Origin of the sequence: Exiguobacterium sp. s142 (assembly GCF_018618455.1) — a bacterium.
Lineage (GTDB): Bacteria > Bacillota > Bacilli > Exiguobacteriales > Exiguobacteriaceae > Exiguobacterium > Exiguobacterium aurantiacum_A.
The window spans coordinates 1-84,235 of the sequence record NZ_JACSMB010000014.1; the positions used below are offsets into that span (position 1 = coordinate 1).

General features: G+C 52.8%; 95 protein-coding genes and 1 pseudogene. 81 read left to right on the forward strand and 15 right to left on the reverse strand.

Annotation, left to right across the window (positions count from 1 at the left end):
- Positions 1-181 precede the first annotated feature (181 nt).
- The 19 genes from KNP77_RS11835 (at position 182) to KNP77_RS11925 (ending at position 20,593) form a co-directional block, all read left to right on the forward strand.
- Entirely contained in the window at positions 182-1,651 is a 1,470-nt protein-coding gene (locus KNP77_RS11835; protein WP_214890975.1) for an alpha-amylase, read from the forward strand.
- Between the two features lie 84 nt (positions 1,652-1,735).
- Positions 1,736-2,344, forward strand: a complete 609-nt coding sequence (locus KNP77_RS11840) for a superoxide dismutase (protein ID WP_071397750.1) — start codon at positions 1,736-1,738, stop codon at positions 2,342-2,344.
- A gap of 153 nt (positions 2,345-2,497) precedes the next feature.
- Positions 2,498-4,555 (forward strand): peptidoglycan D,D-transpeptidase FtsI family protein, encoded by a 2,058-nt coding sequence (locus tag KNP77_RS11845; protein WP_214890977.1) that lies wholly within the window; start codon positions 2,498-2,500, stop codon positions 4,553-4,555.
- Positions 4,556-4,707: 152 nt separating this feature from the next.
- The gene (locus tag KNP77_RS11850) at positions 4,708-5,646 is read left to right on the forward strand and encodes a PstS family phosphate ABC transporter substrate-binding protein (protein ID WP_214890979.1); all 939 of its coding nucleotides are present in this window, start codon (positions 4,708-4,710) and stop codon (positions 5,644-5,646) included.
- Positions 5,647-5,730: 84 nt separating this feature from the next.
- Positions 5,731-6,675, forward strand: coding sequence for a phosphate ABC transporter permease subunit PstC (gene pstC, locus KNP77_RS11855; protein WP_071397748.1), 945 nt, complete (start codon positions 5,731-5,733; stop codon positions 6,673-6,675).
- Between the two features lies 1 nt (position 6,676).
- Positions 6,677-7,588 carry a phosphate ABC transporter permease PstA gene (pstA, locus tag KNP77_RS11860; RefSeq protein ID WP_214890981.1) on the forward strand — a complete coding sequence of 304 codons (912 nt, stop codon included), beginning with the start codon at positions 6,677-6,679 and terminating at the stop codon, positions 7,586-7,588.
- A 103-nt stretch (positions 7,589-7,691) separates the two neighbouring features.
- Positions 7,692-8,453 carry a phosphate ABC transporter ATP-binding protein PstB gene (gene pstB / locus KNP77_RS11865; protein ID WP_233589588.1) on the forward strand — a complete coding sequence of 254 codons (762 nt, stop codon included), beginning with the start codon at positions 7,692-7,694 and terminating at the stop codon, positions 8,451-8,453.
- A 15-nt stretch (positions 8,454-8,468) separates the two neighbouring features.
- Positions 8,469-9,131, forward strand: a complete 663-nt coding sequence (phoU, locus tag KNP77_RS11870; RefSeq protein ID WP_131463758.1) for a phosphate signaling complex protein PhoU — start codon at positions 8,469-8,471, stop codon at positions 9,129-9,131.
- A gap of 119 nt (positions 9,132-9,250) precedes the next feature.
- Positions 9,251-10,015, forward strand: coding sequence for a DUF4912 domain-containing protein (locus KNP77_RS11875; protein WP_214890983.1), 765 nt, complete (start codon positions 9,251-9,253; stop codon positions 10,013-10,015).
- A gap of 12 nt (positions 10,016-10,027) precedes the next feature.
- The gene (locus tag KNP77_RS11880) at positions 10,028-12,229 is read left to right on the forward strand and encodes a 1,4-alpha-glucan branching protein domain-containing protein (RefSeq protein WP_131463756.1); all 2,202 of its coding nucleotides are present in this window, start codon (positions 10,028-10,030) and stop codon (positions 12,227-12,229) included.
- 84 nt (positions 12,230-12,313) lie between these two features.
- Positions 12,314-12,478 carry a 50S ribosomal protein L33 gene (gene rpmG / locus KNP77_RS11885; RefSeq protein ID WP_016510885.1) on the forward strand — a complete coding sequence of 55 codons (165 nt, stop codon included), beginning with the start codon at positions 12,314-12,316 and terminating at the stop codon, positions 12,476-12,478.
- A 56-nt stretch (positions 12,479-12,534) separates the two neighbouring features.
- On the forward strand, positions 12,535-13,089 hold the full coding sequence (locus KNP77_RS11890; RefSeq protein ID WP_214890985.1) for a 5-formyltetrahydrofolate cyclo-ligase: 555 nt from the start codon (positions 12,535-12,537) through the stop codon (positions 13,087-13,089).
- Positions 13,068-13,838: a DUF92 domain-containing protein gene (locus tag KNP77_RS11895; RefSeq protein WP_070327028.1), complete on the forward strand. Its 771-nt coding sequence runs from the start codon at positions 13,068-13,070 to the stop codon at positions 13,836-13,838. The genes KNP77_RS11890 and KNP77_RS11895 overlap by 22 nt, the downstream gene beginning before the upstream one ends.
- A 169-nt stretch (positions 13,839-14,007) precedes the next feature.
- Positions 14,008-14,964, forward strand: a complete 957-nt coding sequence (locus tag KNP77_RS11900) for an L-lactate dehydrogenase (protein ID WP_070327029.1) — start codon at positions 14,008-14,010, stop codon at positions 14,962-14,964.
- A gap of 148 nt (positions 14,965-15,112) precedes the next feature.
- Positions 15,113-16,171, forward strand: coding sequence for a rhomboid family intramembrane serine protease (locus KNP77_RS11905; protein WP_214890987.1), 1,059 nt, complete (start codon positions 15,113-15,115; stop codon positions 16,169-16,171).
- Between the two features lie 15 nt (positions 16,172-16,186).
- Positions 16,187-17,203, forward strand: coding sequence for a M42 family metallopeptidase (locus KNP77_RS11910; protein ID WP_214890989.1), 1,017 nt, complete (start codon positions 16,187-16,189; stop codon positions 17,201-17,203).
- Positions 17,204-17,205: 2 nt separating this feature from the next.
- The gene (locus KNP77_RS11915; RefSeq protein WP_070327032.1) at positions 17,206-17,400 is read left to right on the forward strand and encodes a YqgQ family protein; all 195 of its coding nucleotides are present in this window, start codon (positions 17,206-17,208) and stop codon (positions 17,398-17,400) included.
- Between the two features lie 93 nt (positions 17,401-17,493).
- Positions 17,494-18,456 (forward strand): ROK family glucokinase, encoded by a 963-nt coding sequence (locus KNP77_RS11920; protein ID WP_251139060.1) that lies wholly within the window; start codon positions 17,494-17,496, stop codon positions 18,454-18,456.
- Between the two features lie 223 nt (positions 18,457-18,679).
- On the forward strand, positions 18,680-20,593 hold the full coding sequence (locus KNP77_RS11925; protein ID WP_214890991.1) for an LTA synthase family protein: 1,914 nt from the start codon (positions 18,680-18,682) through the stop codon (positions 20,591-20,593).
- A 92-nt stretch (positions 20,594-20,685) separates the two neighbouring features.
- Here the strand turns inward: KNP77_RS11925 and KNP77_RS11930 are convergent, their stop codons facing one another.
- Positions 20,686-20,865: a DUF2759 domain-containing protein gene (locus KNP77_RS11930; protein WP_070327033.1), complete on the reverse strand. Its 180-nt coding sequence runs from the start codon at positions 20,863-20,865 to the stop codon at positions 20,686-20,688.
- Positions 20,866-21,022: 157 nt separating this feature from the next.
- On the opposite strand from KNP77_RS11930, the gene KNP77_RS11935 reads away from it, so the two are divergent.
- Positions 21,023-21,643 carry an MBL fold metallo-hydrolase gene (locus KNP77_RS11935; protein ID WP_070327034.1) on the forward strand — a complete coding sequence of 207 codons (621 nt, stop codon included), beginning with the start codon at positions 21,023-21,025 and terminating at the stop codon, positions 21,641-21,643.
- 39 nt (positions 21,644-21,682) lie between these two features.
- Here the strand turns inward: KNP77_RS11935 and KNP77_RS11940 are convergent, their stop codons facing one another.
- Entirely contained in the window at positions 21,683-21,946 is a 264-nt protein-coding gene (locus tag KNP77_RS11940) for a DUF2626 domain-containing protein (protein ID WP_070327035.1), read from the reverse strand.
- 265 nt (positions 21,947-22,211) lie between these two features.
- Here KNP77_RS11940 and KNP77_RS11945 point away from each other — a divergent pair, with 265 nt between their 5' ends.
- The 16 genes from KNP77_RS11945 to KNP77_RS12020 all read left to right on the forward strand — a co-directional run bounded on the left by KNP77_RS11945 (position 22,212) and on the right by KNP77_RS12020 (position 32,628).
- Positions 22,212-22,583, forward strand: a complete 372-nt coding sequence (locus KNP77_RS11945) for a Spx/MgsR family RNA polymerase-binding regulatory protein (protein WP_016510368.1) — start codon at positions 22,212-22,214, stop codon at positions 22,581-22,583.
- A 59-nt stretch (positions 22,584-22,642) separates the two neighbouring features.
- Positions 22,643-23,461 (forward strand): ATPase, T2SS/T4P/T4SS family, encoded by an 819-nt coding sequence (locus KNP77_RS11950; protein ID WP_236633685.1) that lies wholly within the window; start codon positions 22,643-22,645, stop codon positions 23,459-23,461.
- Positions 23,431-24,408, forward strand: coding sequence for a type II secretion system F family protein (locus tag KNP77_RS11955; protein WP_214890993.1), 978 nt, complete (start codon positions 23,431-23,433; stop codon positions 24,406-24,408). The genes KNP77_RS11950 and KNP77_RS11955 overlap by 31 nt, the downstream gene beginning before the upstream one ends.
- Before the next feature lie 14 nt (positions 24,409-24,422).
- The gene (locus KNP77_RS11960; RefSeq protein ID WP_083273936.1) at positions 24,423-24,746 is read left to right on the forward strand and encodes a prepilin-type N-terminal cleavage/methylation domain-containing protein; all 324 of its coding nucleotides are present in this window, start codon (positions 24,423-24,425) and stop codon (positions 24,744-24,746) included.
- Entirely contained in the window at positions 24,743-25,180 is a 438-nt protein-coding gene (locus KNP77_RS11965; protein WP_131463744.1) for a prepilin-type N-terminal cleavage/methylation domain-containing protein, read from the forward strand. The genes KNP77_RS11960 and KNP77_RS11965 overlap by 4 nt, the downstream gene beginning before the upstream one ends.
- Positions 25,167-25,403, forward strand: coding sequence for a hypothetical protein (locus KNP77_RS11970; RefSeq protein ID WP_070327040.1), 237 nt, complete (start codon positions 25,167-25,169; stop codon positions 25,401-25,403). Before KNP77_RS11965 ends, KNP77_RS11970 begins: the two co-directional genes overlap by 14 nt.
- The gene (locus KNP77_RS11975; RefSeq protein WP_131504703.1) at positions 25,339-25,833 is read left to right on the forward strand and encodes a hypothetical protein; all 495 of its coding nucleotides are present in this window, start codon (positions 25,339-25,341) and stop codon (positions 25,831-25,833) included. The genes KNP77_RS11970 and KNP77_RS11975 overlap by 65 nt, the downstream gene beginning before the upstream one ends.
- Positions 25,834-25,862: 29 nt before the next feature.
- The gene (locus KNP77_RS11980) at positions 25,863-26,099 is read left to right on the forward strand and encodes a hypothetical protein (RefSeq protein WP_214890995.1); all 237 of its coding nucleotides are present in this window, start codon (positions 25,863-25,865) and stop codon (positions 26,097-26,099) included.
- On the forward strand, positions 26,092-26,577 hold the full coding sequence (locus KNP77_RS11985) for a shikimate kinase (RefSeq protein ID WP_251139061.1): 486 nt from the start codon (positions 26,092-26,094) through the stop codon (positions 26,575-26,577). The genes KNP77_RS11980 and KNP77_RS11985 overlap by 8 nt, the downstream gene beginning before the upstream one ends.
- On the forward strand, positions 26,574-26,912 hold the full coding sequence (locus KNP77_RS11990; protein WP_070327043.1) for a hypothetical protein: 339 nt from the start codon (positions 26,574-26,576) through the stop codon (positions 26,910-26,912). The genes KNP77_RS11985 and KNP77_RS11990 overlap by 4 nt, the downstream gene beginning before the upstream one ends.
- Before the next feature lie 147 nt (positions 26,913-27,059).
- Entirely contained in the window at positions 27,060-28,133 is a 1,074-nt protein-coding gene (gcvT, locus tag KNP77_RS11995) for a glycine cleavage system aminomethyltransferase GcvT (RefSeq protein ID WP_070327044.1), read from the forward strand.
- A gap of 25 nt (positions 28,134-28,158) precedes the next feature.
- On the forward strand, positions 28,159-29,496 hold the full coding sequence (gene gcvPA, locus KNP77_RS12000) for an aminomethyl-transferring glycine dehydrogenase subunit GcvPA (protein WP_131464900.1): 1,338 nt from the start codon (positions 28,159-28,161) through the stop codon (positions 29,494-29,496).
- Positions 29,496-30,971 (forward strand): aminomethyl-transferring glycine dehydrogenase subunit GcvPB, encoded by a 1,476-nt coding sequence (gene gcvPB / locus KNP77_RS12005; RefSeq protein WP_070327045.1) that lies wholly within the window; start codon positions 29,496-29,498, stop codon positions 30,969-30,971. The genes gcvPA and gcvPB overlap by 1 nt, the downstream gene beginning before the upstream one ends.
- Before the next feature lie 167 nt (positions 30,972-31,138).
- Positions 31,139-31,450 (forward strand): ArsR/SmtB family transcription factor, encoded by a 312-nt coding sequence (locus KNP77_RS12010; RefSeq protein ID WP_251139062.1) that lies wholly within the window; start codon positions 31,139-31,141, stop codon positions 31,448-31,450.
- On the forward strand, positions 31,443-32,387 hold the full coding sequence (locus tag KNP77_RS12015; protein WP_131507196.1) for a permease: 945 nt from the start codon (positions 31,443-31,445) through the stop codon (positions 32,385-32,387). Before KNP77_RS12010 ends, KNP77_RS12015 begins: the two co-directional genes overlap by 8 nt.
- Positions 32,388-32,400: 13 nt before the next feature.
- Complete coding sequence (locus KNP77_RS12020) at positions 32,401-32,628, forward strand: thioredoxin family protein (protein ID WP_035386597.1); 228 nt, start codon at positions 32,401-32,403, stop codon at positions 32,626-32,628.
- A gap of 59 nt (positions 32,629-32,687) precedes the next feature.
- Here the strand turns inward: KNP77_RS12020 and KNP77_RS12025 are convergent, their stop codons facing one another.
- Positions 32,688-33,068, reverse strand: a complete 381-nt coding sequence (locus KNP77_RS12025; RefSeq protein ID WP_016510373.1) for a rhodanese-like domain-containing protein — start codon at positions 33,066-33,068, stop codon at positions 32,688-32,690.
- Positions 33,069-33,232: 164 nt separating this feature from the next.
- On the opposite strand from KNP77_RS12025, the gene mntR reads away from it, so the two are divergent.
- Together mntR and hpt are read left to right on the forward strand one after the other, a co-directional pair.
- Positions 33,233-33,661, forward strand: coding sequence for a transcriptional regulator MntR (gene mntR / locus KNP77_RS12030; protein WP_070327049.1), 429 nt, complete (start codon positions 33,233-33,235; stop codon positions 33,659-33,661).
- 174 nt (positions 33,662-33,835) lie between these two features.
- Positions 33,836-34,363: a hypoxanthine phosphoribosyltransferase gene (gene hpt, locus KNP77_RS12035; RefSeq protein WP_070327050.1), complete on the forward strand. Its 528-nt coding sequence runs from the start codon at positions 33,836-33,838 to the stop codon at positions 34,361-34,363.
- A gap of 26 nt (positions 34,364-34,389) precedes the next feature.
- Here hpt and KNP77_RS12040 read toward each other — a convergent pair whose 3' ends face one another.
- Both KNP77_RS12040 and KNP77_RS12045 read right to left on the reverse strand, forming a co-directional pair.
- Positions 34,390-34,803 (reverse strand): SA1362 family protein, encoded by a 414-nt coding sequence (locus tag KNP77_RS12040; RefSeq protein ID WP_016510385.1) that lies wholly within the window; start codon positions 34,801-34,803, stop codon positions 34,390-34,392.
- Positions 34,804-34,819: 16 nt separating this feature from the next.
- The gene (locus KNP77_RS12045; protein WP_071397716.1) at positions 34,820-35,761 is read right to left on the reverse strand and encodes a DUF1385 domain-containing protein; all 942 of its coding nucleotides are present in this window, start codon (positions 35,759-35,761) and stop codon (positions 34,820-34,822) included.
- Positions 35,762-35,902: 141 nt separating this feature from the next.
- On the opposite strand from KNP77_RS12045, the gene aroQ reads away from it, so the two are divergent.
- The 5 genes from aroQ (at position 35,903) to accC (ending at position 39,912) form a co-directional block, all read left to right on the forward strand.
- Positions 35,903-36,340 (forward strand): type II 3-dehydroquinate dehydratase, encoded by a 438-nt coding sequence (gene aroQ, locus KNP77_RS12050; RefSeq protein WP_070327052.1) that lies wholly within the window; start codon positions 35,903-35,905, stop codon positions 36,338-36,340.
- On the forward strand, positions 36,336-37,403 hold the full coding sequence (locus KNP77_RS12055) for a M24 family metallopeptidase (protein WP_070327905.1): 1,068 nt from the start codon (positions 36,336-36,338) through the stop codon (positions 37,401-37,403). The genes aroQ and KNP77_RS12055 overlap by 5 nt, the downstream gene beginning before the upstream one ends.
- 30 nt (positions 37,404-37,433) lie before the next feature.
- Positions 37,434-38,000: an elongation factor P gene (gene efp / locus KNP77_RS12060; protein WP_070327053.1), complete on the forward strand. Its 567-nt coding sequence runs from the start codon at positions 37,434-37,436 to the stop codon at positions 37,998-38,000.
- A gap of 114 nt (positions 38,001-38,114) precedes the next feature.
- Positions 38,115-38,561: an acetyl-CoA carboxylase biotin carboxyl carrier protein gene (gene accB / locus KNP77_RS12065; RefSeq protein ID WP_214890999.1), complete on the forward strand. Its 447-nt coding sequence runs from the start codon at positions 38,115-38,117 to the stop codon at positions 38,559-38,561.
- Positions 38,562-38,568: 7 nt separating this feature from the next.
- Positions 38,569-39,912, forward strand: coding sequence for an acetyl-CoA carboxylase biotin carboxylase subunit (gene accC, locus KNP77_RS12070; protein WP_131463732.1), 1,344 nt, complete (start codon positions 38,569-38,571; stop codon positions 39,910-39,912).
- Between the two features lie 281 nt (positions 39,913-40,193).
- On the opposite strand, the gene KNP77_RS12075 is transcribed toward accC, so the two are convergent.
- Complete coding sequence (locus tag KNP77_RS12075) at positions 40,194-41,309, reverse strand: RNA-guided endonuclease InsQ/TnpB family protein (protein ID WP_214891001.1); 1,116 nt, start codon at positions 41,307-41,309, stop codon at positions 40,194-40,196.
- Between the two features lie 252 nt (positions 41,310-41,561).
- On the opposite strand from KNP77_RS12075, the gene nusB reads away from it, so the two are divergent.
- The 10 genes from nusB to spo0A all read left to right on the forward strand — a co-directional run bounded on the left by nusB (position 41,562) and on the right by spo0A (position 51,168).
- Positions 41,562-41,945: a transcription antitermination factor NusB gene (gene nusB, locus KNP77_RS12080; protein ID WP_131458862.1), complete on the forward strand. Its 384-nt coding sequence runs from the start codon at positions 41,562-41,564 to the stop codon at positions 41,943-41,945.
- A gap of 87 nt (positions 41,946-42,032) precedes the next feature.
- Complete coding sequence (gene folD / locus KNP77_RS12085) at positions 42,033-42,869, forward strand: bifunctional methylenetetrahydrofolate dehydrogenase/methenyltetrahydrofolate cyclohydrolase FolD (RefSeq protein WP_214891003.1); 837 nt, start codon at positions 42,033-42,035, stop codon at positions 42,867-42,869.
- The gene (gene xseA, locus KNP77_RS12090; protein WP_214891005.1) at positions 42,862-44,211 is read left to right on the forward strand and encodes an exodeoxyribonuclease VII large subunit; all 1,350 of its coding nucleotides are present in this window, start codon (positions 42,862-42,864) and stop codon (positions 44,209-44,211) included. Before folD ends, xseA begins: the two co-directional genes overlap by 8 nt.
- Positions 44,180-44,410, forward strand: a complete 231-nt coding sequence (xseB, locus tag KNP77_RS12095; protein ID WP_016510387.1) for an exodeoxyribonuclease VII small subunit — start codon at positions 44,180-44,182, stop codon at positions 44,408-44,410. The genes xseA and xseB overlap by 32 nt, the downstream gene beginning before the upstream one ends.
- On the forward strand, positions 44,407-45,282 hold the full coding sequence (locus KNP77_RS12100; protein WP_070327060.1) for a polyprenyl synthetase family protein: 876 nt from the start codon (positions 44,407-44,409) through the stop codon (positions 45,280-45,282). The genes xseB and KNP77_RS12100 overlap by 4 nt, the downstream gene beginning before the upstream one ends.
- Positions 45,283-45,406: 124 nt before the next feature.
- On the forward strand, positions 45,407-47,299 hold the full coding sequence (gene dxs / locus KNP77_RS12105) for a 1-deoxy-D-xylulose-5-phosphate synthase (RefSeq protein ID WP_070327906.1): 1,893 nt from the start codon (positions 45,407-45,409) through the stop codon (positions 47,297-47,299).
- A gap of 6 nt (positions 47,300-47,305) precedes the next feature.
- A complete protein-coding gene (locus KNP77_RS12110) occupies positions 47,306-48,127 on the forward strand; it encodes a TlyA family RNA methyltransferase (protein ID WP_214891007.1) in 822 nt (273 codons plus the stop codon).
- A 148-nt stretch (positions 48,128-48,275) separates the two neighbouring features.
- Positions 48,276-48,725 carry a transcriptional regulator AhrC/ArgR gene (gene ahrC / locus KNP77_RS12115; RefSeq protein WP_016510386.1) on the forward strand — a complete coding sequence of 150 codons (450 nt, stop codon included), beginning with the start codon at positions 48,276-48,278 and terminating at the stop codon, positions 48,723-48,725.
- A 13-nt stretch (positions 48,726-48,738) separates the two neighbouring features.
- Positions 48,739-50,436, forward strand: coding sequence for a DNA repair protein RecN (recN, locus tag KNP77_RS12120; protein WP_070327062.1), 1,698 nt, complete (start codon positions 48,739-48,741; stop codon positions 50,434-50,436).
- Entirely contained in the window at positions 50,437-51,168 is a 732-nt protein-coding gene (spo0A, locus tag KNP77_RS12125) for a sporulation transcription factor Spo0A (protein ID WP_016510942.1), read from the forward strand.
- Between the two features lie 84 nt (positions 51,169-51,252).
- On the opposite strand, the gene KNP77_RS12130 is transcribed toward spo0A, so the two are convergent.
- The 4 genes and pseudogenes from KNP77_RS12130 to KNP77_RS12145 form a co-directional block, all read right to left on the reverse strand.
- Positions 51,253-52,173, reverse strand: coding sequence for an IS30 family transposase (locus KNP77_RS12130; protein WP_214891009.1), 921 nt, complete (start codon positions 52,171-52,173; stop codon positions 51,253-51,255).
- 176 nt (positions 52,174-52,349) lie between these two features.
- On the reverse strand, positions 52,350-52,592 hold the full coding sequence (locus KNP77_RS12135) for a hypothetical protein (RefSeq protein WP_214891011.1): 243 nt from the start codon (positions 52,590-52,592) through the stop codon (positions 52,350-52,352).
- Between the two features lie 30 nt (positions 52,593-52,622).
- Positions 52,623-52,973: pseudogene (locus tag KNP77_RS12140) on the reverse strand (IS1595 family transposase); the annotation flags it as partial.
- Between the two features lie 568 nt (positions 52,974-53,541).
- Positions 53,542-53,790, reverse strand: a complete 249-nt coding sequence (locus tag KNP77_RS12145; RefSeq protein WP_016510497.1) for a DUF2627 domain-containing protein — start codon at positions 53,788-53,790, stop codon at positions 53,542-53,544.
- A gap of 132 nt (positions 53,791-53,922) precedes the next feature.
- Between KNP77_RS12145 and KNP77_RS12150 the strand changes: the two genes are divergently transcribed.
- The 8 genes from KNP77_RS12150 (at position 53,923) to KNP77_RS12185 (ending at position 63,535) form a co-directional block, all read left to right on the forward strand.
- Complete coding sequence (locus tag KNP77_RS12150) at positions 53,923-55,560, forward strand: sigma 54-interacting transcriptional regulator (RefSeq protein WP_214891014.1); 1,638 nt, start codon at positions 53,923-53,925, stop codon at positions 55,558-55,560.
- Between the two features lie 122 nt (positions 55,561-55,682).
- On the forward strand, positions 55,683-56,579 hold the full coding sequence (yqiS, locus tag KNP77_RS12155) for a phosphate butyryltransferase (RefSeq protein ID WP_131463722.1): 897 nt from the start codon (positions 55,683-55,685) through the stop codon (positions 56,577-56,579).
- 24 nt (positions 56,580-56,603) lie between these two features.
- Positions 56,604-57,725 (forward strand): Glu/Leu/Phe/Val family dehydrogenase, encoded by a 1,122-nt coding sequence (locus tag KNP77_RS12160; protein WP_131463720.1) that lies wholly within the window; start codon positions 56,604-56,606, stop codon positions 57,723-57,725.
- Position 57,726: 1 nt separating this feature from the next.
- Positions 57,727-58,818 (forward strand): butyrate kinase, encoded by a 1,092-nt coding sequence (buk, locus tag KNP77_RS12165; protein WP_131490370.1) that lies wholly within the window; start codon positions 57,727-57,729, stop codon positions 58,816-58,818.
- A complete protein-coding gene (gene lpdA, locus KNP77_RS12170) occupies positions 58,802-60,211 on the forward strand; it encodes a dihydrolipoyl dehydrogenase (protein WP_131463716.1) in 1,410 nt (469 codons plus the stop codon). The genes buk and lpdA overlap by 17 nt, the downstream gene beginning before the upstream one ends.
- Positions 60,212-60,234: 23 nt before the next feature.
- A complete protein-coding gene (locus tag KNP77_RS12175; protein WP_131464898.1) occupies positions 60,235-61,233 on the forward strand; it encodes a thiamine pyrophosphate-dependent dehydrogenase E1 component subunit alpha in 999 nt (332 codons plus the stop codon).
- Positions 61,233-62,210, forward strand: a complete 978-nt coding sequence (locus tag KNP77_RS12180) for an alpha-ketoacid dehydrogenase subunit beta (protein WP_070327068.1) — start codon at positions 61,233-61,235, stop codon at positions 62,208-62,210. Before KNP77_RS12175 ends, KNP77_RS12180 begins: the two co-directional genes overlap by 1 nt.
- A gap of 11 nt (positions 62,211-62,221) precedes the next feature.
- Positions 62,222-63,535: a dihydrolipoamide acetyltransferase family protein gene (locus KNP77_RS12185; RefSeq protein WP_214891016.1), complete on the forward strand. Its 1,314-nt coding sequence runs from the start codon at positions 62,222-62,224 to the stop codon at positions 63,533-63,535.
- 41 nt (positions 63,536-63,576) lie between these two features.
- Here KNP77_RS12185 and KNP77_RS12190 read toward each other — a convergent pair whose 3' ends face one another.
- Positions 63,577-64,353 carry a sporulation protein gene (locus KNP77_RS12190; protein ID WP_070327070.1) on the reverse strand — a complete coding sequence of 259 codons (777 nt, stop codon included), beginning with the start codon at positions 64,351-64,353 and terminating at the stop codon, positions 63,577-63,579.
- A gap of 99 nt (positions 64,354-64,452) precedes the next feature.
- On the opposite strand from KNP77_RS12190, the gene KNP77_RS12195 reads away from it, so the two are divergent.
- The 8 genes from KNP77_RS12195 to KNP77_RS12230 all read left to right on the forward strand — a co-directional run bounded on the left by KNP77_RS12195 (position 64,453) and on the right by KNP77_RS12230 (position 70,209).
- Entirely contained in the window at positions 64,453-65,637 is a 1,185-nt protein-coding gene (locus KNP77_RS12195; protein ID WP_070327071.1) for a class I SAM-dependent methyltransferase, read from the forward strand.
- Between the two features lie 34 nt (positions 65,638-65,671).
- Positions 65,672-66,100 (forward strand): BrxA/BrxB family bacilliredoxin, encoded by a 429-nt coding sequence (locus tag KNP77_RS12200; RefSeq protein WP_070327072.1) that lies wholly within the window; start codon positions 65,672-65,674, stop codon positions 66,098-66,100.
- A gap of 59 nt (positions 66,101-66,159) precedes the next feature.
- Positions 66,160-66,501, forward strand: a complete 342-nt coding sequence (locus tag KNP77_RS12205) for a DUF952 domain-containing protein (RefSeq protein ID WP_214891018.1) — start codon at positions 66,160-66,162, stop codon at positions 66,499-66,501.
- A gap of 181 nt (positions 66,502-66,682) precedes the next feature.
- Positions 66,683-67,474, forward strand: a complete 792-nt coding sequence (locus KNP77_RS12210; protein WP_131463712.1) for a transporter substrate-binding domain-containing protein — start codon at positions 66,683-66,685, stop codon at positions 67,472-67,474.
- 56 nt (positions 67,475-67,530) lie between these two features.
- Entirely contained in the window at positions 67,531-68,190 is a 660-nt protein-coding gene (locus KNP77_RS12215; protein WP_201738347.1) for an amino acid ABC transporter permease, read from the forward strand.
- Positions 68,187-68,909 (forward strand): amino acid ABC transporter ATP-binding protein, encoded by a 723-nt coding sequence (locus KNP77_RS12220; protein WP_070327076.1) that lies wholly within the window; start codon positions 68,187-68,189, stop codon positions 68,907-68,909. Before KNP77_RS12215 ends, KNP77_RS12220 begins: the two co-directional genes overlap by 4 nt.
- A gap of 38 nt (positions 68,910-68,947) precedes the next feature.
- A complete protein-coding gene (locus KNP77_RS12225) occupies positions 68,948-69,622 on the forward strand; it encodes a metal-dependent hydrolase (protein WP_131463710.1) in 675 nt (224 codons plus the stop codon).
- Positions 69,622-70,209 (forward strand): HD domain-containing protein, encoded by a 588-nt coding sequence (locus KNP77_RS12230; RefSeq protein ID WP_131463708.1) that lies wholly within the window; start codon positions 69,622-69,624, stop codon positions 70,207-70,209. Before KNP77_RS12225 ends, KNP77_RS12230 begins: the two co-directional genes overlap by 1 nt.
- 33 nt (positions 70,210-70,242) lie before the next feature.
- On the opposite strand, the gene fadH is transcribed toward KNP77_RS12230, so the two are convergent.
- Entirely contained in the window at positions 70,243-71,013 is a 771-nt protein-coding gene (gene fadH, locus KNP77_RS12235; RefSeq protein ID WP_201738976.1) for a 2,4-dienoyl-CoA reductase, read from the reverse strand.
- 90 nt (positions 71,014-71,103) lie between these two features.
- Positions 71,104-72,186 (reverse strand): N-acetylglucosaminidase, encoded by a 1,083-nt coding sequence (locus KNP77_RS12240; protein WP_353048827.1) that lies wholly within the window; start codon positions 72,184-72,186, stop codon positions 71,104-71,106.
- A gap of 67 nt (positions 72,187-72,253) precedes the next feature.
- Here KNP77_RS12240 and KNP77_RS12245 point away from each other — a divergent pair, with 67 nt between their 5' ends.
- Positions 72,254-73,252, forward strand: coding sequence for an aromatic acid exporter family protein (locus KNP77_RS12245; RefSeq protein ID WP_131490366.1), 999 nt, complete (start codon positions 72,254-72,256; stop codon positions 73,250-73,252).
- A gap of 171 nt (positions 73,253-73,423) precedes the next feature.
- Positions 73,424-74,554 carry a M20/M25/M40 family metallo-hydrolase gene (locus KNP77_RS12250; protein ID WP_131463704.1) on the forward strand — a complete coding sequence of 377 codons (1,131 nt, stop codon included), beginning with the start codon at positions 73,424-73,426 and terminating at the stop codon, positions 74,552-74,554.
- Positions 74,555-74,599: 45 nt separating this feature from the next.
- On the opposite strand, the gene KNP77_RS12255 is transcribed toward KNP77_RS12250, so the two are convergent.
- On the reverse strand, positions 74,600-74,773 hold the full coding sequence (locus KNP77_RS12255; protein ID WP_167615642.1) for a hypothetical protein: 174 nt from the start codon (positions 74,771-74,773) through the stop codon (positions 74,600-74,602).
- 74 nt (positions 74,774-74,847) lie between these two features.
- On the opposite strand from KNP77_RS12255, the gene rnz reads away from it, so the two are divergent.
- The 7 genes from rnz to KNP77_RS12290 are packed head-to-tail and all read left to right on the forward strand — an operon-like array spanning position 74,848 to position 79,509.
- A complete protein-coding gene (rnz, locus tag KNP77_RS12260; protein ID WP_131458475.1) occupies positions 74,848-75,753 on the forward strand; it encodes a ribonuclease Z in 906 nt (301 codons plus the stop codon).
- Position 75,754: 1 nt separating this feature from the next.
- Positions 75,755-76,645 (forward strand): hypothetical protein, encoded by an 891-nt coding sequence (locus tag KNP77_RS12265; protein ID WP_131490365.1) that lies wholly within the window; start codon positions 75,755-75,757, stop codon positions 76,643-76,645.
- Complete coding sequence (locus KNP77_RS12270) at positions 76,642-77,055, forward strand: DUF4430 domain-containing protein (protein WP_131439819.1); 414 nt, start codon at positions 76,642-76,644, stop codon at positions 77,053-77,055. The genes KNP77_RS12265 and KNP77_RS12270 overlap by 4 nt, the downstream gene beginning before the upstream one ends.
- Positions 77,033-77,710, forward strand: coding sequence for a hypothetical protein (locus KNP77_RS12275; protein ID WP_214891032.1), 678 nt, complete (start codon positions 77,033-77,035; stop codon positions 77,708-77,710). Before KNP77_RS12270 ends, KNP77_RS12275 begins: the two co-directional genes overlap by 23 nt.
- Positions 77,670-78,632, forward strand: a complete 963-nt coding sequence (locus KNP77_RS12280) for an ATP-binding cassette domain-containing protein (RefSeq protein WP_214891022.1) — start codon at positions 77,670-77,672, stop codon at positions 78,630-78,632. The genes KNP77_RS12275 and KNP77_RS12280 overlap by 41 nt, the downstream gene beginning before the upstream one ends.
- On the forward strand, positions 78,605-79,150 hold the full coding sequence (locus tag KNP77_RS12285) for a hypothetical protein (RefSeq protein WP_131490362.1): 546 nt from the start codon (positions 78,605-78,607) through the stop codon (positions 79,148-79,150). Before KNP77_RS12280 ends, KNP77_RS12285 begins: the two co-directional genes overlap by 28 nt.
- A 32-nt stretch (positions 79,151-79,182) precedes the next feature.
- On the forward strand, positions 79,183-79,509 hold the full coding sequence (locus tag KNP77_RS12290; RefSeq protein WP_214891024.1) for a hypothetical protein: 327 nt from the start codon (positions 79,183-79,185) through the stop codon (positions 79,507-79,509).
- Between the two features lie 60 nt (positions 79,510-79,569).
- Here KNP77_RS12290 and KNP77_RS12295 read toward each other — a convergent pair whose 3' ends face one another.
- Positions 79,570-80,367, reverse strand: a complete 798-nt coding sequence (locus tag KNP77_RS12295) for an SDR family NAD(P)-dependent oxidoreductase (protein ID WP_370252119.1) — start codon at positions 80,365-80,367, stop codon at positions 79,570-79,572.
- A 145-nt stretch (positions 80,368-80,512) separates the two neighbouring features.
- Here KNP77_RS12295 and KNP77_RS12300 point away from each other — a divergent pair, with 145 nt between their 5' ends.
- From KNP77_RS12300 to KNP77_RS12310, 3 genes are all read left to right on the forward strand, one after another.
- Positions 80,513-81,415 carry a peptidase U32 family protein gene (locus KNP77_RS12300; RefSeq protein ID WP_131507183.1) on the forward strand — a complete coding sequence of 301 codons (903 nt, stop codon included), beginning with the start codon at positions 80,513-80,515 and terminating at the stop codon, positions 81,413-81,415.
- 10 nt (positions 81,416-81,425) lie between these two features.
- Entirely contained in the window at positions 81,426-82,679 is a 1,254-nt protein-coding gene (locus KNP77_RS12305; protein WP_214891026.1) for a peptidase U32 family protein, read from the forward strand.
- An 81-nt stretch (positions 82,680-82,760) separates the two neighbouring features.
- Complete coding sequence (locus KNP77_RS12310; protein WP_214891028.1) at positions 82,761-84,143, forward strand: MATE family efflux transporter; 1,383 nt, start codon at positions 82,761-82,763, stop codon at positions 84,141-84,143.
- Positions 84,144-84,235 lie beyond the last annotated feature (92 nt).

An 84,235-nucleotide genomic window follows, 5' to 3' on the forward strand; every position in this document is an offset into this window, starting at 1 on the left:
AAGAAGGGGTCCGGCCACCGAAAATCGGTGACCGGACCCCTCTTTTTATTGAAAAGCTTTAAAACAGGCTAGTTATGTCCCAGCCTCTTTTTTGTTTACATTTTTGTTTCCAAAAGTGAAGACGCGGGTAAATATCCGTTAGCATTTTGTTTTTGAAAAATATGAAACGAGGCGAAGTAAGATGGAACGAAATCATACGATGATGCAATTTTTTGAATGGCACGTCCCGGCTGACCAAAAGCATTGGAAGCGATTGAAAGAACGGGCTTCTAAATTAAAAAAAGCAGGAATCACCGCGCTTTGGTTGCCGCCGGTCACAAAAGGTCAAAATGATGAGGATACGGGATATGGTGTCTATGACTTGTATGATTTAGGCGAGTTTGATCAAAAAGGGACCATCGCCACAAAATATGGGACGAAGCAAGAGTTGCTTGAGGCGACGAAACACGCCCAAGAGCTCGGGATGCAAATATATATGGACGTCGTGTTGAACCATAAAGCCGGAGCCGACGCGACCGAGAAGTTTGACGTGTTAGAAGTCGACCCGGAAGACCGGACGAAAGTGTTGTCGGAAGAACCGTTTGAGATCGAAGGGTGGACGAAGTTTGATTATAAAGAACGCAACGGTAAGTACTCATCGTTCAAATGGAACTTCCATCATTTCAACGGCACGGACTATGACGCGGCGAGCGAGCACGAGGGTATCTTCTTCATTTTAGGCGATAATAAAAAATGGAATGACAACGTCGATAGTGAATTCGGTGTATACGATTATCTGATGTTCGCGAACATTGATTATCACCATCCGGAAGTCCGGGAAGAAGTGTTAAGTTGGGGCAAGTGGTTCATCGAAGAGACAAAATGTGATGGCTTCCGTCTCGATGCGATCAAACATATCAACTATGATTTCGTCAAAGAGTTCAGCCAAACGATGAAAGATGAAAAAGGCGAGAACTTTTACTTGGTCGGTGAGTTTTGGAAGTCAGAGCTCGAAGATTGCCGCGCCTTTTTAGACAACATCGACTACCACGTCGATCTGTTCGACGTGCCGCTCCATTACAATTTGCAGCGTGCCTCGATCGAAGGCGCATCGTTTGATTTGCGGACGATTTTTGACGACACACTCGTCCAGTCCCACCCGCTTCACTCGGTCACGTTCGTCGACAACCATGACTCACAGCCGGCCGAGGCGCTCGAGTCATGGGTCGAAGATTGGTTCAAACAAAGTGCTTACGGTTTGATTTTACTCCGCCAAGACGGTTATCCGTGCGTCTTCTACGGGGATTACTACGGCATCAACGGGCCCCACCCGGTCGAAGGGAAGAAGCTGGCCATCGATCCACTTCTGTACGCCCGTCGTGAAAAAGCGTATGGGCAACAAGACGACTACTTCGATAACGAGCACGTGATCGGCTGGGTCCGACACGGCAGCGAGGACTTCGAACGTTCAGGTTGTGCCGTCATCATCTCGAATAACGAAGAGGCGGAGAAACAGATGTACGTCGGGGAGCATCGTGCCGGTGAGAAATGGGTCGACTTGACGCAGACGATCGATGAAATCATCGAGATTGACGAAGATGGAAAAGGGGTATTTAAAGTAGCGGCAGGATCGATCTCGGTCTGGGCGTTGCCGGACGAAGATGTGGAATAAGCCTTTACAATTGAGTAAGCCGTCACAAATCTGTTACATTTAAAACGAACGTTGTTCAAACCAATTTTAAGGGGGATTTTAGTTATGGCTAAATTTGAATTACCACAACTTGATTACGCATACGATGCACTCGAACCACACATTGACGCACGCACGATGGAAATCCACCATTCGAAACACCACAACGCTTACGTCACGAACGTGAACAATGCACTCGAAGGAAAAGACGTAGAGTACTCTTCACTTGAAGACTTGCTCCAAAAACTCGATTCGCTTCCTGCTGACATTCAGACAGCTGTTCGTAACAACGGCGGCGGTCATTGGAACCACTCGTTCTTCTGGAAGTTGTTGAAGAAAAACGAGAACGGGACGCCAACGGGCGAACTCGCAACGGCGATCGACGAAGCGTTCGGCAGCTTTGACGCGTTCAAAGATGAGTTCACGAAAGCCGCTACAACTCGTTTCGGTTCAGGTTGGGCTTGGCTCGTCGTCAAAGGCGGCAAGCTCGAAGTCACATCGACACCAAACCAAGATTCACCGATCATGGAAGGCATCACACCGATCCTCGGACTCGATGTTTGGGAGCATGCGTACTACTTGAACTATCAAAACCGTCGCCCGGACTACATCCAAGCGTTCTTCCACGTCATCGACTGGGATTACGTCGCGAAGCTTTACGCTGACGCCAAATAATGACACGATCCCGAGATTCGGTTGAATCTCGGGATTTTTTCTACATTTCATTAATTTGTAAACAAATTATGATATAGTGAAAATCGAGTCTGAAAATAGAAATACAGAAAAATATAATATAGAAGCAACTGAAAGTGGAAGGAGATAACTGAATTGGCTAGACACCGTGTGAAAGTGCCGAAAAAACGGCGTAACCACCTTCCGTTACGGTTAAATTTATTGTTTTTTATCGTCTTCATCTTGTTTGCGACGTTGATCTTTCGGTTAGGCGTCGTCCAAATCGTCAACGGAGAGTTGATCGCCCGAGAGGTTCAAAAGACCGAGTCGAGCAAAATCAAGTACGAGGTGCCTCGCGGCAAAATCTACGATCGGAACGGGCAAGTGTTGGCCGACACGATCTCTAACTATTCGGTCATGTACCGTCGCTCCCAAGTGACGAAAACGGAGGAGCGTCTCGATGTCGCGGTCAAACTTGCTAAGATCGTCGACATTCCGGAGAAAGATCGCAAAGTGACCGAACGGGACCGCAAGGACTATTGGATCGCCATCGATCCCGAGCGCTCGCAAGAACGAGTCCAATCGCTTCTCGCCGAGCTGCCGGAAGAAGAGCGGGCCGCCTTGTCGAACCAAGCAGTCGATCAGTTGCTGCTTGATTCAATCACGCAAGCAGAGATCACGTTCGATGATGCGACCGAAGAAATCATCGCTATCAAACATAATATGGAGAGCGGGTACGCGTTAGACCCGCAAGTCATCAAAATCGGCGCGTCGCCGAAAGAGATGGCTTTGATCGAAGAAAACTTAGAGCTGTTGCCAGGCGTCAGCGTCGAACCGTATTACCAGCGGGCCTATCCGTTCGGTGAAACGTTCCAAAGCTTCCTCGGAAGCTATCGTCAAATCCCGGCCGAGCAACGGGCCTCGTATCAGGCGAAAGGCTACGGGTTGAACGATCGGGTCGGGACGTCTTATCTCGAGCAACAGTATGAAGATATTTTACGCGGGACCCCGGCTTATGACGTGTTCACGACGTATAAAGGCCAACCGGTCGGTGAGCCTACGCGCGTGAGCGGTAATCCCGGAAAAGATATCATCTTGTCGACGGACATCGAATTCCAAAAAGAAGTCGATGAGATCTTGAAGAAGGCGATCCGTGCCGGGCGTTCGGGGAGTCCGCACTTCGACCGGGCTTTCGTCGTCGTCATGAATCCGAAGACGGGCGAGCTGCTCGCTTTGTCTGGGCAAGAGTTAGATCTTGAGACGAACGAGTTTAAAGACGTCTCGACAGGAACCGTGCTCCGGGCGAGCCAAATCGGCTCGACGATCAAAGGGGCGACCGTCGCGTTCGGACTTGAAGAAGAAGTCATCAAGCCGGGCGAATACATTTACGACGCGCCGATCCGCATCGGGTCTTCGCTCAAATCGTCTTACCGGAACATGGGGAACATCAACGACCTCGATGCGCTCGCCATGTCGTCGAACATTTACATGTTCCAGATTGCGCTCAGACTCGCCGATTATTATTCGACCGGCCAAATCGTCGGTGACAACGTCACCGAAGCGTTCAATACGATGGAGCACTACTATAAACAGTTCGGACTCGGGATCGAGACGGGCATCGATCTTCCTTACGAATCGATCGGTTTCCGGAGCGTGCCGGACCGTGTCACACTGTTGATGGATATGTCGATCGGTCAGTTCATCTCGTATACGCCGATCCAACTCGCGCAATATACGTCGACGCTTGCCAACGGCGGATATCGGGTGCAGCCGCATCTGTTAAAAGAGATCATTGAACCGGGCTCGCTCGATGAGATGAACAAACAAGTCGTCAGCACGTTCCAGCCGAAAGCGCTGAACAAAGTCGACATCCGCGACGAGTTCATCCAGCGTTCGCGTCAAGGCTTCCGTCAAGGGGTCGAGACCGGGACATCACGGATTCTCCAACAGACGGGGATGACGGCGGCCGGTAAGACCGGGACCGCGCAAGCGATCGCGGAAGGGCCGGACGGCCAAGCGAAACGAAACGCGAACGGTGAGCCGATCAAGACTTTCAACTCGAACCACGTCGGCTGGGCTCCGTACGACGACCCAGAGATCGCGTGGGCGATCATCATGCCAGGTCTTGAGGCGGAAGGCGTCAACACGCGCGTCGCCCATGACATCATGAAAGTATATTTTGATTTAGAAGACGTCCAAGCACAGCTCCAGTAAAGAAGTCACTTCGGTGGCTTCTTTTTTTATCTTTACAATTCTTTTACGTTCCGTTTATTTATCGTTAATAGTAGTTTATTAGGATGTTAATTGTAGGACGAAACAACAGACCCACAACACAAATCAAAGCAAACTCAAGGAGGACGTCAGAAATGTCTTGGATGAAAAAATCAGCTTTACTCGCTTCAATCACTTCGGTGGCCATCGTCGGTGCCGCGTGTGGAAACAATGAAGAAGAAAACGGTGGAGCCGAAGGAGACGCACTTTCAGGTAAAGTCGTCATGGACGGTTCGTCTACCGTATTCCCAATCATGGAAGCGGTCGCTGAAGAGTATTCAGCTGAACAGCCAGACGTTGAAGTAACGGTCGGTGTATCTGGAACGGGCGGCGGCTTCAAACGTTTCGTGACCGGGGAGACAGACTTCTCGAACGCATCACGTGAAATCAAAGAAGAAGAAGCAGCCGAAGCTGAAGCGAACGGTGTCGAGTACACAGAAATCGCGGTCGCGCTTGACGGATTGGCAATTGTCGTCAACCCTGAGAACGATTGGGCCGATGACATCACGATGGATGAGCTTAACAAGATGTGGACAGATATGAACGTGAAGACATGGAAAGACGTCCGCTCGGATTGGCCAGATGAAGAGATCTCATTCTTCTCACCTGGTAAAGACTCAGGTACGTTCGATTACTTCAACGAAGCAGTTCTCGATGATACAGACGTTCGCCAAGATGCACAGTTGTCAGAAGACGACAACGTCCTCGTAACAGGAGTTGCCGGAACGAAAAATGCGATCGGTTTCTTCGGATACGCGTACTACATTGAAAACGAAGGCACGTTGAAATCGTTGAAAGTAGACGGCATCGAGCCGACAGCTGAGAACGTGACATCGTTCGAATACCCACTGTCACGTCCAATCTACACGTACGTGAACAACGCCTCGATGCAAGAAAAGCCGCAAGTTGTAAACTTCGCACGCTTTATGAACGAAAATGCCGGAGCACTTGCTGAAGAAGTCGGCTATGTCGCGATGGAGCAAGCAAGTTACGATGAGAACGCTAAACTGATTGATGAACTCGCTGGTGAATAAATAGAGCAAATGGCAGAAGGTGAGAGATTCTCTCGCCTTCTCGCCATGCTTTCTAGTATGAAGAGGTAGGGAGCGATAAACGAGATGAACGAATCAAAAAATGAGTTCTCGATTCGAGAGATGATTAACGCGAATAAGCAAAAAAAATATAGTACGACGAACGTGTTTGACAAAATCATGCCGTTCTTATTATTCTTGAGCGCATTTGTCTCGGTCGTCACGACGATCGGGATTGCTTTGACGCTCGGCTTCGAACTGTTCAAGTTCTTTGAAAAAGTCCCGGTACGCGACTTCCTAGGCTCGACCGAATGGTACCCGCTCAGTGCGGACCCGAGTTTCGGCGTTTGGGCGCTCGTCATGGGCACACTCCAAATCACGCTCATCGCGATGATCGTGGCAGTGCCGCTCGGACTCGCATCGGCCATTTATTTGAGCGAGTACGCGTCTGAACGGGCCCGGACGATTCTCAAGCCGATCCTTGAAGTCCTCGCCGGTGTTCCGACGATCGTTTTCGGGTTCTTCGCCTTGTCATTCGTCACACCGATCTTGCAGTCGCTCATTCCAGGGTTGAAGATCTATAACGCCCTCAGTCCAGGGATTGTCGTCGGCATCATGATCATCCCGATGATCGCGTCGATTTCGGAAGACGCGATGAGTGCCGTTCCGAAAAAGATTCGTGACGGGGCACTTGGCCTCGGTGCGACACGTCTAGAAGTCGCCCTCAAAGTCGTCATGCCAGCCGCGCTCTCAGGGATCATCGCTTCGATCGTCCTCGGGATGAGTCGAGCGATCGGTGAGACGATGATCGTCACGATCGCGGGTGGGTCGCAACCGAACTTCGAGTTCAACCCGCTCAACGCGATCCAAACGATGACGGCGTATATCGTCCAAATCGCCAAAGGTGATGCTGGTTACGGGACAATCGAATACTACAGTATCTATGCGGTCGGTGCGCTTCTATTCATCTTTACGCTCGTGATGAACTTGTTCGCGAACTGGGTGACGCGCCGCTTCAGAGAGGAGTACTAATATGGCTTTGCCGAACAGTGAGTTCAAGAATACGAAGAACTATATTGACCATGAGACCGTATCGCGACGGATTAAAAGTCGCCTACGATTGAACGAAATCTTTAAGTACATCTTTTTAGCGGGGCTCGTCTTCGCCTTGCTCGTCTTATCGACGCTTATTTATGACGTGATCTCAAAAGGTGGCGGCTGGGTCAATCTCGACTTCCTCCGCAACTTCCCGTCACGCCGTGCCGAACAGGCCGGTCTTTATCCGGCTTTGATCGGGACGCTTTGGCTCATGATGCTAATCGTGCCGATGGTGTTTATCGTCGGTGTCGGTGCCGCGATTTATTTGGAAGAGTACGCACCGAAAAACCGGCTCACGTCGTTTATCGAAGTGAACATCTCGAACTTGGCGGGTGTCCCGTCGATCGTGTTTGGTTTGCTCGGATTGACGTTCTTCGTCCGGACGGCCGGACTTGGCAGCTCGGTCATGACGGGTGCGCTGACGCTCGGTCTGATGAGTTTGCCGATCGTCATCGTCGCGTCACAAGAAGCGTTACGGTCTGTTAAGATGGAGCTACGTCACGCGTCGCTCGCAATGGGTGCCTCGAAATGGCAGACGACGTTCAACGTCGTGTTACCGTCAGCCATTCCAGGGATCATCACAGGGATCATCTTGGCCGTATCCCGGGCCATCGGCGAGACGGCACCGCTCATCATGATCGGAGCGGCGACGTTCATCTCGACGACACCGAACAATGTATTTTCAGACTTTACGGCGCTCCCAATCCAAATTTACAACTGGACGAGCCGTCCGCAAGCTGAATTCCAAAATCTTGCCGCTGCCGGCATCATCGTCTTGATGACACTGCTCATCACGATGAACTCGGTCGCGATCTATATCCGCAACAAGTATACAAATCGACATTAAGTCGTAGCAGTAAACGAGGAGGACTCTCGAGATGATGAAACAAACAGAGCTTAAAGGAGATCACAACGTGAATACAACGACGACCCAACCGAACGAGACCGTGATGCAAAAAGACAGCGCCTATGTCGTGAACAACTTGAACTTATGGTACGGCGACGATCAAGCGTTGATCGACGTCAATCTCGACATTAAGAAAAACGAAGTGACGGCCATCATCGGTCCGTCTGGTTGTGGGAAGTCGACGTTCATCAAGACGTTGAACCGGATGGTCGAACTCGTCCCGACGGTGCGGACGAACGGGGAGATTCTTTACCACGGCCGTAACATCTTTGATCGTGACTATAGAGTCGAAGATCTCCGCACGTCGGTCGGGATGGTGTTCCAGCAGCCAAACCCGTTCCCAAAATCCGTGTACGACAACGTCGCCTACGGACCGCGCACGCACGGGATCAAAAATAAAAAAGTGCTCGACGAGATCGTCGAACGCTCACTGCGCGGCGCCGCGATCTGGGAGGAAGTGAAAGATCGCTTGAACGAGAACGCCTACGGTCTCTCGGGTGGTCAGCAACAGCGCCTTTGCATCGCCCGGACACTTGCGATTGAACCAGACGTCATTCTTATGGACGAGCCGACGTCAGCGCTTGACCCGATCTCGACACTTAAAGTTGAAGAGCTCGTCCAAGAGTTGAAAGAACAATATTCGATCATCATCGTCACGCACAACATGCAACAGGCAGCACGTGTGTCTGACAAGACGGCGTTCTTCTTGAACGGGGAAGTCGTCGAGTTCGACGCAACCGATAAAATCTTCTCGAATCCAACTGACAAGCGGACTGAAGATTACATTTCTGGCCGGTTCGGTTAAGAGGGGGAGATTACTATGGCACAAAATCGCGCATTTTTTGATGTTAAATTAAACGAACTAGAAGAGAAAGTCGTTCGCTTGGCGAACTTGACGATGCGCCAAACGGCGACAGCGATCGAGGTACTTGAGAAACGAGACCTCACGCTCGCCCAGACGGTGATCGACAATGATAACGAACTAGATGACCTCGAACTTGAAATCAACGACCAGGCGATTCTCTTGATTGCCAAACAACAACCGGTCGCGACCGATCTTCGTCGCTTGATCGTGACGATGAAGTCCGCGACCGACCTTGAACGGATCGCGGATTACGCGACGAACATCGCCAAAGCCGTGACGCGAATCGAGCACGTCCCGTACTTGCTTGACATTAAGCCGCTCAAGCAGATGGCCGAACAGTTGATCGATATGCTTGAACTCGCAACCCGTGCCTATCGTAAAGGTGAAGCCAGTCGGGTCCGTGAGTTGAATGAGATGGACAAAGTCATCGATGATCTCAACTTACAGGTGATCAAGCAATATATCGGAAGTCTACCGACGATGACGGTCGGAACGAACGATGTTTATGAGTTTGCAAACATCGCCCGCTATCTCGAACGGATGGGCGACCATGTGACCAATTTCGGGGAACATTTGATTTTTCTCGAAAAAGGGAAGCATTATGATTTAAATCAGTGATAAAAGTGGTAAAGAACAACAGGTCTGTTGTTCTTTACTTTTTTTTGTGCAGGAATTCACTGAAAAAGAACGAATACGTAAAGCATATGGATTTTTTTTTGGAAGGGAGCCAGACATAAATGGAAGAGAAAATCGTATCCTTGAAACAACAAGGGCTTACGTTAAAACAGATTGCAGAACAATTAGACATGCCAGTCGGAAAAGTCCAGTACGCATGGCGTAAATGGCGTTCCCAGAACGGTGAGGTCACCAAGCCGACAACCGCTCCTAAAAAATCTTCTAATGAAGGGAAGGATAGAATGAAACGAAACGAGAAAAAAGCTCCAACAGTGGGGCAGGTCGCCTCGACACTCCATCACGAAGAGCCGAAGCAGTCACCGCTCCTTGAAACAGGTCCAGACGGTTTTTGGAAGCTTCCAGACCGCTACGATGTCGACCTCATGCACGCGGTCGTCCAATCCCCGAACGCGGTCTATGTTTTTTGGGAAGTGTCAGACGCTGTGAAAGAGACGCTGACGATGCAGTTCATGCGGCCGTGGGAAGATTTGCCGAAGGCGTTCCGCATCTTAGACATCACACTGCTCGATTACACATCTGGTCATGCGAACCGGTCTTATACGTTCGAGTTGCCGGAAATGACGAACAGCTGGTTCGTCCGTCCGCTCGACCCGAACACGACGTACGTCTTCGAATTCGGGATTCGGACGATGGAAGGCGAATTTCTTCCGCTCGTCGCCTCGATGCCGATTGATACGCCGCGGAACGAACCGGCAGGAGTCGGACGTTTTGCCGAGCCGGTCAGACGTTGGCAATTCGGTGAAGTCGAGTCACCAGAACTACTCGATACGTTACCAAAATATTCTGCATACCGCTGCGTACGCTGAGGAGGACACACTATGAAACCAGGTTATTTTTCACTCGTCCTACATGCCCATCTTCCGTACGTGAGGCATGAAGAGAAACACCGGCTAGAAGAACGCTGGGTATATGAAGCCATCTCGGAGACATACATCCCGATTCTGTGGCAAGTCGATCGACTTCAACGGCCGCTGCATTGGACGGTCAGTATCTCTCCGCCCGTCATCGAAATGCTCGCCGACCCACTCGTCCAAGATCGCTATCTCGGGCATTTAGATGAGATGCTTGAACTGATCTCAATCGAACTGGCTGAGGGTCGGAGCGAACAAGAAGTCGAGACGCTTCATTTTTACGAACGCCGTTATCAAGACTTGAAGAACACGTTCCTCCATTGGGAGAAAAATTTGAACCATGCGTTCCGTACATATCGTGAGCAAGGCTTCATCGATATGGTCACATGTACGGCGACACACGGTTTCAACCCGCATCTGTTCACCGATCAGGCGGCACGGGCCGAGATTCGGACTGGATTGAACTGCTTCGAGCGGCATTACGGCTTCCGTCCGACCGGCATTTGGTTACCGGAATGTGCGTATACGCCAGGAGTCGACCGCATCCTCTATGAGGAAGGGATTCGCTACACGTTCGTCGATGAGCACGCGTTGCTCGAAGCCGACCCGACGCCGGACAAAGGCATCGGTGCGCCTGTCTATTCGCCGCACGGAGTCGCTTTATTCCCACGTGATCAAATCATCTCCGGGAAGATTTGGAGTTCGATGATCGGTTATCCGGGGCATCCGGACTATCGCGAGTTTTATCGCGATCTCGCCTACGACCGGGACTGGGAATACATTCAAGCGTTCATGCATCCAGAGGGCATCCGCTTCGACACAGGTCTGAAGATGCATCGCATCACGGGCGACAGCGACGAAAAAGACTTTTACGTCCGCGGATGGGCCGAACATCAAATCGATAATCACGCGACCGATTTCGCCGAGACGCTCGCGGCGCATTTAGAAGCGCACGGTGGACAAACGTTCCCGCCGTTCCTCGTCACGGCACCGTTTGACGCCGAACTGTTCGGCCATTGGTGGTTTGAGGGCCCTGAATTTTTAGGGCAAGTCGCAGAGCGACTAGAGGCATACGGGATTGAGACGATCACGCCGGCACTCTTCCTCGAGCGTCATTTCCAAGACCTGCAAACAGTACAAGTTTCGATGAACACGTGGGGCCGGAAAGGTTACGGCGATGTGTGGATCAACGAACGCAACGAATGGATGCTCAGACATTTGCACACGATGGAGACGCAACTCGTCAAAGACGTGGCCGACTATCGGAACACCTCGCCACTCGCCGACCGGGCTTTAAGACAGCTCATTCGTCATTATGTGCTCTCAGTCTCGAGCGATTGGGCGTTTATCTTGGACGGCCAGACGACGGCGCAATACGCCGCCGAACGTTTCCGGGAACATACCCGTCTGTTTGCCGAACTCGAAACGGCGCTCTACGAAGGCAAGCTATCGGATCGCTTGCTAGACGAGCACTACACGGTCTATCCGTTCTTGGACGACGTTGACATTGATATTGATACGTTCCTATCTCCACACGACTATTATGTGACGCAGGAGCGTGGCGAAGAAGGTGAGGTCATTCTCGTCCTCACGCCAGAATATACAGGCAATATCGTGGGCGACCTCGGTCACCGCGTCGTCGCTGAAGTCGAGGCACGAGCGGCTGACGGGGAGACCGTTTACGTCCTCACGCCGCACAGTGAAGGACTGCCTGAATACGAGCGCCACAATCGCGTGCACGTGTACCGGGTCCCACTCACGAGTCCGTTTCTAGAGCATGTCATGAACCAAATCGCTGCTCAGAACGTCGCCTACGTGAAACTCGTCCAACAGTTACAGACGATGGTCAACTTCAAAGCGGTCCATCATTTTGATTGGATGACGATTCCAGCGGCACGTTCACTTGCGAAGTCACTAGATGTTCCGTTATACTCAACTATGTTGTCATTTGAAACGACCCGCAACCCGCACGGGCACGGTGGCCTGTTCGATGCGATCCATCGCATTGAGAACGGCGTCCTCTCGGAAGCTGATACGGTTTATGTCGGTGAACAGCTCTCGATCGAGGAGCTCGCGACGCGGTATGTGATCGGCGATAACGTAAAAACGTGCCTACCGCTCGACGCGTCACCGTACGGGCAGAAACGTTTGAAAAAGAACGTGAAATAACCTTGCTTTTTCAAAAAAAACTTGGTAGGATAATTGAGTATGCTTAGACTGTAAAGCAAAAGCACTTGATACAACATTAGTAAGATGGGAGTGAAAGATATGCGCGTTAAAATCACACTAGCTTGCACAGAAACAGGCGATCGCACGTACATCACGAAGAAAAACAAACGTAACAACCCAGAGCGCCTCGAATTGCGCAAATACAACCCACGTCTCCGTCGTCACACGCTTTACCGCGAAGTGAAATAATTGAGACCGGCCGTCACTCATGTGGCGGCCTTTTTTTTCGATAGGAGGAATAACAAATGACAGCTAAACATGAGCTCCGAAAAGCGGTTCATGTGAATATTCGCGTGCTCACCGATCGTGACGAGCGTGATGAAGCGATCCTACATACCGTGGCGTCACTTCCTGAGTGGCAACAAGCGCATACGGTCGCACTCACATTGTCACTCGACCTTGAAGTGAATACGCGTCCGCTCATCGATACAGCTTTAAAAGCAGGAAAATCGGTGTTAGTGCCGAAAGTAACGAAACAGGGGCTCACGTTCCACGAAATCAGGACGTTCAGCGACCTCGAGCCGGGGGTAATGGGTATTCTCGAGCCGACGACCGCGGAAACCGACCTCGACATCGATGTCTGTATCGTCCCAGGCCGTGTCTTTGACCGTTCTGGATATCGGATCGGTTGGGGCGGGGGTTATTACGACCGTTTCTTAGCGACATATCGCGGTGCGACGATCGCGCTCGCCTACGACGTACAAGTGCTCGACGAAATACCGATCGAACCACACGACATACCTGTCGAACTGATCGTGACAGAAAGGGAAATGATTCGATGCTCTCAATCGTCCTCGTAACTTGTCTAGTTGCACTGGCCGGATATCGTCTCCGGTCGTTGACGTTCTCTGGGGCGATCTTGACGATCGTGACAGGGACGGTCATCGGGTTTGGTTTTGGCTGGTTCGGGCTGTACTTGCTCGGTGTGTTCTTTTCGACGTCCTCGCTCGCTTCAAAATATCGCGCCCGCGACAAGGCGTCGGTCGATGACATCGTCGAAAAATCCGGACCGCGTGACTTCGTGCAAGTGCTTGCGAACGGAGGAATCGCTATGCTCACCGCCGTCGGAATGGCGATGACTTCGAACGAGGCGTGGCTATTCGCTTACGTCGTTTCAATCGCGGCGGCGACGAGTGACACGTGGGGGTCGGAGTTCGGCGTCCTCGCATCGCGCCGACCGCGCTCTATTTTGACATTGCGTGAAGTTGAACCGGGGACGAGCGGTGGGGTGTCACCGTTCGGTACGCTCATGTCCGTCGCCGGCGCGACGATCATCGTCTTGGCATCGCTCCCGTTCTTAAACATAACGATGGGCACGCTATTTCTATTGATTGCGCTCGGTCTGAGCGGCAGCGTCGTCGATACGTTGCTCGGTGCGACCGTGCAACGTAAGTATCGCTGTCGGACGTGCCGAAAACTGACGGAGAAAAAGCTGCATCACGGTGAAGCGACCGACTATGTATCTGGATGGCGCTTTCTCGGCAACGACGCCGTTAATTTCTTGGCGATTGCCTCCGCGGCAGCGATTGGTTTTCTTGTTTTCGCCTAAGGGTAGTACAGAGAATGAGGATGTTTCAAACGAATGTGAATTTTGTCACAATATTGCCAAACTGAAAACGGTTTCTCTTGTATTGACTGTTTGTGAATGATGTTACAATCTAGGTGTAACAGACAAAACAAAAACATGAAACAGATTGTTTGAAGGGTGGAAAAACAACATGGAAACATTAAATCATGCAAAAGTAACACGGGTCGCTCTCGTCGGGGCCGGAGCGGTCGGTGCAAGCTTCGCGTATCAATTGACGACAGCGAGCCTATGTGAAGAACTCGTCATCATCGACATCAACAAGGCGAAGGCAGAAGGCGAAGCGATGGACTTGAACCACGGCGTCTCGTTCGCTTCGTCACCGATGCGCGTCTGGGCTGGAGATTACACGGACTGCGGTGCTGCAGATATCGTCGTCATCACGGCCGGCGCTCCTCAAAAACCAGGTGAGACACGTCTCGACCTCGTTGAGAAAAATGCGAAAATCATGAAATCGATGATCACTGAAATCATGGCTTCTGGCTTCGACGGTATCATCATCCTCGCATCAAACCCGGTCGATATCATGACACACTTGGCTTGGAAATACTCGGGTCTTCCGAAACATCGCGTCTTCGGTTCAGGGACTGTACTCGATACGTCACGCCTCCGCTACATGCTAGGTGATTACTTCAACGTCGATCCGCGCAACTGCCACGCTTACATCATGGGTGAGCATGGCGATACCGAGTTCGCGGCGTGGAGCAACGCCCGGATTTACGGCAAATCGGTCGAACAGTTGCTCGAAGAGAACGACGAGTATACGTGGGAAGACCTTGAAGACATCTACGTCAACGTTCGTGACGCTGCGTACCACATCATCGAACGTAAAGGCGCGACGTACTATGCGATCGGTCTCGGCTTGCTTCGTCTCGTCAAAGCGGTGCTCCGTAACGAGAACACGCTGCTCACGGTCGGTGCCTACTTGGACGGAGAGTACGGCTTGAACGATATTCATATCGGTGTGCCGGCAATCATCAACCGCCAAGGCGTGCGTCAAGTCGTCGAAATCGAATTATCAGAAGAAGAGAAGCAGAAAATGCTCCATTCGGCAGACGTGTTGTTGAAAACGATGCAACCTGTTTTATAATATATTCGCGATATAGACGTAGTCGGCGTATGCCGGCTACGTTTTTTATGTGTTGGTACGGACGCCGGACAGATTCAGAAAGCGCCAACTTTTGTCGTCATGATCGAATTGGATTACAATTAAGACAGAAGGAAAGGAGGGGATTCAGTTGACGCAACCGGGATGTTTTTGGGAAGACATTTACCATGCGGTCGAGGCGGGCGGTCGGGTCGAAGGTATACTCGAGCCTTCGCGCGCGCTGCTATTGTTCGACACGAAAGCTGGAGACCTCTATCACCTGTACATAAAGACGGATAAGGCGTGGGCAAACCATGTCGCGATCGAGATCGAGGCGGTCATGAGCTCGTTCCGACTCGCACGACTCGGGCGTGCGAAGCTTCACGTTCATATATACGGCGACCCTCTCGTCGATGAGGAGCGACTTGAGACGTTGTCGTTCCAAGTCGCGGCCAAGGTGAGACTCGACAGGCACGCGTGTGGCGATGACCAAGATGAGACCCGGTTTCGGTCGCTCGCGCTCGCGCTCGATAAACAGCGAAAAGCCGAACTGAAGAAGCGATTCTCATTCGGTGAACCGCAACTCGTCTATGCGCTCATGATGTTGACGTTTGTCGTCATGTGGTTCGCCGAATCGCTCGGCTCGACGCTCGATCCGAACACGCTCATCCGATTCGGCGCCAAAGTCAATCCGCTCATCGACGATGGCGAATGGTGGCGCCTCGTCACACCGATGTTCCTTCATATCGGCTGGTTTCATTTTGCGATCAACATGTTCGCGCTCTGGTCGCTCGGCCCGCTCGTCGAACGCATGTATGGGTCACCGAGGTTCTTGACGATCTATCTGTTGGCGGGCGTCATCGCGTCGACCGCCTCCTACGCGTTCAGTGAGGCGATTTCGGCCGGAGCGTCCGGCGCATTGTTCGGTCTCGTCGGCGCACTGCTCTATTTCGGACTGCGTGACCGCTCGCTGTTCATGAAGACGCTCGGCCCATCGTTGTTTATTATGTTAGGATTAAACGTAGGGCTCGCCTTCGTCCTCGGTGCCAGTTTGGACCACTCGGCCCATGCCGGGGGCCTCATCGGTGGATTTTTGATGGCGGGCGTGGTCGGATTACCTGACGAGACAACAAAAAAATGGCGCCTGTTGTTCACGGCGCTGGCAGTTTTATTGACCGGGACACTATATTGGCTCGGATATCATCGATGACAAAGGAGTAACAACATGATTGATACGTTAAAACGATTAGTAGAGATCCCGAGTCCTTCTGGAATGACGCACGAAGCAGTCAGTTACGTCGAACGTGAGCTCACGGACCTCGGGGTTGAGACGAGCCGGTTGAGAAAAGGTGCATTGTTGGCCAAGTTTCCTGGACAAAGCGGCCCGGCCCGTCTTTTGACCGCCCACGTCGATACGCTCGGTGCGATGGTGAAGGAAGTGTTGCCGAGCGGACGCTTGCGGCTGACGCAAGTCGGCGGTTACGCTTGGACCGCGATCGAGGGTGAGAACTGTCTCGTCCATCGCGAAGCGGGCGAGGCAGTGGACGGGACGATCCTCGTTCATCAATCGAGTGTGCACGTCTATAAAGACGCGAACAGTGCCGAGCGGACGGCGGCGAACATTGAAGTACGTCTAGATGCCGACGTTCATACGGCGGACGACGTCCGAGCGTTAGGCATCGAAGTCGGGGACTTCGTCTCGTTCGATCCCCGTTTCAAACAGACGGAGACGGGTTATATTAAATCGCGTCATCTTGACGACAAGGCGTCGGTCGCCATCCTGCTCGATTTGGCGCGTGACTTGGTCAAAGCGGACTTGCCGCATACGGTCTACTATTTAATTTCGAACTATGAAGAGGTCGGTTTTGGCGGGAACGCCGGGATCCCGGACGAAGTTGACGAGTACATCGCAGTTGATATGGGGGCGCTCGGGGACGGGCAACACTCGGACGAGTACACGGTATCGATCTGTGCCAAAGATTCTTCAGGGCCGTACGACCTCGAGTTGCGTCGTCAGTTCACGAAGCTTTGCCGCGACCACGACATTCCGTTCAAAGTCGACATTTATCCGTTCTACGGTTCGGACGCATCAGCTGCGATCCGGGCCGGCTATGACGTAAGACATGCGCTCATTGGTCCTGGGATCGAGTCGAGCCACAGCTATGAGCGGACGCACCAAACATCGCTCGAGGCGACACGAGCGTTGCTGTATCGCTACGTATTGACCGCGATGGGGGAATAATAATGAGAAACTTTTATGACGTGCAACAGTTTTTAAAATCGTTTGGCACGATTATTTATATCGGAGAGCGTGACGCCGAGATCGGTCTCATGATGATGGAGTTAGACGAATTGAACGCTGGTGGGATGATCGAACAGCGCGAGTATGACACGGCAAAGATTATTTTGACGCATGAACTAAAAAATTCAATAGATTGACAGAAAAACCTCTTGTGCAAATGTTTGCACAAGAGGTTTTATAGTGTAGACTATTGAATGAAAGCGATTTATTTGAGACGAGGAGTGGAATGCATGAAGTGGTTATTAGGAATCGACATCGGTGGGACGACGGTGAAAATGGCCGTCCTAGACATGAACGGGATCATTTCAGACAAGTGGGAGATCAAGACGGACATTCGTGATAATGGGGTACATATCCCGACAGATATCGCCGCCTCGTTTGAAGCGTATCTTCAGCAATCCGGAAAAGCGAAGCATGATTTTGCGGGTGCGGGAATCGGAGCTCCGGGATTTATCAATTTCTCAGAAGGTGTCGTCGAGTACTCGCCGAACATCGGATGGAAGAACTTTGAGCTCGTCGGGGAATTCGAGAAAGCAGTCGGATTGCCGGCCGTGCTCGAGAATGATGCGAACGCGGCCGCGCTAGGGGAGATGTGGAAAGGCGCCGGTGAAGGAGCGTCTGAACTGCTCGCGATCACACTCGGTACGGGTGTCGGCGGCGGTGTCATCACGAACGGGAACATCGTCCATGGGGCGGCCGGCATGGCTGGTGAGATCGGACATATCACGGTCGAGCGCGACGAGGCGAAAGCGGTCATGTGTGGATGTGGGCGCAAAGGCTGCATCGAGACGATCGCCTCAGCAACCGGCATCGCCCGTCTCGCCTTACAAAAGCGTAAAGGGAGAACGACGTCATTGAACGAGTTAGGTGAAGTGACGGCTCGTGATGTGTTTGAAGCCTATAAAGCGAAAGACGAGGTCGCGACAGAAGTCGTTGAAGAGATGACGGAATATCTCGGGCTGACGATTTCAAACATCGCCAACACGTTGAACCCTAAAATGATCGTAATCGGCGGCGGCGTCTCAAAAGCGAGACAAGCTTTGCTCGAGCCGCTCGATGAACAATTTAAGCGGTTTGCCCTTGAACGGGTATATACGTCGACGACGTTCAAAATTGCCGAACTCGAGAATGACGCCGGGGTCATCGGCTGCGCTTGGCTGGCACGAAAACATTTTTTGCCGACTAGAGTCTAACCTGTAAAGCACACATGCGATCTCGCATGTGTGCTTTTGACGTACAAAGGGAATTGTAAAGGTGTGGTTGATTTTTTGTTAAAAAAGGGGTAAGATTTGGACTTGATACTGGACTGTTACCGTTAGTGAAATAGATAACAAGCCAACTACATGTTATTGAACTTATTCATGGCGCATCCTGCTTGAGGACGTCTTAAAACTGAAAAGAGGAGGAGGCCGTCAGATGAAGTCATCTCAAAGCTTATCGAAGCTGACTATGCGACTGAATGAAACGGTCCGCGCTTCGTTTCAAGAATATCGGTTATTTTGGATATTTAGTTTATTACTTTGGACGAAGACGTACGTAGTTTACCAATTTTTCTTTAACATCCCGATTGAAAACACAGCTCAAGCATTCATCTTGTTGATCAGTCCGATCAGCTCGACCTTGTTCTTGTTCGCTTTTAGTTTCTTCTTTAAAGGAAATAAGCAAAAGTGGGTGCTGTACACCCTTTATGCGGTCGCCTCGTTCCTGTTGTTCGCGGACGCTGTCTACTACCGCGAGTTTACGGACTACTTGACGATGCCTGTCATTTTGCAACCGTCAAACATGGAGACGCTGTCGACTTCATTCATATCACTGCTTGAATGGAAAGACTTGATCATTCTTGGGGACGTGCTCGTCTTGCCGTTCGTACTATGGAAGATCAATACGTTGCAAACCGCCGCGTCTCACCGCCGGGCGCTCATCACGTTCGTGGCAGCTGTCGCCGTGTTCTTGTTCAACTTGTCGCTTGCTGAGACGGAACGCCCTGAACTGTTGACGCGTTCGTTCGACCGTGAGCTGCTCGTCAAAAACATCGGGACGTTCAACTTCCACGTCTATGACGCGATGCTTCAAACGAAGACGTCCGCGCAGAAAGCGATGGCCGATGGGTCGGAGTTAGCCAAGATTGAAAAGTATACCCGCCAAAACTATGCGGCGCCGAATCCGGATTTGTTCGGAAAATATAAAGGCAAAAACGTGGTCGTCGTCTCGCTCGAGTCGACACAAAACTTCACGCACAATATGAAAGCCGCGAACGGCGAGTATATCACGCCGAACTTGAACAAGCTGATCGAAGAGTCCCATTACTGGCCAAACTATTACCATACGGTCGGGCAAGGGAAAACGTCAGACGCCGAGTTCGCCCTCGATAATTCGCTGTATGGCCTGCCACGTGGAGCCGTTTACTTCACGAACGCCGATAATGAGTACCAAGCTCTTCCTGAACTGATCAAAGAAGAGAACTATTATTCAGCCGTGTTCCATGCGAACAACAAATCGTTTTGGAACCGCGATTTGATGTACAAGAACACCGGCGTCGACATGTTCTATGATGAGAAGAGTTACGACCTTGGGAATCCTGAGGACATGACGGAGTGGGGCTTGTTGGACGATAGTTTCTTTGAACAATCGATTCCGATGCTCGAGGAACTCCCGCAACCGTTCTATGCGAAGTTCATCACGCTCACGAACCATTTCCCGTATACGATGCCGAGCGAGGATTACGAACTCGTGCCGAAATTCGAGACGAACTCGACGACGCTTAACAACTTCCCGCAGGCACTCGCTTACCAAGACTATGCGCTTGGCCTGTTCATCGACCAACTGAAACAGAACGGGATGTGGGAAGATACGATTTTCGTTGTGTACGGTGACCACTACGGCATTTCGACAAACCATAACGACGCGGTGGCCGGCTTGCTCGGTAAAGAAGAGTTGACGCCGTATGATGTGGCGAAACTTCAACAAGTACCGTTCGCCATCCATTTGCCGGGCCAAGAAACAGGCGAAGTCCATGAGACGATCGGAAGTCATATCGACATGAAGCCGACGCTCCTGCACTTGCTCGGCATCGATACGTCGGACTTGGTCGGGTTCGGGAACGACTTGTTCGCTGAAGACCGCAACAGTCGCGCCATCTTCCGAGACGGCACAGTCGTCACGGACGATTACGTGTGGACGCAATCGATGTGTTACGATGCGACGACTGGAGAAGCGGTTGAAGATACGACACTTTGCGGACCGGTCACGGAAGAAGCCGAAAAAATCCTGCAAATGAACGATGACTTGATCTATTCGGATTTGCTTCGCTTTAAAGAACAAACCGATTAATAATCAAGAGCCTAGCGCTGACCGTTAAACGTCAGCGCTTTTTTTACGGAATAAAAAAAGACGACCGCAGTCGTCTTCGTGGTAAGTCAACATTAACCTGGGATTCCACCGAAAATCAATGTTGCGACGCCAAAGAATCCAAAGACGAGCGCGGTGATTCCGGCAAACGCAAGTGGAAAGAATTGGCGTTTTTTGAATGAACGGGCCATCCCCCAAAGTGCAACGAGTGCTACGATGAGTGAAATCCATCCAAATGGCTCATACAAATGCATGACGAGTTCCCCCTTTATTATACGTCATGAAATTCATAAAAATTTCACTGAAATATCACTATTATTTTATCCGAAATAACACACGCTGTCGAGCAAAGGTTGCCACCGCTACAATTTTGCCACAATATCGTTTAGAATGGTTGTGGAGGTGTTCTAGATGAATATTGTAAAAATCACATCGGGCCTTGCCCAAGAGAACGGATACGTGCTCGAACAAGACGGAACGGTCGTTATCGTCGACCCGGGCACGGACGACCCGAAATTCTTTGAGGCGGTGGAACGTTTCGGCGGATTGAACGCCATTTTGTTGACGCATGCCCACTTTGACCATATCGGCGGCATCGATGCGCTGCGCGATCGCTATCCGGTGCCGGTCTATGTTCATGAAGCCGAGCGGTCATGGCTCGCCGACGGTGAAAAGAACGGGGCGGCAAAGTTCCATCTGCCCCACTCATCGATGCGACCGGCCGAACGAACTTATCAAGGTAAGAAGCTAGAGATTGGTGCGTTTACAATCGAGTTGCATCACACGCCGGGTCATTCACCGGGGAGTGTCACCTTGCACATCCCGAGCGAACGTGTTGCCTTTTGCGGGGACTTGATCTTCAAACAATCGGTCGGCCGGACCGATCTATTCGGCGGCGACCAATCGACGCTCCTCGGATCGATCGATCGGATGCGTCAATTATTGCCGGCCGAGACGGTGCTCTATTCAGGTCACGGACCGAAGACGACACTCGAAGCTGAAATTCGTTCAAATCCATTTTTTGAACGGTGAACATAAAAAAAGATTGTCTCAACGAGAGACAATCTTTTTTTACATTTGGAAGTTACTCCAATACGTGAAGACGACGAAGAAAACAGTCAAGTAAGCGCCGAACACGTATACATACGTTTTTTCAGTCAGTTTCAAGTAGCCTAGTGCGACAAAGAAAATTGTTTGAGCTAAAAAGACAAGACCCATTACGACGAAGTCACCAGTATGTTCGCTACTGCTTTGATCTCCACCGAGTGCGCCCACGAAAGCCAGCGCCGCGATCAACCCAGTCCAAAAGCCTAGGACACGGAACATTCTCGCCATGTTAATCCCCCCATACGTACATTATTCCATTCTCATTCACTATTTTACCAACACATTCAGAAAAATGCTATGAAAACGTGTGAATTGAGCAAAATAATCGTGAAAAATATGTGAAATCGATATGTTATATAAAGTTGTACAAAAATTCAAAAAAGGTTGTACAAACTATGTACAAAAAGCGGAATAGGTTGTATAATCAACTTACAAACATTGAACGGAACAGGTTGTCAAATAAAAGGAGGCGCTGAAAGTGGCAAGTGAACTTATGTTTTATACGTATCCAAGCTGTACGTCGTGTCGAAAAACGAAAGCGTTTTTACAAGAGCAACAACTTGATGTGAACGAACGCCATATTTTCCGAGACGCTCCGACGGTAGACGAACTCTTGACGCTACTTGCACTTAGCGAAGACGGAGTCGATTCACTCTTAGCAACGAGAAGTCAAGCGTTCAAACAGCTCAACGTTGACGTCGATGAATTGAAACTGAGCGAATTGCTGAAGTTGATGAGCGAAAATCCGAAGCTGTTGAAACGCCCGATTTTGACAGACGGTAAAGAAGTCATTGTCGGCTACGACAAGGCATCAATCGAGACGTATGCCCGCCGCCATGATTTGACTTCGGTAAACGTTTCATAAGACAAGTCCACTTTCCTAAGAGTGGGCTTTTTTTTATGCTCATTTATGAGGTGGGGACAATGAAACTGGTGATTGATCGATTGATTAAAGCGGCGCGACGGCTCGAGGCGAGCGATGTCCATTTCATGCCAGGCAAAGACGCCGTTATCGCACAGGCGCGTCACGGGACGTCGATCACAAAGCTTGAGACGATACCACGTCCAGACTACGAACGGCTCACATTACATATGAAATATTGGTGTTCGCTCGCTGAAACGGATCATCGGGTTCCGCAATCCGGGATATATGATCGAAACGAAGAAATGATCAGGGTCACGTTTTTGCCGTCATTTACTGATGTGCTCATGTCATGGCGTCTGCCGAACGTCTCGTTCCAACTTCAAGAGTTGTTATCTGAAGTAGATGTGTTGCGTTTTCAAGGCATGGCTGAGCTGCGGCACGGCTTGTTTTTAATCGGTGGCGCGACGGGGGCCGGAAAAACGACAGTCCTCTATGCTTTTCTTGAAAGTTTGAAGAACCACCGGATCGTGACGATCGAAAACCCTCCCGAACAGCAATTGACGGGTGTGATCCAGCTCGAGGTGAATGTATTGGCAGGACTGGATCATAGACGTTTGTTGAAAGAAACGTTGCGAGCCGACCCGGATATCATCGTTGTCGGGGAGGTGCGGACGAGTGAAGAACTGCTTGTCGCGCATGATGCGGCACTGAGCGGACATTTGACGATCGCGACGTTTCATACGGCGAGTATCGAAGACGGTGAACGCCGTCTCGAACAGTTGATCGGCAAAGTAGAGGTGCCGCGCCATTGGTGTGTGTTGCAGCGGAGAGAGGAGGTGACTTGCTCATGGTCGATGTCCGTTCCAGTAGGGAGCTGAACACGATCCGGCGCTTCCTGCGACTGCAAGCACGAGGGGTCGGGTTGAAAAAGACGTTCGAGACGCTCGAGTTGCATGAGCGGGGGAAGCAAAAACAACTGATTCGTGCGATGCGGCAAAAGCTCGAGAGTGGTCTGGCACTCGCCGACGTATTCTCAGAACTCGTCACGGATGCCCGCATGCGAGACATGCTCGTCACGGCGGAACGGGGACATCATTTCATTGAAGGTCTAGAACAAGTGCTTGCCTTATCGATGATGCGTCGAGGCCTGCAGCAAGAGTTAAAACAACTGGCGAGGTATCCGCTCGTCATCTTGACGATGCTTTTAGGGCTTGGTGCCATTTATGCGCTGTACATCTTTCCGAAATTGCTCTCGATGGTGCAGGTCGACGATTTAGACGGAATCAGCGCCATCCTCTTGTCACGAAGTTTTTTCCCGGGCTTGTTCGTCGCGCTCGTTTTGACAGGTGGCTGGGGCTATTGGGTCGTGAAGCGAGGCCGGTCCGTCCCGATCCGATTCGTCGAGCGGGGAAGACGACTGTATATCACGTATTTGTTTGTCAGCGAACTGTCCTTACTGAGTGAAGGGCAAATTTCGGTTCGTCACGTCATCGAGCGTCTCTCTCACGGGGACGGGGAAGTGGCGCAAATCGCCCGGCGCATCCATGACCGGATGTCTGGTGGGATCGAGTTGGAGGCGGCGGCCCGAGAGGAACGTCTGCTCGATCATGAAGTCGTCAGCTTGTTCGGGGTCGGGACGGTGAGTGGAGACCTCGGATTGATTATGGCGTTACATCGAGACTTGATCTTTGAAGAGATGGAACTGTATTGGAAGCAACTGATCGCCAAGACGGAGCCGCTTTTGTACGGTTTCTTGACCATCATGGTGACGATGATGTTCTATACGATTTATTTGCCGGTCAAACTAATTATGGCCCAACTATGAGGAGGAGAATTATCGTGGCAAAACTCAAATCAGACTGTCAGGCAGAGCAAGGATTCACACTCGTTGAAATGGCGGCAGTGTTACTGATCATCTCGGTCTTGTTGCTGCTACTCGTCCCGTCTATGTCGGACGGGAAGTCACGGGCGGATAGCGTCAGCTGTGAAGGGAGCGTACGGATTGTCGAATCTGAAATCAATTTATACTATGCGGAACATAAGGCGTATCCAGAATCACTCGCCGTCATCAAACGTGCTTCGACCGAGAACCCGCTCGAATATAGCTGTCAGTCGATGACGTACACGTACACGCCGAGCACAGGTGCGTTGGCGCTGAAATGAGACAAGACGGCTATACGCTCGTCGAGATGGCTTGGGTACTCGTCGTCCTGTCGCTACTCCTTTTAGTGGCGACGCCTACCGTCCGTTCGATGGACCGGCTCGCGCTCATCGACTTCACGGAGGCGCTCGTCCAAGACATCGCCGAGGTCGGCCAGTATCCGTATGTGGCCGCCGACGAAAAATGTGTCCCGCGCTTGAGATGGTACATGAAAGAACGGCGGTATCACATCACGTGCGGGACGACGTCGATCACTTCAGGCGTCGTTCCCGACGGTGTCGAGATGAGCCTGCCGACAACAAACGAAATCGTCTTTTCAAAGTCGGCGGCGACGTATGCCGGGCAGTGGAAATTTTACACGGGCCAAGTCGCGGTCACGTTGAAGTTCAGGATGGGCACGTATGAGCCGGAGGTGATCCGTAGTGGGGGAGGATGAGCAAGGCGTCACGTTTTGGGAAGTTTGTTTAAGTCTAGCCCTCCTGCTCGGATGGGTCGGTGTGATTGCGCCGTTCGTTACGGCGGGTACGGAGCGGGTGGAGCGTCTCGAGGCGACGGTTCGGACTTATGAACGGCTTCAAGGGGAGGTGTTGCTCGATGCGGCCGATCCAAGCGGTGAAGTCGAAATTTGTGAACAAGACATATGTCTGCCGACACTCTGAGGGTGGCTTCACGTTGCTCGAGATGACGTTCACATTATTGTTGCTCCCCTTGTTCATCGGGCTGCTCGTCCACTTTTTAGCGCTCGGGGAGGCGTTTTACGAACAACCGCGCGGTCAAGTGAACACGACACCACAACTCATCGTCCGCAAACTGTTCGACAGTCGTGACTGTCAGGTGCAAGAAGGTAGACTCGTCGGTACGTACGTTCGACCCGATGAGACGACGTGGACGTGGACGCTCAAGCAGATCAATCGGAACTTAGTCATGGTAGGCGAAGAGGGAGGGAACTTGTTATTTATAAGAGGAATCGATGGTTATCGCGTCGAACCGTTAGGAAACGGCTACCGGATTCAGTGGACCGACTCGATCGGCCCGCGGGAGAAGTCCGTGATGTGCATGCGCTCGGGTTCTTCGTCATCTCTACGTTAGTCCTCTTGACGTGGCTATTAGCTGCAGCTTTGTTTTGGTATACTGATATCGAACGAAGCACGGAACGTCTGACGCTCGAAATTTTGGCGATTCGCTTCGAATCCCATCTCATGGTCGCCAAACATTCGTGCCAGACAGAAGCAGAGATCATCGTCAAACCGACCGGTACGATTTTCTGCCGACCGCTCGGGCCAGGTACGACGGAGGTCGAGATCCGGTTGAAGACGGGAGAAAAGCATAAAGAGGTGATTTATTTCGATGACTAGACCGTTTTACATCATCGGGTTTATGGGTACAGGTAAATCAAGCTTAAAACGATATCTTGAAAAATCGAATCATGTCATCGATTTGGATGAAGCGCTCGAACGGCATCTTGGGATGGGTTTACCTGCTTATTTCGCCCGACACGGTGAGAGTGCGTTTCGGGCCGAAGAGACGGCGATGCTTCGAAACGTTCATGCGGACTATATCGTGACAGGTGGCGGAATCGTCGAGCGCTCAGAAAATATCGAATGGATGCGGCGGCATGGGCGCATCGTTGCCCTTGAGTTGCCGTTCGAACTGTGTTGGGGGCGCATTAAAGACTCGGACCGCCCGCTCGTGCAACTTGGTAAAAGGAGCGTCGAGGCGCTATACGAGCGCAGGTGTCCGCTTTACGCTTACGCCGATGTGACAATCGACGCCTCATTGAGCTCGGAAGCGATTGCTTGTGAACTAGATCGGTTGAAGGAGGAAGACAGATGATTTGGATTAATCTTGGTATTATCGTGCTCGCACTCGTCGGGCTAGGTGGATACGGGTTTTTATTGTATCGGAACAAAATGAAGACCGATCTGCGCCGTGTGAAACGGTTGACGGAACGGTTTACGATTCGAATGAATGTGATTCAAGGCTTGGTCGGTGAGATCAAACAGCACATCGACACGGTCAACGCATCGGTGAAGCAAATGAAGGCTTATTCGGTTAAAGTGAAAGACGAATCGCTCGAACTGAAACAGGCAACGGTCGGCCTTACGAAGGAAATTAAGCGGACCGCCGGAATCGATCGTTCAGGCGTTTCCACTGAGACTGAAATATGAAATAATGAGGATGAAAACGTTTTCGTTTTCAATCCTCTTTATTTTTGCCCATTTTTGCTAGGCAGCGCGTCAAAAAATTGATAGAGTGGAATAGAAAACGAAATATTTCATCAAATGGATTACTTACGTTCGGGATTGGGGGATATTATGGAGAAGTTAACGTTGAAACGTACGCCTTTGTACGACCTGATTTCTACGAAGGCGAAGATGGTGGATTTTGCGGGGTTTGAGATGCCCATCATGTTCTCGTCAATCAAAGAAGAGCATCAAGCGGTTCGGGAGCGGGTTGGCATGTTCGATGTATCGCACATGGGGGAAATTCGGATTGAAGGTCCGGACGCGTTCGAAAACGTCCAACGTCTTGTGACGAATGACGTCTCGAAGCTGAATATCGGGCAAGCGCAATACAACTTGTTTTGTTTACCTGACGGCGGGGTCGTCGACGACCTGCTCGTCTATCGGCTCGATGAAGACGCGTATTGGCTCGTCGTCAACGCCTCGAATATTGAAAAAGACGTGGCCCACGTCCGTCGATACGTATCAGGGGACGTCACTGTGACCGATGAATCGGATGCGTATGGTCAAATCGCGATCCAAGGTCCGATTGCAGAAACAGTACTCGGACGAATCACGGACTTACCGCTACATGAGATCAAGTTCTTCCGGTTTTTGAGCGGCGACGTTGCCGGTGTGCCAGCAATCGTCTCGCGGAGTGGCTATACAGGTGAGGATGGGTTCGAAGTATACGCCCGGGCCGAAGATGTCGCGAAGATTTGGACTGCGCTCGAAGCAGAACAAGTGACGCCGTGCGGGCTCGGTTCACGTGACACGCTCCGTTTTGAAGCTTGTCTGCCGCTGTACGGGCATGAGTTAGACGAGACGGTGACGCCGTTCGAGGCCAACTTGAACTTTGCGGTCAAGCTCGATACCGACTTCGTCGGGAAAGATGCCCTCGTCAAACAAAAAGAAGATATTCCGCGCCGTTTGATCGGCTTGAAGCTACTCGGCCGCGGGATTGCCCGACAAGGTGCGCCCGTCTTGTTTGACGGCGAGACGATCGGCGTCGTCACGACGGGAACGATGCCGCCGACCGTTAACGAATCGATCGCTTGGGCCCGGATCGATCGCCGGTTTGTCGAACAATCAAACTTCATCGTCGAAGTTCGGGGCAAACAAATAGAAGCCGAACGTGTGCCGACACCGTTCTATAAACGTAAATGATACAGGGGGATTCAGAATGAACAGAATGGAATTTCGTTATTTACCGATGACCGAGCAAGACGAACGCGATATGCTCCAGACGATCGGTGTCGAATCGATCGAAGATTTGCTTGAAGATATCCCGGCCACGCTCCGGGAGACGGCATCGTTATCTGCCATCGGCGCTCCGCTCCCAGAAGTCGATCTTGTCCGCCACATGACGAAGCTTGCCGAGAAGAACCTTCACACGAAATCACATCCGAGTTTTCTAGGAGCCGGCATGTACGACCACTTGTCGCCAAGCGTCATGAACCATATGTTGCTCCGTTCTGAGTTTTACACGGCGTATACGCCGTATCAACCTGAAATTTCACAAGGTGAACTGCAAGCGATGTTCGAGTTCCAGACGATGATTTGTGAACTGACGGGGATGGACGTCGCCAACTCGTCGATGTATGACGGCATTACCGCACTCGCGGAAGCGACTTACCTCGCGAGCGCTCATACGAAGAAGAAACGTGTCATCGTCTCCGGTGCTGTTCACCCGGAAGCGAAAGACGTCATCCGCACATACGCGGATGGACCGGGACTTTCAGTTGAATATACGCATGTTGCGGCCGGCGTGACGGATTTGACGGACGTCGATTTGACGGACGCCTCGTGTCTCGTCGTTCAGTACCCGAACTTCTACGGTCGCGTCGAGGACTTGGCGACGCTCGCGAAAGCGGCCCATGATGCCGGTGCGCTCTTTGTCGTATCGAGCAACCCGCTCGCACTCGGTATTTTAGAGTCTCCTGGTGCGCTCGGGGCCGATATCACGGTCGGCGATGCCCAACCGTTCGGGATCCCACAAAGTTTCGGTGGTCCATCGTGTGGCTACTTCGCCGTCAAAAAGGCGCTCATGCGTAAACTGCCGGGTCGTCTCGTCGGTCAGACGGTCGACGAGGACGGGAAACGCGGCTTCGTCTTGACGCTACAGGCACGGGAACAGCATATCCGCCGCGATAAAGCGACATCGAACATCTGCTCGAACCAGGCGCTCAATGCGCTCGCCGCCTCGATCACGATGTCCGCGCTCGGGAAATATGGGATTCGTGACATGGCCGTCCGCAACATTCAAACGGCCCACTATATGAAAGAAGCACTGAAGTCGGCCGGTTACCCGATCATCGACGAAGGACCGATGTTCAACGAGTTCGTCGTCGATTTCGGTACCGATGCCGAAACCGTGTCACGCCGCTTGCTTGACAATGGCATCATCGGTGGATTGCCGCTCGGAACGTATGATGCTGATCGTCAAACACAGATGTTGCTATGTGCGACCGAACTGCGCACGAAAGAAGAGATTGACGGATTTATTGAAGTGGTTGGGGGGACGAACTGATGCAACACGAACAAACGCTCATTTTTGAAGTGTCACGTGCCGGACGGACCGGTTATAACTTGCCGACACCGACCGTGCCAGAAGTTGATATCGAGGCGCTGTTACCGGCGTCGATGATTCGTCAAGAGGCGGCCGAACTGCCGGAAGTGTCGGAACTAGATGTCGTTCGTCACTATACGTCGCTATCGACGCGGAACCACGGTGTCGATTCCGGCTTCTATCCGCTTGGATCATGTACGATGAAATACAACCCGAAAGTGAACGAAGATATGGCACGTCTGCCTGGGTTCGCCCACATCCACCCGCTCCAACCGATCGAATCGGTGCAAGGGGCGCTCGAGATGATGGTCGACCTTCAAGACCAGCTCGCTGAAATCACAGGGATGGACGAAGTGACGCTCCAACCGGCAGCCGGTGCCCACGGGGAATGGACCGGACTCATGTTGATCAAAGCGTTCCACCAGCATAACGGCGATATGAATCGGACGAAAGTACTCGTCCCGGACTCGGCGCACGGGACAAACCCGGCCTCGGCCGTCGTCGCCGGATTCGAGACGGTCACGGTCAAATCGGATGAGCGGGGACTTGTCGACCTCGCTGACTTAAAGGCGAAAGTTGGGGACGACACGGCAGCGCTCATGCTCACGAACCCGAACACGCTCGGTTTGTTCGAGGCGGACATCCTTGAAATTGCCAAAGTCGTCCATGAGGCAGGCGGTAAACTGTACTACGACGGGGCCAACTCGAACGCGATTCTAGGGATCGCCCGTCCTGGTGATATGGGCTTTGACGTCGTCCACTTGAACTTGCACAAGACGTTCACAGGGCCGCACGGCGGCGGCGGCCCGGGCTCGGGACCAGTCGGCGTCAAGCGTGACTTGATCCCGTACTTGCCGACACCGATCGTAAAAAGAGCGGACTCAGGCTTTACGCTCGATTACGATCGCCCACAGTCGATCGGACGCATCAAACCGTTCTATGGAAACTTCGGCATCAACGTACGCGCCTACAGCTACATTAAGACGATGGGCGCCGAAGGGCTGACGCGTGTCTCGCGCGAAGCAGTGTTGAACGCCAACTACATGTTCGCCCGTTTGAAGGACGCGTTCGATGTGCCGTACGACACGTACTGCAAGCACGAATTCGTCTTGTCGGGTAAACGTCAAAAAGCACTCGGTGTGCGTACGCTCGACATCGCCAAACGATTGCTCGACTTCGGATACCATCCGCCGACGATCTACTTCCCGCTCAACGTCGAGGAGTGCATCATGATCGAGCCGACCGAGACGGAATCGAAAGAGACGCTCGACGCGTTCTGTGACGCGATGCTCCAAATCGTCAAAGAGGCAGAAGAGAATCCGGAGATCGTTCAGACGGCGCCGCACACGACGGTCGTCAAACGACTCGACGAGACGCTCGCTGCCCGTAAGCCGGTATTGAAGTATGAGCGACGCCAACCATCGTCAATCAACTAAGCCAAAACCCGCTCGCAATTCGCGAGCGGGTTTTTGATTTGTGCCAAGATGAGGGGTTGTGACGATTGTATGAACTAAAAAATGTCTTAAATGTGAATAATTGAACAAGTGTGTGGACTTGAAACTATATAACTAGCAAACTAGTTATATAAGAGGAGGTGATGAAGATGGAATGGACTTTGAAAACAGACGAAGAACTTCGCGAATCCTTACGTATCTGTCAATTTGATGAGAGAGAGCTCGAGCGACAAGCCGCCTTCCATAAAGGACTGGCTGATCCAACTCGGTTAAAGATCGTCCGCCTGTTAGGCATAGCCCCGATGTGCTTATGTGAACTGTCGAGCGCGCTCGAGATGCCGAACTCTACGTTGACACATCACCTCCGTTTGCTAGAGCGTGGTGAAGTCATTCGCTCGACACGCTTGGGACGGAACACTGTTTTCCAATTGATAGAGAAAGAAGTGGGTGAACATGTTTGATCGGATTGGAGACTTTATCGCATACGACGTCCTTGATCTAAGTGGCCGTTTCGGTGAAGCTGTACAATTTTTCGTGATGGACGTCGTGAAGATAACCGTGCTGATGAGCATTATGATTTTTGTGATCGGATATATTCGCAGTTATTTCCCTGTAGAAAAAGTTCGCGACTATTTGAGTGGCAAGCGGAAAGTTGGCGGATATATTGGTGCCGCTGGTCTAGGCGTCTTGTCACCATACTGTTCCTGCTCGACGATCCCCTTTTTCATCGGGTTCGTGGAAGCGGGTATTCCGCTCGGGATGACGTTCACGTTTCTCATCACGTCACCGATTGTGAATGAAATTTCTATCGTCCTTCTCATCTCAATGTTCGGTTGGAAGATCGCGTTCTTATATGTATTTGCAGGAGTGATGGTCGCGTTGTTCGCTGGCCTGCTAATTGAAAAGTTACATCTTGAAAAGTATGTGCAAGACTACGTATATCAAATCAAAAGTCAACAAGTCGCGGTCACGATTGAATTATCACAAGCAGATCGTTTAGTGACAGCGCTCAATAGCGTCTATGAGACCGTGAAAAAAGTGGGACCTTATTTACTGATTGGGATTGCGATCGCGGCAGGGTTTCACGGGTTCATCCCGGCCGAGTTCATTATGCGTGTCGCAGGGGGAGATAACTGGTATGGCCCAATCGTTGGAACGTTGATCGGGGTTCCGCTCTATTCCAATGCAATCGGGACGTTGCCAGTCATCGAGGTGCTCGTAGGGAAAGGAATGGCGATCGGAACGGCTCTTGCGTTCATGATGTCGACCGTCGCTTTGTCTGTACCTGAAGGTCTATTGTTGAGCCGAGTGTTGAAGAAAGAGCTCGTCATCATTTTCTTCGTCATTGTGACGTTAGGGATCACGGTAATTGGTTACTTATTCAACTTTATACTATGAGGAGGAGTCGAACATGAACATAAAAATTTTAGGGACCGGGTGTCGCAATTGCAAAACGCTGGAGCAAAATGTCGTAGAAGCGCTACGATTAACTGGGAAGACGGCGACGGTTGAAAAAGTGACGGACATCGAGCAAATTATGTCATATGGAATTATGAGCACGCCTGGCCTTGTCGTCAATGAGGAAATCAAATCGGTAGGGAAAGTTTTAACACCGAAATCGATCGCTAAATTCTTTTGAACGTTCAATCAAATAAGCGTTGCCCCAACGAATGTTGGAGCAACGCTTATTTGTGAGGGTCAGTCTTTTTTGACTTTCCCTTTCCAGTTTTTAAATCCGCCTTCAAGCATATAGATGTCGGTGTAGCCATTTTTCATGAGCAGTTTGGCCGCCTGGTTCGTACGTGACTTGCCTTGGCAGTACATGAGGATCGGTTGATCTTTCCGTAGCTCTTTCATCCGAAGTTTCATCTGGCCGACCGGGATATTACGGGCCCCGATGATGTGGCCTCCCTTGTACTCGTTCGGTTCACGGACGTCGATCAATTGTCCTTTGCGGAGCGAAGCGCGAAATTCTTCTTGTTTCATTTTTTTCAAACCACGAGCCGGCATGAAGCGCCAGACGATATATGCGATGAGCGCAGCCCAGAGGATGATGACGAGGATTGTTTCGATTCCCATTGATGTTCTCCCTTTCTCTATTAAGTTTCACCAACATTCATTATAAAGAATTTAAGGTCATGAGACAATGATTGACTAGACGATTTGCCCGTTCTGCTTTCGGTTTTACACGGGTTACGCTAAAATGGAGACTGGAGAACGGAACATAAGGGGAGGCTACGCCCATGCCGACACCGAGTATGGAAGACTACTTAGAACGAATCTACTTACTGATGGTCGAGAAAGGATACGCTCGTGTATCTGATATCGCCGAACATTTAGGGGTGCATCCCTCCTCAGTCACGAAAATGGTGCAAAAGTTAGACCGGGAAGGTTATTTGGTATATGAAAAATACAGAGGCCTGATGTTGACGAATAAAGGGCAGAAAATCGGCAAGCGGCTCGTCGAGCGGCATACGATGCTCGAGTCGTTCCTACGGCTGATCGGGGTCGATGAAGCGCACGTCTATGAGGATGTTGAAGGCATCGAACATCATTTGAGCTCGAACACGCTCGACTGCATGACCCAATTCGTCGAATTCTTCGAAGACAAACCTGAGCTGATGGAGCAGTTTCGACAGTTTCAAGAACTGAATATGACACGGGATGAGTGAAATCGACCGCGATCCGATTGTTGAATCGGATGGTGGTCTTTTTTTAGGCATTCGAAGCGAAAGCCGAACATTAACATCGTTTTATTGAATTAAAGTCTATTTTTAGGGTGATTGTATGATAGAATGGTTGCTGGATAGATAAACGAGGGGGTGACGGCGAACAATCGCCGACAAATGAACATTCAAATCAAAGGGAAGTTATTTGATGAAGCACAGATTAAACAGCGCGTCGCTGAACTCGCGGAACAGATCGAACGTGATGCGGCCGGGACGCCGATCGTCCTCGTCCCCGTGTTAAAAGGGTCACTCGTGTTCGCCGCTGATTTGATGCGACAGATGAAAGGGAGCGTCCAACTGGACACGGTCGCGACTTCGTCTTACGGGAAAAAGTCGGTCTCGAGCGGTAACGTCCAACTTCGGAAAGACCTCGACCTCGACGTCGAAGGGAAATATGTCGTCATTATCGAGGACATCATCGATACCGGCCAAACGCTCAAGTTTTTGTGTCAGCATATGAAGTTGCATCAACCGGGAGAATTGAAAATTTGCACGTTGCTCGATAAACCGGCTCGTCGCCTCGTCCAACTTGACGCGGATTATGTCGGATTCGAGATTCCAGATGAGTTCGTCATCGGGTACGGCATCGACTACGCGGAACAATACCGCAACTTACCGTATATCGGATTTGTCGAGACAGACTAAAAGGAGCGCCTCTCGAGGCGCTCCTTTTACATGTTCGCTTTCTTTTTCTTCTTGCCCTTTTTCCCTTCGATGACGGTCAGGTGAGGGGCGTCGCTGCGATGGACGCTCGTGCGCTTCGATAGTTTGGTCACGTTCGAGCCTGGTTTGGTGTTCTTTTTCTTAGCGGCCGCTGCGGAAGGTTTGACTTTGGGGCTATTGCCCGGTCGCGCCATCCGTTTTTTCGACGCTTGCGCGGTCTTCCGGTAACGCACGTCCTCGGCCGAAATTTTAGGAGCCATGAAGACCCGGTAAATCACGTAAAAGATTAACCCGAAAATACCGATGAAGAGTAGCTGTCTGAACAATCGACCAGGGTCGGTCGCTAACATATGTCCGACTCCGATGAATCCTAAAATGAACACGATGGTCGCCGCGGTCGAGCCGATTCTTTGTCTGATCATGGTGTTTTCCTCCTCTTTATCCCTCTCTTTGGACGTCCGGTTGACCGAGTTCGGAACGTTCCCACGTCTCGAACGCTTCGATGGCGACGCGGATCTGTTCGTCGTTCGGTTCGCGCGTCGTTAATAGTTGCAATGAAAGTCCTGGTTTACCGAGCACGGATAAAAACCGATGCTCCCGGAAGCGATTGGTGAATTGCAGCACCTCGAACGAGATGCCGATGACGACCGGCAACAGCGCGATCCGGCTGACGAGCCGGACCCAAAGTGGGTCGATCGGGACGACCATATAGACGCCGATGCCGACAAAAACGGTGAACAGGATGAAGCTTGAACCACACCGATAGTGGAGGCGTGAGCTTGAACGGACGTTATCAACGGTGATCGGTCGTCCGGATTCGTAGCAGTTGATAACTTTATGCTCGGCGCCATGATATTGGAAGACGCGTCTGATGAGCGGGGTCAATGAAATCAAGTATAGGTAGCTGAGCAGTAATACTAGTTTAATTCCCCCTTCGAGCAGGTTTTGAATCACGTGACCGGACAGTGCGGGCACGTTTTGGAACATAGCGGCAAGGAGCGCCGGGGTGACGTTGAAGATCAATTTGCCGAAGATGTAAGAAATGACACCGACGATGGCGATCATGATGACCATGAGGATGTTTTGCTTCTGCTCTGGCTTCTCCGTGACGTCTTCGCTCGGGTCGACGTCATAGCGATCGCTCGCGAAGTTCATGTGGGCCGATCCGTTCTTTAACGACTCGTATAAAGCGACGATGCCGCGAAGGAACGGGACTTTTTTCAACGATTGGACCCACGGGACGAGGAGTCGAGGCTGTTTGAACGTCTCGATCGATCCGTCTTTACGCCGGATGGCCGAGGCGCTCTCGGTGCGTCCTTGGAACATGACGCCTTCGACGAGTGCTTGACCGCCGACGGGGATCAACTTTTTATTTTTCATAGGTTCTCCTCGATTCTGACAAGTATATAGTTGAATTATAACGTGATTCGATCGAAAAACGAAACCTCAGGTGACGCGATTATCGCTCTTCGCATAAATTTGTTACAATAAGAAAGACTTGACGAATGAGGGGGAAGGCTTGTGCATATACTTGTCTTGAACGGACCGAATTTGAACTTGCTAGGTAGACGGGAACCGGATGTGTACGGGGATGTCTCGCTGAAAGGCTTGACGGCAGAACTGTTGCTCGAAGCACCGGGAGATGTTCGTCTCACGTTCATCCAGTCCAATCATGAAGGTGAGCTGATCGATGCGCTGCATGAGGCGTATGATTACGCGGGCGTCATCTTGAACGCCGGGGCGTATACGCATACGTCGATTGCATTGCGGGACGCGATTGCCGCTATTTCAGCCCCGGTCGTCGAAGTACATATCTCGAACGTGCATGCCCGTGAGTCGTTTCGTCACGAATCGAAACTTGCCGGTGTCTGCCTCGGCGTCATCAGTGGCTTCGGATTGACGAGCTATACGCTCGCGTTGCATGCACTCATCGAACATTGGAGGAATCGACATGATTGAACGCGTCAACAAGCTACAAGCTCAGTTAGAAATGAACGGGATCGATGGATTGCTCGTGACGAAACGAGAGAACATTCGTTACTTGTCTGGGTTTACCGGGTCGAGTGGGGTCATTTTGATCACAGCGAAGGCGGCGAGTTTCATCACGGACTTCCGCTATACCGAGCAGGCAGCTAGCCAAGTAACCGGTTATGACATCATCGAGCTCGAAACATCGCTCATCAAGTCGGTGTCTGACATCGCGAGCCGAGAAGGGGTGAAGCGTCTCGGAATCGAACAAGATGACATGACGGTCGGGACGTATCGGACGTATGAAAAAGAGGTAGCGGCTGAACTGGTCGAGACGTCAGGGATCGTGGAAAAGCTGCGCTTGATTAAGGACGAGGCAGAGATTAAGATAATGAAGGAAGCTGCGGCGATTGCTGATGCGGCGTTTGCCCACATCCAGACGTTCATTCGCCCGGGACGCACTGAGAAAGAAGTCGCCAATGAGTTGGAGATGTTCATGCGCGGCCAAGGTGCGGATTCGTCTTCATTCGATATGATCGTCGCTTCTGGTCATCGTTCGGCATTGCCGCACGGTGTGGCCAGTGACAAAGTCATCGAAGCCGGTGAACTCGTGACGCTCGACTTCGGAGCGTACTACAAAGGGTACTGTTCGGATATTACGCGTACGCTCGCAGTCGGCGAGATCTCAGACAAATTGCGCGAGATTTATGACACGGTGTTGCGTGCCCAACTGGCAGGCGTGGAAGGGACTCGGGCCGGTATCACTGGCATCGAGGCTGACGCGTTGACGCGTGACGTCATCAAAGAAGCCGGGTACGGCGAGTACTTCGGCCACTCAACCGGTCACGGACTCGGAATGGAAGTACATGAGGCGCCAGGGTTGTCGTTCCGGTCTGACACGGTGCTCGAACCTGGGATGGTCGTCACAATCGAGCCTGGGATCTACATCGCCGGCATCGGTGGCTGCCGTATCGAGGATGATGTCGTCATCACGAAGGATGGAAATGTCCGTCTCACGCAGTCGCCAAAAGAGTTAATCACGATCGAGGCTTGAGTCTCAGCTCATTTTTAGGAGGAAATCACTATGGTATCAGTAAACGATTTAAAGACAGGGTTAACAGTCAAAACATCAGATGGTTCGATTTGGCAAGTCATCGAGTTCCAACACGTCAAACCAGGTAAAGGCGCAGCGTTCGTTCGTACGAAAATGCGCAACTTACGTTCTGGCGCGATTCAAGAGACGACGTTCCGGGGCGGCGAGCGGGTCGAACGCGCTCACATCGAACGTAAAAAAATGCAGTATTTGTATCCGATGGGCGACACGTACGTCTTCATGGATACGGAGTCGTATGAGCAGCTCGAATTGACGGGCGAGCAAGTGAAAGCGGCGCTTCCGTTCATGCTCGAGAACATGGAAGTGAGCATCGCTGATTATAACGGTGAGATCCTCGGGATCGAACTTCCGACGACGGTCGTCTTGACGATCACAGAAGCTGACCCAGGTGTTAAAGGGGATACGGCGTCGAACGTCAAAAAGAACGCTACGGTCGAAACTGGCCATATCATTCAAGTCCCGCTCTTCATCGAGCCAGGTGAAAAAGTGACGGTCGACACACGTACCGGCGACTTCATGGGACGTTATAACGGGTAATACGAGCAGTGTCCATTCAAACGAATGGGCACTTTTTTTGTCGTTGCATTCACTGGTCTGACCAGTTATAGTAGAGTAGAGATTAGTACCAGGTATAAATAGGGGGTTTATTTCATGCAAATCGATCATATTAAAGAGCTGATTGAACTGCTCGACCAGACGTCTATCCATGAGATGGAGCTTGAGACGTCCGAGTTCAAACTGTCATTAAAAAAAGAAACGGCGCAGCAAATCGTCACGAGCACACCGCTTGCTCAACCGAGTACTGCTCCGTTATCTGCACCAGCCGTAGAAGAGAGCGAAGCGCCTCAAGCGGAAGTGAGCAACTTACGTACCATCACATCACCGATGGTCGGAACGTTTTATTCACGCCCGGCCCCGGATAAAGACTCGTACGTCAAAGTAGGCGACCGTGTCGAGACGGGTCAGGTCGTCTGTATATTAGAAGCGATGAAACTGTTCAACGATGTCGAGGCCGAAATCAGCGGGGAAGTCGTTGAAATCCTCGTCGCCGACGGCGATCTAGTCGAATATGGCCAAGCGCTCTTTAGCGTGAAGTGAGGGTGCTATGAAATTACTCATTGCAAACCGCGGCGAGATCGCGGTACGAATTATTCGGGCAGCCAAAGAAATGAATATCCCGACAGTCGCCGTCTTTTCGGAGGCAGATCGTGAGTCGTTGCACGTTCGTCTCGCGGACGAGGCGTATTGTATCGGGCCGAACCCGTCGAAAGACTCTTATTTGAATATCCCGAACATCTTGTCGGTCGCTTGTGCGGTCGATGCGACGATGATCCATCCTGGCTATGGATTTTTGGCAGAAAATGCCGAGTTCGCCGAGATGAGTGAAGCGTGCGGGATCCAGTTCGTCGGTCCGAGCAGCTATGCGATTCGGAAGATGGGCATTAAAGACGAAGCGAAACGGACGATGATCGAGTCAGGTGTTCCCGTCGTCCCGGGATCGAGCGGTGTCGTGACGGATGATGAGGCGATTGAACTCGCTCGAGAAATCGGTTATCCGGTCATCATCAAGGCGACGGCCGGAGGCGGCGGACGCGGGATTCGTGTCGCTTTCGACGAAGAAGAGCTCATCAAAGGACTCGTCGCGACCCGTAAAGAAGCGAAACAAGCTTTTGGGAACGGCGACGTCTATTTAGAGAAATATATCGAATCGTTCCGTCACGTCGAGGTGCAAGTGCTCGCTGACCAGTATGGGAACGTCATTCATTTAGGAGAACGGGACTGCACGATCCAACGCCGGATGCAGAAACTGATCGAGGAGGCCCCGTCGCCTGCGATCGACGAGGCGACGCGTCAAGCGATGGGAGAAGCGGCCGTCAAAGCGGCGAAAGCGATCCAATACTCGAGCGCTGGGACGATCGAATTTATTTACGTCCCTGAATCGAACGAGTTTTACTTTATGGAAATGAACACGCGAATCCAAGTCGAGCATCCGGTCACGGAGATGATCACCGGCTTTGATCTCGTCCAAGCGCAACTTGAAGTCGCGCTCGGGCATCCGCTCGCCATCTCACAGGCCGATATCGTCTTTAGCGGTCATTCGATCGAATGCCGCATTAACGCCGAAGACCCGTTCACCGACTTCCGTCCGATGGCCGGCAAGATCGATCAATATATCGTTCCAGGAGGAATGGGGGTACGGGTCGACAGCGGCCTGTTCGCAGGCGCCGTCATCCCGCCGTTTTATGACTCGATGGTGGCGAAGTTGATCGTCCACGCCCCGACGCGTGAAGAAGCGATCGCGAAGATGCTTCGTGCCCTTGACGAGTTCACAGTATCGGGCATTCATACGACGATCCCGTTCCATCAACAAGTTATGGCGCACGAACATTTTCGCAACGGTGCGTTCGACACGAAATTTGTCGAAAAAGAAATGATACTGACGAAATGAGTCGAACGAGGAAGCCCGAACATTATTTCGGTCTTCCTCGTTTTTTGTACTGAATTTGTGAGTGCTTTATGCTAAACTATCACAGTCAACAACCCGCCACTTAACGCCTTGACGGTCCGTTTGAGGTGGGGGCTTGCGTCCATCGAGGACTCGACGGCGCCTCTACCCTCGTAGAGTACGGTTACGCTCGTTCCTGCCCGGTAGTGCGGACGGCGCTCATGCGCCTCCTACCTTCGCGTGGCGGAACATCGGGACGGTTGACCTCGCCCCTTCCATGGGGGTCATGCTCCCGTGGCACCTGTACCGATGTGTTCGATGCCTTTCCGATGCAGGTTCATCGCGCCGACGCGGTCATCATTCGATCGGTACCGGCAGTTCTTGCATTGGAACGTGTGCAGCTTCTTGTCCCGGTTCGCCTTCTCGGTGTGCCCGCATGTCGGACAGGTCTGGGAGGTGTGTCTCGGGTCGACGACGATCACCTTCTGACCGTTCAGTGCGGCCTTGTACTCGAGCATGCGACGGAACTGGTAGAACGCCCACGACACGGAGACGTAGCGGTTTCTCGCCCGCACCTTTTCTGTGGCGGCATGGATGCCGGTCAGGTCCTCCAACACGAACAGCGTGCCCCTCGGGTATCGGTCGACGAGTGCCTTCGTGACCTGATGGTTCACATCGGTCACATAACGGTTTTCTCTCGAGCCGAGCTGTCTCAGCCGCTTGCGGGCCGATGGGGTCTGCCGTCGTTGGAGCTGTTCGCGGGTGGCTTTAAACGTGCCTCGCTTGTGCTTCACCATTCTTCCGTCGTAGAAGGTGGTCTCGCCCTGGCTGTCGTACGTGACCGCCAGGAAGTTGATGCCGAGGTCCACACCGACGATGTTTGTGACGCAAGCGTCGTCGAGTTCGGGGAACGCCTTCGTCACGGGGATGTGTAGGAACCATTTCTCGTGTTTGTGCACCAGTTTGGCTGTGCCGAACCGCCACGTCCCGTTGAAGTACTGCCTCATGCCCTTACGCGCATAGTCCAGCTTGATCCGACCGTCCAGCGTGTTCACGCTGAACCGGTCCCGGGTGAGCGAGTAGTCGCGGTTCCAGACGAGGTCGTATTCGGGGCGCTTGAACTCGATAAGGGACCACGCGTGCCCGTTCGACTTCGCCGACTTGTACCTAGCGATCACCGTCTTCATGACCGACTGGGCCATCTGGCTCTTCAAGCCGAACCGTTTCCGGAGCTCTGCGTAGTGCGAATCGTTGAGGATGGCAAGGTTCAGGTCCCTCGTCTCGAAGACGTGTCCCGACAGCCAGTCACAAGCCGACCGGTATGCGTCCATCGTTGCCCTCAGGATAGCCGCTTGAGGGGGTGGGACGAAGAGTTGGACCTTCGCAGTGATGGTGGACATTGGGTTCACCGCCTTTCACTAGAGATAATATTTTTTTCCCGTAGAGAACAGTTTACAAACGAACAACCGGAGAGGATGGGCAAGAGATGAGGCCGGTATCGATAGCGACGTTGTCTGCCAAAACGGACATGCGTGATTCAGTCCCGGCGGCAATTTCTCCCCCACTTATCGTCGGGCTGTGCCCGGAGCACGATTGAAGTAGGGGTATCCTTGCCGATTAAAGATGAAAGCAAGCAAAAGGAGAGTATCTGAATGAAACGTCATGAAGCACGGGAAAAAGCGATTCAAACGCTTTTTCAAATCGAAGTATCAAAACTTGAGGTAGACGAGGCTATCGAATTTGCCCTTGATGGCATGGACTCTGATCCATTCTACGAACAACTCGTCGTTGGAACGTTGGAGAAAAAAGATGAGATTGACGAATTGCTCATCGAAAACTTGAAAAACTGGAGACTCGACCGTCTCGGAAATGTCGAGCGGACGATTCTCCGCATGGCGACGTACGAGTTGCTCTACGTCGAGACGATTCCGGACAAAGTCACGATCAACGAGGCGGTCGAACTCGCCAAATCGTTCGCCGATGAAGAAGCGGCCAAGCTCGTCAACGGCGTGCTCGGTAACATCATTAAAGCGTAAGCGAAGACAAGCACACGGTCTGTTAAACAAATAGAGAAGACACCACACCAACTACAGAGAAACCTAAGACAATGGGGGATGAGAGAGATGGCAGTAGTGATCGACGGGAAACAAATCGCAGCATCGTATCGGGAAACGTTGAAAGAACAGGTGACGGCTCTTCGGTCACGCGGGATCATACCGAAATTAAAAGTCGTTTTAATCGGGAATGACCCGGCGAGCCACAGTTATGTTCGCGGGAAAGAGCGGGCGGCCGAAGAGATTGGCATCGACTCGCAAATACTTCGATTTGATGAAGACATGACCGAGGCAGAGTTACTAAAGCTGATTGATTTATTGAATGACGATCATGAGGTGCACGGGATTCTCGTCCAACTTCCGTTACCGAACCATATCGATGAATCCCGCGTCATCATGCGGATTTCTCCAGAAAAAGACGTCGATGGCTTCCATCCGGAGAACGTCGGGAAAATGATGCTCGGTCTTGACACACTGTTGCCGTGCACGCCGCACGGGATCTTGCATCTTGTCAAAACGCAGACCGATCTCGTCGGGAAGCATGTCGTCGTCGTCGGGAGAAGCCAAATCGTCGGCAAACCGGTCGGCATGCTGTTTTTGAACGAGTCAGCGACCGTCACGTATTGTCATTCGAAGACGGCTGACCTCGGAGCGATGACGAGACAGGCTGATATTTTGATCGTCGCGGTCGGTCGGGCCGGACTCGTCACGGCCGACATGGTCAAACCAGGTGCGATCGTCATCGACGTCGGTGTCAACCGTGTCGACAATCGTCTCGTCGGGGATGTCGACTATGAAGGTGTCAAAGACGTGGCGAGCGCCATCACGCCTGTACCTGGCGGCGTCGGACCGATGACGATCACGATGCTCATGCATAACACGGTCGAGGTCGCTTCGCGTGGCTAATCCGATTCAAGTGTCCGAAGTCGTCCGTTACGTCAAACGACAGCTTGACGACGATCCGATTTTACAACAAATCGCGGTCGTCGGTGAGATCTCGAACTTTAAACGTTACGCTTCGGGTCATTGTTATTTCACGTTGAAAGATGAGACGTCTCGTATGAAAGCCGTCATGTTTTCACGTGACGCCAGAACACTCACGTTCGAACCGACAGACGGGATGAACGTCGTCGTCGTCGCGCGCGTGACGATGTACGAGGCGACGGGTGACGTTCAACTGTACGTTGAACTGATGCGTCAAGACGGTGTCGGTCTATTGTTTGAGCGTTACGAGGCGAGAAAACGCGAACTCGAAGCGAAGGGGTGGTTCGACGCGGAACGGAAGCGTTCGCTCCCGGCCTTCCCTGAACGAATCGGGATCATTACGTCTCCCAAAGGTGCTGCCTTGCACGACATCGCGACGACACTTCGGCGCCGGGCGCCACACGTGGCCATCACGTTCGCCCCGGTTGCCGTCCAAGGTGACTTGGCGGCCCCGCAAGTGGCGAGTGCGATTCGCTGGATGAACGAACGGACGGACTGTGACGTCTTGATCGTCGGCCGGGGCGGCGGCTCGATCGAGGAACTGTGGGCGTTCAACGAAGATATCGTCGTTGAAGCGATTTACAACTCGACGATTCCGGTCATCTCGGCCGTCGGTCACGAAACCGACTTCACGCTTGCCGATTTCGTCGCCGACTTACGTGCGGCCACACCGACGGCTGCGGCGGAACTCGCGACGGCGACGATCGATGCGCAGCGAAAAGACGTCGAGCGTTTGACGATGCAGTTGCAGCGTTCCGTCACGAATCAAATGACTGCTGTGCGCGACCGGCTCGAACGGGCGGCGAACAGCTACGGGTTGAAGTCGCCGCGGTTCACGCTCTCACAAAAACGGGACCGGTTCGCTCAGGCTGAGATCCGTCTCGAGCAAGGTGTCACCAAACAACTGACGTTCGCCCGCCATCGCCTCGCTCAATCGCAGCAGCGGCTCGATGTCCGGGATTTAACCCGGGCGTTGCGGACGAACGATGAACGGTACCGTCAATTTGAAGGACGACTGAACCGGATTCGGCCGCTCGAACGGCCGACCGAACGCTTTGCCGCGCAGATCGGCAGGTTGCATGCGGTCAGCCCGCTCGCGGTCCTATCCCGAGGCTATACGCTTACCGAGCAAGACGGGACGTACGTGAAAGATGTCAAACAACTACATGACGGAGTCGTGACGATCCGTTTCCGTGACGGTCATGCCGTCGCGGAAGTGAAGGAGAGACATTATGGCGAAGAAACAAGAAGAACAGACGTTTGAGACGGCGCTAGCCCGACTCGAAGACATCGTGGCGAAACTTGAGACTGGAGAAGTCGCGCTTGAAGAAGCGATGACGCTCTATGAGGAAGGTGTTCGTCTGTCGGCGCTTTGTCAGTCAAAATTGACGGCTGCCGAAAAGAAAATGGACGAAATTTTAGAACTGGACGGTACGCTCCGTGACAAAGGAGGCGCCGTATGAGTCAGTTGATGCTCGATGAGTGGAAACGTGCGGTCGAACAGGCGATGAGTCGTCTCGTTGACGACGCGGCCATGCCGAAGCGACTGTTCGAAGCGATGACCTATTCATTAGAGGCAGGTGGGAAACGGATTCGTCCGGCCCTCCTGTACGCCGTCCTCGATACATACGGCCGACCGATTGAACTCGGTCACGAAGCCGCCGTCGCACTCGAGATGGTACATACGTATTCACTCATTCATGACGATTTGCCGGCGATGGACGACGACGATGTCCGCAGAGGCCGTCCGACGAACCATCGTCAGTTTGATGAAGCGACCGCGATCCTTGCGGGCGATGCGCTCTTGACGGACGCATTTCAAGTGATCACCCGCACGCACGCCGCGCCTGAAAAACTAGTGAGTTTGATTTCACGGTTCAGCGAGGCGGCCGGTAGTGCCGGGATGGTAGGTGGACAGCTAGACGATATGCTAGCCGAGAAACGACAACACGTATCGTTAGAGACGCTTCAGTCGATTCATGCCCGCAAGACCGGGGCGCTGCTCGTCTATGCGCTCGAAGCAGGAGCAATTTTGGCCGATGCGTCCGCAAGCGACCAAGCGGCATTGAAGCGTTTCGGAGCGCATCTCGGTGTTGCGTTCCAAATCCAAGATGACATTTTAGACGTCGAAGGCGACGAGGCGTTGATCGGGAAGCGTGTCGGTTCGGATGAAGGGAACGATAAATCGACGTATCCGAAGCTGCTCGGTCTTGACGGTGCGAAACAAGCGCTCGCTCAAGAAGTCGCACAAGCTGAAGCTGCGCTCGCCGAACTGTCGGTCGCTTCACCTCGTTTGCATGAGCTACTTTACTTTGTCGTCAAACGCAATCATTGACTTTAGGTGACACGATGAGCACATCGTGTCACCTTTGTTTTTCTGTATGTATAGCATATATGGACACATTCTTGTAAAATGTAAGGTACGAATCAGTAATACGACAGGAGAAAGGATGGTCATCATGGACCTGACATCCATTCAAGACCCGTCATTTTTAAAGAAAATGTCGGTGACCGAGATCGAAGCGCTTGGCGCAGACATCAGACGGTTCTTGATTGAAAAATTGGCAGAAACGGGAGGGCATCTCGGGCCGAACCTCGGCGTTGTCGAGTTGACGCTTGCCTTGCACCGTGTATTTGACAGCCCGAAAGATCAACTCGTATGGGACGTGGGGCATCAAGCCTATGTCCACAAAATTTTAACGGGACGGACGAACCAGTTCGACACGCTTCGCCAGTATAATGGCTTATGTGGGTTTCCGAAGCGCTGTGAGAGCGAGCACGATGTATGGGAGACGGGGCACAGTTCGACCTCGTTGTCGGCGGCAATGGGGATTGCCATCGCCAACGAGCTAAAAGGGCGAGCGAATGATCGCGCCATCGCTATCATCGGAGACGGTGCTCTCACGGGCGGAATGGCGCTCGAAGCACTCAATCACATCGGGGCCGAGAAACAAAACGTCATCGTCATTTTAAATGACAATGAAATGTCAATCGCACCAAACGTCGGGGCGATGCATAATATGCTCGGCCGGATGCGGGCGTCACGTAAACTGAAGCATGCCCGCGAGGAAGTCGAAGCGCTCATCAAGCACATCCCGATTGTCGGAAGTTCGCTCGAACGCAGTGGCGAACGAGTCAAGTATATGTTGAAGTCGGCACTCATACCGGGTACGTTCTTCGAAGAACTTGGCTTCACTTACTTCGGACCGACGGACGGTCACGATTTGAAAGATTTGCTTGAGACACTCGAGTATGCGAAAAAAATTGATGGACCGGTACTCGTCCATGTCATCACGAAAAAAGGCAAAGGCTATCGCCCGGCCGAACTAGACGGCATCGGGACGTGGCACGGTCTCGGACCGTACAAGATTGAATCTGGTGAAGTCATTAAAGGGAAAGTCAAAGGACCGAGTTATTCAAAAGTCGTTGCCGAAACGATCACGAAAGTCGCGGAGACGGATGAGCGTGTGACGTTGATCACGCCAGCGATGAGCGTCGGTTCGAAACTGGACTGTTTCAACAAGCAATTCCCGGAACGCATGTTTGACGTCGGCATCGCCGAGCAACATGCGGTCACGCTCGCCGGAGGTCAAGCGACACAAGGTCTCAAACCGGTCGTTTCAATCTATTCGACGTTCTTCCAGCGCGCCTATGATCAGCTCGTGCACGATATTTGCCGCCAAAACTTGAACGTCGTCTTCACGATTGACCGGTCGGGCCTTGTCGGCGCCGACGGAGAGACGCACCAAGGCGTGTTCGATATCGCCTTCATGCGCCATGTGCCAAACATTCGGATTTTGATGGCGAAAGATGAGGAAGAATTGCAACATCTCGTCTACACGGCGTTAAAATACGATGATGGACCGATCGCTGTGCGGTTCCCGCGTGGAGAAGGCATCGGTACCCCGATGAGTGAGACGTTGCGTGAACTTCCGCTCGATGAGTGGGAAGTCGTGGCTGACGGGACGGACGTGGCCATCTTGACGTTCGGGCCGCAAGTGCAAGATGCGCTAGAAGTGAGAACGCTCCTCGAAGGACAACGGAGCGTACGGGTCATCAACTGCCGTACGATCAAACCGCTCGACGATGCGATGCTTACCGCGCTCTATGAGGAAGGAATCCCGCTCGTCACGCTCGAAGAGGCCGTTCTTGCCGGAGGGTTCGGAAGCAGTGTGCTCGAGCATGCGAGTGATGCGAGACAGTTCCCGCGCGTCCTTCGTCTAGGGATTCCGGACCGTTATATTGAACATGGCGCGGTCAATCAACTGCTAGAAGAGATCGGGCTCAGACCGTCTCAAATTGCGGAATCGGTAGAGCAGTTCATTCAAATGACAAATCGACAGAATGTGTGAGGAATTATGGAAAAACGAAATAAAACAAGATTAGATGTATTGCTCGTCGATCGCGGATTAGCGGAGACGAGAGAGAAAGCGAAACGGGCCGTCATGGCCGGAATCGTATACAGCGGGACGGAGCGGCTCGATAAAGCCGGCGATAAAGTGTTTGACGACATCCCGCTCGAAGTCAAAGGGCAGACGATGCCTTACGTCGGCCGTGGCGGGCTAAAGCTTGAAAAAGCACTCCAAGTGTTCCCGCTCGACGTCTCCGGGTGTATCGGGATCGATATCGGCTCGTCGACGGGTGGTTTTACCGACTGTGCCCTTCAAAACGGGGCGACGCAAATGTATGCGGTCGACGTCGGTTACAATCAGTTGGCTTGGAAGCTTCGGAGCGACGAACGTGTCGTCGTCATGGAACGGATGAACTTTCGGCACGCAACGAACGAGCAGTTCCCGATTCAACCCGACTTTGCGACGATTGACGTCTCGTTCATCTCGCTTCGGCTGATGATTCCGCCGTTAAAACAAATTTTAAAACCGGACGGTGTCGTCATGGCGCTCATCAAGCCTCAATTTGAGGCCGGTAAAGCGGATGTCGGAAAAAAAGGCGTCGTTCGGGACCGGTCGATTCATGAACGCGTCGTCAATGAGATGGTCCGCTACTTCGCATCTGAAGGGTTCTGGGTCGAAGGGCTCGACTTCTCGCCGATCACTGGCGGTGACGGCAATATCGAATTCTTGCTGTTCGCCCGTTACACGGGGATCGGTGGGGTCGAACCAGCTCTCGACGTGTCAGCGGTCATCGACAAGGCACATACTCAACTGAAGAAAACCGTATGAACAGCTGCAGACGATTTGTCTGCAGCTGTTTTTAAAGGTGGTTGCTCACCATATCTTTCCTTTTCAACCTTGGAATGGTAGACCTTTTTTCGTCAATACTTTAGAATGATACTGTATATGTGAAACGAAAAATGAGGTGTCAGGGCGTATGAACAAAGGACAACGATTGATTAAAATTCGAGAAATCGTTACGAATCGTGAAATTGAGACCCAAGATGAACTCGTGGACGAACTCCATCGGTCTGGTTACCCAGTGACGCAGGCGACAGTGTCGCGTGACATTAAAGAACTTCATCTCGTCAAGGTGCCGCTCAACGACGGCCGCTATAAGTATAGTCTGCCGGCCGACCAGCGCTTCAACCCGTATGGCAAGATGAAACGGATACTCGGAGACAGCTTCGTCTCAGTCGACTCGGCCCAAAACTTGGTCGTCATGAAAGTGTTGCCCGGTAATGCGGACGCGATCGGCGTCTTGATTGACCACTTGTCATGGGATGAATTGATCGGGACAGTGTGCGGGGATGATACGATCTTGATGATTGCACGGGATGAGGACCAGGCGAAGCAGATCATCGAACGACTACTCGGAATGTTATGAGGTGAATTATCAGATGTTAGCAGAACTATCGATCAAACAATTTGCGATCATCGATGAATTGAACGTCACGTTCAAGCGCGGGATGACCGTATTGACCGGAGAGACCGGGGCGGGAAAATCAATTCTCTTGGATGCGATCGGACTGCTCGTCGGAGGACGAGGTTCGAGTGAATTCGTGCGTTACGGTCAAGATAAAGCGGAAATCGAAGGGCTGTTCGTAGTCGAACCCGATCACTTGATCATCGAGGCGGCGACGCAGTACGGAATCGAGATCGAGGAAGGGACCGTCATTTTGCGCCGTGATTTACATAGTAGCGGTAAGAGTGTGTGTCGTGTCAACGGCAAAATGATGCCGCTGTCGACGTTGCGTGAGTTGGGACGTCTCTTGGTCGATATTCATGGACAACACGAGCACCAACATTTGATGGATGCCGAGCATCATCTCGGCATATTGGACAGTTTCGGCGAAACGGATCTGGCCCCGTTGTTAGCGCGTTATCACGAGACGTACACCGATTGGAAACGTGTCGCTGATGAACTGAAACGACTCAGTCAGAGCGAGCAGGAATTGGCCCAACGAATGGACTTATTATCGTTTCAAACGAATGAAATCGACGCGGCCGAGCTCAAAGTCGGGGAAGAGCAGGCGTTGACTGAAGAACGGAACGAACTTGCAAACTTTGAACGGATTCATCAGCACGTCCGCTTGTCCTACGACGCCGTTGCGGACGAGGGGAAAGGGATTGATCAAATCGGCATCGCGATGCGGGAGATGGAAGAAGGTTCGGCGCTCACGGCATCACTTGCGCCGATGGCCGAGATGATCTCGAACGCATACTTCCTGCTTGAAGACGCCAAGTTCCAATTGCGCGACCAACTCGATTCGCTTGAATTTGATCCGATCCGGCTCGATGAGATTGAAACGCGCCTCGCGTTGTTCCAACAATTGAAACGGAAATACGGGGCGACGATTGACGACGTCATCACGTACGGAGAAAAAATCACAGAAGAGTTAAAAACGATGACAAATCGGGAAGAACATCTTCAAGAAATAACAGATCGTCTCGACAGGCTCGAACATTTGATGCGTTCGGCCGGCCTCGAGTTGTCGGCAGCAAGGAAACGAGCAGCCGGCGAGCTTGAGAAGGCAATTCAGCGTGAGTTGAAAGAGCTCTATATGGAGAAGACGAAGTTTGAGGTCCGATTCAAAGAAGTGTCGTGCAAGGCGGACGGGCTCGATCAAGTCGAATTCTATATGATGACGAACGTCGGAGAGCCGTTCAAGCCGCTAGCGAAAGTCGCCTCAGGCGGAGAGCTGTCACGGGTCATGCTCGCGTTAAAATCGATTTTCTCAAGGACGGTCGGTGTCGCGTCAATTATCTTTGACGAAGTCGATACGGGTGTCTCGGGACGGGTTGCCCAAGCGATGGGGGAGAAGATTTTCCGCTTGTCGGTCGGTTCACAAGTGCTTTGTATCACGCATTTGGCCCAAGTGGCCGCCATGGCGGATCATCACTTGTATATTACAAAGACCGAGACGGACGAACGGACGAAGACAAACGTCGCCGCGCTTAGCCATGAGGACCGCATCGATGAACTCGGAAGAATGATTGCCGGTGCGCAAATGACCGATTTGACGAAACAGCATGTGGAGGAGCTGCTTGATATGTCCCTCCAATTAAAACGGAAGTTTATCGAAGGAGTGTCTTAATTGATTACATTATGCATTGCGGACGACAATCGTGAAATCGTCGACTTGTTGACTCGACAACTTGAGTCCGAGTCCGACTTGAAAGTCGTAGGGACCGCTTTCGACGGCGAAGCATGCTTAGACGTCGTCAAGACACACCAGCCGGATGTGCTACTGCTAGATATCATCATGCCGCATCTTGACGGGATCGGTGTGCTAGAACGGCTTCAAGTAGACTTTCCAAACACGAAGCCGGAAGTGATCATGCTCAGCGCTTTCGGGAAAGATGAAGTCACGAAACAAGCCGTTCAACTGGGTGCTTCTTATTTCTTGGTCAAACCGTTCAACATTCAACAACTGATCTCTAAAATCCGCGAGCTGGCTGCGGGTTCAAGCCGCGAGTTCGAGCCGATGTCGCCAGAAGAACTCGATATCTCGCTCTTGTTGCAACAGCTCGGCATCTCGCCGCGGATTAAAGGATTTAAGTATATCCGCCAAGCGGTCGTCTATGTGAGGGAGCGGCAAGAACTTTTAGGGTTGATCACAAAGGAATTGTATCCGATGATCGCCAAAGAACATGAGACGACGTCGTCTCGGGTCGAGCGGGCGATGCGTCACGCGATTAAGACGGCTTGGGAAAACGGGATGCGGGATCACGAGATGTTTGACGGTCGTCCAGAGCGAGAGCGCAGCCCGAAAAACTCAGAATTTATTTCGTATTTCGTAACGTACCAATCGTTCAAACAACAGTGAAGGAGTCAGGGGAATCCCCTGATTTCTTTTCTTTTTTATGGGCTCTGTTAAAGGTTAATGTTGTTTTTACTATATGACGGTTTGTCAAATTAAGCGGAAGGCCTCGTGTGCGGTCTTCCAGCCCAGGCACTTCCGTGGGCGGCCGTTGATCTTGGCGAGCGCGTCTACGATCTCTCCCTGGCCGACCGTCGCGAAGTCCGATCCTTTCGGGAAGAACTCGCGCAGGAGGCCGTTGGAGTTCTCGTTGCTGCCGCGCTGCCACGACGAGTACGGGTCGGCGAAATACAGCGGCACGCCTAGCGACGCCCGGACGCGCTCGTGACAGCTGAACTCCTTGCCCCGGTCCGTCGTCGCCGTCTTGAACGAGCCCCCAGGGAAGGCACCGTGGACCGTGTGGATCGCCTCCTCCATCGAGGCCGCGCTGCGGTCCGCGATCGGCAGGGCGAGATAGAAGCGGGTCTTGCGCTCGACGAACGTCGCGACGCAGGCCTTCGACTTCCCACGTCCGGAGACGACCGTGTCGAGCTCCCAGTGCCCGAACGTCTCGCGTGTGCGCACCTCGCGCGGCCGGTCCGAGATGGTCAGCCCGACGTTGATGCGCCCGCGTGTCTCCACGGGTTTTCGGCGCTTGCTCTTCTGGCGGAGCGCGGTTGCCGGCACGTCGATCCGTCCTGAATAGATCCAGCGATAGATGGTCGAGAAGGCGATCTTCCCGTCAAAAAGGCGTCCCGTGATCTGTTCTGGGGACCAGGTCGCACGCAGTTTCTCGATGATCGTCAGACGCATCATGTCGTCGAGTTTCGTCTTGGCGCCGCAGTTGGCTTTCGCCTTCACGTAGCGTCTCTGTGCACGTTCGGCCTCGTAGCCAGGATTGCGTCTGATCTCCCGCGAGACGGTCGAGGGCTGTCGCCCGAGCCGTCTCGCGATGGACCGGATGGACATCCCGAGCTCCAGATAGGTCTCTATTTTCACGCGTTCGGGTGTGGTAAGATGGGTGTAGCTCATAGCGATTCCTCCGTCTGAATGTGTGTTGTGGTGACTTCATTCTACACGAGGCCGTCGCTATGGGCTTTTTTGTGTTCACTTTGGGGTGTTGCACTTAATTTTATAATTCATCATATAAAAAAGGACTTCCGATCAATATAGAAGTCCCTTTGGTTGTTTCTATTGTCCTTATCAATTCACTCTTTTGTTGAGATTCTATATACCATCCTTTTTTTCTTATTGGGAAATAAAAAGGAAACCAAAATCAAAATAATACCTATCGCAAAACCTGTCAAGGGTATAGCATTAAGTGTGCTTAAAGATAAGTTCTGAGCTAAACCTGATATCTCCAACACTAGTCTTATAACTTGACCTAGTATTACTATCGCAAATGCAATCCATTGAATAATAGTTCGTTTACTGTTATCTTTACGTTTCATATGTCACAACCTTCCAATAAAGAAATATAATTATTTCGTGAATTTAGATAACCCAAGTGTATCATAGGCTTCCTTATTTGGAATAAAATTCCCTTTTATTATGAAGTCATTCATCGTGACTTCCTTTCGTTGGTGATGAATACTTTCTAGTAATTGAAACCAAGCAAGGTAATTGTTCAAATACTTGGTCGCAACGCCATTAAACCGTTGTATCCACCCTTTTAGCCTACGGTGGTAATTATTGACGTTTTGTATGTGATAAAGCCCCTTCGTACGAACCTTTCCATCAGATTTGAATTGGTAAATAGCCATCCCTTTTTTAGCAGCATATGTTTTAAAAGCACGCCAAGAATCCGTGCATAATACGTTCTTAAAAGAAAGCGCTTGCATTTTTGATGATTCTTGTTATAATAAAGGTGTACCAAGTTACTTGGACGAGCGTCAGATGAACGCTTTCTAACATGTTCCGGAACAGGTTAGAGCAAGAAATCATCTCGGCTCGCTATCCGTTAATAGCTCAGAGGTGCGAACGACATCTCAAATCGTTATTGTTCCGACGAGAGGTCGCGACATTCGCTCATTTGCGAGACGATTCCGACATCGGTTCGAAGCTAGGGACCCATGTCAGGGTAAAACGAATCGTTCAGTTGACCAAAAGGAGTGTTGTCAATCGTTGAACATCTCATGGCAAGCGTTCGACTTCACAATGGATGGTTGGACATGACCCGATGAATATTTGTTAGTAACTCGAATGAGTACGTTTCCGTTCACGCAAGACGGCAGTTACTAATTTCTTTCAAACTTCTTCATTAAGAAGACCATTGGATCTCATGTCAAAGCAGTATAGCAAGTCTGAAAGGAGATCATCCGTAGTGATCACAATTCAATATGAATAAAAAGGTTCCGCACTTGAAATGAAGTCAAGTTAGGGAACCTTTTTTTTGTGTGTTCAAGAATCTATTCGTGGGACTTTTCCTGTCTTCTTGTCGCGATTAAAGATATACCCTGCAACGAAACCGATACCGCCCATTGCCAGTAACAGACCGAACGTTCCTTGCAACATCGATGCTGCAGCAACCGACTCGATCCATGTGAATGGGGCACTCGTTTTTAAAAAGAAGCTGTCACGTAAAAGCTTGATGCCGTAAACGCCGAATAGGCCTGGGATGATTAGGATCAGAAGCGCGATCACACGCATAGTATCTCCTCCTTTTCCACTCATTATTTTAACAGAAAACGAGAGCGGAGACACTGCCTTTTTCGAAGAGTTGCGAAAAGGAAGGCGGTTGAGTAGCATGAATATAGATTAGGAAAATGGGGGATTTTAAAAATGAATAAACGATTGTTGATTGTCGGAGCGGGGAAAGGCGGGACCGAGGTGCTCAAGATGCTCCTTGATTCCCCACTCGTCACCGTCGCTGCCGTCATCGACTCGGACATAGCGGCAGAGGGATTGAAGCTTGCACGGAGTTGGGGCATCCAGACTTCGAACGATTGGCGCGCGTGTGCCGACAAAAAAGTCGACTTTGTGATCGAGACGACCGGACAGAGCGAGACGTTCGTTGAACTGAAGGACCATTTTTCGGAGGCGGTCGTGCTGCCAGGCGAGTTTATCCGGATCGTCGTCGAGCGGCTGAAGCAGAACCAACAGATGCTCGAAGCGATCATCGACTGTACGAGCGAGGCGATCTCGGTCGCCGACCATAACGGGAATACGATTTTAATCAATCCGTCCTATACCCGCTTGACCGGATTTAAAAAAGAAGATGTCGTTGATAAACCGGCGACGGCCGACATTGGAATGCAGGAGAGCGTGCACTTGAAAGTTTTATCGACCGGTCAAGGCGTACGTGATATTCGGATGCAGATCGGGGCGACGCGCCGAGACATCCTCGTCAACGCCGAACCGATTGTGGTCGAAGGGAAGCTGCGCGGTTCCGTCGGTGTCATTCGCGACGTGTCCCAAATTCGGGCGTTGCGTGATGAGTTGAAGGAAGCGAAGACGCGGATTCGCAACTTGGAGGCGAAATATCAATTTACAGATATCATTGCGACGAGCGAAGCGATGCGCTTCGTCATCGAACAAGCCCGCCTAGCGGCACTCACGCCGGTCACCGTGCTCATACGCGGCGAGTCCGGCACCGGCAAAGAACTGTTCGCCCACGCCATCCACGGCGAATCGCCGCGGAAGTTTAAAAAGTTTGTCCGGGTCAATTGTGCAGCCATCTCGCCGACGCTGTTAGAGAGCGAACTGTTCGGGTATGAGGATGGTGCGTTCAGCGGGGCAAGGCGCGGCGGGAAAGTTGGCTATTTCGAGGAGGCGGACGGCGGATCTTTGTTTTTAGACGAGATTGGCGAACTCCCGGTCGACGTTCAAGTCAAGCTGCTCCGTGTCCTCCAAGAACATGAAGTCGTTCGAGTCGGGGGCACGAACGCGATCCCGGTCGATGTCCGGATCATCGCGGCGACGAACGCGAACTTAGAACAGAAAGTGGCGGACGGGACGTTTCGTGAGGATTTATATTATCGGATCAACCGGATGCCAATCCACATCCCGCCGCTCCGTGACCGGCTTGAAGAGATCGAGCCGCTTTGCGAGCGGATCATCCGTAAACTGAATCAAGAGTACGGTCGACTCGTCCACGGGGTCGATCAAGCTGCGATTGAACTATTAAAGAGTCAATACTGGAAAGGGAACGTCCGTGAGCTTGAGAATGTGATTGGCCGGGCGATGATTTATATGGCAAGTTCTGAGCAATGGATCGCTCCCCATCACCTTCAACTATCGACACGGACCGTCACGGCGCGATCAGTCGAAGCCGTATCGCTTCAAGACGCCGTCGCTCGCTATGAACGAGATTTGATCGACCGGGCGATCGCTGAAGCGGACGGGAACAAATCAGAAGCAGCGCGGCGGTTACACATCTCGATCCGGACGCTGTATAATAAACTTGAACGTCTGCAGTAATATGCATGCATAATTTTGCTTACTATGTAATATATTGCAGGGTGGCCCTTTGTTTAAAGCGCTTTCAAAAATGGAAACAAACTTGCATAATATAAAGTGTAGACAGGTTAGGGGGGACAACGATGAACTTTGACAGGATGCTCGAACGGGCAAAACGGTTAGATGGATGCACCGTGTCGATTGCCGGGGCGGCCGACGTGGAAGTGATCCGCGCCGTCAAGCTTGCGACCGACCATGGATTGTCACGATTTATCCTATTCGGTGACGCCCGGGAGATTAAACGCTTGTGTGATGAACATGACATTGCCGAGTCGACGATCGATATTTTGCACGTCAAGGGAGAAGTCGATATCGCCAAACGAGCGACACTTGCGGTTCGCAACGGCGAGGCTGATGTTCTCATGAAAGGAATGGTGTCGACCTCGGTCTTCATGAAGGCGGTGCTCAGCCGGGAGTCGGGACTCAGGACGAGCCGGACGCTAAGCCACGTCGCCTTGTTCCAAATTCCAAATCGGGAGCGGTTGATCGGTGTGACCGACGCGGCGATCCATATCGCTCCGACGCTCGAAGAAAAAGTCGATATCATTCATAACGCGGTCGGCGCGATGCGAGACATCGGTTACGAGTTGCCGCGTGTCGCTGCAATCGCGGCAGTTGAAGTGGTCAATCCGCAAATGACCGCGACGATGGACGCCGCACTCCTTGCCCAGATGAACCGGCGTGGTCAAATCAAGGGTTGCGTCGTCGACGGACCGCTCGCACTCGACAACGCCGTCGACATGATTGCCGCCAAACAAAAAGGAATCGCTAGTGAAGTGGCCGGACAAGCCGACTTATTGCTCGTTCCATACATAGAGGTCGGCAACGTCCTTTATAAATCGATCATGTACTTCGCCGGGGCCAGCGTCGCGGCGATCGTCGTCGGGGCCAGTGCCCCCGTCGTCTTGACAAGCCGGGCCGATACGGCCGAGGCGAAACTTTATTCGCTCGCGTTCGCCCTATTGCACGCTAAAAAATAACTGATGACTCAGGAGGAATAAAAAATGATGGAAACAAACATGGAACCACGCTTTCGAATTTTTGACGTATTGCAGGCTGAAGACTATGAGCAGATCGTATTTTGCCAAGATCAAGCATCAGGCTTGAAAGCGATCATCGCGATTCATGATACGACGCTCGGACCAGCCCTCGGCGGACTGCGGATGTGGAATTATACATCAGAAGAAGAGGCGCTTACAGACGTGCTACGTCTCGCCAAAGGGATGACGTACAAGAATGCGGCGGCGGGACTCAACCTCGGCGGCGGGAAAGCCGTCATCATCGGGAACGCGAAGACGGACAAATCGGAAGCATTGTTCCGTGCCTTTGGCCGCTACGTCCAGTCGCTCAGCGGCCGCTACATCACGGCTGAAGACGTCAACACGACCGTCGCCGATATGGACTTCATCCATATGGAGACCGACTACGTGACGGGCGTCAGCCCAGCGTTCGGCTCGAGCGGCAACCCGTCTCCTGTTACTGCGTACGGTGTCTATCGCGGCATGAAGGCGGCCGCGAAGTGGAAGTTCGGTTCCGACTCGCTCGCCGGCAAGACGGTCGCCGTCCAAGGTGTCGGGAACGTCGCCTATAATTTGTGCCGCCACTTGCATGAGGAAGGCGCGCATCTGATCGTCACGGACATTAACGAAGACGCACTCAAACGTGCCGAGACGGACTTTGGGGCGACAGTCGTCAAACCGGATGAGATTTATGCGGTCGAGTGTGACATCTTCGCGCCATGTGCGCTCGGTGCGGTCATCAACGATGCGACGATCCCGCAACTGAAAGCTCAAATCGTGGCCGGTGCGGCCAACAACCAACTCGCTGAAGACCGTCACGGCGACGTGTTAGAGGAGCGAGGCATCTTGTACGCACCAGACTTCGTCATCAATGCCGGCGGTGTCATCAACGTGGCCGATGAGCTCGAAGGGTACAACCGCGAGCGGGCCATGAAGAAAGTCGACTTGATTTATGACAACATGCAGCGTGTGTTCGAAATCGCTGAACGGGACGGGGTGCCGACTCACGTCGCGGCAGAGAAGATGGCCGAAGAGCGCATCGAGATGATGTCGCGTTCGCGCAGCCAGTTCTTGAAAGTCGAAAAGAGCCTGTTAGGTGGGCGCTAACATGACGAGACAACTCGTTCTAGCGATCAACCCGGGATCGACGTCAACGAAAGTCGGTTTATTTGAGGGCTCAGACGAAATTTTGTCGAAAACGGTCCGCCACGGAGAAGATGTCACAGGATTGTCACTCCCGGAACAATTGCCTCACCGGGAGCGAGAAGTACGGGACTTGTTAATTGAATCAGGCATCGCCGGCGAATCGTTGTCGGCGATCGTCGGTCGCGGCGGACTGCTCGCCCCAATGACTTCGGGGACATATGTTGTCAATGAACTCATGCGCGAAGATCTCACGAGCGGGCGCTACGGCGTGCACGCATCCAACTTGGGCGGCTTGATCGCCCATAAGCTCGGTGAATTATTTCAAGTACCGAATTTTATCGTCGACCCGGTAGTCGTCGACGAGATGCATGACCTCGCTCGAGCGACGGGCATGCCAGAAATCAATCGACGGAGCATCTTCCACGCCTTGAATCAAAAAGCCGTGGGCAAGCGCTTTGCCGCAGAAAATGGAAGCGATTACAATGAGCTCAACTTGATTATCGCGCATCTCGGGGGCGGCATCACGGTCGGGGCGCACGCGTCCGGGAACGTCATCGATGTGAACAATGGACTCGACGGGGACGGTCCGCTCGCACCGGAACGAGCCGGCTCGATTCCTGTTGGACAGGTAGTAGAACTATGTTATAGTACCAGGTATAATAAAAACGATATGAAACAGAAAATCGTCGGTCGTGGTGGACTGTATGCGCACCTCGGAACGGTCGACGCCATCGAAATCGAAGACCGGATGACGGCAGGTGACGATAAGGCCGCACTTCTCTATGAGACGATGGCGTACCGAGTCGCCCAAGAGATCTCCAAGCACGGGGCCACGCTGTCCGGGAACGTCGATGCCATCATCTTGACGGGCGGGATCGCCTACTCGGATTGGCTGACCGGGAAGATCAAAGACCGGGTCGGCTACTTGGCACCCGTCCACGTCTATCCGGGTGAGGATGAATTGAAGGCGCTCACGGAAGGGGCCCTTCGGATCATCCGGCAGGAAGAAGCTGTAAAAGCATATGAGGGGGATACACATGGCACGAGAATTTGATGTCATCGTCATCGGCGGCGGACCTGGTGGTTACGTCGCCGCGATCAAAGCGGCGCAGGCCGGTAAGCACGTCGCGATCGTCGAGGCGGAAAAACTAGGCGGGACATGTCTACATAAAGGTTGCATCCCGACAAAAGCGCTCTTGAAGGCAGCGCACGTCTATCAAACGGCGAAACATGGCGAAACGTATGGCGTAGAAGTCGGGACGGTCACGTTCAACATGGGACGGGCACAAACGTTCAAACGAGAGCTCGTCTCCGGCCTTGAGAAAGGCATCGAGCACTTGATGAAGCAAGGGAAAATCGAAGTGTTCCGCGGCAAAGCCTCGATCTTGGGACCGAGCATCTTCTCGCCCCAACCGGGAACGGTCGCGGTCGAGGATGAAACCGGCGAGTCGGAGCTGTTGTTGCCGAACCAGTTGATCATCGCGACGGGATCGATCCCCCGGGAGCTCCCAGGGTTGCCGTTCGATCATGAGCGCATCCTCAATTCAGACGACTTGCTTCGGTTCGAGCAGTTGCCGACGTCCATCGCCATCATCGGAGGCGGCGTCATCGGCGTCGAATGGGCGTCGATGCTGATCGACCTCGATGTCGACGTGACGCTGATCGAGGTCGGCGAACGTCTGTTACCGCTCGAAGACAAGGCCGTCTCGCGAGAAGTCGAGCGACTGCTCAAGAAGCGCGGCGTGCGTGTGAAGAAAAATGTGACGGTCGACCCGGAACGGACGACCGTGTCAGCGGACGATGTCGCGCTCGCGGTCGGTGACGAACAACTTACGGTCGACTGTGTGCTCGTCTCGATCGGTCGGATCGCGAATACGGAAGACCTCGGGCTGCAGAACACGTCGATCATCGTCGAGAACGGCGTCATTCAAGTCGACTCGCAATATCGGACGAAAGAACGTCACATCTTTGCGATCGGTGACTGCATCGGTAAACTCCAGCTCGCCCACGTCGCGTCAGCTGAAGGTGTCAAAGCGGTCGAAGCGATTCTCGGTCAAGAACCGACACCGCTCGACTACAACGTCATCCCGCGCTGTGTGTACGGTGTACCCGAAGTCGCATCGGTCGGATTGACCGAAGAGGCGGCAAAAGCAGCGGGACACGTTGTCAAGACGGGGACGTACCGTTTCAACGGTCTCGGAAAAGCCCGGATCGAAGGACAAGCCGACGGATTCGTCAAGCTGATCTCAGACTCGGACACTGACGACCTGCTCGGAGTCCACATCGTCGGACCGAAAGCGACAGAACTGATCACGGAAGGCGGGCTCGCCCTCGTCTTGAACGCGACGGCTTGGGAGATGGGTCAGCTCGTCCACCCGCACCCGGCACTGAGCGAAGCATTCCAAGAAGCGGCGCTCGCCGTGGACGGGTTACCGATTCACGCCTAAGGAGGAAACAGGAAATGGAACAAATGACTGTGAATTCATATGAAGAGCTCGGCTTGTCGAAACAAGACCTCACCGCGATGTTTGAGACGATGGTCCGGGCCCGTAAAATCGATGAACGGATGTGGAAATTGAACCGAGCCGGGAAAATCCCGTTCGTCGTCTCGTGTCAAGGACAAGAAGCGGCCCAAGTCGGGGCGGCGTTCGCCCTCGAGAAAGGGACCGACTACATCCTCCCATACTACCGGGACGTCGCCGTCGTCTTGCATTTCGGTCAGACGGCGCGTGACTTGATGTTGTCGGCGTTCGCCAAAGCGGAAGACCCGAACTCGGGCGGCCGGCAAATGCCAGGTCACTTCGGCTCGAAACAACTTCGCATCGTGACGGGGTCGTCTCCGGTGACGACGCAAGTGCCGCACGCGGTCGGGGTCGCACTCGCGGCCAAACTGAAAAAAGAAGAGCTCGTCACGTTCGTATCGTTCGGTGAAGGCTCGTCGAACCAAGGGGACTTCCACGAAGGGGCAAACTTTGCCGGCGTGCATAAACTTCCGGTCATTTTGTTCTGTGAGAACAACAAGTACGCGATTTCGGTACCGCTGTCGAAGCAACTCGCCTGCGAGCGCGTCTCGGATCGGGCGAAAGGATACGGGATGCCAGGAGTGACGGTCGACGGGACAGACCCGATCGCCGTCTACGTCGCCGTGAAAGAGGCGCGCGCCCGTGCACTCCGCGGAGAAGGTCCGACGTTGATCGAGGCGGAAGTCGAACGGCTCGTGCCGCACTCGTCGGATGACGATGACAAGGCGTACCGCTCGTCAGAAGAACTCGCCGAACTGAAAAACCGCGACGGGATTCAGTTGTTCCGGAAGCGATTGCTCGAAGATGGCGTCGCAACCGAGGCCGAACTCACAGACATCGAGACGAAAGTCGACGTCGAAGTGAACGAAGCGACGACATACGCCGACAAGGCGCCTTACGCGTCACCGGAATCGACGATGGACCACGTGTACGAGGGGGATAACTGATGAAAACGTTTATTGAAGCGATCAACGAAGCAATCCATGAAGAGATGGAGCGCGATGAGAACGTGTTCGTGCTCGGTGAGGACGTCGGCGTCCGCGGTGGTGTCTTCCGGGCGACGCAAGGCTTGATTGAAAAGTATGGTGAGGACCGTGTCATCGATGCTCCGCTCGCTGAAAGTGCAATCGCAGGCGTCGGGATCGGTGCGGCCATGTATGGGATGCGGCCGATCGCCGAGATGCAGTTCGCCGACTTCATCATGCCGGCCGTCAACCAAATCGTTTCCGAGGCGGCGAAAATCCGTTATCGCTCGAACAATGACTGGACGTGTCCGATGGTCATCCGGGCGCCGTTCGGGGGCGGGATCCATGGCGCGCTCTATCATTCACAGTCGGTTGAGGGCATGTTCAACTCGACGCCTGGTTTGAAAGTCGTCATCCCGTCCGACCCGGTCGACGCCAAAGGACTGCTCAAGGCGGCGATCCGTTCGAACGATCCTGTCCTCTTCTTTGAGCATAAACGGGCGTACCGCTTGTTAAAGGCGGACTTACCGACTGACGACTATACGGTCGAGATCGGCAAGGCCGCCGTCAAACGCGAAGGCGACGACGTGACGATCATCACGTACGGCCTCTGTGTCCATATGGCCCAAGAAGCCGCGAAGACGCTCGAGGCGGAAGGGATCAGCACGCATATTTTGGATTTACGTACGGTCTATCCGCTCGATCAAGACGCGATCGTCGAAGCCGTCAAGAAGACGGGTAAAGTCCTGCTCGTGACCGAAGACAACAAAGAAGGCAGCATCATCGGGGAAGTTGCAGCCATCATCGCCGAGAAAGCGCTGTTTGAACTCGATGCGCCGATCGAACGCTTGGCAGGGCCGGACGTGCCGGCGATGCCGTACGCGCCACCGATGGAGAAGTATTTCATCGTATCCCCTGAAAAAATTGCGGAGCGGGCCCGTCAGCTCGCTGCGTTTTAAGGAGGGGTCTTATGGAACAGACGATCAAGATGCCACAACTCGGGGAAAGTGTGACCGAAGGGACGATCACGACATTCCTCGTCAAGCCGGGCGACCGGGTCGAAGAGTACGAACCACTCGCTGAAGTCATGACCGATAAAGTGACGGCCGAGATCCCGGCGACGAGTGCTGGGGTCATTAAAGAGCTGTTGATTGGTGAAGGGGATACGGTCAGCGTCGGCACGCCAGTCTTGACGATGGAAGTCGCAAGCGCTACCGATGAGCCCGCCGAAGTGACAACTGAAGACACGAAGCAGCCGGAACAGGCTGCGGTCGTCGCGACCGTTCCTGTTTCCGCGCCGCCGCGTAATAGAAGCGCGAACGGGCGTTTCTCACCGGCCGTCATCCGTCTCGCGAGTGAGAATGATATCGATTTGGATCAACTCGACGGCTCAGGACTCGGTGGCCGGATCACGCGGAAAGACGTCCTTCGTTACTTATCGGAAGGTCGTCCGCGCCAACCGGAACCGGCGACGCAAGTACCGGTTCAAGAGACGATGACGCAAGTGAAGCTCGATGTGCCAGAAACCGTCACGAAACCGTCCGTCGCGCCAATGACCGCTTCGACACCGAGTGAATCGTCAGACCGTATTGAGATGATCCCGACGGCGGGTGTCCGTCAAGCGATCGCGAGCAACATGGTCCGCTCGAAGCACGAGGCACCGCACGCATGGCTCATGATCGAAGTCGACGTGACGAACCTCGTCGAGGCGCGCGCCAAATTGAAAGATGAGTTCTTCGAACGGGAAGGCGTCAAGTTGACGTTCATGCCGTTCTTCATGAAGGCGGCGGTCGAGGGTCTGAAGAAACATCCGATGATGAATTCGGAGTGGGCCGGGGACCATATCAAAGTCCATAAAGATATCCATCTATCGGTCGCCGTCGCGGCGAACGATGCGCTCTACGTCCCGGTCATCAAGCATGCGGACGAGAAGAACATCAAAGGGCTCGCCGTCGCGCTTCAAGACGTCGCCGGCCGTGCCCGCGCGAACCGTTTGAAAGCCGACGAGATGCGCGGCGGCACGTTCACGATCAACAATACGGGCGCTTTCGGATCAATCCAATCGGCCCCGATCTTGAACTACCCGCAAGCGGCGATTCTCTCGGTTGAATCGATCGTGAAGCGTCCCGTCTGGGTGAACGGTATGTTCGCGGCACGCGACATGGTCAACTTGTGCATGTCGGTCGATCACCGCGTCCTCGATGGTCTCGTCGCCGGACAGTTTTTACAGGCGATTAAACAGTCGCTCGAATCAATCGACCCGAACACGTACACACTTTATTGATCCAAAAAGGAGCCACGGACGCATGTCCGTGGCTCCTTTCGTTAAATTGACCGTTCAATCAATGACTCGATGTCGCGGCGAATACGTTCGGGCGAAGATAAGTCGGCCTGTGAGTAACTGAGCCGATGTGTCGACTCATCGGTCCCGGTTAAGTCGGCGAATAGACTGCCTAAACTATGGACGCTCTTGTCGACTTGGATCAACAAGTCGAGGCTCGTCTCGTCTTGCAGCAAGATGACCTCGAGTTCGTCGAGCCGACGTCCGAAACTTGTGCCGTTCGGCGAATACTCGAGCTCTTGAGCGATCGGGAGTCGTCCCGAGCGATGTCTGGCCGGCAGCATCTCGGTGTCGGCTTTTTTTAGCCGGAAACCGATATCGTCGAGCACGTCGAGGATGACTTGCTGCTCGCGGTTTGGTTTGACGAGAATCGAGTCCTCGTCTTTCGGGTCGACCGCTTGGGCGATATCGAGGCCGGTCTCGATCCATGTCTTCGACTGGCTGACGGAGATCGGTGTGTTGAACGGCACCTCGATCGTGAACGGGATCTCTTTCACTTCGTCCGGTCCGATCATGAATGGTGCCTCGTTCAACAGGATTTTTTCGATCGTGAACGTCGAATACGTCGTCTTGTCGTTGACCTCGTGCTTGTAGAGCGTATTGAAGAAAATGTAGATACGGTCGACCGATTGTTCGACGTTGCCGCCTTTGATGTGGACGACCCCGTCGAGCGTACCGCCGGGAACACAACTGTTCTCCGCAAGGCGCGTATCGACGGTCGCGGCCCCGATTCCAATCGATGAAAGTAACTTTTTAAACATATGGTGATCCTCCTTTGACGTTTGCACGTGTTCGTGTAATAGTATGTACGGATGCACGTTTAAAAAGTTTCGCAACTACTTAAAAAAAGGATGAATCAAGTGGAATATACAGATTTGATGGAACGGCTCAACGGTCTGATCGAAGATGGGGAGCTCGTGACGGCGACAATCAGTCAACCACGTCAAAAATCGAGCGATTTACGCCGGGTGAAACTGAAGCCGGTATTGTTGAAAGATGAGTACCACATACAGTTTGAATACCAATTTGAGCGCGTCATGAAACATAAAAATTTACGTACGGAAGAAGCGATCGCAGAGCTTGGACAGCTGCTCGAAAACTTCCGACAAGGACAGTTTCAGCTGAAAGCGACCGAGCTCCATTTCCAACTCTCGAAAAAGTTTAAAGTGACGTATAAAGAGCGGCCAACGGACGTGAAGCAAGTGAAACTGACGCACAACCGCGAAAAGCAGTACGTGCTGCCGGTCGATGAGCCGGTCCCGTTCCTGATTCGCCTCGGCGTCCAGTCGGCAGATGGGAAAGTGAAGCGTCAGAAGTACGATAAGTTTAAACAAATCAACCGGTTCCTCGAGTTCATCGAGGATTCGATCAAATACCTCCCGACCGACCGGACTGTCCGGATTCTCGATTTCGGTTCGGGCAAATCGTATCTGACGTTCGCCTTGTACCATTTCTTGCATGAGATGAAAGGGTATGACGTGCACATCACCGGGCTCGATTTGAAGAAGGAAGTCATCGAGGAGTGCGCCGGGATCGCCCGCGACCTCGGCTACGAGCGGCTCGAGTTTCTCGTTGGGGACATCAATGAATTTGAAGGCGAGTCGGCGGTCGATATGGTCGTCACGCTCCATGCCTGCGACGTCGCGACCGACATGGCGCTCGCGCGAGCGGTCCGCTGGGGGGCGAAAGTCATCTTGAGCGTGCCGTGTTGCCAGAAAGAACTGAACCGGCAACTCGAGGCGCCGAGCCTCGACGTCATGCTTCAACACGGCCTCGTCAAGGAACGATTCGCGGCGCTCGCCACCGATTCGATCCGGGCCGAACTGCTCGGTCTCGTCGGCTATGAAGCGCAGTTGCTCGAATTTATCGACATGGAACATACACCAAAAAATATTTTGATTCGCGCCTATTTGACGAACCGCGAAGCGACCGAAGAGCAGCGCGTCCGCTACAAAGCGTTCAAGTCGTTACTCGGTGCGGACCCGTTCCTTGAAGGTCAGTTGAGCGATAGACTTGTCCTAACCGATCCACAAGACGTAAAATAAGAAAGATAAGACGAAAGTCGAAAGGGGAAACAATATGGATTTTCAATTATACTTTCAAGATGTAGTCGAACAGGCACGCAATGAGGTACGGGCAGCAGGATACACCGAACTGACGACACCGGAAGAAGTCGATGCGGCACTGAAAAAAGAAGGCAAGACGCTCGTGCTCGTCAACTCGGTATGTGGTTGCGCCGGTGGGATCGCTCGTCCGGCCGCGGCCTATGTGAACAAGATGGAAGGCACGAAACCGGATCAGTTCGTCACCGTCTTCGCCGGACAAGACCGGGAAGCGACGGACCGGGCTCGTGAGTATTTCGAAGGGTACGCCCCGTCGTCACCATCGATCGCGCTACTCGAAGATGGAAACATCGTCACGATGGTCGAACGGAGCACGATTGAGTCGTCGACGGCTGAAGAGCTCGTCGAACAGTTACAGACGTTGTTCGATATTTATTACGCGTAATCAATGTGTGGGCGCAAAGGCTTTGCCTTTGCGCTTTTCCTTAAGAAGGGATCGATCGAATGGAACCAGTCGTTAAAATCATGAGTGAGGCGGAATATGCGATCGCCTTGTCGCGAGGTGAGATCAACGAAGAATCGCTCCAAACGGAAGGATACGTTCGTTGCTGCACCCCGCAACAGATCAGTAAAGTCGCGAGGCGCCACTATCATGGGGAGCGGGTCGTGCTCGTCTCGTTCCATATTGGGCGCCTCGGTAGCTTGCTCCACTACGAGCTAAATGAGGACGGAGATCGCTATCCGCACGTATATAGCGCCATCCCGATCACGTCGGTGAAACGGGTGCAACCTTATGGGTCGACAGATAACGGTACGGTCACGTATTTCGCTTACGAGCGGATGTGACCGTAATTTTTTTGATTTTTATGCATGAATATACTTTACAATTAATAATTATGTGTATATAGTGGTTGAAGACAAGTCAGACATATGAAGAGCGAAAGAACTATTGAGACAGAAAAACAAATATGTCATAATTTTGTTAAAGTTCTGACAATTCCATCTTATTGAAAAGGGGAAAATGAACATGAAAAAAAGTTTTCTAGCATTATGTATCGCAGCACTGGCTGCATTTTCGGTCGCCTGTGGCGCCGACGTCAATGAAGGCGGGTCATCGTCGACGAATGAGGAAGACGACAAAGTCCTCGTCATGGGGACGAGCGCGGATTACTTCCCTTATGAGTTCGTCGATACGGCGAGCGGTGACGAGATCGTCGGATTCGATATCGACATCGCCAAACAAGTGGCCGACAACATGGGCTATGAATTGAAAATAGAAGATATGGACTTCGGTAGCTTGCTCGGGGCCTTGAACGCCGGACGCGTCGATTTCGTCATGGCGGGCATGACGCCGACTGAAGAGCGGAAAGAGAACGCCGACTTCACAGATATTTACTTCACGGCGAAAAACTTGATTCTATCAAAAGGCGACGCGATTCAAACGCTTGAAGACCTAGACGGGAAACAAGTCGGCGTCCAGCTCGGTTCGATCCAAGAAGGGATTGCCAAAGACCAGATCCCCGGCGCGGAAATCGTCGCCTTGAACAAGATCCCTGAGATCATTCAAGAGATCAAGACAGGCCGCATCGACGCAATGGTCATCGAAGACACGGTCGCGAAGAAGTACCTCGACCAAGACAGCGAGCTAGCGACGTTTGAAATCGTTGACGAAGAAGAAGCCGGCTCGGCCGCGGCTTTCCGTAAAGACGATGAGCTCCGCGATCAGTTCAACGAAGAGTTGAACAAATTGATCGAATCAGGAGAAATCGAGAAGTTAGCTCAAAAATGGTTCGAAGAAGAGGCAGCACCAGCTGAATAATTATGGATCAAGGCTGACTGAAAACATCAGTCAGCCTTTTTTAGGAGGAACTTATAATGGATTTTAGTCGGATTTATGATTCTATGCCGTACATTCTTGAAGGGATCCCGGTCATGTTCCAAGTCGTGCTCGTCTCGGCGCTGTTCGGGATCACGTTCGGTGTCGTCGTGGCCACGTTCAAGATTGTGCCGAACCGTCTCGTCAACTTCATCGGACACGCCTACACGGCCGTGTTCCGGGGAACACCGCTCATCTTGCAACTCGCCATCATCCACTTCGGCTTGCCGCAGTTGACGGGATTTATCACGACACCTTATCAATCGGCCGTCATCGCCTTCTCGCTCAACTCGGCGGCGTACATCTCGGAGATCATTCGGGCCGGGATTCAAGCGGTCGACAAAGGCCAGTGGGAAGCGTCTGACGCACTCGGTGTCCCTTATGTCAAACAGCTGCGCTCGATCATCTTGCCGCAGGCGTTTAAAAACATCTTGCCTGCACTCGTCAACGAGATGATCACGCTCACGAAAGAGTCGGCACTCGTCTCGACGGTCGGCGTCCTCGATATTATGCGCCGGGCCCAAATCGTCGGAGGACAGAAGGCGATCTACTTCGAACCGCTCCTGTTCGCCGGTGTGATATACTTTACGATAGTAATGGTGTTGACATACTTTGGTCAACGTCTTGAAAAACGGTTAAGAAAGAGTGATGGCAGATGATACAAGTAAAGGATTTATACAAACAGTTCGGTGACCTTGAAGTGTTGAAAGGGATTACGACTTCGATTGAAAAAGGAGAAGTCGTCGCTGTCATCGGTCCGTCGGGTTCCGGTAAGTCGACGTTCTTACGTTGCTTGAACATGCTCGAAGTGCCGACAAGCGGAACGGTCAGCGTCGCCGGATACGAGTTGACGAAAAAAGGGGCCAACGTCTCGAAGGCACGGCAAAATATCGGGATGGTGTTCCAACAGTTCAACTTGTTTCCGCATATGAACGTGCTCGACAACTTGACGTACGCACCGATCAACGTGTTGAAAGTCAGCAAGGCTGAAGCGATCGAACGAGCGAAGACGTTGCTCGAGCGTGTCGGATTATCGGAGAAGATCGATGCTTATCCGAGTCAGTTGTCAGGCGGACAAAAACAACGTGTCGCGATCGCCCGGGCGCTTGCCATGGAGCCGAACGTCATGCTGTTTGACGAGCCGACGTCGGCGCTCGACCCGGAGATGGTCAATGAAGTGCTCGACGTCATGAAAGGACTCGCCGATTCAGGGATGACGATGGTCGTCGTCACGCACGAGATGGGCTTTGCCCGTGAAGTGGCTGACCGTGTCCTGTTCCTTGATGAAGGCATCTTGATGGAGGAAGGCAAACCGGCCGACCTGCTCCTCAACCCGCAGACGGACCGAGCCAAACGGTTCTTAGAAAAAGTCTTGTGATGACACGTTCCATCTGACACCAGAAAGGGAGGATTCGAATGAAGATCACTTACTATGGCCATGCGACAGTCCAGCTCGATATCGACGGAATGAGCGTCTTGATCGATCCGTTTTTGACGAGTAACCCGCATACAGACGTCGACCCGGCGACATTGACAGCCGACTACATCTTGTTGACGCATGCGCATTTTGATCATATCGAGGACGTCGAACTGATCGCGAAAGAAACGGGCGCGACGATCGTCGCGACACATGAACTCGCGACCTATTACGAGAAAAAAGGCTATTCGGTCCACGGCATGAACATCGGGGGCGGGTATTCCTTCCCGTTCGGCCGTGTGACGATGACGCAGGCGTTCCACAGCTCGAGCCTTGACATGGGCGACGTCCCGGTCTATATGGGGATGCCGGGGGGCTTCATCATCGAGACGAACTCGCTGACGCTTTACCATGCGGGTGATACGGCATTGTTCTCGGACATGAAACTGTACGGTGAACGGTTCGAGATCGACGTCGCCTTCCTGCCGATTGGGGACAACTTCACGATGGGGCCGGTTGACGCGCTCGATGCCGCCCATTGGCTGCAGGCGAAACGAATCGTCCCGATTCATTTCGATACGTTCCCACCGATCAAACAAGATGCACGTGCCTTCTGTGACCAGTTACATCAGCGCGGTCTGTTGATCGAACCGAACACGACGATCGAGATTTGATGGCGCGTCAAGCGATTCAAGCGACCGAACGCTTCGTGACGAAGCTTCATACCGGGGATCATACCGGGCATGACATGAGTCATCTCGAACGGGTGCGTCGGCTCGCCGAACATCTCGCTGAAGGGATGGCGGTCGACCCGCTCGTCGTCACACTCGCGGCGCTGCTTCATGACGTCGAGGACGCGAAACTCGGTCGAGCCAAAGGGCTCGTCCGGCATCATCTCGAGACGATTGCCCTCAGTACAAGCCAGACGGATCACATACTCGCCGTCATCGCGGAGACGTCGTTCTCGCAAGGCAGACTGCCGACGACGCTCGAGAGTGCGATCATTCAAGACGCAGACCGGCTCGATGCGGTCGGTGCGATCGGTATCGCCAGGACGTTCCAGTATGCCGGATCACGTGGCACACCGCTCTATGATCCGGCCGACCCGTCGAGCGCCATCGCGCATTTTAGTGACAAACTGCTCTTGCTCGCAGACGGGATGCATACGGACCGGGCGAAAGCGATCGCCCGCGACCGTCACGCGTTCATGACGTCTTTCTTGAAGCAGTTCGAGGCGGAATGGGTTGGCGAAGATATGTAAAACGGCCGAGGAGGGATCCTCGGCCGTTTGGCGTTAAAATGGATGTTTATTGAGCCAATGCCCGCCGTCGAGCGAGATGCATTCACCGTTCAAGTAACGCATCTCATCCGACGTCATCCAGAAAGCGAGGTCAGCGATCTCTTCCGGTGTCCCGAAGCGGCCGAGCGGGACGTTGCGGCGGATGCGCTCGACTTCTTTGACGTGGACGGCGAGTTTGTCGGCCCCGCCAGTCCGTTCGATTGGTCCCGGGCTGATCGCATTCACGCGGGCCCCGAACTGATAGCCCCATTCGACGGCGAGCGTCCGGGTCAAATTCAGTACGCCTGCTTTAGCGGCGGCGCTTGGTGCGACACCAGCACCTGCCTGCCACGCGTACGACGCGACCATGTTGATGATCGAACCGTCACGGAGTTGTTCGCGCTCCCAGTGCTTTCCGAGGACGTGCGTACAGTTGAACGTGCCGTTCAAAACGATGTCGATGACACTAGTCCAACCGTTCGGTGTCAAATCGAGCATCGGGCAGACGAAATTGCCGGCGGCGTTATTGACGAGCGCATGCACCGGACCGAATCGTTCGACAATCTGATCGAGCGCTTGGGCGCACGCCTCGTAATCGCGGACGTCGTGTTGGACGGGTAACGCTTGACCCGCACCGATCGCCTCGAGTTCACCCATCGTTTCTTGCAGGCGCTCCTCGTTGCGGCCGCTGATGGCAACGTTCCAGCCTTCGCTTTTAAATTTTAGCGCCATCGCTTTCCCCATGCCGGACGAACCGCCGGTAATCCAAATCGTTTTCAAATGAATCTCCCCCTTTGAATGAATGGTCGTTCATTTTTAGTATTCGGGTTTGACTCTAGGGATTCCTGCAAAAAAAAAGCGACGGCCGTTTGGCCGTCACTGGAGCTGTTCCAAATAGTTTAATCCGAGCTCGCGGTCGATGCGATACATCGTCCCGGCGACTTTCTCGCCCCAATACGGGTCCGAGGCGTAGAAGACGTTGACACCTTCTTGCTTGTTGCCGGGGAACGGGCCGCGGTCGTACGATCCGGTCACATACTTCTCGGCGAACAAGCGGGCCGCAGCATCGACACTCGCCTCGATTGAAGCGAACGTCGAGGCGTTGCCGCTCGGGTCGTCATCTGTCGCTTTGAACCCGAAGAGATTATTTTTATCGCGGGCGATCGCGGACGTCCCGTATCCCGACTCGTGACCGGCGACGGCGAGTAAGAACAGGGCGTTAATACCGAACTCGGCTTCGGCGTCCTTGAAGGCATCACCTTTTCCGGTGAGCGGACTGTCACCGAGCGTGGCGAGAAATTGATCGAGTTCGCGGGCCGAGTACGGCGATTTGGACTGAATCGAGGCGAATTGGTACGGTGAATCGAAGACGTCCCGGACGTTTTCGGTATAAAACCGGTCCGACGTTTCCTGCGGGGCGGGTCCGACCAAAAACGTCCCAGCCAAGTTCCCGTTCGCTTCAACGGTATGGAGCACTTGTCCGTCCCGCATCTCGTAATAGCCGCGTTTCTCGACGACGGCGTCCGGGTATAGCGTCATGTCGGCTAGCGGTACGTACACGTCGGCACCGGAGATGGTGACTCGCAAATGGTCAGAACCCTTTCCGACGAGCCTAAGCCGGGTGCCGCCGGCGACGTACGACTGCCGCTCCTTGAACGCGGCATCTTTATACAGGTTCGTGACCCGGTCAGTCGGCGTGACGGCGATGCCGGTGCCGGTAAAGTCGATGACTTCGCCGGACGGGCCAAGCAAGGCGCGATTGCCGCCGCGTTCCATATAGGTGCGGGCTTCAGCGAGCGACTCGAAGTGACGGGACGAGACGTCACCATCTGCGAACGTCTCGACGGTGTACGTCCCGTTGCCTCGCTCTTGTAACCAAAGAAAGCCGAAGATGGCAAGTGCTAAGCTGAGCAGGGCGGGCAAGAGCCGGCGTCGTTGTTTTTTCTTCAATAGGATCACTTCCAAACTTGAGGATTGCCAAACAGAGAAAACTAGTAAACAATTTTGTATGAGAGGAGGGAATGATATGAAAATTGGTACACGTACGTTAAAGACGGCGGTCGCGGCTGGGATCGCGATGCTCATCGCTGAGACGATCCATCTCGATTATTACGTCTTCGCGGCCATCATCGCCATCCTCAGTATCCAAGAGACGCGCAAGAAGTCATTTCGGGCCTCATATGAACGTGTCATGGCAAGCTTGCTCGCCATCGGGATGGGCGCGTTGATGTTCACGCTGCTCGGCTATTCGCCGGCGACGCTTACACTTTATTTTGTCATGTTCATCCCGCTCGTTCAACAGCTCAAACTGCAGGACGGCATGATCACGAGTGTCGTCATCTTGACCCATCTGTACACCGAAGGACGGTTCTCACTCGACTTGTTCTTGAACGAACTCCTGTTGATCGCGATCGGGGTTGGCGTCGGACTCGTCGTCAACATGTATATGCCGACGCTCGATAAAGACATCGAGCGCATTAAAGAGAGTATCAACCGGGCGCTCGCGGTCCACTTCTATGACGTCGCAGCCTGTGTCGAGACCGGTGTGTACAATAACCATTCGATGATGCTGTTGAAGACGCGTGACTATTTAAAGAACGGGAAAGACTTGGCCCTCCGCCGGATGGGAAACTCGATCGGGAAGCGCAACGAAGACATGGACTATCTATACTTCCGGATGCGCGAGCGCCAGTACGACATTTTGAAGCGGATTGCTGATAATGCGCGGGAGATCACGATGGTCGTCAATGAGGCGAAACCCGTCGCCACATTTTTACGCCGCGTCGGCGACAACGTCAACGAGCAGGCTGACGCCTCGGCGTTTCTTCGCGAGCTCGAGGAAATCATCGACCATTATCGAAAAAACGTACCTCTCCCCACATCGCGTGAGGAATTTGAGGTACGCTCGTCGCTGCTCAATATTTTGTCAGATGTGAAGAGTTACTTGATCTTGAAAGAACGGTACATTCTCCTGTTACAGGAACATGGCCATCCCCGACAAAAACGTGCTAAGCAAGAAGATTGATACGATGACGACGACGCCGATTTGAATGATGCGTTGTCGTTTTTGTTGTTTTTTTCTCATGAGGATCCTCCAAAACGTGTTTGACCTCATTGTACAGAATGGAAAAGGTTCGTGCAAACGACATGAGTTTGTTATAATAACCAAGAAATGTTTGGATGGAGGGATGTTTTTATGGTAAACGAGACACGTGTGCTGGACACATTTTTACAGTTGGTCAGCATCGATTCAGAGACAAAAGAAGAAGCGGTCATCTGTGAGCATTTAAAGTCGGTCTTCACAGAACTCGGATGTGACGTCTACGAAGACGACGCATCGACAAAAACTGCGCATTCAGGAAACAATCTTATCGTCACGTTGGCTGCGACGAAACAGGGCGTTGACCCGATTTACTTCACGGCCCACATGGATACGGTCACACCAGGTAAAGGCATCAAAACGAGTATTAAAGACGGTTATATCGTCACAGACGGGACGACGATTCTCGGTGCCGACGACAAGACGGGGCTTACAGCGATGATCGAACTCGTTCGGGTCTTGAAAGAGGAGGCAATTCCACACGGTCAGATCCAGTTCGTCATCACGGTCGGTGAAGAATCGGGTCTCGTCGGTGCGAAAGTGCTCGACCTCTCGAAAATCGATGCGAAATTCGGTTTCGCCCTCGACTCGGACGGACCGGTCGGCGATATTATCGTGGCAGCTCCAACCCAAGCAAAAGTGAACGCGAAAATTTACGGGAAGACGGCCCACGCCGGTGTCGCCCCAGAAAAAGGCGTCTCGGCGATTCAAATCGCAGCAAAAGCGATCGCAAAAATGAAGCTCGGCCGGATCGATGAAGAGACGACGGCTAACATCGGACGCTTCGAAGGCGGACGCGCGACGAATATCGTCTGTGATTACGTCGAAGTGCTCGCCGAGGCCCGTTCGCTTATCCACGATAAGATGGAAGCGCAAGCTGAAGCGATGAAGCAAGCGTATATCGAAGTTGCTGAGACGCACGGTGGTCGTGCTGAAGTCGAGATTGACATCATGTACCCGGGCTTCAAGTTCGAAGAAGGCGACGAGGTCGTCGAAGTGGCGAAGTCAGCGGCGACAGCGATTGGACGTCCGATTCGTATCCTTCATTCGGGCGGGGGCTCAGATGCGAACGTGATCGCCGGTGGAGGCATTCCGACGGTTAACCTTGCTGTCGGGTATGAAGAAATCCATACGACGAACGAACGCATGCCACTCGTCGAACTGTATAAGTTAATTGAACTCGTGGTTGAAATTGTCGAGCAAGTCGCAACACGGGAAACAAACTAAAAAAAGAGCCGACGCTAAGTCGGCTCTTCCTATGTGTTCGTGTGTTTATGCGGCGAACTCCAACGATTCTAAGACGAGTTCGTCTGAGCAGTGAAGTTCGGTCGCTATGTCGTGAATTCGGATCGAGGTGCCTGCATCTTGTTGGTGTTTGCGATTCATTGAAGTCGCTCGTTCCCGAATCACTTCATACAAAGCATCGGAATGTTCAACTTTATTCATCACGGATCACATCCTTTTCAACGAGTGACTCAAGTATAGCATGGATTAGGCTAGCAGAAAGGACAAATATATTTATGAAGTTACATTTTTTAGGAACTGGTTCAGGCATGCCTTCGAAACAACGGAACGTTTCCGGGCTCGCACTTACATTGCCTAAACAGACGTGGCTGATCGATTGCGGGGAGGCGACCCAGCACCAGATTCTCCATACCACGATCAAACCGCGAAAAGTATCGGCTGTTTGGATCACGCATCTACACGGGGACCATGTCTTCGGGTTGCCAGGTTTCTTATCGACGCGTTCCGCCCTCGACGGAAAGGATCCGCTCACGCTGTACGGGCCGCGTGGCATCAAGCAATGGCTCGAGCTGACGTTGAAACTGACCGGTTCATATTTAGGCTATGACCTGACGATTGTCGAATATGAGGACGGGGACACGTTCGAGCAAGACGGTCACCTCGTCACGGTGCGGAAGCTCGCGCATCGCTTTCCATCTTACGGGTTTCGCATCGAGGCACCGGCGCGTCCGGGGACGCTCCTCGTCGACAAAGTGAGAGCACTCGGTATTCCGAGCGGTCCAGTCTATCGGACAATCAAACAAGCAGACACGTTTGAATTTGCAGGGAAAACATACGCGTCTAAAGAATATGTCACAGAATCGGTCCGTGGAGCGATCGTCGCCATCTTAGGGGATACGACTCCGTGCGAGAATGCATTCGTGCTCGCACAAGCTGCCGACGTTCTTGTCCACGAGGCGACGTTTATGCAAGGGGAGTCAAAACTTGCGAGACAGTATGGTCACTCGACGACGGTCGAAGCCGCAAGGCTCGCGAACGAGGCGGGAGCGGGCCGGTTGATCGTCACCCATATCTCGGCCCGCTACCAAGGCCGGGAAGCAGAATTTGAGGCCGAGGTCGTGTCTGGGTTTGCGGATAGCCATGTGGCAACCGACTTTTCCGAGTTTATAGTGGGGGATTGATGTGACAATACAACTATACGTTTGGCTAGGTTTCATCGTCATCAGCCTGTTGCTAGGTGTAAGATTGAATCAGTTGAAAGAGCCAGAACCGAACTTTTTCGCCAAGTTCTTATTCTACTCGTTGCTCGGAATCGTTTCGTTTCCGATCGGCGGGTTTCATATCCCAATCGGATTTTTGATGTCATTCTTGTTCTTTCCAAAACGAAACAGCCGGTATAAATGGTACGGGGCACTCGTCGGCTTCTTCTTCTTCATCGTTTTACTGTTCGTACCTTTGTTCGACCAATCCGAATTCCGGGCCGAATCTCAACAAATCGGGCCGGTGTCGGTGCAAGACGAGTCGTTCGACCGGATGACAGATACGATTTTACGCCGGATCAACGGCGAGGTGATCAAGCTCGATCGTAGCAAGATAGTCGTCGACCGGGACGGTGAACTGCAGTCACTCGAGTATTTGCTCATGGTCGAACGCAGCAGCTCGTTCCAGCAAATCCGCATCAACTATGACGACTCAGGGGAACTTGAATATCGTCAAGTCGATGAGATGAACAAAAGTTCCGGTCGAGCCTTTTTCGAGAAGCTCGTTGACTTCGAACACGTGATCGAAGCCGTACGGGGGACAGCGTGGGAAGACTTTGCCAAACAAGTCGAGGCACCGCTCTTGCAGCTCTCATTTGACGGACTGTATGACATGTACACGTTCGAGAACGAAGCGATGCTCATGATCAACCGGGACGGACGAATCGTCAAATTCTGGCTCCAGCGCGAACCCGTGCTCGCCAACAGTATTCAATTGACCGGTTTGACCCGTGAAGGCAGAACGACAGGCGAAAAATATACGATTCTTTACAACTACTCCATCCACCAACGAGAGGATTTGACGGATCAATGAAAAAATTGCTCATCATGGGTATGATGATACCTTTATTGGCAGCTTGTGCTGGAGAAGAGACATCGAACGGACAAAGTGAGTCTTGTGACGTCGAACCGACAATTTCCGTTTACGACGCGTCGACAGAAGAGACGTTGTACCATGAGAAAAGTGTCTGCCTAGAGGATGGGGCGACGGTGCTCGATGCCCTCAAGGCGACAGAATTGCCGATTGATTCGGTCGGAAGCGGGGAGATGACCTACGTCACGGCAATCGACGGGATTCAAGAAAAATCGGCCGGTCAGTCATCTGGTTGGGTGTACGCCTTTAACGGCAGCCCTGGCGATGAAGGGGCGGCTGCAAAAGAAGTCGAGTCCACCGATATTATCCAATGGCGGTTTGAAGAAGATGCGATTTCTTTCTTCGAATGAGGCGGATTGGGAGCGTAGACATGCTGTCACGCTCCTTTTCTTTCTACTCGTCCATCTGTACGTCTTGATCCATGTGAACGGTTCGTTAAGTCTGCTCGCCGGGCTGTTCTTGTTGTTACTGTTGGAGCGGCGCTTTCCCGTCGCGATGCTCGGTCTGCTTGTCGCGTTCGCCCTGATCTCGCTCGCACCGATTTTGCTCCAGTGGGACGTCTCCATCCGTTCGCTCAGCGGCCAAATTGTCCGCTTGGCGACGTTTTTATTCGGAATGGTTTGGGCGAGCCGTTTCATGCGATTAGAACGGCTATTGCCGCTCTTGCGACGCTTTCCGCAATCGACCCGGTTGCTGTACGGTGCTTGGGCGCTCGTCCCGTCGATGGAACGGGCCATCCGTTTGTCGCTCCGCAGTCACCAGCGACAAGATTGGCGAGAAGCGATCGTGGTCGGGATTGACAGCCAGCGCCGTGAACCCGTTTACGCGTTGCCGCGCCTACGTTCATTCCAAGGCGATGATCTCGTTCATCTGTTCATCCTGTTTATTTGCTTTGTGGCGGCGCTTAAGTGGTCACCACTCATCTGGTTGCTTTACCCGTATTTGACGAAAGGAGGGGTGCGAGATGCGTTGGTTATCCTCAGAGCACGGACGTCAGCAAATTGAGGAGTGGGTCGCTTCAGAGCGGGCCCATATCGTCAATCTCGATGACCCGCTCGCCGGTTCGGTCGCCTCACTGCTCGCCGGTGATGATGCGATGCGCGGCGCCGAACTGGCAGCTCTCTTGCAAATCGATCATCTGTCCAAAAAACGATTTGATGAATGCTCGAGCGGAGAACAACAACTCGTTCGAATCGCTCACGTGCTCGGCGAAAATCCCGATGCGCTCGTTCTCATCGAGCCGTTCCGTTATCTCGATCGATTCCGAAGCGAACACTTGTCGATGCTGCTTCGGCGGCTAGGACAGCTCGGGATTAGCGTCTCTTATACGGACCGGTCGCGTGAAGGCGGTGCAACACATGCGTTTACGGTCGTAAAGTCGTCTAGTGAAGCATCGATTAACGTCAAAGACGTTTCCTATCGTCATCCGTTGCAACCCACCTACGCGGTCGAACACGTGTCGTACCGGTCTGACGGACCAGGGTTAACGGTGTGCATCGGGACGAACGGCAGTGGCAAGTCGACACTCCTAGAACTGATGGCGAAGAGTCTGCGCCCGCTATACGGGAAAGTGAAGTTATCAGAGCGGCCGCTCTATCTTCCGGCAGACCCCGAGTACGGGCCGTTCCCAAAAGCGTTGAATCGACGGGTCGAACAGTTGCAGGCGGTACTCGCGTCCACGTCGTCACTCATCGTCCTCGACGAGCCGACGGTCGGACTGTCGGAGAACGAACGCGACGCCTTCGTTGCGGCAATCGTACAAAAAGCCGAGACGGCGCGTGTTTTATGTGCGACCCACGATGAACGCTTGATTGCGGCGGCAGGTCATGTCTTATGTATGGCGAGCGGAGCGGTCGTGTTTGACGGCACGCGCGAACAGTACGTGGATCGGAGTACGTTATGGTCACTTACGTCCTCGCCCTCGTAACCGCGTTCGCACTTTTGTCGAAGTTTGAGCGGACGAAGTCACCTATTTCTGTATTGACGCAGCTTCTTGCGCTCGCCGTCATCGGACGGTGGCTTTTCATGGCCATACCGAACGTGCAACCGACGACCGCATTATTGATGCTGACCGCGCTCTATTTTGGATGGACGAGTGCAGGCATGCTCGCTTTATTCGTCCCGATTTTATCGGGACTTTTACTCGGCCTCGGTCCGTTCGTTTTGTATCAGTTTCTCGGTTGGCTGCTCGTGATCACGCTCGTTTACTTGTTACGACCGATCTTGTTACGGTCGCGCATGTTACTTTGGTCAATCGGGCTCGGCTCTGGTTTTTTATTCGGCTGGACGGCGAACTTGTCGTTCGCGGAAGTGATTGGAGCCGACTTTATCAAATTGCTCATCCTTAGCTTGCCGTTCGATTTGGCGCATGGAATCGCAAACGTCTTCTTTTTGATCGTCCTACATGATTTATTCGTTCGCATATTTGTCCGAGAAGACGGGTAAACATGAGTACTACTCGAGTGAGGTGGTTGAGCATGGACGGATACGTCAATATGTATGAGATCGGTTTGTTCCTCTTCATCGGACTATTGTTTATGGCCGTCAATATCTTCTTGATGTCGCGTCGGCTCATTCGGACACGATACGCGATGTTGAGCATCCTCGCTTCTAGCGTCTGGCCGGCACTGATGACCGTCTTGTCCGTTCAAAACGTCAATCTTCTCGAGGAGCTACGAGCCCGAACGGTCACACTTGAAGCCGTGTTCGCCTGGTCTCTCGTCGTCACGACGGCGCTCATGACGGTGATACCAGCTTTTATCTTTATTCGACGTCTGATTCAGCTGTCACGCCATGGCGACTGATTCCTCAACCTAAAAAAGCAGAGCGACTCAAACGTTTGAGTCGCTCTGCTTTTTTTAGGTTCAAGATGTCGGGAGCTGTTCGACCGAGGCATCTGTCGGTTTTTGGAATCGACGTAAAATTTCGAGACTGACCGCTCGCGGCATAATTTTCGCGAGTCCGACGAGCGCTTGGTTCGACAAACCTGGGATGATGACCCGTTTATTTTTCATGACGCCCTTATAACCGAAGAAAGCGACGAGATGAGACGGCATTTTCGATACCATCATTTCACTGCCGGCCCGGTTAAAGAAACCGGTGTCGGTCGGACCCGGGCAAAGGACGCTGACGTTTACGCCTGTGCCTTTCGTCTCGGCATGGAGCGCTTCTGTGAGTGATAAGACGTACGCTTTCGTCGCGTAATAGACGGCCATATACGGTCCCGGCTGGAATGCGGCGACAGAGGCGACATTTAAGACATAGCCGTGATTGCGGGCGACCATGTCAGGCAAGTACGCTTTCGTCAACTCGGTCAAGGCGTTGACGTTCAACCGGACCTCTTCGGCCTCGGTTTCCGCATCGAGCTCGATAAACTCGCCAGCCGTACCGAAACCAGCGTTATTGATTAAAAAATCGACCGTGAGCCCGGCGGCGTCAATCGCGTTCGTCAACCGTTTCACGGCGTTGTGTTCAGATAGGTCGAGTGCGAATACGTGCACGTTAATCGTGTATCGTTTTTCAAGCACTTTTTTGAGTTCATGTAACCGTGGCTCGCTACGAGCTACGAGAATACAGTCAAATCCATCTCGGGCCGCTAAGACGGCGAGATCTAGGCCGATGCCAGTCGAGGCACCGGTAATCAAGGCTGTTTTTGTCAAAATCGTCCACTCCTTCAATTAAAAAGTCATACATTGTTACTGATTTCTTCACCAGTTGTTAAATTCCTGCTTCGTCGACACGCTTGAACGTGTGCTAAAGTATATCAAGAATATGTGATTAGACTCACAAAGTCAGGAGAAAAAACAGATGATGATTCAGCTAGTTACTACAGCACAAAGCGTCGAACAAGCAGAGGCGCTGATCATGGCGGGGACAGACCGTCTATATATCGGAGAGTCGACGTTTGGTTTACGCCATAAAGGTGACTGGTCGCTTCCTGCTGTGAGAGAAGTCACAGCGCTCGCCCATCGTTACGGCAAAGAAGTGACGGTTGCCGTCAACAATTTGATGCATAACGATCAAATCGAGGCGTTGCCGGATTATTTACACGCGCTCAAGCAAATCGGGATCGACAGTGTGACGGCGGGCGATCCAGGTGCCATCCGCTTGATCCGTAATGCCAATATCCCCTATTGGTACGATGCTCAAACGCTCGTCACGTCGGCGCGACACATTCAATTTTGGGGTAAGCGCGACGCCATCGGGGCGGTCGCGGCCCGTGAAGTGACACTGACCGAACTTGGGATGATTCAACAGCAGATCGGGCTCCCCGTCGAGGTTCAAGTGTACGGACCAACATGTATCCATCACTCGAAACGACCGCTATTGACGAACTATTTCAATGAGATCGGTCGGTCGAGAGGGGACGCGGAAGCGCGCGAGTACTATATGAGCGAACCGTCTGATGCGGACAGTCGCTATCCCGTCTACCAAGACGACAATGGGACGCACGTCTTCTCCGAAGATTTGACGCTCATGGGTCAATTGCCGGTGCTCTTAAAAGGCGGACTGCATACGTGGAAACTCGAAGGGTGGCATGCCGGGGACGCGTTCGTCGACATCGTCCGTCTGTTCGACAAAGCCCGGTCCGATTTGTTGAATGGCCAGTTCGACCGCACGCTCATGGAACGGCGTCTCGCCGAACTTCAACCTGAACAATTCCGGCTTGGGACCGGACTGCTGTTACGAAATCCAGAAGAGATCAAGTGAGGGGATCAAGATGAAAAAACGTCCAGAACTACTAGCTCCGGCAGGAAACTTAGAAAAATTAAAGATGGCGATTCTTTACGGGGCCGATGCGGTCTTTATCGGTGGTCAACAGTTCGGGCTCCGCTCGCGGGCCGGCAACTTCGGATACGAGGAGATGACTGAAGGCGTCGCATTCGCGCACGAGCGCGGGGCGAAAGTGTATGTCGCCGCGAACATGGTGACCCATGAAGGGGATATCGATGGCGCGGGCGATTTCTTCTGTCGACTCCGTGACATCGGCATCGACGCCGTCATCGTCTCGGACCCGGCCATGATCGAGGTCTGTCTCACGGACGCGCCCGGTCTTCCGGTCCATTTGTCGACCCAGGCGTCGGCGACGAACTACGAGACGCTCCGTTTTTGGCAAGAGGAAGGACTAGAGCGAATCGTCCTCGCCCGTGAAGTGTCGATGGAAGAGATCAAAGAGATGAAGCGTCAAGTCGACGTCGAGATCGAGGCGTTCGTCCATGGCGCGATGTGTATCTCCTACTCGGGACGTTGCACGCTGTCGAACCATATGGCGCTCCGCGATGCGAACCGTGGCGGCTGCGCCCAGTCGTGCCGCTGGAAATACGGCTTCTTCGAGGCGGATGAGTTGTTGACAGACGACATGGCAGCGCGCGATGAGGAACCGTTCTCGATGAGTTCGGTCGATCTTGCGATGGTCCGGCACATACCCGATTTGGTCGATGCCGGCGTCGATAGCTTGAAAGTCGAGGGACGGATGAAGTCGATCCATTACGTAGCGACCGTCTGTAACGTCTATCGTCAAGTCATCGATGCCTACTGCGCGGATCCTGAAGGCTTCGTCTTCGACCCGGCATGGGAAGAAGAGATTTGGAAAGCGGCGCAACGGGAGCTCGCGAGCGGGTTCTATTACGGCATCCCGACCGAGAAAGAGCAACTGTTCGGCAAATCGCGTTCCATCCCGCAATATGCGTTCGCAGCGCGCGTCATCTCGTATGAAGCGTCGACAGGCATGGCGACGCTCGAGCAGCGTAACCATTTCCGCCGCGGAGAAGAAGTCGAATTCTTTGGTCCCGGGTTCGTCCGCTTCACGCAACGGATCGACGAGTTGTTCGATGAGACCGGGATGCCGCTCGAGACGGCGAACCAGGCGATGATGACGGTACGCGTCAAAGTCGACCAACCTGTCGCGACCGACTTCATCATGCGAAAACGAAAAGTGGCAGCAGTGAAAGTTCCCGCTTCGAGTGCCCGTTGACACATCCGTCAAGGCAACATAGTCGACCGTTCCATCCAATCTTGCTACCCTATTAACATATACGAAAAAGGGGATGGAAGGATGAATCAGAACACGGAGCAACTCCGGACCGATCCGATCGGACGCCTGCTGTTCAAGCTGTCGCTGCCGGCGATGATCGGTATGCTGGTGACGGCGCTCTATAATATAATTGACACGATTTTCGTCTCGCGTGGCATCGGCCCTGCTGCCGTGGCCGCGATCGGGATCGCGTTCCCGATTCAAATGATTCTAATGGCCGTCTCGAGTGCGGTCGGTCTCGGCGGGGCCTCAATCAGTTCGCGGAAACTCGGCAAAGGAGATGACGCCGGTGCCGCCGTCACGTTCATGAACGTGCTCGTGCTCGTAGGCGTGTTCGCCGCGTTCGCGGTCAGTTCGGCCATCTTCATGCTCGACTCGATCTTGACCGTGTTCGGGGCGACGTCGGAGATCATGGAATTGAGTCGTCAATACTTATCGGTCGTGCTTATCAGCTCACCGTTCTTCATGTTCACCCTCGCCGCGAGCGCGATGGTGCGGGCCGAAGGACAGGCACCTTATCAGATGAAAGTGATGCTCACGACTGTCGTCGTGAACTTAGTGACGACGCCGCTGTTCATCTTCACGTTCGGATGGGGTATTTACGGGGCGGCCTGGTCGACGGCGCTCGCTCAAGTCGTCGGGTCGGTGCTCATGTTACGTTTCTTCTTCGCAAAAAATCGCCGGACCGAGCTCGACTTCCAATGGCGGAAGTTTCGGCTCCGGTTCGGCGAGTTGAAGGAGATTATGGCAATCGGGTCATCCTCGTTCGTCATGATGGTGTCGCAATCGGTCTTGTTCGTCTTCGTCAACATCATGCTCGGGACGTATGGGGGGACCCAAGAATTGGCCACGTTCGCCATTTTGAATAAGTTCATGGCGCTCGTCGGGATGCCGATCATGGGCATCGTCCAAGGCATGCAACCGATAGTCGGCTATAACTTCGGGGCGCGACAGTTCGAGCGGATGCGCGAGACGATTTGGACGGCGCTACGGGCCGGAATCGCGATTGCGGTCTTCATCTGGCTGACGCTCCAGCTGTTCCCGGAACCGCTCATGCGCATGTTCACGTCCGACGCGAACTTGATTGCTGGCGGGGTGACGGCGATTCATGTCCTGTTCGCTGTCTCGTTCTTAACGAGCGTCCAAATGCTCGTCAACGGCATCTATCAATCACTCGGGAAAGCCCGGGTCGCGATGTTCTTGTCGTTGTCTCGACAGACGCTCTTTACGATTCCGCTCGTGTTTATCTTACCGAACTTCTTCGGTGTGTTCGGTGTTTGGCTCGCCTTCCCGATTGCCGACGGCTTGACCTTCCTGACAGCGGTCGGCATGGCGATTTGGGACCGGAAACTGCTGTTCCGTCCGTCAGAAGATGAGGTAGAAGCGAAAGCGACCAATTTATGAAACGAGGCTGGGACATAACTCAGTAGATTTATAAGAAAGAGGCCACCGGGAGCGACTTGTTCGCTCCCGGTGGCCTCTTCTCATTTTTATGG

What these genes read in the sequence shown, in the direction of transcription:
- KNP77_RS12280 (WP_214891022.1), top strand. Translation starts at nt 77,670, where the DNA reads ATGCGTTGGTTATCCTCAGAGCACGGACGTCAGCAAATTGAGGAGTGG.
- KNP77_RS11895 (WP_070327028.1), top strand. Translation starts at nt 13,068, where the DNA reads ATGCTCTCAATCGTCCTCGTAACTTGTCTAGTTGCACTGGCCGGATAT.
- KNP77_RS11990 (WP_070327043.1), top strand. Translation starts at nt 26,574, where the DNA reads ATGATTTGGATTAATCTTGGTATTATCGTGCTCGCACTCGTCGGGCTA.
- KNP77_RS12225 (WP_131463710.1), top strand. Translation starts at nt 68,948, where the DNA reads ATGAAGATCACTTACTATGGCCATGCGACAGTCCAGCTCGATATCGAC.
- lpdA (WP_131463716.1), top strand. Translation starts at nt 58,802, where the DNA reads ATGGCACGAGAATTTGATGTCATCGTCATCGGCGGCGGACCTGGTGGT.
- KNP77_RS11930 (WP_070327033.1), bottom strand. Translation starts at nt 20,865, where the DNA reads ATGCATTTGTATGAGCCATTTGGATGGATTTCACTCATCGTAGCACTC.
- KNP77_RS12075 (WP_214891001.1), bottom strand. Translation starts at nt 41,309, where the DNA reads ATGTCCACCATCACTGCGAAGGTCCAACTCTTCGTCCCACCCCCTCAA.
- pstB (WP_233589588.1), top strand. Translation starts at nt 7,692, where the DNA reads ATGCAAAAAGACAGCGCCTATGTCGTGAACAACTTGAACTTATGGTAC.
- KNP77_RS12130 (WP_214891009.1), bottom strand. Translation starts at nt 52,173, where the DNA reads ATGAGCTACACCCATCTTACCACACCCGAACGCGTGAAAATAGAGACC.
- KNP77_RS11880 (WP_131463756.1), top strand. Translation starts at nt 10,028, where the DNA reads ATGAAACCAGGTTATTTTTCACTCGTCCTACATGCCCATCTTCCGTAC.
- folD (WP_214891003.1), top strand. Translation starts at nt 42,033, where the DNA reads ATGGCAGTAGTGATCGACGGGAAACAAATCGCAGCATCGTATCGGGAA.
- KNP77_RS12010 (WP_251139062.1), top strand. Translation starts at nt 31,139, where the DNA reads ATGGAATGGACTTTGAAAACAGACGAAGAACTTCGCGAATCCTTACGT.
- rpmG (WP_016510885.1), top strand. Translation starts at nt 12,314, where the DNA reads ATGGGAGTGAAAGATATGCGCGTTAAAATCACACTAGCTTGCACAGAA.
- KNP77_RS11940 (WP_070327035.1), bottom strand. Translation starts at nt 21,946, where the DNA reads ATGGCGAGAATGTTCCGTGTCCTAGGCTTTTGGACTGGGTTGATCGCG.
- KNP77_RS12220 (WP_070327076.1), top strand. Translation starts at nt 68,187, where the DNA reads ATGATACAAGTAAAGGATTTATACAAACAGTTCGGTGACCTTGAAGTG.
- recN (WP_070327062.1), top strand. Translation starts at nt 48,739, where the DNA reads ATGTTAGCAGAACTATCGATCAAACAATTTGCGATCATCGATGAATTG.
- KNP77_RS12245 (WP_131490366.1), top strand. Translation starts at nt 72,254, where the DNA reads ATGAAAATTGGTACACGTACGTTAAAGACGGCGGTCGCGGCTGGGATC.
- nusB (WP_131458862.1), top strand. Translation starts at nt 41,562, where the DNA reads ATGAAACGTCATGAAGCACGGGAAAAAGCGATTCAAACGCTTTTTCAA.
- KNP77_RS12190 (WP_070327070.1), bottom strand. Translation starts at nt 64,353, where the DNA reads ATGTTTAAAAAGTTACTTTCATCGATTGGAATCGGGGCCGCGACCGTC.
- KNP77_RS11850 (WP_214890979.1), top strand. Translation starts at nt 4,708, where the DNA reads ATGTCTTGGATGAAAAAATCAGCTTTACTCGCTTCAATCACTTCGGTG.
- accB (WP_214890999.1), top strand. Translation starts at nt 38,115, where the DNA reads ATGCAAATCGATCATATTAAAGAGCTGATTGAACTGCTCGACCAGACG.
- KNP77_RS11945 (WP_016510368.1), top strand. Translation starts at nt 22,212, where the DNA reads ATGTTTTATACGTATCCAAGCTGTACGTCGTGTCGAAAAACGAAAGCG.
- KNP77_RS11985 (WP_251139061.1), top strand. Translation starts at nt 26,092, where the DNA reads ATGACTAGACCGTTTTACATCATCGGGTTTATGGGTACAGGTAAATCA.
- KNP77_RS11910 (WP_214890989.1), top strand. Translation starts at nt 16,187, where the DNA reads ATGATTGATACGTTAAAACGATTAGTAGAGATCCCGAGTCCTTCTGGA.
- KNP77_RS12100 (WP_070327060.1), top strand. Translation starts at nt 44,407, where the DNA reads ATGAGTCAGTTGATGCTCGATGAGTGGAAACGTGCGGTCGAACAGGCG.
- KNP77_RS12230 (WP_131463708.1), top strand. Translation starts at nt 69,622, where the DNA reads ATGGCGCGTCAAGCGATTCAAGCGACCGAACGCTTCGTGACGAAGCTT.
- KNP77_RS12310 (WP_214891028.1), top strand. Translation starts at nt 82,761, where the DNA reads ATGAATCAGAACACGGAGCAACTCCGGACCGATCCGATCGGACGCCTG.
- KNP77_RS11975 (WP_131504703.1), top strand. Translation starts at nt 25,339, where the DNA reads ATGCGGCCGATCCAAGCGGTGAAGTCGAAATTTGTGAACAAGACATAT.
- phoU (WP_131463758.1), top strand. Translation starts at nt 8,469, where the DNA reads ATGGCACAAAATCGCGCATTTTTTGATGTTAAATTAAACGAACTAGAA.
- KNP77_RS11950 (WP_236633685.1), top strand. Translation starts at nt 22,643, where the DNA reads ATGAAACTGGTGATTGATCGATTGATTAAAGCGGCGCGACGGCTCGAG.
- KNP77_RS12025 (WP_016510373.1), bottom strand. Translation starts at nt 33,068, where the DNA reads ATGGGAATCGAAACAATCCTCGTCATCATCCTCTGGGCTGCGCTCATC.
- KNP77_RS12160 (WP_131463720.1), top strand. Translation starts at nt 56,604, where the DNA reads ATGATGGAAACAAACATGGAACCACGCTTTCGAATTTTTGACGTATTG.
- KNP77_RS11935 (WP_070327034.1), top strand. Translation starts at nt 21,023, where the DNA reads ATGAATATTGTAAAAATCACATCGGGCCTTGCCCAAGAGAACGGATAC.
- KNP77_RS12110 (WP_214891007.1), top strand. Translation starts at nt 47,306, where the DNA reads ATGGAAAAACGAAATAAAACAAGATTAGATGTATTGCTCGTCGATCGC.
- dxs (WP_070327906.1), top strand. Translation starts at nt 45,407, where the DNA reads ATGGACCTGACATCCATTCAAGACCCGTCATTTTTAAAGAAAATGTCG.
- KNP77_RS11835 (WP_214890975.1), top strand. Translation starts at nt 182, where the DNA reads ATGGAACGAAATCATACGATGATGCAATTTTTTGAATGGCACGTCCCG.
- KNP77_RS12200 (WP_070327072.1), top strand. Translation starts at nt 65,672, where the DNA reads ATGGATTTTCAATTATACTTTCAAGATGTAGTCGAACAGGCACGCAAT.
- KNP77_RS12040 (WP_016510385.1), bottom strand. Translation starts at nt 34,803, where the DNA reads ATGATCAGACAAAGAATCGGCTCGACCGCGGCGACCATCGTGTTCATT.
- KNP77_RS12285 (WP_131490362.1), top strand. Translation starts at nt 78,605, where the DNA reads ATGGTCACTTACGTCCTCGCCCTCGTAACCGCGTTCGCACTTTTGTCG.
- KNP77_RS11840 (WP_071397750.1), top strand. Translation starts at nt 1,736, where the DNA reads ATGGCTAAATTTGAATTACCACAACTTGATTACGCATACGATGCACTC.
- accC (WP_131463732.1), top strand. Translation starts at nt 38,569, where the DNA reads ATGAAATTACTCATTGCAAACCGCGGCGAGATCGCGGTACGAATTATT.
- KNP77_RS12270 (WP_131439819.1), top strand. Translation starts at nt 76,642, where the DNA reads ATGAAAAAATTGCTCATCATGGGTATGATGATACCTTTATTGGCAGCT.
- KNP77_RS12135 (WP_214891011.1), bottom strand. Translation starts at nt 52,592, where the DNA reads ATGAAACGTAAAGATAACAGTAAACGAACTATTATTCAATGGATTGCA.
- KNP77_RS12205 (WP_214891018.1), top strand. Translation starts at nt 66,160, where the DNA reads ATGGAACCAGTCGTTAAAATCATGAGTGAGGCGGAATATGCGATCGCC.
- efp (WP_070327053.1), top strand. Translation starts at nt 37,434, where the DNA reads ATGGTATCAGTAAACGATTTAAAGACAGGGTTAACAGTCAAAACATCA.
- KNP77_RS12180 (WP_070327068.1), top strand. Translation starts at nt 61,233, where the DNA reads ATGAAAACGTTTATTGAAGCGATCAACGAAGCAATCCATGAAGAGATG.
- gcvPA (WP_131464900.1), top strand. Translation starts at nt 28,159, where the DNA reads ATGGAATTTCGTTATTTACCGATGACCGAGCAAGACGAACGCGATATG.
- pstA (WP_214890981.1), top strand. Translation starts at nt 6,677, where the DNA reads ATGGCTTTGCCGAACAGTGAGTTCAAGAATACGAAGAACTATATTGAC.
- xseB (WP_016510387.1), top strand. Translation starts at nt 44,180, where the DNA reads ATGGCGAAGAAACAAGAAGAACAGACGTTTGAGACGGCGCTAGCCCGA.
- KNP77_RS12020 (WP_035386597.1), top strand. Translation starts at nt 32,401, where the DNA reads ATGAACATAAAAATTTTAGGGACCGGGTGTCGCAATTGCAAAACGCTG.
- KNP77_RS12045 (WP_071397716.1), bottom strand. Translation starts at nt 35,761, where the DNA reads ATGAAAAATAAAAAGTTGATCCCCGTCGGCGGTCAAGCACTCGTCGAA.
- KNP77_RS12175 (WP_131464898.1), top strand. Translation starts at nt 60,235, where the DNA reads ATGACTGTGAATTCATATGAAGAGCTCGGCTTGTCGAAACAAGACCTC.
- KNP77_RS12300 (WP_131507183.1), top strand. Translation starts at nt 80,513, where the DNA reads ATGATGATTCAGCTAGTTACTACAGCACAAAGCGTCGAACAAGCAGAG.
- hpt (WP_070327050.1), top strand. Translation starts at nt 33,836, where the DNA reads ATGAACATTCAAATCAAAGGGAAGTTATTTGATGAAGCACAGATTAAA.
- KNP77_RS12210 (WP_131463712.1), top strand. Translation starts at nt 66,683, where the DNA reads ATGAAAAAAAGTTTTCTAGCATTATGTATCGCAGCACTGGCTGCATTT.
- gcvPB (WP_070327045.1), top strand. Translation starts at nt 29,496, where the DNA reads ATGCAACACGAACAAACGCTCATTTTTGAAGTGTCACGTGCCGGACGG.
- buk (WP_131490370.1), top strand. Translation starts at nt 57,727, where the DNA reads ATGACGAGACAACTCGTTCTAGCGATCAACCCGGGATCGACGTCAACG.
- gcvT (WP_070327044.1), top strand. Translation starts at nt 27,060, where the DNA reads ATGGAGAAGTTAACGTTGAAACGTACGCCTTTGTACGACCTGATTTCT.
- pstC (WP_071397748.1), top strand. Translation starts at nt 5,731, where the DNA reads ATGAACGAATCAAAAAATGAGTTCTCGATTCGAGAGATGATTAACGCG.
- KNP77_RS12215 (WP_201738347.1), top strand. Translation starts at nt 67,531, where the DNA reads ATGGATTTTAGTCGGATTTATGATTCTATGCCGTACATTCTTGAAGGG.
- KNP77_RS12275 (WP_214891032.1), top strand. Translation starts at nt 77,033, where the DNA reads ATGCGATTTCTTTCTTCGAATGAGGCGGATTGGGAGCGTAGACATGCT.
- KNP77_RS12305 (WP_214891026.1), top strand. Translation starts at nt 81,426, where the DNA reads ATGAAAAAACGTCCAGAACTACTAGCTCCGGCAGGAAACTTAGAAAAA.
- KNP77_RS11890 (WP_214890985.1), top strand. Translation starts at nt 12,535, where the DNA reads ATGACAGCTAAACATGAGCTCCGAAAAGCGGTTCATGTGAATATTCGC.
- KNP77_RS12290 (WP_214891024.1), top strand. Translation starts at nt 79,183, where the DNA reads ATGGACGGATACGTCAATATGTATGAGATCGGTTTGTTCCTCTTCATC.
- KNP77_RS12185 (WP_214891016.1), top strand. Translation starts at nt 62,222, where the DNA reads ATGGAACAGACGATCAAGATGCCACAACTCGGGGAAAGTGTGACCGAA.
- KNP77_RS11915 (WP_070327032.1), top strand. Translation starts at nt 17,206, where the DNA reads ATGAGAAACTTTTATGACGTGCAACAGTTTTTAAAATCGTTTGGCACG.
- KNP77_RS12150 (WP_214891014.1), top strand. Translation starts at nt 53,923, where the DNA reads ATGAATAAACGATTGTTGATTGTCGGAGCGGGGAAAGGCGGGACCGAG.
- KNP77_RS12145 (WP_016510497.1), bottom strand. Translation starts at nt 53,790, where the DNA reads ATGCGTGTGATCGCGCTTCTGATCCTAATCATCCCAGGCCTATTCGGC.
- KNP77_RS11965 (WP_131463744.1), top strand. Translation starts at nt 24,743, where the DNA reads ATGAGACAAGACGGCTATACGCTCGTCGAGATGGCTTGGGTACTCGTC.
- KNP77_RS11920 (WP_251139060.1), top strand. Translation starts at nt 17,494, where the DNA reads ATGAAGTGGTTATTAGGAATCGACATCGGTGGGACGACGGTGAAAATG.
- KNP77_RS12250 (WP_131463704.1), top strand. Translation starts at nt 73,424, where the DNA reads ATGGTAAACGAGACACGTGTGCTGGACACATTTTTACAGTTGGTCAGC.
- KNP77_RS11955 (WP_214890993.1), top strand. Translation starts at nt 23,431, where the DNA reads ATGGTCGATGTCCGTTCCAGTAGGGAGCTGAACACGATCCGGCGCTTC.
- ahrC (WP_016510386.1), top strand. Translation starts at nt 48,276, where the DNA reads ATGAACAAAGGACAACGATTGATTAAAATTCGAGAAATCGTTACGAAT.
- rnz (WP_131458475.1), top strand. Translation starts at nt 74,848, where the DNA reads ATGAAGTTACATTTTTTAGGAACTGGTTCAGGCATGCCTTCGAAACAA.
- KNP77_RS11900 (WP_070327029.1), top strand. Translation starts at nt 14,008, where the DNA reads ATGGAAACATTAAATCATGCAAAAGTAACACGGGTCGCTCTCGTCGGG.
- KNP77_RS11875 (WP_214890983.1), top strand. Translation starts at nt 9,251, where the DNA reads ATGGAAGAGAAAATCGTATCCTTGAAACAACAAGGGCTTACGTTAAAA.
- KNP77_RS11925 (WP_214890991.1), top strand. Translation starts at nt 18,680, where the DNA reads ATGAAGTCATCTCAAAGCTTATCGAAGCTGACTATGCGACTGAATGAA.
- yqiS (WP_131463722.1), top strand. Translation starts at nt 55,683, where the DNA reads ATGAACTTTGACAGGATGCTCGAACGGGCAAAACGGTTAGATGGATGC.
- mntR (WP_070327049.1), top strand. Translation starts at nt 33,233, where the DNA reads ATGCCGACACCGAGTATGGAAGACTACTTAGAACGAATCTACTTACTG.
- KNP77_RS12015 (WP_131507196.1), top strand. Translation starts at nt 31,443, where the DNA reads ATGTTTGATCGGATTGGAGACTTTATCGCATACGACGTCCTTGATCTA.
- KNP77_RS12255 (WP_167615642.1), bottom strand. Translation starts at nt 74,773, where the DNA reads ATGAATAAAGTTGAACATTCCGATGCTTTGTATGAAGTGATTCGGGAA.